The 111,235-nt window shown below is 69.5% G+C and carries 108 protein-coding genes, 1 other RNA gene and 1 pseudogene (2 of these 110 running past the window's edge); 49 read left to right on the top strand and 61 right to left on the bottom strand.

Annotated features, from left to right (window positions below):
- On the bottom strand, window positions 1–204 hold the start of the coding sequence (locus tag BZG35_RS03045; protein WP_077354304.1) for a ferritin-like domain-containing protein. It extends 300 nt beyond the left edge of the window; 204 of the gene's 504 nt are visible here — the first part of the coding sequence; the start codon lies at window positions 202–204; its stop codon lies off the left edge, out of view.
- Window positions 205–290: 86 nt separating this feature from the next.
- Window positions 291–914 (bottom strand): Crp/Fnr family transcriptional regulator, encoded by a 624-nt coding sequence (locus BZG35_RS03040; protein ID WP_171981864.1) that lies wholly within the window; start codon window positions 912–914, stop codon window positions 291–293.
- Window positions 915–1,086: 172 nt separating this feature from the next.
- On the opposite strand from BZG35_RS03040, the gene BZG35_RS03035 reads away from it, so the two are divergent.
- On the top strand, window positions 1,087–1,278 hold the full coding sequence (locus BZG35_RS03035) for a hypothetical protein (protein ID WP_077354302.1): 192 nt from the start codon (window positions 1,087–1,089) through the stop codon (window positions 1,276–1,278).
- Here the strand turns inward: BZG35_RS03035 and thrS are convergent.
- Genes thrS through BZG35_RS03020 form a run of 3 tightly spaced genes read right to left on the bottom strand, consistent with a single transcriptional unit; the run spans window position 1,275 to window position 3,953 of the window.
- Window positions 1,275–3,194, bottom strand: coding sequence for a threonine--tRNA ligase (gene thrS, locus BZG35_RS03030; RefSeq protein WP_077354301.1), 1,920 nt, complete (start codon window positions 3,192–3,194; stop codon window positions 1,275–1,277). The two genes, BZG35_RS03035 and thrS, sit on opposite strands and share 4 nt — an antisense overlap.
- Window positions 3,191–3,442: a membrane protein insertion efficiency factor YidD gene (gene yidD, locus BZG35_RS03025; RefSeq protein ID WP_077354300.1), complete on the bottom strand. Its 252-nt coding sequence runs from the start codon at window positions 3,440–3,442 to the stop codon at window positions 3,191–3,193. The genes thrS and yidD overlap by 4 nt, the downstream gene beginning before the upstream one ends.
- A gap of 55 nt (window positions 3,443–3,497) precedes the next feature.
- Entirely contained in the window at window positions 3,498–3,953 is a 456-nt protein-coding gene (locus tag BZG35_RS03020) for an iron-sulfur cluster assembly scaffold protein (protein WP_077357768.1), read from the bottom strand.
- A gap of 147 nt (window positions 3,954–4,100) precedes the next feature.
- Here BZG35_RS03020 and BZG35_RS03015 point away from each other — a divergent pair, with 147 nt between their 5' ends.
- Window positions 4,101–4,670, top strand: a complete 570-nt coding sequence (locus BZG35_RS03015; RefSeq protein ID WP_077354299.1) for a DUF4168 domain-containing protein — start codon at window positions 4,101–4,103, stop codon at window positions 4,668–4,670.
- 3 nt (window positions 4,671–4,673) lie between these two features.
- Here the strand turns inward: BZG35_RS03015 and BZG35_RS03010 are convergent, their stop codons facing one another.
- Complete coding sequence (locus BZG35_RS03010) at window positions 4,674–5,492, bottom strand: tetratricopeptide repeat protein (RefSeq protein ID WP_077354298.1); 819 nt, start codon at window positions 5,490–5,492, stop codon at window positions 4,674–4,676.
- Between the two features lie 83 nt (window positions 5,493–5,575).
- Between BZG35_RS03010 and BZG35_RS03005 the strand changes: the two genes are divergently transcribed.
- Both BZG35_RS03005 and BZG35_RS03000 read left to right on the top strand, forming a co-directional pair.
- Complete coding sequence (locus BZG35_RS03005) at window positions 5,576–6,970, top strand: M17 family metallopeptidase (RefSeq protein ID WP_077354297.1); 1,395 nt, start codon at window positions 5,576–5,578, stop codon at window positions 6,968–6,970.
- A gap of 139 nt (window positions 6,971–7,109) precedes the next feature.
- Window positions 7,110–7,907 carry an NlpC/P60 family protein gene (locus BZG35_RS03000; RefSeq protein WP_077354296.1) on the top strand — a complete coding sequence of 266 codons (798 nt, stop codon included), beginning with the start codon at window positions 7,110–7,112 and terminating at the stop codon, window positions 7,905–7,907.
- Between the two features lie 56 nt (window positions 7,908–7,963).
- Here BZG35_RS03000 and BZG35_RS02995 read toward each other — a convergent pair whose 3' ends face one another.
- Window positions 7,964–8,689 (bottom strand): cytochrome c family protein, encoded by a 726-nt coding sequence (locus BZG35_RS02995; protein ID WP_077354295.1) that lies wholly within the window; start codon window positions 8,687–8,689, stop codon window positions 7,964–7,966.
- Window positions 8,690–8,840: 151 nt separating this feature from the next.
- Here BZG35_RS02995 and BZG35_RS02990 point away from each other — a divergent pair, with 151 nt between their 5' ends.
- Complete coding sequence (locus BZG35_RS02990; RefSeq protein WP_077354294.1) at window positions 8,841–9,563, top strand: 3-deoxy-manno-octulosonate cytidylyltransferase; 723 nt, start codon at window positions 8,841–8,843, stop codon at window positions 9,561–9,563.
- Window positions 9,564–9,725: 162 nt separating this feature from the next.
- Here BZG35_RS02990 and nudC read toward each other — a convergent pair whose 3' ends face one another.
- The gene (gene nudC / locus BZG35_RS02985; RefSeq protein ID WP_077354293.1) at window positions 9,726–10,652 is read right to left on the bottom strand and encodes an NAD(+) diphosphatase; all 927 of its coding nucleotides are present in this window, start codon (window positions 10,650–10,652) and stop codon (window positions 9,726–9,728) included.
- A gap of 76 nt (window positions 10,653–10,728) precedes the next feature.
- Here nudC and ffs point away from each other — a divergent pair.
- The 6 genes from ffs to recR all read left to right on the top strand — a co-directional run bounded on the left by ffs (window position 10,729) and on the right by recR (window position 15,321).
- Window positions 10,729–10,822: signal recognition particle sRNA small type (gene ffs, locus BZG35_RS02980), an RNA gene on the top strand.
- 164 nt (window positions 10,823–10,986) lie between these two features.
- On the top strand, window positions 10,987–11,841 hold the full coding sequence (locus BZG35_RS02975) for an oxidoreductase (RefSeq protein ID WP_077354292.1): 855 nt from the start codon (window positions 10,987–10,989) through the stop codon (window positions 11,839–11,841).
- Between the two features lie 66 nt (window positions 11,842–11,907).
- On the top strand, window positions 11,908–12,312 hold the full coding sequence (locus tag BZG35_RS02970) for a DUF3597 domain-containing protein (RefSeq protein ID WP_077354291.1): 405 nt from the start codon (window positions 11,908–11,910) through the stop codon (window positions 12,310–12,312).
- 86 nt (window positions 12,313–12,398) lie between these two features.
- Window positions 12,399–14,252, top strand: coding sequence for a DNA polymerase III subunit gamma/tau (locus BZG35_RS02965; protein WP_077354290.1), 1,854 nt, complete (start codon window positions 12,399–12,401; stop codon window positions 14,250–14,252).
- A 136-nt stretch (window positions 14,253–14,388) separates the two neighbouring features.
- Complete coding sequence (locus BZG35_RS02960) at window positions 14,389–14,718, top strand: YbaB/EbfC family nucleoid-associated protein (protein WP_077354289.1); 330 nt, start codon at window positions 14,389–14,391, stop codon at window positions 14,716–14,718.
- The gene (recR, locus tag BZG35_RS02955; RefSeq protein WP_077354288.1) at window positions 14,719–15,321 is read left to right on the top strand and encodes a recombination mediator RecR; all 603 of its coding nucleotides are present in this window, start codon (window positions 14,719–14,721) and stop codon (window positions 15,319–15,321) included.
- 214 nt (window positions 15,322–15,535) lie between these two features.
- Here the strand turns inward: recR and BZG35_RS02950 are convergent, their stop codons facing one another.
- Entirely contained in the window at window positions 15,536–15,853 is a 318-nt protein-coding gene (locus BZG35_RS02950) for a UrcA family protein (protein ID WP_077354287.1), read from the bottom strand.
- Window positions 15,854–15,992: 139 nt separating this feature from the next.
- Window positions 15,993–18,701 (bottom strand): phosphoenolpyruvate carboxylase, encoded by a 2,709-nt coding sequence (gene ppc, locus BZG35_RS02945; protein WP_077357766.1) that lies wholly within the window; start codon window positions 18,699–18,701, stop codon window positions 15,993–15,995.
- A 285-nt stretch (window positions 18,702–18,986) separates the two neighbouring features.
- Here ppc and ffh point away from each other — a divergent pair, with 285 nt between their 5' ends.
- The 5 genes from ffh to BZG35_RS02920 all read left to right on the top strand — a co-directional run bounded on the left by ffh (window position 18,987) and on the right by BZG35_RS02920 (window position 22,961).
- Window positions 18,987–20,525: a signal recognition particle protein gene (ffh, locus tag BZG35_RS02940; RefSeq protein ID WP_077354286.1), complete on the top strand. Its 1,539-nt coding sequence runs from the start codon at window positions 18,987–18,989 to the stop codon at window positions 20,523–20,525.
- A 21-nt stretch (window positions 20,526–20,546) separates the two neighbouring features.
- Window positions 20,547–21,104: a 30S ribosomal protein S16 gene (gene rpsP / locus BZG35_RS02935; RefSeq protein WP_077354285.1), complete on the top strand. Its 558-nt coding sequence runs from the start codon at window positions 20,547–20,549 to the stop codon at window positions 21,102–21,104.
- Between the two features lie 74 nt (window positions 21,105–21,178).
- On the top strand, window positions 21,179–21,703 hold the full coding sequence (gene rimM, locus BZG35_RS02930; protein ID WP_077354284.1) for a ribosome maturation factor RimM: 525 nt from the start codon (window positions 21,179–21,181) through the stop codon (window positions 21,701–21,703).
- Window positions 21,704–21,766: 63 nt separating this feature from the next.
- Entirely contained in the window at window positions 21,767–22,471 is a 705-nt protein-coding gene (locus BZG35_RS02925) for a glutathione S-transferase N-terminal domain-containing protein (protein ID WP_077354283.1), read from the top strand.
- Window positions 22,472–22,529: 58 nt separating this feature from the next.
- Window positions 22,530–22,961, top strand: coding sequence for a pyridoxamine 5'-phosphate oxidase family protein (locus BZG35_RS02920; protein WP_077354282.1), 432 nt, complete (start codon window positions 22,530–22,532; stop codon window positions 22,959–22,961).
- 70 nt (window positions 22,962–23,031) lie between these two features.
- Here BZG35_RS02920 and BZG35_RS02915 read toward each other — a convergent pair whose 3' ends face one another.
- Entirely contained in the window at window positions 23,032–23,829 is a 798-nt protein-coding gene (locus BZG35_RS02915; RefSeq protein ID WP_171982015.1) for an enoyl-ACP reductase, read from the bottom strand.
- 186 nt (window positions 23,830–24,015) lie between these two features.
- On the opposite strand from BZG35_RS02915, the gene BZG35_RS02910 reads away from it, so the two are divergent.
- Window positions 24,016–26,097: a DNA/RNA non-specific endonuclease gene (locus BZG35_RS02910; protein WP_077354280.1), complete on the top strand. Its 2,082-nt coding sequence runs from the start codon at window positions 24,016–24,018 to the stop codon at window positions 26,095–26,097.
- Here BZG35_RS02910 and fabB read toward each other — a convergent pair.
- From fabB to BZG35_RS02895, 3 genes are all read right to left on the bottom strand, one after another.
- A complete protein-coding gene (fabB, locus tag BZG35_RS02905; protein ID WP_077354279.1) occupies window positions 26,094–27,323 on the bottom strand; it encodes a beta-ketoacyl-ACP synthase I in 1,230 nt (409 codons plus the stop codon). The genes BZG35_RS02910 and fabB overlap by 4 nt on opposite strands.
- A gap of 56 nt (window positions 27,324–27,379) precedes the next feature.
- Window positions 27,380–27,913, bottom strand: coding sequence for a 3-hydroxyacyl-[acyl-carrier-protein] dehydratase FabA (fabA, locus tag BZG35_RS02900; RefSeq protein ID WP_077354278.1), 534 nt, complete (start codon window positions 27,911–27,913; stop codon window positions 27,380–27,382).
- Window positions 27,914–27,992: 79 nt separating this feature from the next.
- Window positions 27,993–28,562, bottom strand: a complete 570-nt coding sequence (locus BZG35_RS02895; RefSeq protein ID WP_253189249.1) for an SH3 domain-containing protein — start codon at window positions 28,560–28,562, stop codon at window positions 27,993–27,995.
- Window positions 28,563–28,626: 64 nt separating this feature from the next.
- Between BZG35_RS02895 and BZG35_RS02890 the strand changes: the two genes are divergently transcribed.
- Window positions 28,627–29,613, top strand: a complete 987-nt coding sequence (locus BZG35_RS02890) for a D-glycerate dehydrogenase (RefSeq protein WP_077354277.1) — start codon at window positions 28,627–28,629, stop codon at window positions 29,611–29,613.
- Window positions 29,614–29,744: 131 nt separating this feature from the next.
- Window positions 29,745–30,272, top strand: coding sequence for a hypothetical protein (locus BZG35_RS02885; protein WP_077354276.1), 528 nt, complete (start codon window positions 29,745–29,747; stop codon window positions 30,270–30,272).
- 72 nt (window positions 30,273–30,344) lie between these two features.
- Here the strand turns inward: BZG35_RS02885 and BZG35_RS02880 are convergent, their stop codons facing one another.
- Window positions 30,345–30,599, bottom strand: coding sequence for a GlsB/YeaQ/YmgE family stress response membrane protein (locus BZG35_RS02880; RefSeq protein ID WP_077354275.1), 255 nt, complete (start codon window positions 30,597–30,599; stop codon window positions 30,345–30,347).
- Between the two features lie 171 nt (window positions 30,600–30,770).
- Here BZG35_RS02880 and BZG35_RS02875 point away from each other — a divergent pair, with 171 nt between their 5' ends.
- Together BZG35_RS02875 and hisN are read left to right on the top strand one after the other, a co-directional pair.
- Window positions 30,771–31,157, top strand: coding sequence for a helix-turn-helix domain-containing protein (locus tag BZG35_RS02875; RefSeq protein WP_077354274.1), 387 nt, complete (start codon window positions 30,771–30,773; stop codon window positions 31,155–31,157).
- Window positions 31,158–31,284: 127 nt separating this feature from the next.
- On the top strand, window positions 31,285–32,070 hold the full coding sequence (hisN, locus tag BZG35_RS02870) for a histidinol-phosphatase (protein WP_077354273.1): 786 nt from the start codon (window positions 31,285–31,287) through the stop codon (window positions 32,068–32,070).
- A 2-nt stretch (window positions 32,071–32,072) separates the two neighbouring features.
- Here the strand turns inward: hisN and BZG35_RS02865 are convergent, their stop codons facing one another.
- The 3 genes from BZG35_RS02865 to BZG35_RS02855 all read right to left on the bottom strand — a co-directional run bounded on the left by BZG35_RS02865 (window position 32,073) and on the right by BZG35_RS02855 (window position 34,932).
- On the bottom strand, window positions 32,073–33,095 hold the full coding sequence (locus BZG35_RS02865; RefSeq protein ID WP_077354272.1) for an alpha/beta fold hydrolase: 1,023 nt from the start codon (window positions 33,093–33,095) through the stop codon (window positions 32,073–32,075).
- Complete coding sequence (locus BZG35_RS02860) at window positions 33,092–33,997, bottom strand: class I SAM-dependent methyltransferase (RefSeq protein ID WP_077354271.1); 906 nt, start codon at window positions 33,995–33,997, stop codon at window positions 33,092–33,094. The genes BZG35_RS02865 and BZG35_RS02860 overlap by 4 nt, the downstream gene beginning before the upstream one ends.
- Window positions 33,998–34,113: 116 nt before the next feature.
- Complete coding sequence (locus tag BZG35_RS02855) at window positions 34,114–34,932, bottom strand: class I SAM-dependent methyltransferase (RefSeq protein ID WP_077354270.1); 819 nt, start codon at window positions 34,930–34,932, stop codon at window positions 34,114–34,116.
- Between the two features lie 258 nt (window positions 34,933–35,190).
- Here BZG35_RS02855 and BZG35_RS02850 point away from each other — a divergent pair, with 258 nt between their 5' ends.
- Window positions 35,191–35,655 (top strand): Hsp20 family protein, encoded by a 465-nt coding sequence (locus BZG35_RS02850; RefSeq protein ID WP_077354269.1) that lies wholly within the window; start codon window positions 35,191–35,193, stop codon window positions 35,653–35,655.
- Between the two features lie 61 nt (window positions 35,656–35,716).
- Here the strand turns inward: BZG35_RS02850 and BZG35_RS02845 are convergent, their stop codons facing one another.
- Together BZG35_RS02845 and BZG35_RS02840 are read right to left on the bottom strand one after the other, a co-directional pair.
- A complete protein-coding gene (locus tag BZG35_RS02845; protein WP_077354268.1) occupies window positions 35,717–36,988 on the bottom strand; it encodes a pentapeptide repeat-containing protein in 1,272 nt (423 codons plus the stop codon).
- A 94-nt stretch (window positions 36,989–37,082) separates the two neighbouring features.
- Window positions 37,083–39,203 carry a M13 family metallopeptidase gene (locus tag BZG35_RS02840; RefSeq protein WP_077354267.1) on the bottom strand — a complete coding sequence of 707 codons (2,121 nt, stop codon included), beginning with the start codon at window positions 39,201–39,203 and terminating at the stop codon, window positions 37,083–37,085.
- Between the two features lie 161 nt (window positions 39,204–39,364).
- Here BZG35_RS02840 and BZG35_RS02835 point away from each other — a divergent pair, with 161 nt between their 5' ends.
- Both BZG35_RS02835 and BZG35_RS02830 read left to right on the top strand, forming a co-directional pair.
- Window positions 39,365–41,185, top strand: coding sequence for a cation:proton antiporter (locus BZG35_RS02835; protein ID WP_077354266.1), 1,821 nt, complete (start codon window positions 39,365–39,367; stop codon window positions 41,183–41,185).
- Between the two features lie 176 nt (window positions 41,186–41,361).
- On the top strand, window positions 41,362–42,021 hold the full coding sequence (locus BZG35_RS02830) for a TetR/AcrR family transcriptional regulator (RefSeq protein ID WP_077354265.1): 660 nt from the start codon (window positions 41,362–41,364) through the stop codon (window positions 42,019–42,021).
- 77 nt (window positions 42,022–42,098) lie between these two features.
- On the opposite strand, the gene BZG35_RS02825 is transcribed toward BZG35_RS02830, so the two are convergent.
- Window positions 42,099–43,217: an aromatic ring-hydroxylating dioxygenase subunit alpha gene (locus tag BZG35_RS02825; protein WP_077354264.1), complete on the bottom strand. Its 1,119-nt coding sequence runs from the start codon at window positions 43,215–43,217 to the stop codon at window positions 42,099–42,101.
- A 107-nt stretch (window positions 43,218–43,324) separates the two neighbouring features.
- On the opposite strand from BZG35_RS02825, the gene BZG35_RS02820 reads away from it, so the two are divergent.
- The 3 genes from BZG35_RS02820 (at window position 43,325) to BZG35_RS02810 (ending at window position 47,080) form a co-directional block, all read left to right on the top strand.
- Window positions 43,325–44,284: an alpha/beta fold hydrolase gene (locus tag BZG35_RS02820; RefSeq protein WP_077354263.1), complete on the top strand. Its 960-nt coding sequence runs from the start codon at window positions 43,325–43,327 to the stop codon at window positions 44,282–44,284.
- A complete protein-coding gene (locus BZG35_RS02815) occupies window positions 44,281–44,892 on the top strand; it encodes a trans-aconitate 2-methyltransferase (protein ID WP_077354262.1) in 612 nt (203 codons plus the stop codon). Before BZG35_RS02820 ends, BZG35_RS02815 begins: the two co-directional genes overlap by 4 nt.
- Before the next feature lie 136 nt (window positions 44,893–45,028).
- Window positions 45,029–47,080 (top strand): transglycosylase domain-containing protein, encoded by a 2,052-nt coding sequence (locus BZG35_RS02810; RefSeq protein WP_077354261.1) that lies wholly within the window; start codon window positions 45,029–45,031, stop codon window positions 47,078–47,080.
- 4 nt (window positions 47,081–47,084) lie between these two features.
- Here the strand turns inward: BZG35_RS02810 and BZG35_RS02805 are convergent, their stop codons facing one another.
- The 3 genes from BZG35_RS02805 to BZG35_RS02795 form a co-directional block, all read right to left on the bottom strand.
- Window positions 47,085–47,810 (bottom strand): M48 family metallopeptidase, encoded by a 726-nt coding sequence (locus BZG35_RS02805; RefSeq protein ID WP_077354260.1) that lies wholly within the window; start codon window positions 47,808–47,810, stop codon window positions 47,085–47,087.
- Window positions 47,764–49,044 carry a polyhydroxyalkanoate depolymerase gene (locus BZG35_RS02800; protein ID WP_077354259.1) on the bottom strand — a complete coding sequence of 427 codons (1,281 nt, stop codon included), beginning with the start codon at window positions 49,042–49,044 and terminating at the stop codon, window positions 47,764–47,766. Before BZG35_RS02800 ends, BZG35_RS02805 begins: the two co-directional genes overlap by 47 nt.
- A gap of 189 nt (window positions 49,045–49,233) precedes the next feature.
- On the bottom strand, window positions 49,234–49,857 hold the full coding sequence (locus BZG35_RS02795) for an SCO family protein (RefSeq protein WP_077354258.1): 624 nt from the start codon (window positions 49,855–49,857) through the stop codon (window positions 49,234–49,236).
- Between BZG35_RS02795 and BZG35_RS02790 the strand changes: the two genes are divergently transcribed.
- Together BZG35_RS02790 and BZG35_RS02785 are read left to right on the top strand one after the other, a co-directional pair.
- The gene (locus BZG35_RS02790; protein ID WP_171981863.1) at window positions 49,841–51,367 is read left to right on the top strand and encodes an ActS/PrrB/RegB family redox-sensitive histidine kinase; all 1,527 of its coding nucleotides are present in this window, start codon (window positions 49,841–49,843) and stop codon (window positions 51,365–51,367) included. The genes BZG35_RS02795 and BZG35_RS02790 overlap by 17 nt on opposite strands.
- A gap of 102 nt (window positions 51,368–51,469) precedes the next feature.
- Window positions 51,470–52,015 (top strand): ActR/PrrA/RegA family redox response regulator transcription factor, encoded by a 546-nt coding sequence (locus BZG35_RS02785; protein ID WP_371454832.1) that lies wholly within the window; start codon window positions 51,470–51,472, stop codon window positions 52,013–52,015.
- Window positions 52,016–52,089: 74 nt separating this feature from the next.
- On the opposite strand, the gene mmcB is transcribed toward BZG35_RS02785, so the two are convergent.
- From mmcB to thpR, 4 genes are read right to left on the bottom strand one after another with little or no spacing between them, the layout of a single operon-like run.
- Window positions 52,090–52,533, bottom strand: a complete 444-nt coding sequence (gene mmcB, locus BZG35_RS02780) for a DNA repair putative endonuclease MmcB (protein WP_077354255.1) — start codon at window positions 52,531–52,533, stop codon at window positions 52,090–52,092.
- Between the two features lie 44 nt (window positions 52,534–52,577).
- Complete coding sequence (locus BZG35_RS02775; protein ID WP_077354254.1) at window positions 52,578–53,105, bottom strand: lipocalin family protein; 528 nt, start codon at window positions 53,103–53,105, stop codon at window positions 52,578–52,580.
- Between the two features lie 53 nt (window positions 53,106–53,158).
- Entirely contained in the window at window positions 53,159–53,725 is a 567-nt protein-coding gene (locus BZG35_RS02770; RefSeq protein ID WP_256364134.1) for a GNAT family N-acetyltransferase, read from the bottom strand.
- Window positions 53,722–54,258 (bottom strand): RNA 2',3'-cyclic phosphodiesterase, encoded by a 537-nt coding sequence (gene thpR, locus BZG35_RS02765; protein WP_077354253.1) that lies wholly within the window; start codon window positions 54,256–54,258, stop codon window positions 53,722–53,724. The genes BZG35_RS02770 and thpR overlap by 4 nt, the downstream gene beginning before the upstream one ends.
- A gap of 142 nt (window positions 54,259–54,400) precedes the next feature.
- Between thpR and BZG35_RS02760 the strand changes: the two genes are divergently transcribed.
- The gene (locus BZG35_RS02760; RefSeq protein WP_077354252.1) at window positions 54,401–55,150 is read left to right on the top strand and encodes a Bax inhibitor-1/YccA family protein; all 750 of its coding nucleotides are present in this window, start codon (window positions 54,401–54,403) and stop codon (window positions 55,148–55,150) included.
- Between the two features lie 59 nt (window positions 55,151–55,209).
- On the opposite strand, the gene BZG35_RS02755 is transcribed toward BZG35_RS02760, so the two are convergent.
- Together BZG35_RS02755 and BZG35_RS02750 are read right to left on the bottom strand one after the other, a co-directional pair.
- Window positions 55,210–55,545, bottom strand: a complete 336-nt coding sequence (locus BZG35_RS02755; RefSeq protein WP_077354251.1) for a DUF2794 domain-containing protein — start codon at window positions 55,543–55,545, stop codon at window positions 55,210–55,212.
- A gap of 295 nt (window positions 55,546–55,840) precedes the next feature.
- The gene (locus BZG35_RS02750; RefSeq protein WP_077354250.1) at window positions 55,841–57,175 is read right to left on the bottom strand and encodes a trypsin-like peptidase domain-containing protein; all 1,335 of its coding nucleotides are present in this window, start codon (window positions 57,173–57,175) and stop codon (window positions 55,841–55,843) included.
- 138 nt (window positions 57,176–57,313) lie between these two features.
- Between BZG35_RS02750 and BZG35_RS02745 the strand changes: the two genes are divergently transcribed.
- From BZG35_RS02745 to BZG35_RS17825, 3 genes are all read left to right on the top strand, one after another.
- Window positions 57,314–58,096 (top strand): DUF3313 family protein, encoded by a 783-nt coding sequence (locus BZG35_RS02745; RefSeq protein ID WP_171981862.1) that lies wholly within the window; start codon window positions 57,314–57,316, stop codon window positions 58,094–58,096.
- 96 nt (window positions 58,097–58,192) lie between these two features.
- Window positions 58,193–58,651 carry a DUF4440 domain-containing protein gene (locus tag BZG35_RS02740; RefSeq protein ID WP_077354248.1) on the top strand — a complete coding sequence of 153 codons (459 nt, stop codon included), beginning with the start codon at window positions 58,193–58,195 and terminating at the stop codon, window positions 58,649–58,651.
- Between the two features lie 95 nt (window positions 58,652–58,746).
- Entirely contained in the window at window positions 58,747–58,905 is a 159-nt protein-coding gene (locus tag BZG35_RS17825; protein ID WP_171981861.1) for a hypothetical protein, read from the top strand.
- Window positions 58,906–58,907: 2 nt separating this feature from the next.
- On the opposite strand, the gene BZG35_RS02735 is transcribed toward BZG35_RS17825, so the two are convergent.
- The gene (locus BZG35_RS02735; RefSeq protein ID WP_077354247.1) at window positions 58,908–60,098 is read right to left on the bottom strand and encodes an acyl-CoA dehydrogenase; all 1,191 of its coding nucleotides are present in this window, start codon (window positions 60,096–60,098) and stop codon (window positions 58,908–58,910) included.
- Window positions 60,099–60,193: 95 nt separating this feature from the next.
- On the opposite strand from BZG35_RS02735, the gene BZG35_RS02730 reads away from it, so the two are divergent.
- Window positions 60,194–60,460, top strand: coding sequence for a DUF6356 family protein (locus BZG35_RS02730; RefSeq protein ID WP_077354246.1), 267 nt, complete (start codon window positions 60,194–60,196; stop codon window positions 60,458–60,460).
- A 10-nt stretch (window positions 60,461–60,470) separates the two neighbouring features.
- A complete protein-coding gene (locus BZG35_RS02725) occupies window positions 60,471–61,655 on the top strand; it encodes a CaiB/BaiF CoA-transferase family protein (protein ID WP_077354245.1) in 1,185 nt (394 codons plus the stop codon).
- A 6-nt stretch (window positions 61,656–61,661) separates the two neighbouring features.
- On the opposite strand, the gene BZG35_RS02720 is transcribed toward BZG35_RS02725, so the two are convergent.
- The 12 genes and pseudogenes from BZG35_RS02720 to BZG35_RS02670 form a co-directional block, all read right to left on the bottom strand.
- Window positions 61,662–62,123, bottom strand: a complete 462-nt coding sequence (locus BZG35_RS02720; protein ID WP_171981860.1) for a type II toxin-antitoxin system VapC family toxin — start codon at window positions 62,121–62,123, stop codon at window positions 61,662–61,664.
- Entirely contained in the window at window positions 62,120–62,404 is a 285-nt protein-coding gene (locus tag BZG35_RS02715; protein ID WP_077354243.1) for an antitoxin, read from the bottom strand. Before BZG35_RS02715 ends, BZG35_RS02720 begins: the two co-directional genes overlap by 4 nt.
- Window positions 62,405–62,466: 62 nt before the next feature.
- Window positions 62,467–63,720: a 2-oxoglutarate dehydrogenase complex dihydrolipoyllysine-residue succinyltransferase gene (gene odhB / locus BZG35_RS02710; protein WP_371454831.1), complete on the bottom strand. Its 1,254-nt coding sequence runs from the start codon at window positions 63,718–63,720 to the stop codon at window positions 62,467–62,469.
- Window positions 63,721–63,909: 189 nt separating this feature from the next.
- Window positions 63,910–64,065 (bottom strand): annotated as a pseudogene (locus tag BZG35_RS18410) (biotin/lipoyl-containing protein); the annotation flags it as partial.
- A gap of 78 nt (window positions 64,066–64,143) precedes the next feature.
- Window positions 64,144–67,152 carry a 2-oxoglutarate dehydrogenase E1 component gene (locus BZG35_RS02705; RefSeq protein ID WP_077354241.1) on the bottom strand — a complete coding sequence of 1,003 codons (3,009 nt, stop codon included), beginning with the start codon at window positions 67,150–67,152 and terminating at the stop codon, window positions 64,144–64,146.
- A 177-nt stretch (window positions 67,153–67,329) separates the two neighbouring features.
- Window positions 67,330–68,232 (bottom strand): succinate--CoA ligase subunit alpha, encoded by a 903-nt coding sequence (gene sucD / locus BZG35_RS02700; RefSeq protein WP_077354240.1) that lies wholly within the window; start codon window positions 68,230–68,232, stop codon window positions 67,330–67,332.
- An 18-nt stretch (window positions 68,233–68,250) separates the two neighbouring features.
- On the bottom strand, window positions 68,251–68,673 hold the full coding sequence (locus BZG35_RS02695; RefSeq protein ID WP_077354239.1) for a PIN domain-containing protein: 423 nt from the start codon (window positions 68,671–68,673) through the stop codon (window positions 68,251–68,253).
- The gene (locus BZG35_RS02690; RefSeq protein ID WP_253189248.1) at window positions 68,657–68,923 is read right to left on the bottom strand and encodes a ribbon-helix-helix protein, CopG family; all 267 of its coding nucleotides are present in this window, start codon (window positions 68,921–68,923) and stop codon (window positions 68,657–68,659) included. Before BZG35_RS02690 ends, BZG35_RS02695 begins: the two co-directional genes overlap by 17 nt.
- A gap of 36 nt (window positions 68,924–68,959) precedes the next feature.
- The gene (locus BZG35_RS02685; RefSeq protein WP_150125907.1) at window positions 68,960–69,544 is read right to left on the bottom strand and encodes a hypothetical protein; all 585 of its coding nucleotides are present in this window, start codon (window positions 69,542–69,544) and stop codon (window positions 68,960–68,962) included.
- A gap of 81 nt (window positions 69,545–69,625) precedes the next feature.
- On the bottom strand, window positions 69,626–70,816 hold the full coding sequence (gene sucC / locus BZG35_RS02680) for an ADP-forming succinate--CoA ligase subunit beta (RefSeq protein WP_077354237.1): 1,191 nt from the start codon (window positions 70,814–70,816) through the stop codon (window positions 69,626–69,628).
- A 113-nt stretch (window positions 70,817–70,929) separates the two neighbouring features.
- Window positions 70,930–72,438, bottom strand: coding sequence for an MFS transporter (locus BZG35_RS02675; protein WP_077354236.1), 1,509 nt, complete (start codon window positions 72,436–72,438; stop codon window positions 70,930–70,932).
- A gap of 114 nt (window positions 72,439–72,552) precedes the next feature.
- Complete coding sequence (locus BZG35_RS02670) at window positions 72,553–74,760, bottom strand: TonB-dependent receptor (RefSeq protein ID WP_077357758.1); 2,208 nt, start codon at window positions 74,758–74,760, stop codon at window positions 72,553–72,555.
- A 181-nt stretch (window positions 74,761–74,941) separates the two neighbouring features.
- Here BZG35_RS02670 and BZG35_RS02665 point away from each other — a divergent pair, with 181 nt between their 5' ends.
- Window positions 74,942–75,670, top strand: coding sequence for a TetR/AcrR family transcriptional regulator (locus BZG35_RS02665; protein WP_077354235.1), 729 nt, complete (start codon window positions 74,942–74,944; stop codon window positions 75,668–75,670).
- 6 nt (window positions 75,671–75,676) lie between these two features.
- On the opposite strand, the gene BZG35_RS02660 is transcribed toward BZG35_RS02665, so the two are convergent.
- A complete protein-coding gene (locus BZG35_RS02660; protein ID WP_216351877.1) occupies window positions 75,677–76,090 on the bottom strand; it encodes a DUF2141 domain-containing protein in 414 nt (137 codons plus the stop codon).
- Window positions 76,091–76,160: 70 nt separating this feature from the next.
- Here BZG35_RS02660 and BZG35_RS02655 point away from each other — a divergent pair, with 70 nt between their 5' ends.
- A complete protein-coding gene (locus BZG35_RS02655) occupies window positions 76,161–76,943 on the top strand; it encodes a LytTR family DNA-binding domain-containing protein (RefSeq protein WP_171981859.1) in 783 nt (260 codons plus the stop codon).
- Here BZG35_RS02655 and BZG35_RS02650 read toward each other — a convergent pair.
- Window positions 76,940–78,406 carry a carotenoid oxygenase family protein gene (locus BZG35_RS02650; RefSeq protein ID WP_077354233.1) on the bottom strand — a complete coding sequence of 489 codons (1,467 nt, stop codon included), beginning with the start codon at window positions 78,404–78,406 and terminating at the stop codon, window positions 76,940–76,942. The genes BZG35_RS02655 and BZG35_RS02650 overlap by 4 nt on opposite strands.
- 24 nt (window positions 78,407–78,430) lie before the next feature.
- A complete protein-coding gene (locus BZG35_RS02645; RefSeq protein ID WP_077354232.1) occupies window positions 78,431–78,856 on the bottom strand; it encodes a DUF2141 domain-containing protein in 426 nt (141 codons plus the stop codon).
- 233 nt (window positions 78,857–79,089) lie between these two features.
- Between BZG35_RS02645 and BZG35_RS02640 the strand changes: the two genes are divergently transcribed.
- Entirely contained in the window at window positions 79,090–80,412 is a 1,323-nt protein-coding gene (locus BZG35_RS02640; RefSeq protein ID WP_077354231.1) for an FAD/NAD(P)-binding protein, read from the top strand.
- Here the strand turns inward: BZG35_RS02640 and BZG35_RS18375 are convergent.
- Window positions 80,409–81,845 carry a response regulator gene (locus tag BZG35_RS18375; RefSeq protein ID WP_077354230.1) on the bottom strand — a complete coding sequence of 479 codons (1,437 nt, stop codon included), beginning with the start codon at window positions 81,843–81,845 and terminating at the stop codon, window positions 80,409–80,411. The two genes, BZG35_RS02640 and BZG35_RS18375, sit on opposite strands and share 4 nt — an antisense overlap.
- A gap of 56 nt (window positions 81,846–81,901) precedes the next feature.
- Complete coding sequence (glmM, locus tag BZG35_RS02630; protein ID WP_077354229.1) at window positions 81,902–83,251, bottom strand: phosphoglucosamine mutase; 1,350 nt, start codon at window positions 83,249–83,251, stop codon at window positions 81,902–81,904.
- A 156-nt stretch (window positions 83,252–83,407) separates the two neighbouring features.
- Between glmM and glmS the strand changes: the two genes are divergently transcribed.
- From glmS to BZG35_RS02610, 4 genes are all read left to right on the top strand, one after another.
- A complete protein-coding gene (glmS, locus tag BZG35_RS02625) occupies window positions 83,408–85,228 on the top strand; it encodes a glutamine--fructose-6-phosphate transaminase (isomerizing) (RefSeq protein ID WP_077354228.1) in 1,821 nt (606 codons plus the stop codon).
- A 74-nt stretch (window positions 85,229–85,302) separates the two neighbouring features.
- Window positions 85,303–86,181: a UTP--glucose-1-phosphate uridylyltransferase gene (locus tag BZG35_RS02620; RefSeq protein WP_077354227.1), complete on the top strand. Its 879-nt coding sequence runs from the start codon at window positions 85,303–85,305 to the stop codon at window positions 86,179–86,181.
- 101 nt (window positions 86,182–86,282) lie between these two features.
- Complete coding sequence (locus BZG35_RS02615) at window positions 86,283–87,536, top strand: NAD-dependent epimerase/dehydratase family protein (RefSeq protein ID WP_077354226.1); 1,254 nt, start codon at window positions 86,283–86,285, stop codon at window positions 87,534–87,536.
- Between the two features lie 8 nt (window positions 87,537–87,544).
- The gene (locus BZG35_RS02610; protein ID WP_077354225.1) at window positions 87,545–88,423 is read left to right on the top strand and encodes an NAD(P)-dependent oxidoreductase; all 879 of its coding nucleotides are present in this window, start codon (window positions 87,545–87,547) and stop codon (window positions 88,421–88,423) included.
- Here BZG35_RS02610 and BZG35_RS02605 read toward each other — a convergent pair.
- From BZG35_RS02605 to BZG35_RS02575, 7 genes are all read right to left on the bottom strand, one after another.
- Window positions 88,420–89,034 carry an EipA family protein gene (locus tag BZG35_RS02605; RefSeq protein ID WP_077354224.1) on the bottom strand — a complete coding sequence of 205 codons (615 nt, stop codon included), beginning with the start codon at window positions 89,032–89,034 and terminating at the stop codon, window positions 88,420–88,422. The two genes, BZG35_RS02610 and BZG35_RS02605, sit on opposite strands and share 4 nt — an antisense overlap.
- Before the next feature lie 169 nt (window positions 89,035–89,203).
- A complete protein-coding gene (gene pheT, locus BZG35_RS02600) occupies window positions 89,204–91,642 on the bottom strand; it encodes a phenylalanine--tRNA ligase subunit beta (protein WP_077354223.1) in 2,439 nt (812 codons plus the stop codon).
- A 6-nt stretch (window positions 91,643–91,648) separates the two neighbouring features.
- Window positions 91,649–92,035 carry a hypothetical protein gene (locus BZG35_RS02595; protein WP_077354222.1) on the bottom strand — a complete coding sequence of 129 codons (387 nt, stop codon included), beginning with the start codon at window positions 92,033–92,035 and terminating at the stop codon, window positions 91,649–91,651.
- 59 nt (window positions 92,036–92,094) lie between these two features.
- On the bottom strand, window positions 92,095–93,171 hold the full coding sequence (pheS, locus tag BZG35_RS02590; protein ID WP_077354221.1) for a phenylalanine--tRNA ligase subunit alpha: 1,077 nt from the start codon (window positions 93,169–93,171) through the stop codon (window positions 92,095–92,097).
- 124 nt (window positions 93,172–93,295) lie between these two features.
- A complete protein-coding gene (locus tag BZG35_RS02585) occupies window positions 93,296–93,508 on the bottom strand; it encodes a cold-shock protein (RefSeq protein WP_013267912.1) in 213 nt (70 codons plus the stop codon).
- A 188-nt stretch (window positions 93,509–93,696) separates the two neighbouring features.
- Entirely contained in the window at window positions 93,697–93,939 is a 243-nt protein-coding gene (locus BZG35_RS02580; protein ID WP_077354220.1) for a hypothetical protein, read from the bottom strand.
- Between the two features lie 41 nt (window positions 93,940–93,980).
- Complete coding sequence (locus BZG35_RS02575) at window positions 93,981–95,201, bottom strand: YihY/virulence factor BrkB family protein (protein WP_077354219.1); 1,221 nt, start codon at window positions 95,199–95,201, stop codon at window positions 93,981–93,983.
- An 85-nt stretch (window positions 95,202–95,286) separates the two neighbouring features.
- Between BZG35_RS02575 and BZG35_RS02570 the strand changes: the two genes are divergently transcribed.
- From BZG35_RS02570 to BZG35_RS02560, 3 genes are all read left to right on the top strand, one after another.
- Window positions 95,287–96,057, top strand: a complete 771-nt coding sequence (locus BZG35_RS02570) for an MOSC domain-containing protein (protein WP_150125905.1) — start codon at window positions 95,287–95,289, stop codon at window positions 96,055–96,057.
- Window positions 96,058–96,942 carry a peptide chain release factor N(5)-glutamine methyltransferase gene (gene prmC, locus BZG35_RS02565; protein ID WP_077354217.1) on the top strand — a complete coding sequence of 295 codons (885 nt, stop codon included), beginning with the start codon at window positions 96,058–96,060 and terminating at the stop codon, window positions 96,940–96,942.
- A 293-nt stretch (window positions 96,943–97,235) separates the two neighbouring features.
- Window positions 97,236–98,321 carry a DUF4167 domain-containing protein gene (locus BZG35_RS02560; protein WP_077354216.1) on the top strand — a complete coding sequence of 362 codons (1,086 nt, stop codon included), beginning with the start codon at window positions 97,236–97,238 and terminating at the stop codon, window positions 98,319–98,321.
- A gap of 70 nt (window positions 98,322–98,391) precedes the next feature.
- Here BZG35_RS02560 and BZG35_RS02555 read toward each other — a convergent pair whose 3' ends face one another.
- Together BZG35_RS02555 and BZG35_RS02550 are read right to left on the bottom strand one after the other, a co-directional pair.
- Window positions 98,392–99,783 carry an RsmB/NOP family class I SAM-dependent RNA methyltransferase gene (locus BZG35_RS02555; RefSeq protein WP_077354215.1) on the bottom strand — a complete coding sequence of 464 codons (1,392 nt, stop codon included), beginning with the start codon at window positions 99,781–99,783 and terminating at the stop codon, window positions 98,392–98,394.
- A 10-nt stretch (window positions 99,784–99,793) separates the two neighbouring features.
- A complete protein-coding gene (locus BZG35_RS02550; RefSeq protein WP_077354214.1) occupies window positions 99,794–101,752 on the bottom strand; it encodes a potassium transporter Kup in 1,959 nt (652 codons plus the stop codon).
- A 179-nt stretch (window positions 101,753–101,931) separates the two neighbouring features.
- Here BZG35_RS02550 and BZG35_RS02545 point away from each other — a divergent pair, with 179 nt between their 5' ends.
- Complete coding sequence (locus tag BZG35_RS02545) at window positions 101,932–102,426, top strand: Rrf2 family transcriptional regulator (RefSeq protein WP_077354213.1); 495 nt, start codon at window positions 101,932–101,934, stop codon at window positions 102,424–102,426.
- A gap of 7 nt (window positions 102,427–102,433) precedes the next feature.
- The gene (locus BZG35_RS02540; protein ID WP_077354212.1) at window positions 102,434–103,231 is read left to right on the top strand and encodes an SDR family oxidoreductase; all 798 of its coding nucleotides are present in this window, start codon (window positions 102,434–102,436) and stop codon (window positions 103,229–103,231) included.
- Window positions 103,232–103,244: 13 nt separating this feature from the next.
- Here the strand turns inward: BZG35_RS02540 and BZG35_RS02535 are convergent, their stop codons facing one another.
- The gene (locus BZG35_RS02535) at window positions 103,245–103,943 is read right to left on the bottom strand and encodes a MarC family protein (RefSeq protein ID WP_077354211.1); all 699 of its coding nucleotides are present in this window, start codon (window positions 103,941–103,943) and stop codon (window positions 103,245–103,247) included.
- Window positions 103,944–104,028: 85 nt separating this feature from the next.
- Here BZG35_RS02535 and pyrF point away from each other — a divergent pair, with 85 nt between their 5' ends.
- The gene (gene pyrF / locus BZG35_RS02530) at window positions 104,029–104,748 is read left to right on the top strand and encodes an orotidine-5'-phosphate decarboxylase (protein ID WP_077354210.1); all 720 of its coding nucleotides are present in this window, start codon (window positions 104,029–104,031) and stop codon (window positions 104,746–104,748) included.
- On the opposite strand, the gene BZG35_RS02525 is transcribed toward pyrF, so the two are convergent.
- Window positions 104,745–105,896, bottom strand: coding sequence for a hypothetical protein (locus BZG35_RS02525; protein ID WP_077354209.1), 1,152 nt, complete (start codon window positions 105,894–105,896; stop codon window positions 104,745–104,747). The two genes, pyrF and BZG35_RS02525, sit on opposite strands and share 4 nt — an antisense overlap.
- Window positions 105,897–106,122: 226 nt before the next feature.
- Here BZG35_RS02525 and BZG35_RS02520 point away from each other — a divergent pair, with 226 nt between their 5' ends.
- On the top strand, window positions 106,123–108,489 hold the full coding sequence (locus BZG35_RS02520) for an NADP-dependent malic enzyme (protein WP_077354208.1): 2,367 nt from the start codon (window positions 106,123–106,125) through the stop codon (window positions 108,487–108,489).
- Window positions 108,490–108,510: 21 nt separating this feature from the next.
- Here the strand turns inward: BZG35_RS02520 and BZG35_RS02515 are convergent, their stop codons facing one another.
- Entirely contained in the window at window positions 108,511–109,890 is a 1,380-nt protein-coding gene (locus tag BZG35_RS02515; protein ID WP_077354207.1) for an MFS transporter, read from the bottom strand.
- A gap of 36 nt (window positions 109,891–109,926) precedes the next feature.
- A protein-coding gene (locus BZG35_RS02510; RefSeq protein WP_077354206.1) for a response regulator crosses the window boundary here: on the bottom strand, window positions 109,927–111,235 show its 3' portion. It continues 245 nt past the right edge of the window; the window shows 1,309 of its 1,554 coding nt (coding positions 246–1,554); its start codon lies beyond the right edge, outside the window; it ends in the stop codon at window positions 109,927–109,929.

Here is a 111,235-nt window from a genome sequence, read left to right as displayed (position 1 = left end):
CGGCTTTCCGATGATCTCGAACACCTGCTGCAGGCGCTCGATCTGGCCCTCGGTCTGCCCCTTGTGCTTCTCGAAGGCGGCCTTGAGGTCGGGCGACTGGGCCGCGCGCTGCATCTTGGGCAGGGACTTCAGGATCTTGCGCTCGGCATAGTAGATGTCCTTGAGCGTGTCGTGGAACAGCGTGTCGAGGGTCTTGTCGGCCATGGGGGAACTCCTGTGTGGCAAGCCCCTAGAAGCCGTCGACCGAACGTCGGTTCCTATGTCGCCAAGGCGACCTAAACCAGGGACATCTAGGCGTAGAGCCCGTCCAACCGGGGTTTCAACATGCGGTAGCAATCGCAGGCGGCCGCCTCCAGGGCGGGCCGATCGAGGATCCGGATGATCCCGCGATTGTAGGCGATCAGCTTGCGGCGCTTCAGCTGGGACGCGGCCTCACTGACCGTCGAGCGGCGCGCCCCGATCAGCCGGGCCAGTTCCTCCTGGCGGAAGGTCATCATGTCCCGCGGCGACAGGTCGTCGGCCGTCAGAAACCACCGCGCGATCCGGTCGGGCACGGGGTGGGCCGCGTTGCAGGCCGCCGCCTGAGCCGCCTGCGCCTGATAGAGGTCGGTCAGGGCCAGCAGACGCGCCATCACCGTGGGCCGCTCGGCCGCCAGCGCACGAAGAGCCTGGGCGCTGGCCACATAGGCCTCGCCCGAGGCGCGGCAGACGATCTCCCACCCGCAGTGCAGGTTGGCCATGACAGGAGCCAGCCCCGTCAGGCCCTCATTGCCGATCACCGCGGTCTCGATGGCCGTGCCGTCCGCGAACCGGATCAGATTGGCGAACTGGGCGTCGATCGGAAAATGCACCTGTTCGACGGCCGCCCCCTGATCGACCACGATCTGATCCACGGTCAGGGAAACGCGCCTCAACAAGCGCCGAAGCACCTGAATATCCTCGGAAACGAGCGCGTTGAGGAAACGATTTTCGAAAGGGTCCGACATGGTACGGCAACGCTGAAAGCCGAGCTTCGATCCCTATGTCCCGCGCCGGGCACAAAAGGGGAACATACATGGTATCCTGTCGCACGACCGGGAGCTGACTGTGCCGACCTATTTCTGTTTCATCGAGCGCGACATCATCGGCACGCCGCATATGGAGCCGCTGGACGCCGACAGCGAGGATCAGGCGCGGGCCCAGGCCAAGGCGCTGCTGTCGACCCACGCCAGCGGCATCGCGGCCCATATCCTGCTCGACGACAAGCGCATCGCCACGATCCGCCGGCTGAGGCCCTAGCGCAGATCGGGCGGGGTCGCCTCTTCGGTCAGGATCCGGATCGCCTCCTCGATCGAGACCACCGTCTGGGCCTGGGAGCCCAGCCGCCGGATGGCCACCTCGCCCTGCTCGGCCTCGCTGCGACCGACCACGGCGATGACCGGCACCTTGCCAACCGAATGTTCGCGCACCTTGTAGCCGACCTTCTCGTTGCGCAGGTCGGTCTCGACCCGCAGGCCGGCCGCCTTGAACCTGGCCGCCACCTCTTGCGCATAGTCGTCGGCGTCCGAGGTGATGGTCGCCACCACCGCCTGGACCGGCGCCAGCCATAGGGGGAAGGCCCCGGCGTAGTTCTCGATCATGATGCCGATGAACCGCTCGAAACTGCCCAGGATGGCCCGGTGCAGCATGACCGGCCGGTGCTTCTGACCGTCCTCGCCGATGTATTCCGCGTTCAGCCGTTCGGGCAGGACATAGTCCAGCTGAAGGGTGCCGCAGGTCCATTCCCGCCCGATGGCGTCCTTGACCACGAAATCCAGCTTCGGCGCATAGAAGGCCCCGTCGCCCTCGGCGATGACCGGATCGACCCCGGCCAGGCGCGCGGCCTCGCCCAGCATGCCCTCGGCCTTGTCCCAGAACTCATCAGACCCGGCGCGCACGTCCGGGCGCGTGGCCAGGTTGATGTAGGCGGTCTGCATGCCGAGGTCGGCATGGACGATCCGGGTCAGCTCGATGAACCGGCGCGTCTCCTCGACGATCTGGTCCTCGCGGCAGAAGATGTGGGCGTCGTCCTGGGTGAAGCCGCGCACCCGCATCAGGCCGTGCAGGGCACCCGACGGCTCGTAGCGGTGACAGGCCCCGAACTCGGCCATGCGCAGCGGCAGCTCGCGGTACGACCGCTGGCCGATGCCGAAGATCTGGACGTGGCCGGGGCAGTTCATCGGCTTGAGGCTGAGAGTCTCGCCCTCCACCGTCTCGCAGACGAACATGTTGGGCCGGTATTTCTCCCAGTGGCCCGAGGCCTCCCAGAATTTGCGGTCCAGCACCTGGGGCGTCTTGACCTCGACATAGCCGGCGGCGTCCAGGCGGCGGCGCATATAGGCCTCGATGACCTGCCACAGGAACCAGCCCTTGGGGTGCCAGAAGACCATGCCCCGGCCCTCTTCCTGCATGTGGAAGAGCTCCATCTGGCGGCCCAGCTTGCGGTGATCCCGCTTCTCGGCCTCCTCGATGCGCAGCAGATAGGCGTCGAGGTCCTCCTTGGTCGCCCAGGCGGTGCCGTAGATGCGCTGCAGCTGTTCGCGGTTGGAGTCGCCGCGCCAGTAGGCCCCGGCCAGCTTGGTCAGCTTGAACGCCTTGCCGGTGTGGCGGGTCGAGGGGAAATGCGGCCCCCGGCAAAGGTCGATCCAGTCGCCCTGGCGGTACAAGGTGATGGTCTCGGCCTCGGGCAGGTCGCGGATCAGCTCGGCCTTGAACTTCTCGCCCCGCGCCTCGAAGAACAGGATGGCCTCGTCGCGGTCCCAGACCTCGCGTTCAAATTTCGCGTCGCGATCGACGATCTTGCCCATCTCCTTCTCGATGGCGGCGAAGTCGTCGGTGGAGAAGGGCGTCTCGCGATAGAAGTCGTAGTAGAATCCGTCCTCGATGGCCGGGCCGATGGTCACCTGGGTGCCCGGGAACAGCTTCTGCACCGCCTCGGCCAGCACGTGGGCCGTGTCGTGGCGGATGGTGTAGAGGGCCGCCGGGTCGTCGCGCATGATCAGGCGGAAGGACCCGCTGGCCTCCAGCACCCGGTTCAGGTCGCGCTGCTCGCCGTTCAACTCGGCCAGGACGGCCTTCTTGGCCAGGGAGGGAGAGATGGCGTGGGCCACGTCGCGGGCGGTCGAACCGGCCGGGTAGTCACGCACGGCACCGTCGGGGAAGGTCAGTTGGATCATGGGGTCTCGGTCTCGAGGGGCGGAACCGGGTCATAGCCCGAACCGCCGAAGGGGTGGCATTTACAGAGCCGGCGCAGGGTCAGCCACCCCCCCTTGCGCAGACCGTGCCGGATCAGGGCGTCGCGCCCATAGTCCGAACAGGTCGGCAGGAACCGGCACGACTGGCCGAACAAGGGGCTGAGGGTGACCTTGTAGCCGCGATGGGCCGCGCGAACGCCGCGTTCGTACAGGGTGCCGGGCTGGGCCATGCGGGCTTATCCCCCGGGTCGCGGTCAGGAGCAACTGGCCGATGGAGGGCCGGACCTAGGCGGCGCCGGCCACGGGATGGCGCGCCGCCTCGGCCTTGGCGATCGCCTCCAGGGTCGCCTCGATCGCCACCATGGTGGAGGCGTGCCGGGCCGGATAGTCGGCCACCTGTTTGAGGGCCCGCAAGCCCTCGAACCGCCCGGTCGGCCCCTCACCGCCCGACTTCAGCATGGCCAGCATGGCCTCGCGGGCGGCCTGCACCTCCGCCATGGACGCGCCCAGGACCGCCTCGCCGACCACGCCCGCCGCCGCCTGGCCCAGGGCGCAGGCCTTCACGTCCTGGGCGAAGGCGACGACCCGGCCATCCGCGTCCAGATTCACATCGACCGTGGCGCGCGACCCGCACAGCTTGGCCACGCGCTCTCCGGTGCCCTGGGGATCGGCCAGCCGCCCGGCGTGGGGAAGATTGGCGGCCAGGGTCAGGATCCGCGCGCTGTAAAGGTCGTCGATCATGCCGCCAAGATAGGGACCCACCGGGGTTCGGAGAAGCCGCCCGGCGACCGGACCCCAGGAACCGTGGCTTTGCCGCAGCGTTCAGGCGGCGATGGCCGTCGTCACTCCCCGACGCCTAAGCCGCTTAAGCCCCCAAGGATTTTTCTCATGCGCATGACCCTGATCGCCGCCGTTTCCGCCCTGGCCCTGACCGGCGCCGCCACCGCCGTCGCCGCCGCGCCCGTCGCGATCACCCAGGCCGTCGAATACACCGACGCGCAGCTTCAGGCCTTCGCCACCGCCATGACGGCCGTGCGCGCCGCCGGCCCGGCGGACGGTGCCACCCCGACTCCCGAGCAGCAGGCCGCCATGGCCGCCGCCGTCGATTCCTCGGGCATGGACATCGCCGCCTTCAACGCCCTCGGCACGGCGGTCTCCACCGACGAAGTGCTGCAGGCCCGGCTGGCCGTTCTGGCCGCCCCCGAGTCGGCCGCCGGATCGGTCGCCGCCTCCGTGACCGATGAAGAGGCCGCTCAGTTCGCCGCCGCCATGGTCCAGGTCCGCGCCGCCGGGCCGACCGACGGCACGACGCCCACGACCGAGCAGCAAGCCGCCATGGCCGCGGCCGTGACGGCCTCGGGTCTCGAGCTGGAGCGCTTCAACGCGATCGCCCAGGCGGTCTCGACCGACGAGCGTCTGCAGGCGCGCATGGAACTGGCCGACGCCCAGACCCAATAAGGTCTAGCCGCCCTGCAGGGACGACCAGGTTCGGGCCGAGGCCGGGGCCGTCGTCTCTGCGGGCGGAGCCACCACCTGGCTGCGGAGCCATTGCAGGTTGCGCTCGGCGGAGGCGGGGGGAAGTTCCCGGCGGATGATCTGCTCCGCCTCCCCCGCCCGCCCCTGCAGCCCCAGCACCATGGCCAGGTTCAGCCGCATCTTCTGCGTGGCGGCGGGCTGAGCGACGGCGCGCCGCAACAGGGTCTCGGCCCCGCGCGCATCCCCTGTCGTCACCAGGGCCATGGCGGCGTTGGTGAGGATTTCCGGGTTGTCGGGCGACACGGTCAGGGCCTGGTTCCAGGCCTGACGCGCATCGGCCGTGCGGCTGACCTGCTGATAGGCCACCCCCAGCAACGACAGCGGTCGCCAATCGCCCGGAGCCAGGGCGCGCGCCTGTTCCAGCGGCGCGATGCCGTAGAAGGCCTGGCCCCGCGCGATCTGGGTCCGGCCGATCTCCATCATCGCCTCGATGTTGGTCGGCTGCGTGACGAGGACCTGTTGGGCGATCGTCGCCGCCTGATCGAACTGACCCATCTGGCGCAGCGCCTCGGCCAGGCGGACGCCGGCCTCGACGTCGGCGGGGTTCACCTCCATTTCGCGCGACCAGAAGACCGACCGGGCCAGGGGATCGAGACGACCGTAGGCCGCCCGTTCCTCGGCCGAGGCGGCCTGTCGGGCGGCGGGCGCCGCGGCCGGGGTGGCGACCTGGGCCCAGGCGGACCCCGCCATGGCCCCGGCGAGCGACAGGCCGGTCAGGAAGATCAGGGAACGGTTGCGCGACATGGGCCATCCGGCGAAAGGTCTTCGACGCCGAAGGGTCCGCCTTTCGCGTCAATCATTGGTTAATCCCGAATTTCAGGCCGCCCATGTCCATCGTAGCGCCCGACCCGATCGTCCCCGGCGATGCCGCCGAGGCTGCCCAGGCGGTTCCCCTGCGCTTCGTGGCGCCCGATCAGCCCGTCCCCCCGACAGCCCGGACCTGGGCCGAACGCCTGGGCTTCGACGGCCAGCCGGGCCAGATCCTGATCGTGCCGGGCCCCGAGGGCGGGATCGATCACGTCTTGGTCGGAACCGGTCCGAGCTTCGATCCGATGAGCGCGCGGGCCCTGTCCACCCGGCTTCCCGCGGGCCTGTATCGTCTGGATGCGGACCCTGCAGAAGCGCACGCTGCGGGCCTCGCCTTCCTGCTGGGCCGCTACCGGTTCGATCGCTACAAGCCCAGCCCCGATAAGGGCGAGGTACGGCTCGTGGCCCCCGAAGGCTTCGACGCCGCCGAGGCCGGGCGGATCGCCGCCGCCTGCGCCCTGTGCCGCGAGATGGTCGACACGCCCGCCGCCGACATGGGGCCGCTGCAGATGGAGACCATCGCCCGCGAGATCGCCGAGGCCCACGGTGCCACGATCGCGGTGGTGACCGGCAATGACCTGCTGGAAGCCAACTATCCCGCCATCCACGCCGTCGGCCGGGCCGCCGCCCCGCACCGCGCGCCACGGATCATCGAGCTCGGCTGGAACCTGGATCGCACCGACCGGCCGCTGGTCGCCCTGGTCGGCAAGGGGGTCGCCTTCGACACCGGCGGGCTGGACATCAAGCCGTCGGCCGGCATGCGCAACATGAAGAAGGACATGGGCGGGGCGGCGCACGTCCTGGCCCTGGCCCGGCTGGTCATGCAGGCCGACCTCGACGTGCGACTGGTGGTGCTGGTCGCCGCCGTGGAGAACGCCATCTCGGCCGATGCCTTCCGGCCCGGCGACGTGCTGTCCAGCCGCAAGGGCCTGACCATCGAGATCGGCAATACGGATGCCGAGGGCCGGCTGATCCTGGCCGACGCCCTGACGCGGGCGAGCGAGCATGCGCCGGATCTGACGCTGGATTTCGCCACCCTGACCGGGGCCGCGCGCGTGGCCCTGGGGCCGGACCTGCCGCCGCTCTACACCGATGACGAGGCCCTGGCCGACGACCTGCTGCGGGCGGCCAGAGCCGTTCGGGATCCTTTGTGGCGCATGCCGCTGTGGCCGGGCTACCTCGCCGCGATCGACAGCGATCTCGCCGACGTCCGCAACGACTCCGCCGCCTGGGCGCAGGGGGGATCGATCACCGCCGCCCTGTTCCTGCAGAAATTCGCCCCAACCACCGGGGCCTGGGGCCATCTGGACGTCTTCGCCTGGAACAGCCGCAACCGCCCGGGCTGGCCCGAGGGCGGCGAGGCCCAGGGCCTGCGCGCCGCCTATGCCATGCTGAAGGCGCGTTACGCCGGCTGAGCCGGCCGGGCCGGTCGCTCGTTGAAGGCCGCCAATCCTGCGACCAGACGCCCGACGCAGGATTGCGATACGATCTGCGCCATTAACGAGACTTTCGCCTTCGTTTGCCACAAGGATGGTCCAACCCTCAGAGCCCGCCTTGTTCAACCCCTCGCCCGCCCTCGATCCCCGCACCACCCTGGCCCGGCCCGATCTGGCGGTTCAGGCGCTGGAGGGGCTTGTCCGGGCCCGGGCCTTCAGAGCGGCCGAGCCCCTGCGCGGGCGCGCACCGGTCGCTGACATTCACGCCGAGGCGTCACAAAGCTCGGAGCGGATCGACCAGCTGCTGTTCGGAGAGGTGTTCGACGGGCTGGAGCGCCGCGGCGACCGCGTCTGGGGCCAGGCGCGACGCGACGGCACCGTCGGCTGGGTGGACGCGGAGGCCCTCGCTCCGGCCGTGGCCTTGCCGACGCACCGCGTCGCCGCCGTGGACGCCGACCTGCCGCTGAACGCCCTGGTGCGCGCCGGCGATGACGTCGGACCGGATCTGGTCGAGATCGGCCTGTTCGGAGACGATCCCGTCACGGTCGCGGAGCGGCTTCTGGGCGTGCCCCACGCGCTCGGCGCGCGATCCTCGCGGGCGACCGACTGTTCCGGACTGGTGCAGCAGGCCCTGCTGGCCTGCGGCCTGCCCGGCCCGCGCCGCGCGCACGAACAGGCTGCCCTGGGCACCGACGTCGCGCGGGCACAGGCGCGCCGGGGCGACCTCGCCATCTGGCTGGACGTGCGACCCGGTCAGAGCTGGACCGGCCATTCGGCCTTCGTCCTGGACGCCGACCGCGTCCTTCACGCCACCGGCCATCATGGCGCGGTCGTGATCGAAGCCTTCGCCGAGGCCGACGCCCGCTGCCGGGCGGATGGGTTTCAGCCGGTGATCTTCCGCCGCATCCGGCCCTGAAACGAAAACGGGCGACCCGAAGGCCGCCCGTCCGCGTTCGATGTTCCTTGGACCGATCAGGCGGCCGGCACAGCCGGAGCGGCTGCCGCGGCCGGAGCCGCCGGCACCGCGGGCGCCGGCGTGGCACCGGCAGCCGGTGCGGCGGCGCCGTCAACCGCTTCGGCACCTTCGGCGGCCGGTGCCGCACCTTCAGCGGGGACGGCCGCCGGAGCGGCGCCGCCAGGCTGACGGGTCGGATCGGGCGCGGGGATCGGAGCGGCGGCGGAACCCTGGCTGCGCAGATAGGCGATCAGATTGACCCGCGCCTCGGTGTCCCGCAGGCCGGCGAAGGACATCTTCGTGCCCGGCACGTAACGCGCCGGAGCCGTGATGAACTTGTCCAGCGCGTCGAGCGACCAGGTCGGGTCGACCGAGGTATGTCCCGCCATGGCCTCGGAATAGGCAAAGCCCGCATGGCTGGCCACGGGGCGACCGACGACGGCCCACAGGTTCGGCCCGATGCCGTTCGCGCCGCCCGAGGCGACGTTGTGGCAGCCCTGGCAGCGCGCGAACGCGGCCTCGCCCGCAGCCAGATCGGCGACCGGGATCAGCGTGCCCCAGTCCGGCGCCAGCTCGGCGGCTTCACCGCCCTCGGTGGGTTCGGCCACGGTGACGGCATAGCCGGCCTTCTCGGGTCCCTCGGTCGTGTAGACCGCCTGCGACACCTGCTGGACCACCAGGATGGCGAACGCCGTCCCCAGACCCGCGCCGAAAATCTTGTTCCACTTCAGATCGCCGCTCATCGCGTCGTCGCATCCCGTCTTTGAGGCCCGCTGCGGTGCAGCAATCGGGCGAAATTCTTGCGTGGGCGTCTCTGACACGCTAGCGCCGCCTTCGCAACCGGCCCCGGCGCTCTGAGCAGGCGTCGGGGCGTCGCAGTCGGGAAACGCATCGATGACGCCTCTGATCCTCATCCCGACGCGGCTGGCCGCCACCCGCCTGCCCGGAAAGCCCCTGGCCGACATCGGCGGCACGTCGATGATCGTGCGCGCCTGGGAACGGGCGATGGACTCCGGCCTGCCGGTCGCCGTCGCCGCCGGGGACCCCGAGATCGTCGCCGCGATCGAGGCCGTGGGCGGGCGCGCCGTCCTGACCGACCCCGCCCTGCCCAGCGGCTCCGACCGCGTGCTGGCGGCGCTGGAGACCCTGGATCCCGACGGGGAATATGACGCCATCATCAACCTGCAGGGCGACATGCCCTTCGCCGATCCCGGCATCGCCACGGCCTGCGCCGCCCTGCTGAATGGCGAGCCGAGCTGCGACATCGCCACCCTGGTCGCGCCCGAGGCCGACGTCTCGGACCGGACCAACGTCGACGTGGTCAAGGCCGTTCTGGCGCTGGCGGACGGCGAGCGCCACGCCCGCGCCCTCTATTTCACCCGGTCGACCCTGTATGGCGACGCGCCGGTGTGGCGACACATCGGCGTCTACGGCTATCGCCGCGAGGCCCTGAAACGCTTCTGCGCCGCCCCGCCGTCCCCGCTGGAGCGCCGCGAGAAGCTGGAACAGCTGCGGGCGCTGGAGATGGGCCTGTCGATCTGGGCGGCGGTCATCGGAGAGGCCCCGATCTCGGTCGACAATCCGCAGGATCTGGAAGCGGCGCGCAAGTTGGTGTGACGCAAAGCGTTGTCCCTCCCCCCGCGGGGGAGGGGCGTCGCGAAGCGACGGGGTGGGGAGGTCCAGGCGACCCGGACACCGGTCTGTGCGGCCTTGCCTTGCCGCCCCCACCCGATCGCTTCGCGATCTGCCCTCCCCGAGGGGGAGGGAGAAAAGCCTGCCTCACGTCGCCTCGAAGCCGTCGACCCAGGCCTGAAGGAGCGTCCGGGCGATCGCGAACGTCGGCGGGGCCTTGACCTCATGCTCACCCGCCAGGACGGCGCGGGCCTCATCCTTCGTCAGCCAGCGTACCTCTTCCAGTTCGGTCTGGTCGGGCGTGGCGTCATCGTCGGAGACCTCGGCGATCAGGCCGATCATCAGCTGCGACGGGAAGGGCCAGGGCTGGCTGGAATGGTAGGTGGTGGCCGTCACCGTCAGCCCCGCCTCCTCCTGGATCTCGCGCGCGCAGGCCTCCTCGATGGTTTCGCCCGGCTCCAGAAACCCCGCCAAAGCCGACATCCGCCCAACCGGCCAGCTGGCCTGCCGCCCCAGAAGGCAGCGGTCCCCGAACACCGGCAGCATGATCGTCACGGGATCGACGCGGGGAAAATGCTCGGCCGTGCAGGCCGGACAGATCCGCTTCCACCCCCCGCAGGCCGTCTCGGTCTCCTGGCCGCAGTTGGCGCAGAAGCCGTGACGACGCCGCCAGTCGAACAGCGACTTGGCCCCGCCCGCGATGGCCGCGTCGGTCGCCGACAGCACCGCCGCCGCCTCGCGCATCTCGGTGAAGGTGCCCAGGCCCCGGACGGGCCCGGTGGCGGGATCCGCCGCGCCGCCGAACTCGATCGCGAAACAGGGTGCGCCCTTCCACAGGCCCAGGAACAGCTCGCGGTCCCCGTCGCGGATCAGGTCGCGGGCATGGCTGAGCGCGATCCAGGCCAGGCGCGGACCGTCGGCATGCTGTTCCAACAGCGGCCGCCCGTCCCAGAAGACCGCGGCCAGGGCCTCGGGGTTCGCCGCCTGCTCCGCCAGCCAGTCGGGGCTGTTCCTCTGGTCGCCGGCGCGATCCAGCGGGTTGCCGCCGAAGGTATTGAGAAGAGGGAGGGCCATGGCCGCTTCCTAGCCGGGTTCGCAGGGCGGCGGGAGAGGGTGGCTTGATCTCGACCGTGTCCGGCGCGATATAGGCCTCGGAGATCGCGGGCGAAGGCTTCGCCAACCTGGTCAGGGCCGGAAGGCAGCAGCCACAACGAATTCCCCTTCGGGTCGCGGTCTCCACCTTCCCTCTCAGTGCGCTAACGCTCGCGACACGGTCGCTCGCTGCTTGAGCGCGGGTTTAGTGCGCTAACGCTCGGCTCGCGGAGCCTCGCTGCTTGAGGGGCGCTTGCGCTTGCGATCGCGCCCGCGTCCCCCACCTGAACGGGTCCCCCCGATACGGAGCCGCCCCATGGCCGATCACGACACCCCCGTCTGGTTCATCACCGGATGTTCGACCGGCTTCGGCCGCGAACTGGCCACCGCCCTGATCGACAGGGGCTACCGCGTCGTCGCCACGGCCCGGAACCCCGACGACGTCGCCGATCTGGCGACCCTGGGCGGCGACCGGGTGCTGGCGCTGAAGCTCGACGTCACCGACACGGACCAGGCCGAGGCGGCCGTGGCGGCGGCGACGCAACATTTCGGCCGCATCGACGTGCTCGTGAACAACGCCGGCATCGGCTATTTCGCGGCCATCGAGGAGGCCGAGGAGGTCGAGGTCCGCCGCATGTTCGAGATCAACGTCTGGGGTCTGATCCGCATGACCCAGCTGGTCCTGCCGGGGCTGCGGGACCAGCGGTCCGGAACGATCGTCAACATCTCGTCCATGGGCGGGCTGCGGGGCTTCCCCGCCGTGGGCCACTACGCCGCCACGAAATTCGCCGTCGAGGGCCTGTCCGAGACCCTGGCGGCCGAGGTCGCCCCCCTGGGGATCAAGGTCCTGATCGTGGAGCCTTCGGGCTTCCGCACCGACTGGGCCGGTCGGTCGGCCAATGAAACCAGCATCACTATCGACGACTATGCGGAGACCGCCGGAGCCCGCCGCGCCTCGATCCGCGCCTATTCGGGCACCCAGCCCGGCGATCCGAAACGCGCCGCCGCCGCCATCATCCAGGCGGTCGAGGCCGAGGATCCGCCCCTGCGCCTGCTGCTGGGCAAGACGGCCCTGCAGACGGGCCGTCAGAAGATCGAGATGCTGCGGAAGGACTTCGACGCCTGGGCCGAGGTCACCGAGGGCGCGGACTTCCCCGAAGGCGAGGGCTGACCGCCGGGGGCGGGAACCTTCACCGGTCCCGCCCGCTCCCTTGGCTCACAACGAACGGAGCCCTTCGTGAGCATTCTCGGCAATATTCTCGGCAAGATCTTCAAGCGCAAGGAGCAGCCCAAGGCTCCGTCCGCCCCGGCGCAGCCGGCCCCGACCGCCACCCCGGTCCAGACCCCGACCACCGCCTCTGCCGCCGCGCCCGCGCCCCAGCCGGCCCAGCCGGTCGACGTCGCCGGCATCCTCGACTTCATGAACGAGCAGCGCGACCAGAAGCTGAACTGGCGCACCTCGATCGTCGACCTGATGAAGCTGTGCGGCATGGAAAGCTCGCTGTCCGAGCGCAAGGAACTGGCCGACGAGCTCGGCTATACCGGCGACAAATCGGATTCCGCTTCGATGAACATCTGGCTGCACAAGCAGGTGCTTCAGAAGATCGTCGACAATGGCGGTCAGCTTCCGCGCGATATGTAAGATACCAACCCGCTCATCCTCGCTTTCGTGGGGATGAGCGGACGCGGGAGTCGCGCGGCCGCCCCGACCCGGGGTAAGACGGTCTCATGACCGACGTCGACCTTGATTCCGGCGATCCGCCCTGGGCGGAAGACGAAGCACCCGAGCGGGACGAGAACACCGACGACATGTTCGGGGGCCCTGCCCCTGCTCCTCCGTCTGCGGTGTCTTCCCCAGCCGCCGCGCCCTCGCCGGTGGTGACCGACGCCGGGCATCAGAATGACGGCGAGGCCTATACCGTCCTGGCGCGCAAATACCGGCCGCGCACCTTCGAGGACCTGATCGGCCAGGAGGCCATGGTCCGCACCCTGACCAATGCCTTCGCCACCGGCCGCATCGCCCACGCCTTCATGCTGACCGGGGTCCGGGGGGTCGGCAAGACCACCACCGCCCGCCTGCTGGCCCGGGCCCTGAACAACGAGACCGACGTCATCGACCGCCCGTCGCTGGCGCTGACCGCCCACGGTCGCCACGACGCCGCAATCATGGCCGGCCAGCATATGGACGTGATGGAGCTGGACGCCGCCAGCCACACCGGCGTCAACGACATCCGCGACATCCTGGAGAGCGTCCGCTACGGCCCGGTCGAGGCCCGCTACAAGGTCTATGTGCTCGACGAGGTGCACATGCTGTCGAACCAGGCCTTCAACGCCCTGCTGAAGACCCTGGAAGAGCCGCCGCCCCACGCCAAATTCATCTTCGCCACCACCGAGATCCGCAAGGTGCCGGTGACGATCCTGAGCCGCTGCCAGCGCTTCGACCTGCGCCGCGTCGAGCCCGAGATCCTGGTCGAGCACCTGGGGCGGATCGCGACGAAGGAAGGCATGAAGGTCGAGGACGACGCCCTGGCCCTGATCGCCCGCGCCGCCGAGGGCTCGGTGCGCGACGGCCTCAGCCTGCTGGACCAGGCCCTGGTCCAGGGGGAGCGCGGCGAGCCGGTGGCCACCGAAACGGTCCGCGACATGCTGGGCCTGGCCGACCGCAGCCAGACCATCGCCCTGTTCGAACAGATCATGGCCGGCCGCACGCCCGAGGCGCTGGAGACCTTCCGCACCCTCTACGGCTACGGGGCCGATCCGGTCCAGGTGACCAACGACCTGCTGGAACACTGCCACGCCGCCTCGGTCGCCAAGATGCTGGGGCCGAATGCGACCCGCCTGCCCAACGACCAGGCCCAGCGGCTGGCGGCCATGGGATCGCAGGTCTCCGCCGGCACCCTGTCGCGCACCTGGTCGATGCTGCTGAAGGCGCTGGACGAGGTCCGGCGTGCGCCGAGCCCCGCCGATGCGGTCGAGATGGCCATCGTCCGCCTCGCCTACGCCGCCGACCTGCCGGGACCGGAAGAGGCGCTGAAGCGGCTTCAGTCGGGCGAGCCCCTGTCCGGTGGATCGGGCGGCGGCTCCGGCTCGGGCGCGCCCCGGGGCGGCAACGGCGGCGGCGGTGGAGCCTCGGCCCAGATGGCCCCGCGCCCCGTGGCCGCCCCCGCCTTCCCCGACCCCCAGACCTTCGAGGCCGTCGTCGCCCTGATCGGCGAAAAGCGCGAGATTGCCCTTCAGATGGACGTCCAGCGCTACGTCCGGCCCGTGTCGTTCAAGCCCGGGGCCCTGACCTATGAGCCGGTCGAGGGCGCGCCCGCCAACCTGGCCACCCGCCTGTCCTCACGGCTGAAGGAATGGACCGGCCGGCCCTGGTTCGTCGTCGCCAACGGCCAGGGCGGCGGCGAGACCCTGATCGAACAGGAGAAGAAGGCCACCGCCAACCTGCGCGCCGAGGTGGCCGCCGATCCCTTCGTCCTGGCCGTCATGGCCGCCTTTCCCGGTGCCGTGGTCGGCGACATCAAGACCCTGGCCCCCGCCGTGGAGATGCCGGAGATCCCGGACGAGGTGGAAGACGAAGATTAGGGAGCGCGGACCTCCAGGTCCGCCCTTCGAGGTCGCTAGGTCTACATAATGGCGGACCTGGAGGTCCGCGCTCCTTAAACGGCATTGATCGTCTTGCCCCCTGTCCGAAGCCCCCGATCGCCCCTATCTTCACCCCATGAAAGATCTCAACGCCCTGATGCAGCAGGCCCAGGCGATGCAGCAGAAGCTGCAGGACGCCCAGGCCAAGATGGCCGAAACCACCGCCGAGGGCACCTCGGGCGGAGGTCTTGTGACGATCACCCTGAAGGGGGCCGGCGAGATCACCTCGGTGAAGATCGACGACAGCCTGATGGCCCCGGGCGAGGGGGAGATCCTGTCCGACCTGATCGTCGCCGCCCATGCCGACGCCAAACGCCGGCTGGACGCCATCAACGGCGAGCTGATGCGCGAGGCCGCCGGCCCGATGGCGGGCATGAACATCCCCGGCATGCCCAAGCTGTTCTAATTGGCCGCTTCCGCCGGACCTGAGATCGAGCGGCTGATCGCCCTGCTGGCCAAGCTGCCGGGGCTCGGTCCCCGCTCGGCCCGACGCGCGGCCCTGGCCCTGCTGAAGAAGCGCGAGACCCTGCTGGAGCCCCTGGCGGCGTCGCTCGCCGAGACGGCGGCCAGGGTCGTGTCCTGTTCGGTCTGCGGCACCCCCGATACCCGCGACCCCTGCTCGATTTGCTCGGACGGAGCGCGCGACAACGGCCTGATCTGCGTCGTCGAGGAGGCGGGGTCGCTGTGGGCCATGGAGCGGTCCGGGGCGTTTCGCGGCAAATATCATGTGCTGGGCGGCCTGCTGTCGGCGCTGGACGGCGTCGGGCCGGAGGCCCTGCGGGTCGCCGAACTGGTCGGCCGGGTGCGGGGCGGCGAGGTGCGCGAGATCGTCCTGGCCCTTCCCGCCACCGTCGACGGCCAGACCACGGCCCACTATCTGGCCGAACGGGTCGCCGGCAACGGCGTCGAGGTCACCTCCCTGGCCCGGGGCGTCCCGGTCGGCGGCGATCTCGACTGGCTGGACGACGGCACGATCGTCCAGGCCCTGCGGGCGCGACGCCCGGCCTGAAGTTCGCCGCGCCCCGCGGGGTTCAGCCGTAGACGACGGGCACCATAACCAGCACGCCATTGCCGCGCGACCGGACATAGTCCTGGCGCGAGGTCTCCGGCAGGCCGCCGCATGGCCTCGCGGCGGAAACGGGCGATGCATGGCGTCGATGCCATGGGTGCAGTGCCGCTGAAGGCGTCCCGACCCGCCGGGGGAGCGGCGGGCCAAGGGGGCTTCACTGAGCTGCGGCGAAGCTCCGGGCCGTCGCCTTCTGCTGCCGCGTGGCGGCATAGTCGGTTCGGGCCGGGGCCGGCAGCTTGGACAGGGCCTCCTGCCGGATGCCACGCTCGCAGTGCGCCTGGTCCAGGCCGCTGCGATTGTTGCACAGGGTCCGCGCGATGCGCGCGATGCGCAGATCCAGGGTCCGGGCACCGGCGGCGCTCGACAGGTCGAGATCGCTGAAGGCCAGACGTTGCGGTTCGGCGGAGGCGGTCCCGGCACAGGCGAGTGTCAGGGTCACGAGAAGGGCGGGGAGGGTGACGGCGGGCTTCATGGGACGATCCTTTGAAAGGGCAGTCGTTCTTGCGGCGACCGCACCCCTTCTGAGGCGTCACTGTTGCCGTGCCGGGCCCATGCGGTGGCCGAGTTAAGGCCAAGCTTTAAATCAAGGTCATGACCTTTTGGTCATGCCGTCATCCGCTGTTCCTGAGGCCCGCCGCCACGCCATTGATGGTCAGCAGGATGCCCTCGCGGACGCGCGGATCGTCGTCCCCGGCCCGCCGACGCCGGATCAGCTCGATCTGGACGTGGTTCAGCGGCTCGACATAGGGCATGCGTAGCCGGATCAGCCTGTCCAGCTCGGGCTGGCCGCCCAGCAGATCGGGCTGGCCGGTGATGGCCAGGACCGCGTCGCGGGTCCGGTCCCATTCAGACTGCAAGGCGCCGAAGATGGTCGCCGCCAGGGCCTGATCCGGTACCAGAGAGGCATACCGCCGGGCGATGGTCATGTCGGCCTTGGCCATGATCATCTCCATGTTCTGCAGCAGGGTGCGGAAGAAGGGCCAGTCGGTCGCCATGGCGCGCAGCTCGCCCATGTCGCGGCCCTGCACCGCCGAGCCGAAGCCGAACCAGCCGGGCAGCATGACCCGCGACTGGCTCCAGCTCAACACCCAGGGGATGGCCCGCAGGTCCTCGATGGCGGTGGAGGCGGTGCGCGAGGTCGGCCGGGAGCCGATCTTCAGCCCGGCGATCTCGTTGATCGGGGTCGCGGCGCGGAAATAGTCGACGAAGCCCGGCGTCTCATAGACCAGGGCCCGATAGGCGGCCATCGAGGCGACCGACAGGGCGGACGCCGTGTTGCCATGCCTGGCCGTCATCGCCTCGTCCGGCGGCGGAGCCAGCGACGCGATCAGGGTGCCGGCGGTCAGGGCGTCGAGGTTGCGGCGGGCCACGTCCGGCTCCCCGTACTTGTTGGCGATGACCTCGCCCTGTTCGGTGATGCGGATCCGGCCCGCGACGGTGCCGGTCGGCTGGGAGATCACGCCGGCGAAGCTGGAGCCGCCACCGCGCCCGACCGCCCCGCCCCGGCCGTGAAACAGTTGCAGCAGGACGCCGACGGCCTCCGTGACGCTGAGCAGGGCCCGCGAGGCCTCGTGCAGCTCCCAGGTCGAGGTCAGGTAGGAGCCGTCCTTGTTGGAGTCGGAATAGCCGATCATCACCTCCTGCACGCCCCGCGCCCGGGCCACCGCCAGGGCCGAGGGCTCCCGCAACAGCCGCTCCAGCGTCGGCTTGGCGGCGCGCAGGTCGTCGATGGTCTCGAACAGGGGCGCGGCCTGGATCGGGCAGGCCGCGGGGTCGTCATGGCGATAGAGGCCGACCTCCTTCAGCAGCAGATAGACCTCCAGCAGGTCGGAGGCGGCGTCGGTCTTGGACACGATATGGGTGCGGATCGCCTGGGGCCCGAAGGCGCGCAGGGCCTCGGCCGCCGCCTGCAGGATGGCCCGCTCCTTCAGCACCTCGGGGTCATAGGCCTCATAGGGGCTGAACAGCAGACGCGGCGCAGCCAACTCGGCCGACAGCAGGGCGATCCGAGACTCCTCGTCCAGAGCGGCATAGTCGGGGCAGACGCCGGCGACGCGCAGAAGATGGGAAACGACGCGCGCATGGACGTCTGAGTTCTGGCGCAGATCGAGCGTCGCCATGTGGAAGCCGAACACGTCGACCGTGGCGATCAGGCGCGACAGGCCGTCGTCGGCGAAGACCGCCCCGTGGCCGGCCACCAGACTGTCCTGCAGCACCGCCAGGTCGGCGCGGAAGGCCTCGGGCCCGTCATAGGGCGGGGCGGCGAAGGGCGCGGGGCGGGGGGCGGTCTCGCCCGTCAGCAGGGGATGGGTCGCCGACAGCCGGGCATAGATGTGGCTGAGCGCGCGGCGATAGGGCTCGTCGGCCCGATGCGGCGAGGGGTCGCCCGAGGTCTCGGCCAGGGCCCGCATCGCCGGGCTGACGGCCGCCAGCGAGCCGGACAGGCTGAGCTCGGCCCCGAGCGTGTTCACCGCCTCCAGATAGTGCCGCAGCACGGCCTTGGCCGGGGTGGCGAAGGCGGCGCGCAAGGCGGCGGCGTCGACGTTGGGATTGCCGTCCCGGTCGCCCCCGACCCAGGCCCCGATGCGGATGAAGGGCTTCAGGTCCGGGGCGTCCAGACGCCGCCGCCAGTCGATCAGCTGTTCCGGCGCGACCTTCAGGAACACCCGCTCGAGGAAGGACACCACCGTGTCGATCTCGTCCTGGACCACCAGGCCCGAGGTCCGCACCAGCCGGGTGGCCCACAGGATGACCGTCTGACGGCGCAGGCCCGCGATCATGACGTCCGGCGCGCACGACAGGTCGTCCCGGTCGCAGGCGTCCAGCAGGTCCGACACGGTGGCGATCCGGTCGATCACGCTCTTGCGCCGCACCTCGGACGGGTGGGCGGTCAGGACCGGCGAGATCAGGGCCTCGGACAGCAGGGCGCGGGCGTCGTCGGGGGACTTGCCGGCCTGGGCCAGCCGGGCCAGGGCCCCTTCGGGCGTATCGGGCCGCGCCCCCTCGGCGGTCTGGCTGCGGGCGCGGCGCTTGCCCGCCCGGTCCTCGGCGACATTGGCCAGGAGAGAAAAGACCGCGAACCCGTGCGCCAGCCCCACCGCATCGTCCAGCGACAGCTCCGACAGCAGCCGTTCCAGCTCCGCCGACCCCCGCGCCCCGGCGTGGCGGTGGTAGCCGACCGACGCCACCCGCACCGCCTCGATCCGGTCGTAGAGATCCTGCCCGCTCTCGTCGCGGATCACCTCGCCCAGCAGCCCGCCCAGCAGGCGGACCTCCTCGCGCAGGCGGTCGTCGGCGACGGGGGCGTTGGATACGGGCATGGTCATCTCGGGCAGCGGGGAGGCCGAAGCGGAACCGTATCAGGGCTTCGCCGATCGGCCATCGCAAAGCCAAACGCTGAAACGGAAAGTGCGTCGCGCCACACGAGTCGACAAACCGCCTGTTTTCCCGCATAAGCCGCCGCTTCCGGCGCAATTGAACCTGCGTCTCCACCATCACGACCCCTGTTTCGACGGGACGAGGATGGCGAGAACCCTCTGCCGACGTGATCGTCGCCAGAGGTCGTTTCGCTATGGAGCACGGTTCGACCGCCCCATGAGGTGTTTATGTTCGAGGCTCTGAACGAGCGGCTGTCAGGCGTTTTCGACCGGATCACCGGTCGCGGCGCCCTGTCCGAAAAGGACGTGGCGGAGGCGATGCGCGAAGTGCGCGTGGCCCTGCTGGAGGCCGACGTCGCCCTGCCCGTGGTCAAGGACTTCATCGCCTTCGCCACCGAAAAGGCCACGGGCGAAGAGGTCATCCGCTCGGTCCGGCCCGCCGATCAGGTCATCAAGATCGTCTATGACGGCCTGGTCGAGATGCTGGGGGGCGAGGAGCCGACCCCGCTGAACCTGAACGCCGCCCCGCCCGCCGTGCTGCTGATGGCCGGCCTGCAGGGCTCCGGCAAGACCACGACCTCGGCCAAGCTGGCGCTGCGGCTGACCAAGTTCGACCGCAAGAAGGTCATGATGGCCTCGCTGGACACGCGGCGTCCGGCGGCGATGGAACAGCTGGCCCAGCTGGGGGCCCAGATCGAGGTCGCCGTCCTGCCGATCGTGGCCGGCGAGAGCGCCGTCCAGATCACCCGCCGGGCCCTGACCTCGGCGAAGCTGCAGGGTTTCGACGTCCTGATCCTCGACACCGCCGGCCGGATCACGCTGGACGAGGCCCTGATGAACGAGGTGGCCGAGGTCGCCTCGATCGCCAATCCGGTCGAGACCCTGCTGATCGCCGACAGCCTGACCGGCCAGGACGCGGTGCGCACGGCCAAGGCCTTCCACGAGCGCCTGCCCCTGACCGGCCTGATCCTGACCCGCGCCGACGGCGACGGGCGCGGCGGAGCCATGCTGTCGATGCGGGCTGTCACCGGCCTGCCGATCAAATACATGGGGGCCGGCGAGAAGGTCGACGCGCTCGAGGTGTTCGACGCCCGCCGCGTCGCCGGCCGGATCCTGGGCCAGGGGGACATCGTCGCCCTGGTCGAGAAGGCCGCCGGCGAGCTGGACCAGTCCAAGGCCGAGGCCATGGCCAAGAAGCTGGCCAAGGGACAGTTCGACCTGAACGACCTGGCGGCCCAGCTGCAGCAGATGAAGAAGATGGGCGGGCTTCAGGGCATCATGGGCATGCTGCCCGGCGTGGCCAAGATGAAGGCCCAGATGGCCGACCAGAACATCGACGACCGGATGATCCTGCGTCAGGAAGCCATCATCAGTTCGATGACCAAGGCCGAGCGCAAGAAGCCCGACCTGCTGAACGCCAGCCGCAAGAAGCGCGTCGCGGCCGGGGCCGGCGTCGAGGTCCAGGACATCAACCGCCTGCTGAAACAGCACCGCCAGATGGCCGACATGGTCAAGTCCCTGGCCAAGGGCGGCCGCGGCAACCTGCAGAAGATGGCGGCCATGATGGGCGGCATGCCGGGCATGCCCGGCGGCGGCGGCATGGGCGGGCCGGGCGGCCCCGATATCTCGCGCCTGAAAGCCCTCGGCGGCGGGCGCATGCCCGAACCGTCCGAAGACGAAATCAAGGCCCTTCAGGACCGGCTCTCCGGCCTGGGCGGCGGATCACTGCCGGGAGGCCTTCCCGGCCTTCCCAAGAAACCCAACTGACTTCCTAGAAAGAGACTGAAAATGCTGAAGATTCGTCTGGCCCGCGGGGGCGCCAAGAAGCGTCCCTACTACTACATCGTCGTCGCCGACAGCCACTCGCCCCGTGACGGCAAATTCCTGGAGCGCGTCGGCACCTACAACCCGATGCTGCCCAAGGACGGCGAAAAGCCCCGCGTGACCCTGAAGCAGGAGCGCATCTCGGAATGGCTCGCCAAGGGCGCCCAGCCGACCGACCGCGTCGCCCGCTTCCTGAGCCAGGACGAAGCCCTGGCCGGCAAGGTCAAGTGGACCCAGTCGAACAACCCGACCAAGGGCGCCCCGGGCAAGAAGGCCCAGGAACGCTCGGCCGAGCGCGCCCAGCGCGAAGCCGACCGCGCCGAGGCCGAGGCCGCCGCCAAGATCGAAGCCGCCGAAGCCGCTGAACGCGCCAAGGAAGAGGCCGCCGCCGCCGCCGAAGCCGCCAAGAACGCGCCGCCGGTCGAGGAGGCCCCTGCCGAGGACGCCGCTGCCGAAGAGGCTCCGGCCGAGGCCGCCGCTGAAGAGGCTCCGGCCACCGAAGAAGAGAAGACCGAGGCCTGATTGGCCGCCCGGTGAACTGACCACGGCAAGGGCGGCGTCCATCGGGCGCCGCCCTTCTGCTATCGGAGCCTGCGATGACTGAATCCAAACTGATCCTCGTCGGCCATGTCGCCGGGGGCTTCGGCGTCAAGGGCGAGGTCAAGATCACCGCCTATACGGCCGATCCCCTGGCCCTGACCGCCTATGGGCCGCTGCTGCGCGCCGACGGCTCCCACGCCCTGACCGTGCTGTCGGCCCGCCCGACCAAGGACGGCATCGTCGGCCGGGTGAAGGAAGTGGCCACCAAGGAAGAGGCCGACGCCCTGCGCAACCTCAAGCTCCACGTGCCGCGCGACCGCTTCCCGCAGCCGGACGAGGACGAATTCTATCTGGCCGACCTGATCGGGGTCGAGGCGCGCGACCCCGAGGGCACGGTCCTGGGCACCGTCAAGGCGGTCCAGAATTTCGGCGCCGACGACATGCTGGAGATCGCCCCCGCCGCCGGCGGACCGACCTGGTTCCTGCCCTTCACCAGGGCGGCCACGCCGGAGCTTCACCTGGCCGACGGCTGGCTGCTGGCCATCCGCCCCGAAGAGGTCGGCGAGCGCGAGCCGGACTGACCCCTATTGCGCCGTCGCGGGCGCCTTCCGACATGGGGTCATCCGCAACCGTCACGGTGTCCCATGGCCGACCTTTCCACCTTCCCGATCACGCGCCAGTATCCGGCCGCCCATCCCGACCGACTGCAGCTTTATTCGTTTCCGACGCCCAACGGGGTGAAGGCCGCGATCATGCTGGAGGAGATCGGCCTGCCCTATGAGGTCCACCTGGTGGATATCATGCAGAACCAGACCTGGACCCCCGACTATCTGGCGCTGAACCCCAACGGCAAGATCCCCGCCATCCTGGATCCCGACGGCCCGGGCGGCCGGCCCCTGGCCCTGTGGGAGTCCGGGGCCATCCTGATCTATCTGGCGGAAAAGACCGGCCAGCTGCTGCCGACCGACCCGATCGCTCGCTACGAGACGATCCAGTGGGTGTTCTGGCAGATGGCGGCGGTCGGGCCGATGGTCGGACAACTGGGCTTCTTCCACAAGTTCGCCGGCAAGGATTACGACGACAAGCGTCCCCGCGACCGCTTCGCGGCCGAGACCAAACGGCTGCTGGGCGTCCTGGAAGGCCGGCTGGCGGACCGCGACTTCGTCATGGGCGATGAATTCACCATCGCCGACATCGCCCTGATCGGCTGGGTCCGCGCCGTCCCCGACTTCTACGGCGCCGGCGCTCTGGTGGACTGGGGCGCGTTGCAGGCGGTCCCGGCCTGGGTCGAGCGCTGCCAGGCGCGGCCGGCGGTGGCGCGGGGGCTGAATATCCCTGCGCGACCCTGACGCGGGATCGGCTCGGGGTTTCGCGGGTTTGGTGCAGGCAAAGCTTGAGGAGCCCCGCGTGAAACTGATCCTGAAAGAACTCTCGAAGAAGATGCGCAACATCGACTTCACCATGCTGACCACCCGCACGGCGGGCGGGGCCCTGACGTCGCGGCCGATGAGCAACAACGGCGAGGTCGACTACGACGGCGACAGCTGGTTCTTCACCACCGAGGACGCCGGGATGGTCGGCGACATCATGGCGGATCCCATCGTCGGCCTGACCCTGACCGGCGAGCGTGGCCTGCTGGGCAAGCCCGGCATCTTCATCGCCATCGAGGCGCGGGCCGAGCTGATCCGCGACAAGGCCGCCTTCACCGCCCACTGGACCAAGGGTCTGGAGCGCTGGTTCCCGCAAGGCGTGGACACCCCCGGCCTGGTCCTGATCCAGGCCAAGGCCTCGCGCATCGCCTATTGGGACGGCGAGGACGAGGGCGAACTGGCGCTGTAGGCCCGCTGAACGTCCGAAATCTCAAGGCCGCCCCTGCGAAGGGGCGGCCTTTTGCTTGGCGTCCGAGGGCTCAGGCCTCTTCGTCGCCCGCCAGACCCATCATGTGGAAGCCGGCGTCGACGTGGATGACCTCGCCGGTGGTCGACAGGCCCAGGTCCGAGCACAGCCACAGGGCGGCTCCGGCGACCCCCTCCATCGAGGTGTCCTCCTTCATCGCCGACATCGCCCGGCCCTGGGCGATCATGCCCCGGCCGCCCGAGATGCCGGCCAGCGACAGGGTGCGCATGGCCCCGGCCGAGATGGCGTTGACGCGGATACCCTTGGGACCCAGGTCGCGGGCGATGTAGCGGGTCGCCGCCTCCAGCGCCGCCTTGGCCACGCCCATGGTGTTGTAGTTGGGGATGGCCCGCTCCGAGCCCAGATAGGTCATGGTGATCATCGACCCGCCGTTGGGCATGATCTTGGACGCGCGTTTGGCGACGTCGACGAAGCTGAAGCACGAGATGTTCATGGCCAGCAGGAAGCTGTCGCGGCTGGTGTTGTCGATGAAGGAGCCCTTCAGCTCGTCCTTGTTGGCGAAGGCGACCGAGTGGACCACGAAATCGATCGTGCCGAACTCGGCCTCGAGCGCGGCGAAGGCGGCGTCCATCGAGGCGTCGTCGGTGACGTCGGCCTGGATCAGCAGTTTCGCGCCGACGCTCTCGGCCAGCGGCCGCACCCGGCGCTCCAGCCCCTCGCCCATATAGGTGAAGGCCAGCTCGGCCCCCTGGGCGGCCAGCTGGGAGGCGATGCCCCAGGCGATGGAATTGGCGTTCGCCACCCCCATGATCAGGCCCTTCTTGCCCTTCATGAGTTCGCCCGCGGGCATGTTCCAGGTCGATTCGGTGGCCATCAGGCGTCTCCTCTTGATCCCGACTTGCGGCCGAGCGGTTCGTGAGCGGAGGGTTAGCAGCGGCGGCGCGGGCGTGCAAAGCGCCGCATGGCGTGGTCGTGATCCCGCCCGACTCGCGGCTGTCGCATATCCACGTTAGGTTGACGGGCGGAGGGCTCTCCTATGAAGATCGAACGCATTCGCGAGACCGTCGACGCCACCGAGCGCCGCGTCACGGCGGAGGTGCAGCCTCCGACCGGACCCGGAGCCCCAACCGCGATCGAGCTGCTGAAGGCGCGGGCCGACGCCACGGCGCCCGGGCAGTTCGAAACCGAGGCGCGCCGGCAGGCCCGCACACTCCAGCTCCAAGAAGGCGGACGCAAGATTTCGCGCTCCGAACTGGAGCGGACGCTCGGTCGCGACGATCTGGTCGATGTCAACTATCTGGCGCGGGGCCTGCAGGCCGCGAGGGCGGTGGCGCGGCTGGCGATCCGAGATGCGACCGGGCGCAGCCTGGGGGACGGCACCGGCTTTCTGATCGCGCCGGGCCTGCTTCTCACCAACCATCACGTCTTTCCCACCGCCGCCGACGCCGCGGCGTCTCTGGCCCTGTTCGACTGCGAACTGGACCTGATGGGGTTCGAGCGGCCGACGACGACCTTCGCGCTGGAGCCGGCCCGGTTCTTCGTCGCCGACGCCGGTCTGGATTTCGCCCTGGTCGCCGTCGGGGCGGACCCGCTGAACGGCCCGGGTCGGCTCGACGACTACGGCTGGCTGCGGCTGAGCCCCGATCTGGGCAAGATCAACGAGGGGGAGCCGATCACGGTCATTCAGCACCCCAACGGTCGGGCCAAACAGATCGCCCTGCGCGAGAACCGCCTGCTGTCGATCAGCGCCGACCACCTGACCTACGAGTCCGATACCGCGCCGGGCTCGTCCGGCGCCCCGGTCTTCAACGACTCCTGGCAGGTCGTGGCCCTGCATCACTCCGGCGTGCCGCGGAAGGACGCGCAAGGCCGCTGGCTGCTGAAAAACGGCACGCCCGTCGGCGACGACGACGACGACGCCGATGTCGACTGGATCGCCAACGAGGGCGTCCGTGCCAGCCGGGTGGCGAGCACGGTGCTGGGCCTGGCGCCCGATGGGCCGCTGGGATCCGGGCTGGAGGCGGCCTGCCTCGGCCAGATCCGGCCGGCGAGCGGGACCGCAGCCGGGACACGTCGCCCGACGGAACAGCATGTCGCCCCCGGCCCGGTCGCATCCCCGGCCCCGGCCCCCACCGCGGTCGCATCGACGACGTTCGGAGAGGTGACCATCCCCCTGACCGTGACCGTGCGGCTGGGCATGGCGGCAGCCCCCGGTGCCCCGGCCCTGGCCGAAGCGCCGGAGCGCAATGTCGAGCCCTGGCACGATCCCGACTACGTGGGCCGCAAGGGGTACCGCCCGGACTTCCTGGGGATCGCGGTTTCGCTGCCGGATCTGACGGACGCCGCGGACGCGACGCCCCGCACCGACGGCCAGGGGGTTCTGGTGCCGTATGAGCATTTCACCCTGGCTATGCACCGGCTTCGCCGCCTGCCGATCTTCACCGCCGCCAATGTGGATTTTTCCCCCGCCGCCAAGGAGCCGGAGCCGGGCTTCGTCTATACGCGGCGCGCCCTGGGCGGGCTGGGAGAGAAGGACCGGGAGAAGTGGTTCCTCGATCCCCGGCTGCCGGCGTCATCTCAGCTGCCCGAGCGGTTCTTCAACAATGACCGGCAGGCCTTCGACAAGGGTCACCTGGTCCGCCGCGAGGAGGTCTGCTGGGGCGTGGACCACGCCCAGGTCCGGCGCGCCAATGGCGACACCTATCACGTGACCAACTGCACGCCTCAGGTGGCCGGCTTCAACCAGTCGAAATTCGACGGCCTGTGGGGCGAGCTGGAAAACGAGATCGAGGATCAGGGCGCGACCGAGCGATACTGTCTGTTCGCCGGCCCGCTTCTGGTCGACGACGATCCCGTCTTCCTGGGCGTCGACGATGCCGGTCCCGTGTCCGTCCGCATTCCCCGCGCCTACTGGAAGGTGATCGTGGCGCGCGACGGAGACGATCTGGCCGCCTTCGGCTTCCTGCTCGAGCAGGACCTGACCAAGGTCGCCTTCGAATTCGATCCGGAAGCCCGCTGGCGGCGGCACATGCTGCCGCTGAAGACCCTCCAGGCCCGGATCGGCCTGGTCCGTTTCCCCAAGGCGGTGCTGAAGGCCGACCGTTTCGCGGCCGTCTAGACCTTCGAGAAGATCACCGTCCCATTGGTGCCGCCGAAGCCGAACGAGTTGGACATGACCGTCGTCAGTTCGACGTCCCTGCGCTCGCGCAGGATCGGCATGCCCTCGAACTCGGGATCCAGGGTTTCGATATGGGCGCTTTCGGCCGCGAAGCCGTGGTGCAGCATCAGCAGGGAATAGATCGCCTCCTGCGCGCCCGCCGCCCCCAGGCTGTGGCCGGTCAGGGACTTGGTTGAGGAGATCAGCGGCATGTCGGCACCGAAGACGTTGCGGACCGCCCCCATCTCCTTGGAGTCCCCGACCGGCGTCGAGGTGCCGTGGGGGTTCAGATAGTCGATCCTTCGGTTGCCGGCCTCCGCCAGGGCGATCTTCATGCAGCGCTCAGCCCCTTCACCGGACGGGGCGACCATGTCGTGGCCGTCCGAGTTGGCGCCGTAGCCGACGATCTCTCCGTAGATCTTCGCGCCGCGCGCCACGGCCCGCTCGTATTCTTCCAGCACCACGATGCCGGCCCCGCCGGCGATGACGAAACCGTCGCGGGCGACGTCATAGGCGCGGCTGGCCACGGACGGCGTGGCGTTGAAGTTCGAGGACATGGCCCCCATCGCGTCGAACATGTTGGACATGGACCAGTCGATGTCTTCGACCCCGCCGGCGAAGACCACGTCCTGCTTGCCCCACTGGATCTGCTCGGCCCCCGCCCCGATGCAGTGCGCGCTGGTCGCGCAGGCCGAGGAGATGGAATAGTTGATGCCCTTGAGCTGGAACCAGGTCGCCAGAACCGCCGAAGGGCCGGAGGCCATGGCCTTGGGCACGGCGAACGGCCCGATCCGCTTGGGTGAGGTCCGCTCGACCGTGGTGGCCGCGGCCTGCAGGATGACCTGGGTCGACGGGCCGCCCTCGCCGACGATCAGGCCGATGCGCTCGTCCTTGATCTCGTCCGCCGTCATGCCGGAGTCCTTTAAGGCCTCCTCGAAGGCGATGTGACCCCAGGCGGTGCCGTTGGCCAGGAAGCGCGCCGCGCGGCGGTCCACCAGAGGGGCCCAGTCCTCGGCCGTCACGCCCAGCGACGGCGGGGCCCAGACCTGGGAGCGGAAGCCGTATTTGATATGGTCGGGGGCGGCGACGACGCCCGACCGCGCGCTGCGCAGCGAGGCGGTGACCTCTTCGGCACCCGTGCCGATGGAGGAGACGATACCCAGACCGGTGACGACGACACGCCGCATGGTGTTTCCTTCTTTGTGCTGGTCGTTCCCGCGTTGATCGCGGTTGTTGCAGAGGATCAGGCCTCGGCCGGCTTTTCGCCCGCGCCGAACAGACCGACCCGCATGTCCGTGGCCGTATAGATGGGGACGCCGTCGGCTTCCATCACCCCGTCGGCGATGCCCATGACCAGGCGCCGGTTGATGACGCGCTTCAGGGTGATCTTGTAGGTGACCTTCTTGACGTCCGGCTGGACCTGGCCGGTGAACTTGACCTCGCCGACGCCCAGCGCCCGGCCCCGCCCGGGGCCGCCGATCCAGCCCAGGTAGAAGCCGACCAGCTGCCACATGGCGTCCAGGCCGAGGCAGCCGGGCATGACCGGATCGCCGATGAAATGGCACTGGAAGAACCAGAGGTCCAGATGGATATCCAGCTCGGCCTCGACATAGCCCTTGCCGTGTTCGCCGCCGTCGCCGTTGATCTGGGTGATCCGGTCGAACATCAGCATCGGCGGGGCCGGCAGCTGGGCGTTGCCCGGCCCGAACAGCTCGCCCCGGCCCGAGGCCAGCAGGGCCGCATGGTCGAAGGACGACGGATATTTGGACGTGCTCAAGGGGGCCGCTCCGGTAGTGTGGCGGTCGGGTTACACGACGACGACGGGGGGCTCAACCACGCAGCGCCGGAAGGCGGGCCTAGTCGGCCTCGCCCGCCGGTCTCGCCGCGTCGCACTGGGCGGTCGTCTGGGTGCCGAATACCGCGCCTTGCGCGATCCAGCCCTTCAGCTTACGCGCGCGAACCCGGCACCAGCCGTCTTCGCAGTCCTCGAGGGCGATCAGCGACCGGGGGCTGAAGCGGGCCCGGATCGGAGACTGGTCATCGCGGCCGGCGCGCACGGGGATTTCCGCGTCCGTGCCGTTGAAGGCCCCCCGTCGGCCCGACGCGACGCTGCGATGGATCCAGGCGACGCCCTGCTCGGGGTCGCAGATCTTGCGCCATTCGCGGGTCTCGGCGATCACCTGCACCGGCAGACCGGCGGCGCGGTACTCCCACAGGATGCGATAATCCAGGCCGGGCCCCTGGCGGGCGCGGACTTCGGACGACTTCAGCGAGACCCAGCGCGGCACCTCCAGCCCCGTGGGCGTGGGCCGTCCATCCGGCATCGTCGCCGTCGCCCCCGCCAGGACAGCCCCGACCATGACGGCCGCCAGCACCGGAATCCGGGCCTGGAGTCTTTGGAAGCGGCTGCGAGACTTGCTAGACACCCGTATCGACCCGTCGCAGGCGGGCGACACCGATCGGTGTCGCCCGGGAAAACCCAAGGTCCCTATGTCCAACCCCCGGCTTAAGGTCGTCTTAACCAGAAGATTGCCGGACGCGGTCGAGACCCGCATGCGCGAGCTGTTCGACGCCGAGCTGAACCTCAAGGACATACCGTTCGACCGGGCGGCTCTGGAGGCGGCGGTGCAGCGCGCCGACGTCCTGGTCCCCACCATCACCGACGAGATCGACGCCGCCCTGATCGCCGGGGCCGGCGATCAGCTGAAGATGATCGCCAATTTCGGGGCGGGGGTGGATCATATCGACATCGACGCCGCCGTGGCCCGCCAGATCCTGGTCACCAACACCCCGGGCGTCCTGACCGAGGACACGGCCGACCTGGCCATGAGCCTGATCCTGGCCGTCAGTCGGCGCATCGTCGAGGGGGCCCAGGTGGTGGCCGACGGCCGGTTCGAGGGCTGGACCCCGACCTGGATGTGCGGCCGCAAACTGTGGGGCAAGCGGCTGGGCATCGTCGGCATGGGGCGGATCGGCCAGGCCCTGGCCCGTCGCGCCCGGGCCTTCGGCTTGCAGGTCCACTATCACAATCGCAAACCCGTCAGCCCCCGCATCGAGGAGGAACTGGGCGCGACCTACTGGGACGATCTGGACCAGATGCTGTCGCGGATGGATCTCGTTTCGCTGAACTGTCCGGCGACGAAAGACACGCACCACCTGCTGTCGGCCGAGCGACTGGCGCGGCTGCAGCCCCATGCGATCCTGATCAACACCGCCCGCGGCGAGCTGATCGACGAGGCGGCCCTGTCCGACGCCGTGGCACGGCGCGGGCTCGCCGGAGTTGGGCTGGATGTCTATGAGCACGAGCCGGCCATCCATCCCGGCCTGCGGGGCCATGCCCACGTCGTGCTGCTGCCGCACCTGGGCTCGGCCACGCTGGAGGCGCGCCAGGACATGGGCGACCGGGTCATCGCCAACATCATGACCTTCCAGAACGGCCACCGCCCGCCCGATCGCGTCATTCCGGCGATGCTTTAGAGCCCATATTCGCTCATCATTGGGGCAAGTCCGGCGGTGTCGGGGTCATTTCGGGGCAGACGAAACAAACCGTAATCTGACGTGCTTGATAGGTCTGCGGGCAGTTCGCCCGCGTCAATCAGGACAGACTGATGATCCGCAATACGCTTTTGATGGCCGCTGCTGCCACGGCTTTGATGGCCGCCCCCGCCCTGGCCCAGGACGCCACCGGCCAGACACCACCCAGCTCGACAACGTCCAGCCCGACCGCGTCCAGCCCCGCCGCTCCGGCCCGAACGCCGTCCGCCGCAACGCCGGCGCCGTCCGGCACGATCCAGCTGCAGCCGGGCGCGTCGGTCAAGGGCTCCGACGGCGCCACGCTCGGGACACTGGAAGGCGTCCGCAACAATGACGCGGGCGAGCAAGAACTGACCGTGCGCGGCACCGATGGCCAGCTGCGCGGCGTGCCGCTCGCGGGCCTGACCCAGCAGGGTGCCGATGTGGTCGTCGGCTGGAGCGCCGGCGAATATTCGGCCGCGCCCGCCATCGCCGACAGCGCTGCGGACAGCCCCTCGCCCGCCCCGGCCCCCGCTTCGTCTCCGGCCGATCCGACGAGCGCGGCCGAGCCGACGTCGTCCGACGCGGGCGGTGAAGCCGAGCCGGCGACGCCTCCGGCCTAAGGTTCTACGCCTCGCGCACGAAAAAAGGGGCGGCCCGTGGGCCGCCCCTTCTCTTTCGACCCGAGGATCGTATTAGGCGCGGCGCTTGACCAGGCCCAACAGGAACAGCAGCAGAACGGCACCACCGAAGGCGACCAGCAGGGTCACGATGTTGAAGCCGCCGACCGGAACGCCCAGCAGGTTCTGAGCGATGAAGCCGCCCAGCAGAGCGCCGAGAATACCGACGATCAGGTTGGTGACGAGGCCGTGATTGCGACCCATGACTTTTTCGGCCAGCCAGCCGGCGACGATGCCGATGACGATCCAGCCAATGATTCCGAGACCCATGATTTCTTCCTTCCAAAACTAACGTGGCCAGATAATGCGCTGCGGCACAGCTGGTTGCGTCGCACGCGAGATTGGTCGCTCGCCCGTCACGCGAGCGCGGCATGGTGATTGCGACTTCCCGGACGAGCCGTGCCGCTTTGGCACAGCCCGCAAGATCAAGGGGACTGGGCAATGGCCACCGATATCGATCTCCACCTGGGCCGCCGGCTGCGCCGTCGCCGTCGCCTGCTGGGCCTGACCCAGCAGCAGCTGGCCATCCAAGTCGGCATCCGCTTCCAGCAGATCCAGAAATACGAATGCGGTGCCAACCGCATCTCGGCCGCCCGACTGTGGCAGCTGTCGGAGGCGCTGGAGACCCCGATCAGCTATTTCTACGACGGGCTGGCCGAAGCCATGGAACGCAAGGAGACCGCCAGCGCCAACGGCGGCGAGATGTTCTCGCGCAAGGAAACCCTCGACCTGATCCAGGCCTATTACCAGCTGGGCGAGCGTCCGCGCCGTCGCCTTCTGGACCTGGCCAAGTCGCTGCACAGCGACGGGGACGTGGTCGCGTCCTGAGTTTGAGGGCTTAGGGCTTAGGGCTTAGGGCTTAGGGCTTAGGGCTTAGGGCTTAGGAACAGGCCATCGGGTCGATACAGGGCCCTCTCTTGACTAAGACCTACTCCCTAAGCCCTAAGCCCTCCCTATGACCGAATTCGAATCCTTCGCCGTCGAACTGGCCGCCGAGGCGGCCCGGGTGACCCTGCCGTTCTTCCGGGGCGACTATGCCGAGGAGAACAAGGCCGGGCCCGGGGCCTTCGACCCGGTCACCCAGGCCGACAAGGAGGCCGAGGCCGCTATCCGTGCCCTGATCGCGGCCCGCTATCCCGAACACGGGGTCATCGGCGAGGAATATGGCGAGGACCGCCCGGAGGCGGAGCACGTCTGGATCCTCGACCCCATCGACGGCACCCGCGCCTTCATCGCCGGCCTGCCGCTGTGGACGACCCTGATCGCGCTCAGGACCGAGGGACGGCCCGCGGTGGGCGTTATCTCCCAGCCCTATCTGGAGGAGACCTTCCTCGGCGGGCCGTCGGGCGGCGTGCTGCTGCGCCGGGGCCAGACCCGCGCCCTGAGAGTGCGCGCCTGCGAACGGCTGACCGAGGCGGTGATCGCCACGACCGCCCCCGAGATCTTCACCGCCCCCGAACTGGGGGCCTGGACCCAGGTCATGGCGGCGGCGCGCTTGGCCCGCTACGGCTGCGACGCCTATGCCTATGCCATGCTGGCGCTGGGCCGGCTCGACATGGTGGCGGAGACCGGGCTGAAGGTCTGGGACTGGTCGGCCCTGATCCCGGTGGTGGAGGCGGCCGGCGGCCAGGTCACCAACTGGACCGGCGGTCCGGTCAGCGGCGACGGCCGGATCATCGCCGTGGGCGACCCCCGGGTGCGCGACCAGGCCCTGGTCGCCTTCCGGCGCGGGGCCCAGTAGCGTCAGACGGCCGGATCGGGGGTGTCGGACGCCACGGCCCCGCCGGGCGGTGACAGATAGTCCGCCAGGGCGTCGAACTCGTGCAGGAAGACGGCCCGCAGATCGTCCGTTTCCATGATGATCTCGTGCTTTGCGCCCGGCACCTCGACATAGCGGCCCCGGCCCAGCCGCTTCGCGGCCCAGCGGTTGGTCTGTTTCCAGACCTTCTCATCCTCGCCCGACTGCACGATCGTGCAGGGAATGGTCACGGCCTTCAGCGCCTTGGGCTTGAGCGATCGTTCGCCGGCGTCGATTCCGAAGGCCAGCCAGCCCCAGGTCGGCCCCCCGACCGCCAGATGGGGGCAGGCGTACAGCTGCTGACGCCACATCTCGTAACGCCCTTCATCGGAGGTCAGAGCGTCGTTCTCGAACGTATGGTCGAACGGGTCGTCGGCATCGTCCAGCACGAAGTCGCCGGCCTTGCCGTGGCGCACGTTCCAGCGGACCGCCAGCTTGACCGACCACATCGACCGCTTGCCGGTCTTGATCCGCAGCATTGGGCTGGACAGGATCGCGCCCGCCAGCCGGGTCTCCCCCGCTTCGAGGGTCAGCAGGTTCAGCACCCCACCCATCGAATGGCCGACCGAAAGCCAGGGCTTGGGCGCCCGACCTTCGAAGGCATCCAGCAGACGCGAATAGTCGTCCAGAAACTCTTCCACCGCCCGCGCGTGACCCTTCAGCCGGTCGGGCAGAAGACGGGCCGACAGGCCCTGCCCGCGCCAGTCATGGGCCAGAACGCACCAGCCCCGGGCCAGGAAATTGCCGATGACCTCGAAATATTTCTCGATCGGCTCGGTGCGGCCGGGGCTGACGATGACCGTGCCGCGCGGCTGGGCGGCGACCAGGGTCGACGGCGTCCAGAAGGCGGCGCGCAGGCGAAGCCCGCCGGCGCCACGGAACCATTCCCCGGTCCCCCCGGGCGGCGAGGCGGCGCCGGGCACCCCCATCAGCGGGGCATTGGCGGCGAAGGCTGCGGCGCGGTTCACTCGGGCTTCCTGAACTTCAAGGTCATGCGATCGCTCTCGCCGATCTCGCGGTAGGGGGCGCTGTCGAACGCGGGATCCGGCGGGGTGCCGGGGGCCGAGGTCACCAGACGGGGCGGCAGGGTCTCGACGCCGAACGGATGATCCTTGGTGTCGTCCTCGTTCGCGTTGATCTCCGACGCGGCCACGAAGATGAAGCCGGCCTCGGCCGCCAGCTGTTTGACGAAGGTTTCCTGGACATAGCCGTTGGCGGCGGCGGGATCCTGGTCCTGATCCGGACCCAGGCGGTGCTGCTCGATGCCCAGGACGCCGCCGGGACGCAGGGCGGCATGGGCGTCGGCGAAGGCCTTTTCGGCGATGCCGGCCGCCATCCAGGCGTGGATGTTGCGCATGAACAGGACCATGTCGGCCTCGCCGGCCGGACAGACCGGCCCAGTGGTCGCGCCGAACTGGCTGAACATGACCTCGCCATACAGCCGCTCGTCGGCGCTGAAGCGGCGTTCGAAATTGGCGCTGAGCGCGACCTGCGCCGGGTCCGCGCCGGGACCCGTGGCGAAGCCGGCCGCATAGTACTGGCCCTCGCCCTTATGCAGATAGGGGGCGAGAATTTCGGTGTACCAGCCGCTGCCGGGCCAGAACTCGACCAGCGTCATGGCGGGCTGGAGCCCGAAGAACCGCAGGGTTTCAAGCGGATGACGCCAGACGTCGCGCGCGCGATCGGCCGCCCGCCAGGGGCCGGCGACGGCCCACTCCAGGGAGCCTTCGGGCGGACCGGCTGGCAGCTCCGGGGCCGCCGCCGCCTCCGGCTCGCGACCACATCCGGCCAGGGCAAGAATCGTGGCCGCGCCCGACAGCATCGCGCGACGCGATACGCCTTTCCGCTCTGGCCACGTCCAATGCCGCATCAATGACCCATGTCCCGTCGCCCCCCGAAGGTGGAAAGGCCCCCGGACGCCGCTGGATTAGAGGGCTTCGCCGGGCGCGTCAAAGGCTTGCGCCGCCGCTTTCCCGCCGCGTCCGATCAGGCCGGCTTGCGGAACCGCAGGGTCATGCGGTCGCTCTCCCCGACCGCGTCGAGTGCGGCCCGCTCGGCCTCGGTCAGCGGGGTCGGACGGTCGGTGGTCACGCCGTCGCGGGGGGCGCTGACCCGGTTCGGCGGAAGGCTCCAGACGCCGTACGGATGGTCGCGGTCATCCCGAGGATTGGCGTTCAGCTCGCTGCGCGCCTCCAGCACGAAACCGGCGGCCTGGGCGGCCTTGATGACGTAGCTCTCCGAGACATAGCCCGTGGGGGCGGTGACCTCTGCATTCAGCCCCTCTTCGGCACGGTGCTGTTCGACGGCCAGGATTCCGCCGGGCTTCAGCGTCTTGAAGAAGGCTTCCAGATAGGGGGCCGTCCGCCCGGCCCGCTGCCAGTTGTGGAAGGCTCGGGCGACGACGATCAGATCGGCCGAGCCTTCGGCCACGCCCATGCCTTCCAGCGGACGGCCCACAGCGGTGTAGGTGCCCCCGGTGGCGGCCGCGTAGGGGCGCAGGATGGCGCTCCACCAGCCGGCCCGTCCCGGCTCGATCTCGACGATGTTCAGCCCCGGCATCAGGCCCCAGAAGGTCAGGGTCTCATAGGGGTGGCGGTAGACGTCGCGCGCCACGTCCGCCGCCGGTCGGGCGTCCGAGCCGATCGCGGCCTGGAGCTGTTCGTCTTCCTGCAGCACGGGCGGAGTCATCGCGTCGCGCCGGGCCACCCGCTGGGCCGGGGTCTCAGCCAGGCTCGGCAAGGTCTGGGCGACGGCGGAGCCCGCCGTCACGGCAAGCATGGCGAGGGTCAGGGCAAAGCGGCGCATGGGCGTCTCCGGATGACAGGGTCGCGGCACCATACGGGGGCGACGGGGACGGGCAAGTGACGAATTCGCCAACCGCGGCCCCTTGACGACGCATGCGGCCCTCCCAAATTCCATCCCGAGAGTGCCGGTTCCGGGCTCTTGCAGACCGCTCGGCGCCCGACAGGGGCCAGGCGGGCTGATCCCACCGCCTGTCCGGGCGCGCTCTCCTCGCGGGGGGCGCAGGGCAGGTTCCGTCTTGCTGATGATCAGGAGATCGACATGCGTACCATCGACTTTACCCCCCTCTATCGCTCCGCCGTGGGCTTCGACCGTCTGGCGGGCCTGCTGGAAACGGCCGCGCGCACCAGCCAGGAGACCGGCTGGCCGCCCTACAACATCGAGACGACCGGCGAGAACGCCTATCGGATCGAGATCGCCGTCGCCGGCTTCCGCCCCGACGAGCTGAACATCGAGGTCAAGGAAAACCTGCTGACCGTCACCGGCCGCAAGACCGCCAACGACGATGCGGGAACCGAGCGGACCTATCTGCATCGCGGCCTGGCCGAGCGCGATTTCGAGCGCCGGTTCCAGCTGGCCGACTATGTGGTGGTCAAGGACGCCGGCCTGGACAACGGCCTGCTGTCCATCAGCCTGCAGCGCGAGCTGCCGGAAGCACTGAAGCCCCGTCGGATCGAGATCGCCACCGGCGTGTCTTCCGGCCTGATCGAAGGCAAGGCGGCCTAGGACGCACAGCCCGGACTGGAAGGGGGCGGCCCGTGGGCCGTCCCCTTTTTTCGTGCGCCGGTCAGGTCAGGTCGACCTGCTGGACATAGCCTTTGACGCCCAGCATCACGGCGTCGGTCAGGTCCGCGTGCCGGGTCTGGGTGCCGTGCAGGCTGGCCCGCGTCAGATCGGCCCCGACCAGGGTCGCGCGGCGCAGATCCGCCCCGGTCAGGTCGGCGGAGCGCAGGATCGCTCCGGTCAGGTCGGCTGGCAGCAGGCGGTCCTTGCCGATCATCAGCGGACCCAGCTGCGCCTCCCTCAGATCGGCCCCGTTCAGGCGCGCCCCTGCCAGTCGCACCCCCCGCAGGTCCGCCCGTCTCAGATTGGTCGACCTCAGGTCGGCCCCTTCCAGGCGCGCGCCCTGAAGCTGCACCCCCTCCATGTTCAGCCCGTAGAAGACCGCCCCCTGGGCGGACAGGGCGGTCAGGTTCAGACCGGTGATCGATCCCAGGCCCCGAAGATCGACCCGGTCGAAGACCGACGGCTGACCCTCGACCCCGCCGCTTTCGCACCAGATGGCGTGCTCGTGCAGCATCTCGGCCGCCGGCAGCTGCACCACCGGTTCACCGGCCGACCGGCTGTCGGTCAGGGCCCCCTCCAGATTGGCTCCGTCGGTCCGCCACAGGGACGAGACCACCCCCACCAGCACCGCGTCGCGCAGGTCGGCTCCCGTCAGGTCGGCCCCGGACATGTCGGCCCCCGCCAGGTCGGCGCCGCGGAAATTGGCCTGTTTCAGATTGGCCCGGACCAGTTTGCAGTCCTTCATGATGGCGTCGGAAAAGTCCGCGCACTGGGCCGAGATGCCCGACAGGCGCGAGCGCTGCAGATTGGCCCCGACCAGGCTGGCCCCTTGCGCCTGTGTGACGTTGCGGCTCTGGGCCTCCACCATGCGAAAGCCGACCGCCCGGTCGGCGGCGGCGATGGCCCCTTCGCGCAGGTCCGCCTCGAACAGATCGGCCCCCGACAGGTCGGCCCCGCGCAGACAGGCCCCGCGCAGGTCGGCGCGTCGCATCGAGGCGTCGACCAGGATCGCATCCTGCATGTCCGCCCCGAAGAAGGCGGCGTTGTCCAGGCGAGCCCCGGTCATGTCCGCCCCGATCAGACAGGCCGCGGAGAAGTCGGCGTCGGCGAGTTGGCGACCCTTCAGATCCAGGCCCGACAGGTCCATCCAGGCGAAAACCGCGCGCGCGCCGCCGGGTCGCGCCTGCCACAACCGGTCATGCCGGGCGCAGATGGCGTCGAGCTCGCTCTGGCTGATGCGGCGTCGGACGAGGGTTTCGGCGGCTCCGGGCATAGTCCCATGATGGGACACCCGGCTTAAGACGAAGTTTCGAGAATCGTGGCCTCGGCCCCTCGACGCCGCAGGCGCAGAGGGGCCGTTCCCGAGCCTACCAGATGCGGACCCGGTCGGCCGGGGCCAGATAGTAGGCGGTCCCGGGCTGGACGTCGAAGGCGCTGTACCAGGCATCCTGGTTGCGCACCGGACCGATGACGCGGAACTCCGCCGGGCTGTGCGGATCGGTGGACACCTGCTGTTTCAGGGCCTCGTCGCGCATCTTCGACTGCCAGACCTGGGCCCAGCCGAGGAAGAACCGCTGGTCGCCGGTGAAGCCGTCCAGCACCGGAGCCTCGGCTCCGTTCAGCGACAGGTGATAGGCCTTCAGACCGACCGCCGTTCCGGCCGCGTCGCCGATGTTCTCGCCCATCGTCAGACCGCCCTGGACCTTGTAGCCGGGCAGGGGCTCGAACTGGTCGTACTGGGCGCCCAGGCGCACCGTCAGGGCATCGAAATTGGCCCGGTCCTCGGCCGTCCACCAGCTGCGCAGCACCCCGTCGCCGTCGGATTTGGAGCCCTGGTCGTCAAAGCCGTGGCCGATCTCGTGGCCGATCACCCCGCCGATGCCGCCGTAGTTGACGGCCGGGTCCGCGTCGGGATCGAAGAAGGGCGGCTGCAGGATGGCGGCGGGGAAGACGATCTCGTTGTTGGTCGAGTTGTAATAGGCGTTCACCGTCTGGGGCGTCATGCCCCACTCGGCCTTGTCCACCGGCCCGTTCAGCCGGGCCAGCTGATAGTTCCATTCGAACAGACCCGCGCGCTCGCCGTTGCCGAACAGGTCGTCGGCGCGGATCTCGAGGCCGGAATAGTCCCGCCATTGTTCGGGATAGCCGATCTTGACGGTGAACTTGGCCAGCTTGTCGTGGGCCTGGGCCTTCGTCTCGGCGCTCATCCAGGTGAGGGTATCAATGCGCTGACCCAGGGCCAGGCGCAGGTTCGCCACCAGCGCTTCCATCTTGGCCTTGGACTCGGCGGGGAAATAGTCGGCGACATACTGACGGCCGACCGCCTCGCCCAGGGCACCCTCGGCGAAGCTGATGGCGCGCTTGTCCCGGGCGCGCTGCTCGGGCTGGCCCGACAGGTCGCGCGACCGGAATTCCCACTGCGCGTCCGAGAACCGTTGCGACAGGCGTGGCGCCGCTTCGTCGACGGTGTGGAAGGCCTCCCACGCCTGCAGCGTCGCGACCGGGGTCTCGGCATAGATCGCCGCGATCTTGGGCAGGGCGGTGTCCTGGCGCACGATCAGGCGCGGCACCCCGCCCAGCTGCGCGGCATCGTAGTAGCCGACCCAGTCGAAGCCGGGGGCCTCGGCGACCAGGCGCTCAATGGTGTATTCGTTGTAGGTCCGGTCGCGGTTGCGGTTCTCGATCGGGGTCCAGTGGGCCTCGGCGATCCGGGTCTCCGTGGCGACGATGGCGGCGGCGGTCTCGGTCGGGTTTTCCCAGCCGATCATCTCCAGCATCCGCGCGACGTAGACCTGGTACTTCTCCTTCTTGTCGGCGTAGAGCGGCGACAAGTAGTAGTCGCGATTGGGCATGCCGATGCCCGCCTGGCCGGTCGAGACGACGTAGCGGTCCGGGGCCTTCTGGTCGGTCGTGATGCCCGTGCCGAAGATCGAAGCGCCCAGGCGGCCCTGGGTCCCGCCCATATAGGCAGCCAGTTTCTCATGCGTGTCGGCGGCGCGGATGGCGGCGAGATAGGGCCGCAGCGGCTGATCATCCAGCGGCTCGATTCGCGCGGTGTCCAGATAGGCGCGATAGGCGTCGGCGATCTTCTGTTCGTCGGACCCGGCGGCCAGATCGGCGCGGCCGGCCAGGCCCTCGATCATCACCTTCAGCCGGTTGTCGGACAGTTCGCGCAGCAGGGCGAAGGAGCCGTAGCTGGTGCGGTCCGACGGAATCGTCAGACGATCCAGCGCCGCGCCGTTGGCATAGCGCATGAAGTCGTCGCCCGGCGCGACCGACGGATCCATGCCGGCCGTGTCGAAACCCCAGGTTCCATAGCGCGGGGCGTCAATGCCCTGGTAACCGGTCGCGCCCTCGACCGCCGGTACGGTCTGGAACAGAGTCATCACGGTGCAGCCCTCGTCGATACAGTCGTGGTCCTGCGCCAGGCCGGCGGAAGCGGGCAGCAGCAGGGCGCCGACAGCGGCACCAATCAGAAGTCTTTTCATAGGTTTCCTGGAGTTTCCGTCAGAGCGCTGCACATTTGGCGCGCCTGTCTAGTACCTACGCCCGACGCGGCCCCTGTCGCCTTAAAAAAAGTTCATGTGACGCGCGACCCCGACATCGGATCGGCTAAGCTAGAGTCGGGATTCAAGACCAAAGCGAGCGAATGGCAGGCGGGCACGGCGGCGGCGAATACAAGGATCTGGTCGTGTTCCTGGCGGCGGCCGGCGTGGTCGTGCCCCTGTTCAGTCGCTGGAAGATCAGCCCGGTCCTGGGCTTTCTCGCCGCCGGCGTGCTGCTGGGGCCGGACGGGCTGGGACGGTTGGCGAACCTGATCCCGTGGCTGGCCTGGCTGACGATCGACGACGCGAACCAGCTGGCCCAGCTGTCGGAACTGGGCGTCGCCTTCCTGCTGTTCATGATCGGGCTGGAGCTGTCGTGGGATCGGCTGAAAGCCATGCGGCGCATGGTGTTCGGTTTCGGCCTGATGCAGGTGGCGGTGTGCACGATCGTTCTGGCCGCCGCCTTCATGCTGATGGGACAGTCGCTGGCGTCCGCCGCCGTTCTGGGCATGGGCCTGGCCCTGTCGTCGACGGCCGTGGTCCTGCCGGTGATGGCCGAGCGGCGACGGATGAAGGGGGCGGTGGGCCGGGCGACCTTCGCGGCGCTTCTGGCGCAGGACCTGGCCGTCGCGCCCATCCTGATCACCGTCACCGTCCTGGGGGCCCTGGCGGCCAGCCGCGGCGAGATGACGCCGGCCGTCCTGGGGCCGGCCCTGCTGACCCTGGCCCCGGCCGCGATCGGCCTGGCGCTGATCGTCGCGGTCGGGCGACTGGGCCTGCGCCCCCTGTTCCGCTCGGTCGCCAAGAGCCGCAAGAAGGCGGAGGGCGGGGGTCAGGAACTGTTCGTGGCCCTGTGCCTGCTGGTGGTCGTGGGCGCGGGCGTGGCGGCCCAGGCGGCCGGCCTGTCGATGAGCCTGGGCGCCCTCATCGCCGGCGTCCTGCTGGCCGAGACCGAGTATCGCCGCGAGATCGAGATCAATATCGAGCCGTTCAAGGGTCTGCTGCTGGGGGTCTTCTTCGTCGGGGTGGGGATCGGACTGGACCTGGACGCCGTCGCCGCCAATCCGGTCGGGGTGTTCGGCCTGGCCCTGGCCCTGACGGCCGTGAAGGCGGGGTTGATCTTCGGCCTGGCCCGACTGTGGGGCGTGCCGGTCCGCGCCGCGATCGAGACGGCTCTGGTGCTGGGCCCGGCCGGCGAGTTCGCCTTCGTCATCCTGACCACCGGCATGGTCGAGGGCATCGCCGACCGGGCCTTCACCCAGGGGGTCCTGGTCTCGGCGACCATCTCGATGTTCACCGTGCCGCTGATGGCCATGCTGGGCCAGAGGCTCGCGCGGGTCGCCAAGCCGGAGCCCGTGCTCGCCTTGCCGGAGCCGGAGGCCCGCAGCGGCGATGTGCTGATCGTCGGCTTCGGCCGGGTCGGTCGGCTGGTGGCCGAGATGCTGGCCCAGCATGGCCAGACCTTCATCGCCCTGGACACCGACACCACCGCGGTCGCCAACGGGCGTCGGGACGGATTCGACGTATCCTACGGCGATGCCGGACGGGCCGAGATGCTTTCCCTGTGCGGGATCGACACGGTCCGCGCCCTGGTCGTGACCATGGACGCCCCCGGCAAGGTCGACGAGGTGGTGACGGCCGCCAGGGCCCTGCGCGAGGATTTGATCGTGATCGCCCGGGCGCGCGACGACCGCCACGCCGCCCGGCTCTACGCCCTGGGCGTGACCGACGCCGTGCCCGAGACGACCGAGGCCAGTCTGCAGCTGGCCGAGAACCTGCTGGTCGATCTGGGCGTGCCGATGGGGCTGGTGCTGGCCTCGATCCACGAGCGGCGCGACAGTTTCCGGCAGGTGTTTCAGGCCGCCGCGCCGCAGGGTCGCCGCGGCCGTCCGACACGGGCCCTGCGGTCGACACTGAGGCCTTAACCCTAAACAAGACCCATTTTGGTCATCGTTGCATGATGAAAGCCGCGCTTCCCCCGGGCATTGCCTTGATGTGGGTCATTCGCTCCGCGTCACAGGGCGTCGCAGATCCAATCGCCGCCCACGCCGTTCAATCGTTCCGCGCCTGATCGCGGACGCCATACAGAGTAACCGTGTTCATGCGTGAGTCCGCGTCGACAGAGTCCTCCCCCGTCACCGAGAATACCGTCCAGCCCCGGGTCAACCGCCGTCAGGCCGCCAAGGTCCGGACGCGCCAGAAAGTGCTCGATGCAGCCCGCGGCCTGTTCGCCGAGCGCGGCTACGAGCCGGCCACCATCCGCGACATCGCCAAGGGGGCCGGCATGTCGACCGGCGCCGTCTTCGCCAACTTCCAGGACAAGGCCGAGCTGTTCGAAGCCGTCCTGACCGAGGACATGGCGAACCTGGCGGCGGTCATGAAGACCGGCGCGGGCGAGGGTTCGACCCGCGACCGTCTCGTCAACGCCCTGTCCGCCGGCTATCACGGCTCCATCGACCAGCTGCCCCTATTCCAGGCCATCGTCGCCCGGTCCTGGTTCCAGCCCGTCGCCGCCGAGACGCGGCAGCGCGCGGCCACCGAAGGCCTGACCGGCGTCATCGCCGACATCCTGCGCGACGGCATCGGGGCCGGCGAGCTGAAACAGGACGCCGACGTCGCCCTGATGACCGAACTGACCTGGGACGCCTATCTGTCGAACTACCGCCGGGCCGCCTATGACGGCTGGGCGGTGAAGCAGCTGTCCGACCACATCGGCCGCCAGGTCGACATCCTGCTGGCGAGCGTCCGTACCGGGAAGTAGGATTTGGTGGCGGGTGGCGGGTGGCTGGAAGTTCGTCGTTCATCGGCGGACTGAGCCACCAGCCACCAGCCACCCCTTCAGCTCTTCCACCTCAGCACCGCCGGCTGGACCGGATTTGAAAAGTCGCGCCCCTCGGCGCGGCTTTTCGCCCATTCGCGCTTCAGCTGCTGATACCATTTGGCCTGCCGGTCGGCGTCGTCGATCCAGATCAGGGCGGGGTCGTAGCGCAGCCCCTCGTTCTGCAGGTTCACCATGCCGCCGTCCTGTTTCAGGAAGGCGATGACGCCCAGCCGCAGGAAGGGTCGGGCGATGCCGAACACCCAGTGGTCGGACCAGAAGATCTGGGTGATCCGCGTCTTGGTCTCCGTCACCGGGGTCAGGCAGGTCAGGGCCAGCACCTGCCGCTCGCCGACCTGGATATGCTCCCAGCGATAGCCGGGCAGGCGGAAGGTGATCTCGGTCGCCGGAGCCCCGCCCAGGATCTTGTAGGCCCGGCTGTTCGACGACGGCGCGTGGCGGACCATGGCGAAGCCCAGATCGCGCGGCTCGAACCGCTTGGCCTTCTCGTGCATCGAATGCTCGGACCGCCACCACCACTGCTGGTGCACATAGGGACCATGGGCGGGGTCCATCAGGCCGACGACCGCATGGTCGATATGGCTGTCGAAATCCATGAACTCGACCAGTTTGGCGTCGCCGCCGACCACGCCCGGGAAGGTCGGGGGCGGATGGTCGGGCTCGGCGTCCGAGCGGGGGTCCGACCGGACATAGACGAACACCATCCCTTGGCTCTCCACCACCGGATAGGAGCGGACCCGGATCCGCCCGGCCTCATAGGGCTGATCGTCCACCAGCGACGGGATGGCGGCGCAGACCCCGTCGGTGCCGAAGCGCCAGCCGTGATAGGGGCATTCGACCGTCTCGCCCTCGCCCGGCTTCTGCACCAGCCGCCCGGCCGACAGCGGGGCGGCGCGGTGCGGACAGATGTCGCGCATGGCATAGACGGCGCCGTCGCGGCGGCGCCCGACCAGCACCGGCTCGCCCAGCAGTTCGTGCCGTTTGAGTGAGGCCACGGCGACGTCGCGCGACAGGGCGACGAAATACCAGGTGTCGAGCACAAACCCCTTGCCGAAGGCGGCGGGCGGGGCCTTGGCCTCGGGAGCACTGGACGGGAGGGGGGCGCTGTCTGCGGGCATCTGGACAGTCTAGAAAGAAAATCCCATCGTCGCCATTCCGCAGGCACGGTTGCAAGGCCGGCTTCGCCAACGCAGACCTCGCCCGCGCCCCTCCTGGAGACCATCCGATGAACGCCCAGATCCTGACCGGCGTGATCGCCGCCCTCGGCGTGATCGCCAACCTGGCCGGTGTCGGGGAGGCGCGCGCCACGGGACGGCAGGACGCCGTCCATGGGGACCACGGCCACCATCACGCGGCCTTCGAGTCGGATCGCCTGCATGTGCGGGTGGATGGCGAGGCGGGCCCCGGGGTGCGCGACATCATCCTGATCCCCGGCCTCAGCTCCTCGCCCGAGATCTGGCAGGGCACGGTCGATCATCTGGGGGCCGGCTGGCGCGTCCACCGCATCCACATCCAGGGCTTCGCCGGAGCCCCGGTCGACGGCAATGCCGAGGGCCCGGTCGCCGCCCCCGTCGCCGAAGAGATCGCCCGCTACATCGCCGAGAGCGATCTGGACCGCCCGGTGGTGGTTGGTCACTCGATGGGCGGGACCATCGCCATGATGCTGGCCGCCCGCCATCCCGACGCCGTGGGCCGGCTGATGGTCGTGGACATGGTGCCCTTCATGGGCGCGATGTTCGCCCCGCCCGGCACCGACCCCACGGCGGAGAGCGTCACCCCGGCGGCCGACCAGATCCATGCAGGCATGCTGACGGCTCCGGAGGCGGCCTATCGTGCCCGGGCCGCCGCGACCGTCGCGACGATGGTCCGCAACGAGACGGCCGAGGCGGCGGTGCTGGCCGATACGGCCGCGAGCGACCGGGTGGTGTCGTCCAACGCCTATCGCGAGCTGATCGTCACGGACCTGCGCCCGGAGCTGGGCCGGATCACCGTCCCCACCGAGGTCGTCTATGTCGCATTCGACCTTCCCGGCATGACCCCGGCAATCACCGACGGCATCTACCAGAACGCCTTTTCCGGCCTTCCGGGCGTCAAGCTTCAGCGCATCGACGACAGCGCCCATTTCATCATGCTGGACCAGCCCGCCGCCTTCCACGCGGCATTGGACGCCTTCGTCGCGGAATGACCGATCCGGCCGCGCGGGCGGCCGCCGACATCATCAACCTGTATGATCGGCGAGCGCCGGACTGGATCGAGGATCGGGGCCCCGACCTTACCGCTGCCGATCGCGTCTGGCTGGACCGGTTCACCGCGCGACTGACCCCCGGCGACGCCGTGCTCGACGTCGGTTGCGGGTCGGGGCGACCGATGGCGGCGGCCCTGCTGGATCGCGGCCTTCAAGTCACTGGCGTGGACGCCTCGGCGCGGCTGATCGCCTATGCGACCGAGGCGCTGCCCTGCGGCCGCTTCGTCCAGGCCGACATGCGCGCCCTCGATCTGGGCCGCCACTTCGCCGGCATCCTGGCCTGGCACAGCCTGTTTCACCTGACCCCGGAGGACCAGCGGCTGGCCCTGCCCCGCCTGCTGGCCCACGCGTCGCCGCGTGCCACCGTCCTGTTCTCGTCCGGACACCGGCTCGGCCATGCGGTCGGCCGGTGGCGGGGCGAGCCGCTTTATCATGGCAGCCTGGCCGCCGAAGACTATGCCGCAGCCCTGACCGACGCGGGCTTTCGCGTCGAACAGGGGGTCTGGGCCGACGACGGCACCGTCTGGCTGGCGCACCGCGATGGATGATCGTTAACCGTCGCGCCATCGTTTCGGCTGAAACCGTCATCACGGTGGCGTGAAGCCTTCATGCGCCGTTCACGGGAACTGCGTTTGTGTAGGCCATGCGACCGGCTATGACGGCGCGGTCAGGTCGGGGATATCGATGTCAGGTCCGGTTCAGGGAGCGCGAAGCGGCGGCACGGGCGGGACGCGCACGCCGCTGCAGCGCTTTTTCTACTGGATGTCGGTCCTGGCGGTCTGGGGCCTGATCTTCCTGGTCGTCTTCTTCGCCGTCTTCGCCCGCGGCCTGCCCGACACCTCGGCCCTCTATGATGTCGACCGCCAGCCTTCGATCACCTATCTCGACCGCAACGGGGCCCTGATCGCCACGCGCGGGTCGCAACAGGCCCCGCCCGCCGATCTGGCGTCCCTGCCCGACTATGTGCCGGCCGCCTTCATCGCCATCGAGGACCGGCGCTTCTACTGGCATCCGGGTTTCGACCCCATCGGCATGAGCCGGGCCGTGGCCTCGAACATGCGGGCCGGCCGGATCGTCCAGGGCGGCTCGACCCTGACACAGCAGCTGGCCAAGAACCTGTTCCTGACGCCGGACCAGAACATCCGCCGCAAGGTCCAGGAGCTGATGCTGGCCGTCTGGCTGGAGATGAAGTTCTCGAAACAGGAAATCCTCGCCCTGTATCTGAACCGCGTCTATTTCGGCGCGGGGGCCTACGGCATCGAGGCGGCGTCGCAGCGCTATTTCGACAAGGCGGCCAAGGAGCTGACCGTCGGCGAGGCCGCCCTGCTGGCCGGCCTGCTGAAGGCCCCGTCGCGCTATTCGCCCGTCTCCGAGAGCGAGCGGGCCGCCGTGCGCGCCACCGTCGTGCTGGACCAGATGGAAGAGACCGGCGTGATCACCCGCGAACAGCGCGCCGCCGCCGTGCTGGAACCGGTTCGCGTGTCCCGCACCCTGGCGACCCAGCACGCCCAGTATTTCATCGACTGGCTGGACAAGGAGATCCGGGGTCTGGTCGGGGAGCCGACCGAGGACATGGTGGTCGAGACGACCCTGGACCTGACCATCCAGACCTCGGCCGAGCGGGCCGTGCGCCGCATCCTCGAGCGCGACCGCTCCAAGGGCGTGCAGCAGGCGGCCCTGGTCGCCCTGGACGGCGACGGCCGGGTCCGGGCCATGATCGGCGGGGCCTCCTATGCCGACAGCCAGTTCAACCGCGCCGTCGATGCGCGCCGCCAGGCCGGATCGGCCTTCAAGCCCTTCGTCTATCTGGCGGCCATGGAGGCCGGCTATACGCCGCAGACGCCGGTGGTCGACGAGCCGGTCCAGATCGGCAACTGGAGCCCGCGCAACTATTCCGGCAACTTCATCGGCGAGACGACCATGGCCAACGCCGTGGCCCAGTCGATCAACACCGTGGCCGCCTATGTCGCCGATCAGGTCGGGCGCGACAGCGTGGCCGGCGTGGCGCGCCGCCTGGGCATCTCCTCGCGGATCGGCCTGGAGCCGGCCATGGCCCTGGGCGCGGTCGAGGTCTCGCCGATCGACATGGCCACCGCCTACGACGCCTTCGCCAACGGCGGCCGCCGGGTCGAGGCCCACGGCATCAGCCGCATCCGCACCCCCCAGGGCCGGGTCATCTATCAGCGCGCGGCCCGGGACGCCGCCGGCGGACAGGCGATCAACAACCCCGCGCTCTACTATATGAACCAGATGCTTCGGGGCGTGGTGACCGGCGGCACGGCGCGGTCGGTGCAGATCGAAGGCCGGGATCTGGCCGGCAAGACCGGCACGACCTCGGATTACAAGGACGCCTGGTTCGTCGGCTATACCGGCGGCTTCGTCGCCGCCGTCTGGGTCGGCAAGGACGACAACTCCGCCATGCGCGGCGTCACCGGCGGCGCGGCCCCGGCCGCCATCTGGAAGGGCTTCATGGAGGCCTCCCTGCCGCGCCTGAACGTCCAGCCCATCCCCAACGGCCCGGCCATGCCCGAGGGCTGGGTCGCGCCCGATCCGATCGGCGACCTGATGGGGGCGGTCGAGGATCCGTTCGGCGACGGCACCGTCATCGATCCGGTCGATCCGACCCTGGGCGAGCCCTATGTCCCAACCCAGCCCGAGGCCGAGCGGCCGCCAGCCGATCAGCGCCCCGAACCCGAGCCCGCCGCCGAGAAGTCGGACAACCCGCTGTTCTTCTAGCGGGTCAGCGCCCCACGGCGTGCAGGCCGGCCCCATGGGTCTTCAGCCAGGCGCGGAACGGCCGGTGGTCGCCGACCAGCCGGTGCACCACCGCCCAGTAGGCCGGGCTGTGGTCGGCATGGACCAGGTGGGCGACCTCGTGGGCGGCCAGATAGTCCAGCACCGCGGGCGGAGCCATGACCACTCGCCACGAATAGCGGATCCCGCGCGTCGCCGGGGTGCAGGAGCCCCAGCGCGAGGTCGGGTCGTTGATCGACAGGGTCACCGGGGCCTGGCCCAGGGCCCGCAGATGCACCTCGGTGCGTTCGGTCAGGGCCTCGCGCGCCAGGCGCTTCAGCAGGTTGACGACCCGTCGGGCGAAGGCCTCGCCCTCCCCGCCCGAGACGATCCGTGGCCCGTCCGCTCCCTCGACCAGCCGCGCCGACCCGGCCCCGCCGGTCGCCTCCAGCCGCGCCGTCCCGCCGCGCAGGGGGATGACCGCCCCCGGCACCAGGGCCGCGCCCGAGGGCCGGGCCGACAGCCGTTCGGCGATCCAGTCGGCCTTGGACCGGGCGAAGGCGACCGCATCGGCCAGCCGCCGCTCGGTCGGGGCCACGGCCACCGCCTCCCCGGCCCGGCTGTCGATGCGGAGCGAGATGCGCCGGGCGCGGGCGTTGACGCTCAGCCGCAGCTGAACCCCGCCCTCAAGCGGCAGCCGTTGTCCGGCTTGATACGGCGCAGAGCGTTTCATTCTTGGCGATAAAGTCCCGGGTGCGGGGGTAGATGTCCTCGCGGAACCGCCGCCCGTTGAAGACGCCGTAGTGGCCGACCTCCGGCTGGACGTAAAGCACCCGCCGGTCCTCGGGGATGTTGGTGCACAGGGTATGGGCGGCCTGGGTCTGGCCGACGCCCGAGATGTCGTCCTTCTCGCCCTCGACGGTCATCAGGCCGATGTCGGTGATCCGGGTCACGTCGACCGGCACGCCCCGATGCTCCAGCAGGCCGCGCGGCAGCAGATGCGACTGGAAGACGATGTCGATGGTCTGGAGGTAGAATTCCTCTGTCAGGTCGAGGACCGACAGATATTCGTCGTAGAAATGCTCGTGCTTGTCGACGCCGTCGCCGTCGCCCGCGACCAGGTCGCGGAAATACTCCCAGTGGGCGTCCTTGTGGCGCTGCTCGTTCATCGACATGAAGCTGTAGAGCTGCACGAAGCCCGGATAGACCTCGCGGCCGAAGCCCGGATAGGGCCAGGGCACGGTGTGGATCATGTTGGACTGGAACCAGGCGAACGGCCGGGCCTCGGCCAGCTGATTGGTCACGGTCGGGGACAGGCGGGCATCGATCGGCGAGCCCATGAAGGTCATGGAGGCCGGACGGTTCGGGTCGTTCTCGGCCGCCATGATGGCGGCGGCGGCCAGCACCGGCGGGCCCGGCTGACACACACCGACCACATGGGCGCGGGGCCCGATCTGGGCCAGCATGGTGCGGATGTGGTCGATATAGTCGTGGAAGTCGAACCGCCCCTCCAGCATCGGCACCTGACGGGCGTTGACCCAGTCGGTGACATAGACGTCGTGGTCCTGGAGGAAGGTCTCCACCGTGCCGCGCAGCAGGGTCGCATAGTGGCCCGACAGGGGGGCCACGATCAGCACGGCGGGGGCCGCGGCGGGTTTTCCGGCCCGTTTGAGGTCGCCGACGTTGCGCGCGAACCGCAGCAGCCGCACCCAGGGGCTGGACCAGATGACCTGTTCGGTGGTGCGCACCGGCTGGTCGTCGATGGTGATGGTCTCCAGGCCCCAGGCCGGCTTGCCGTAGCGCCGGGTGACGCTCTCGAACAGCTCGGCCGAGGCATAGGCGGTGCGGCCGATGGCCGTCTCGGACGCCGGGTTCAGCGGCGAGGTCCAGAACCGGCGCGCCATCTGCGCGCCGAGGCGGAAAGGCTGCGCCGAGGAATAGGCGAGCTCGTGGAGTGCGTAGAGCATGAGATCCCGTGGTCGGCCCCGCCGAGGCGGTGATGCCAGCATAGAACGTGCTGCGCTGCAAAAGGATTTAAACTGGGAGGGCTTAGGTCGTAGGGCTTAGGGCTTAGGGAGTAGCGACGACGACGCGGGGGTGGAGCCGAAGCTGGGCTAAGCCCTAAGACCTAAGCCCTAAGACCTAAGCCCTAAGCCCTAACCGCGCGCCATCACCCGCTGGATCAGCTGGGCCGACCGTTCGGGCCCGAGGTCGTGGGCGAGGGCCGAACGGAAGCGGCCGTCGGGGCCCATCAGATAGACCGTCAGGGAATGGTTCATGGTGTAGTCCGGCCCCGTGCCGACCTTTTCGTAATAGGCGCGGTAGACGTCGGCGGCCGCCTTCACCTGGGTCTCCGTGCCGGTCAGGCCGACGACCCCGGCCGGAAAGCCGTCGCTGGCCAGATAGTCCTTCAGGGCCTGGGGCGTGTCCCGCGCCGGATCCACCGAGACGAAGACGATCTGGATGTCGTCGGCCGCCGGACCCAGCCGGGCCTTGGTCGCCTCCAGGGCCTGGAGCGTGGTGGGGCAGAAATCGGGGCAATAGGTGAAGCCGAAGAAAACAAGGCTCCATCGGCCGTTCAGCAGGGTCTGGTCGACGGCCTGTCCGTCCTGGTTGACCAGCTGGAACGGTCCGCCGACCGAGGCCTGGCCGGTCGCGGAGCCGTCGGCCACAGCCGCGGCCTGATCCCGACCGGTCACCACGACCACGGTCACGGCCGCCAGGGCGGCGGCGATGGCGACGCAGGCGCCGGCGAACAACAGAATGGAACGGCGTGGCATCGTGTCTCCGCAGGGCAGGGCCGACAGGGCGGCGGGGACGGTCTATAGACCCGTCGTGGATCAGAGCGAAACCAGCCCGGCCCTGGCGGCCAACACGTCGCAGGGCACCCCCCTGCCCGGATGGCGCGAACTGCCCCGGCGCGCCCGGGGCCTGAGCCTGCGCACCCTGATCATCCTGCGCTGGCTGGCCATCGCCGGACAGACGGCGACGGTCATCGTCCTGGTCATGATGCTGCATTTCCCCCTGCCGGTGTGGGAATGCCTGACGGTCATCGGGGCCAGCGCCGTGATGAACCTGTCGGCCATGTCGCGCCTGCGCCAGACCGACAGCCGCCTGCCGGACGGTCGCCAGACGGCCATGCACCTGGGCTTCGACATCCTGCAGCTGACCGCCCTGCTGGCCTTCACCGGCGGGCTGGAAAACCCGTTCTGCCTGCTGCTGGTGGCCCCCGTGACCGTGGCCGCCGCCTCCCTGCCGGGGCGTCAGGCCATCGTCCTGGGGTTCATGGTGTTCGTCTCGACCACAGCCCTGTTCTTCTGGTCCATGCCCCTGCCCTGGCTGGCGGGGACCGAGCTCGTCCTGCCCCCCCTTTACCGGTTCGGCGTCGGACTGGCCCTGTGCACAGGGGTGGTCTTCACCGCCGCCTATGCCTGGCGCGTGGCGGCCGAGGCCGAGAAGCTGGAACTGGCCCTGGCCACCACCCAGGACGTGCTGCAGCGCGAACAGCGGCTGGCCGCCCTCGGCGGTCTGGCGGCGGCGGCGGCGCATGAACTGGGCACGCCCCTGGCCACCATCCAGATCGTCGCCAAGGAACTTCTGCGGGCCTCGCCCCCCGACGGCCCGATCGCCGAGGACGCGCGGCTGATGCTGCTGCAGGCCGATCGCTGCCGCGACATCCTGAAACGCCTGTCGCAGCGGCCGGAGGACGGCGACGACCTCTATGCCGAGGTCGGGCTGAAGGCCCTGCTGTCCGAGGTGGTGGAGCCGCATCTGGGCTTCGACCTCGACATCGGAGTCGAGGTCCTGACCCCCGACGGCATGGCCGCCCCGCACGTCAAACGCCTGCCCGAAGTGGTGCATGGCCTGTCGGCCATCGTCGAGAATGCCGCCGATTTCGCCGCCTGTACGGTCCGCGTACAGGCCACCGCCGACGTGCAGTGGATCACCATCGAGGTGCTGGACGATGGCCCCGGCTTTTCCGCCGACGTCCTGCCCCGGCTCGGCGAGCCCTATGTGACCTCCCGTCCTCAGGGCAAGGCGCGTCAGGCCCTGGCCAAGCAGATCGCGGCGGCCGGAAGCCGGGCCCGGTCGGGCCGCAAGGCGAGCGAGGCCCAGATCGCCGAGGCGGCGGCGGATCAGGGCGGCATGGGACTGGGCTTCTTCATCGCCCGCACCCTGCTGGAACGGACCGGGGGTCAGGTCGCGGTCGGCCATGGGGACGGGGGCCCGGGGGCCAACCGGGGGGCCCGGGTGACCGTGCGCTGGCCGCGTCGCGCCCTGGAGGCCTGACCGGCGACCCTTCGCCGCACCGCTTGACCGCGACGATGCGGAAGCCGACTTGGGATCAGGGAGATCACTGCAATGCCGACGACACTGACTGCCACCGCCTCCATGGAAGACCGGATCGCCGGGTTGGAGGACCGCTCGCTGCTGCTGCTCGACGATGACCAGGCCCTGCGCACCCGCCTGGGCCGGGCGCTGGAATCGCGCGGCTTCCAGGTCACGACGGCGGGCTCGGTCGGCGAGGCCACCGACACCCTGCGCACCCTGCTCCCCGCCTTCGCCGTGCTCGACATGCGGCTGGAGGACGGGAATGGCCTGAAGATCGTCGAGGCGATCCGCGAGCGCCGGGCCGATTCCCGCATCGTCATGCTGACCGGCTATGGGGCCATCGCCACCGCGGTGGCGGCGGTCAAGGCCGGGGCGGTCGACTACCTGTCCAAACCGGCCGACGCCGACGACGTGGTCAAGGCCCTGCTGGCCACTGGCGACGCGCCCGAGCCCCCGGACAATCCGATGAGCGCCGACCGGGTCCGCTGGGAACATATCCAGCGCGTCTATGAGCTGTGCGACCACAATGTTTCGGAAACCGCCCGCCGCCTGGGCATGCACCGACGGACCCTGCAGCGCATCTTGGCCAAGCGGGCGCCGCGTTGAGATCAGGCAGTAGGCAGTAGGCAGTAGGCAGTAGAAGCGTCCGCTGGCGCGCTTAAATGCCTACTCCCTACTCCCTACTCCCTCATAATCCGCATCGCCCCGAGCCGCGCGAACGCCAGCGTCAGGGCCTTTCGCCGCGCGGGGGCCAGGGGCAGGACCGGGGCATCGCGTACCACCGCCCCGCCGAAGCTGTCCGCCACGATCAAACCCGGCTCGTCCGGCAGCACGCCCTCGGGAAACTCCGGGGCCACTGCGAAATAGAAGGCGTCGCAGAAGGGCGCATATTCCGGCCATTTGCGGTCGACGCGGAAGTCGTCGAGGCCCGACTTGACCTCGCAGATGACGATGTCGCCCTTGCGGCCCACAGCCATGACGTCGGCTCTCCGGCCGTTGGGCAGGCAGACCTCCAGCAGCGGCGCATAGCCCATGTCGGCCAGCAGACGCGCCGCGCCGCGGGTCACCCCCAGCGTGGTTTCGGGACGGCTGAAGACCAGCTCCAGATGGACGGCGGCGGGCATCCCCCACTATGTTCCGGTTGCGTTCCGCCCGCAAGCGGAGCCGCTCAGGCCCCGGTTCGGACAGGCCGCGCCGTGTCGAACCCCAGGGCCCGGGCCCGGGCCAGGGTCGCGGTGCGCACAGCGGCGGACGGGCTCTGGCTGCGATGCCAGATCCACCAGTTCGATTGGTTGGGCAGGCCCATGATGGCCCAGCTGTAGTCCGGCGCATGATCCCAGACCCAGTACTGCTGCGACGCCAGCCCGCCGAAGCTCAGCGGGCCCGCCAGGCTGAAGCGGAACTTGGCCCGGGTCGCGGCGTCCGTCACGGCGGCGTTGGCCCGCAGCGTCTCCACCCGACCGGTCTCGCGCCGGGTGCAGGTGACGCGGATGGTGTAGCGGTTCGCCTGGGGGGCGGGATCAAAGTCGATCTGAGCCCGGCTGCACTCGCGCTGCACGTTGTTAGGGTTGCGGGCGATCTCGAACCAGCGACCGTCGAACTGGTCCAGATCGACGTTCGTGGCCTGGGCCGAGACCGGACCGGCCGATGCCAGGGCGGCGACTGTGGCGAGGGCGGCGAGGCGGCGGTGGGTCATGATCTGCGGGTCTCCCTTGACCGCAGATACGGCAGCAAAGGCGGCCCGGTTGCTCAGCCCGGAAATCGCCGTCGGTTCACCGCCCATTCCGATCGCGTCTGGCCCCACAGGTCGACGGTGGCGTCCTCATACGGCGGGGGCAGGCGGCCGGGCCCCCGATTGACGGATCCAAGCCGCGCGGCGAGCGCTTGAGACGCCTGGTTCCCCGGGTCGATCGAGTGGATCGCGTCCTCCCAGCCCAGGACGTCGAAAGCATAATCCATCGTCGCCACCGCCGCCTCCAGCGCATAGCCCCGGCCCGTGGCGTCGCGATGCAGGCTCCAACCGACCTCGCGCCCCGGCCACTGATGGGGCGTCCAAGGTCCGATCCGGCCGATCCACCGGCCGCTGTCCTTTTCGATCACGGAGAAGAAGCTCTCGCCGGTCAGGGCCCAGGCCCCGGCGACGGACATCATGACCCGCCAGACCTCGGCCGGCGACTTCGGGCCACCGATGAAACGGGTAGTCTCGGCGTCGCCCTGGAAATCGGCCCAGCGCTCGAAATCCGCCATGGCGGTGGGCCGCAGGATCAGCCGCTCGGTCTCCAGCGTCGGGCCGAGCGGGGAAGTGGGGCCAGTCACAGCAGATACTCTCGTTCCAGTTCGTAGTGGCTGCCGCCCTCGCTCAGGACGCTGGAATACAGGCCGAACCGGTCGACCCGAACCGGCGGAGAGCGCAGCAGGTTATGCGCGGTGATCCAGGCCCCGATCCGGTCGGGATTGGTCTGGGTCTTCAGATAGGCCAGGGTCAGGTGCGGGCGATACAGCCGCGGCTCCATCTTCACCCCCGCCCGTTCGGCCGCCGCCTTGCACCGCCCGGCCAGCACGGTCAGCCGCTCGCTCGGTTCCACGCCGGCCCACAGGGTGTGGCTGCGGTGGGCGTCGCCGAACGCCCCGACGCCCTTCAGGGTGAGATCGAAGCCCCCGCCCGGAATCCGCGCCAGCTCGGCCGCCAGATCCTCGGCGCGCCGTTCCTCCACCGCGCCGTAGAACGCCAGGGTCACGTGCAGGGCTTCCGCAGGTCGCCATTTCGCGCCGGGCAGGCCGGTCTGGCGACGGGCCACGGTCTCGGCGATGTCGAAGGGGATCGGAATGGCCGTGAACAGTCGCAGCATGACGCCAGCCTATCGGCGACGCGACTGCGGCGAAAGGTCGGAACCGATCGGGATGCGACCCGCTTGCAACGGCAACCACGACACACGATATTCGTGTCAGTCCCGGGCGCTTGTGCCCGAACCATGGGAGATTGATCTCGCGATGAGCGACTTCAGAAACGGTTATTCGACGCCGGCACCCGCCCAGGCCGACATGGCCGTGGATGCCGGCCTTCGCAGCTTCATGCTGGGCGTCTACAACAAGCTGGCTCTCGGCCTGCTCGTGGCGGGCGGCCTGGCCTATCTGACCGGCAATGTGCCGGCGGTGCAGGCCCTGTTCTTCGGCGTCACGCCGGACGGCCGCGTCGGCCTGACGGTGCTGGGCATGATCGTCCAGTTCCTGCCGATCGTGCTGCTGTTCGGCTCCATGTTCTTTATGAAGAACCCGACGGCGCGGGGCGTGAACATGCTGTACTGGGCCGCGGTCGCCTCGATCGGCGCGGGCTTGGGCATCCTGTTCCTGCGCTACACGGGCGGCTCGCTGGCCTCGACCTTCTTTGTAACGGCGGCCTCGTTCGGCGCGCTGAGCCTGGTGGGCTACACGACCAAGAAGGACCTGACGGCCATGGGCTCGTTCCTGATCATGGGCGTGATCGGCCTGATCATCGCCTCGATCGTGAACATCTTCATGCAGTCGGGCACCCTGTACCTGATCATCTCGGGCCTGGGCGTTCTGATCTTCGCGGGCCTGATCGCCTTCGACACCCAGCGCCTGAAGATGACCTACTATGAGCTGGGCGGAAACCAGGCCGCGCTGGGTGTGGCGACGGGCTTCGGGGCCCTGAGCCTGTTCATCAACTTCGTGAACCTGTTCCAGTTTCTGCTGGCCTTCATGGGAGGCAACCGCAACTAGGCCCGTCGGCTTACAGCCGGATCGGACGGAAGGCCCCGGCGGAAACGCCGGGGCCTTTTCTATTCCACCACCTGGAATTTGCGGCTGTCGAACACGCGCAACACCTGCGCCAGCTCGCGGCCGCGCTTCAGCACCACCCCGCCCTCGCCGACCACCGACCACTGCCCCTGACGGGCCTGGAGCGACGGCCGTTTCTCGATCCGGTAGGCCGGGGCGTCACCCGAGCGGCGGAAGACGGCGAACTCGGCCGCCTCCTTGCCCCCGACCATCGCATAGTCCCGCCATTCGGCCTGGGCGACCATGCGGCCATAGACCCGCAGGATCAGATCCAGCTCGCGCCGTTCAAAGAAGACGGATCCCGTGGGGACGGGTTCGGGAGGAGTGTCGACGCTCATCCGGTCAATCTAGGCCTGCCCGGCCCGAGCGCCAGCGAGGCCGCAGGAAGAAAAAATACGTAGTCACGAAATGGCCGCGTTTCGGTCCAGTGGCGGCCCGGTTGGCGGACGACACCGTAAGGGTCGGCCTGTCGGAGTTCGGAAGCGTCCGGATCCTGAACAGCCCCCCCAGCCCCCCTGGATGTTTCCAGTTTAAGGGCTTCGATGGGCCGGCGCTTCCTCCAAAGCGAGACGCCCGCCCTGCCCCCCTCCCCCCCGATGGCACGGCGGGCGTTTTGCTGTCCGGGGCCGGCGCTTAAACGGTGGGCGGGATCACGATCTCGACGTCTTCGCCCGCGCGCCGCACGCTCAGCGTGCCTCCGTCGACCAGCCCCGTCGCCAGGTCGGCCAGAGTGGCGGTGACCGCGCCGTCGACGGCCACGATCAGGTCGCCGGCGCGCAGGTCCTGACCGGCCGCGACCGAGCCCCCTTCGACCGCCACGACGATCAGGCCGCGATCCTCCCCCTTGCCGTCCGACGGCACCAGCGCCCGGATGCCCGCGCCATAGGCCTGCAGCGCGGTCTCGCCCAGCCTCACCGGCGCGACGGACTCGGTCTCGACGTTCAGCTGAGCCGTGCGCTCGCGCCCGTCGCGCAGATAGACCAGGGCGATCGGGGTGCCGGTCGGGGCGATGCCGATGGTCGCCTGGACCGAGCCGGCATTGGCCACCGGCCGGTTCTGGATCCGCGTGATGACGTCGCCGCGTCGCAGGCCCGCCTGCTCGGCGGGCGAGCCCGGCATCACATCCTCGACGATGGCCCCGCGCACGAAGCCGAGGCCCCGCTCAACCGCCCGCTCCGCCGTCAGCGACCCCACCGTCGCCCCGATCGCGCCGCGCGTCACGGAGCCGTTGGCGCGGATCTGGTCCACCACGAACATCAGGATCCGGGTCGGCACGGCGAAGGCGATGCCGTCGTTGCCGCCCCCCATGTCGCCCGACAGGATCGAGGTGTTGATGCCGATCAGCCGTCCCCGGCTGTCCAGCAGCGGCCCGCCCGAGTTGCCCGAATTCACCGCCGCATCGGTCTGGATATAGTCCTCGACCGCGTCGCCCATGCCGGACCGGCCGAGGCCCGAGATCACCCCCATGGTCAGGGTCTGGTCCAGCCCCAGGGGATAGCCGACCGCGAAGGCCAGGTCGCCGGTCCGCAGCGTATCGGAATCGACCGTCTCGACCTGCGACAGGCCGGTGGCCTCGATCTTCAGCACGGCGATGTCCGTGGCGGCGTCCGCCCCGATCAGGGTGGCGTCGACCAGCCGTCCATCGGTCATGTCGACGCGGAATTTCTGGCCGCCCTCGATCACATGGTTGTTGGTGATGAGGATGCCGTTGGCGGCGTCGATGATGACGCCGGACCCGCTGGCCACCGGCCCGGGCTCCGTTTCGCCGGTGGTCGGCCCGGCGGACACGCCCAGGGTCGTGACCTGGACGACGGCGGGCAGGGACCGCTCAAGACCGGTGGCGAAGCTGAACACCCCCCGCCGCGCATCATAGGGCAGGCCGGACATGCCGCTCTGGGCCGAGGCCGCGCCGGTGCCCGCCAGGGTCAGGGCGATCGCCGTCCCAGCCAGAAATCCCGCATGTTTCATCTGTCGCACCCCGATCGATTGCGGTCAGCCTAGCGCGGGAACGCGCTGGTGACGATGGCCCAACCGGGCGAAGATGCGGGCTCACTGCAACGCTTCGGCCCTGCCGGCGTTGGGGTGGCCCACCCGGAAGGTTCCTTCATGCGATACGCCCCCCTCCTGATCCTCGCCGGCTTGGCCGTGACCGCATGCCAGACCGCCCCCGTCGCCGATGCCGGCTTCCTCAGCCGCTATGACGGCCTGGTCGCGCGCGAGGACTCGCTGCGCGCCTCGATCCGCCAGCGGCGGGACGACGCGGTGGCCGCGACCGTCGACCGCGTCCATCTGGAGCCCAGCCGCTTCGTCGGCGCCGCCGGCAGCGCCCTGACCGACCAGGAGCGCGCACAGCTGCTGCGCGAGGTCGATCGTCAGGTCTGCTACGAAGTCAGCGAGCGCTTCACCCTGGCCGCCGACGGGCGCGACGTCGCGCGCCTGCGCACCGGCGTGGTCGAGGTCCGGCCGACCGGCGCGGCCGGATCGGGCGTCGCGGCCGTGGCCAACATCCTGATCCCCGGTCCCGGTACCCTGCGCATTCCCGGCACCACCGGCGGCCTGGCGGTCGAAAGCGAACTGGTCGGACCCGGCGGCGAGCAGATCGCCGCCCTGGCCTGGGCGCGCAACGCCAATACGGTCGGCATGGACGCCCCGTCCCTGTCGCGCATCGGCGACGCCCTGCAGATGGCCGAGCCCCTGGCCGACGAGATCGGCGACACGATCTCGCAGCCGGATCGGGTCGTGCGCGACATCCCCACGCCCGACCCCTGCGCCATGTTCGGCCCTCGCACCCAGCCGGTCGGCTTCGTCACCCGGACCGTGACGGGCCTGTACGTACCCCAGGTCAACACCGGCTCGGCCCCGGCGACCGAGGCCAAGCCGCAGCCCTGACCGAGCCGCGCGGGGCGACCTCGGCTTGCCGTCGACCGGCGGCGTGATAGCCTCCCGATCGGCGCGCCCCCCGCGCCGATCGGGAGGCCGTGCGTCATGTCCCTGTTCGCCCTGCTGGCCGCGCTCGCGGTCCAGACCCCGCCCCTGACCGATCCGGCCTCTCCCGAGGCCGCCGCCGTCCTGGCACCGGTCAACGGTGTGTTCGCCGCCCTGGCCGCGCGCGACGCGGCCCGCCTGACCCCGCATCTGGCCCCCGAGGTGCGGATGATCGTGGCGGTCGAGGGCCCGGACGGGACCCGCACCGTCCGCACGATCGCCGGCGCGGCCTTCGCTGCCGGACTGCAGCCTGGACCCGAGCGGTTCGAGGAGATCATGCCCGACCCGATCATCGCCATCGACGGCGACATCGCCATGGTCTGGGGCCGCTATGTCTTCAAGATCGACGGGGCGATCAGCCACTGCGGCACCGACCATTTCGACCTGATCCGCCGCCACGGCGTCTGGAAGATCGCCGGCATCACCTGGAACCAGCGCGAGACGGGGTGCGAGGGTTAAGGCGTCCGATGAAGCGCCTTCATCTGATCGTCGGCGGAGCGGTCGCTCTCATCGCCTTGGGTGCAGGCACCGGATGGGTGGCTCACAGAGAGTCCGTGTGCGAGACAATGCTGATCGCCATCAACGACCTCAGCGATGTCGAAGTGCGCCGGGGCGCGGCAGGCCAGTGCTATCGCTGCCGCCAGGACGGACCGCTGTACGACATCCTCTATCCCCACTGTCGGAACGCCGATCCTCAATACAACGGGACCTAACCCTAGAACGCGCTCTCGCCCGTGATCGCCCGGCCCAGGATCAGCGCATGGACATCGTGCGCCCCCTCATAGGTGTTGACCGTCTCCAGGTTCATCGCGTGACGCATCACATGCATCTCACCCGTGATGCCGGCGCCGCCGTGCATGTCGCGGGCCTCGCGGGCAATGGCCAGGGCCTTGCCGCAGTTGTTGCGCTTCATAAGCGAGATGGCCTCGGGCACGAAGGCTCCGGTGTCCAGCAGGCGACCCAGGGCATAGGCCCCCTCGAAGCCCAGGAAGATCTCGGTCTGCATGTCGGCCAGCTTCTTCTGCACCAGCTGACGACCGGACAGGGGCCGGCCGAACAGCTTGCGTTCGCCGACATAGTCGCGCGTGGCGTGGAAACAGAACTCGGCGGCCCCCATGGCCCCCCAGGCGATCCCGTAGCGCGCCTTGTTCAGGCAGCTGAACGGGCCGCGCAGGCCCTTCACGCCCGGCAGCAGATTGGCCTCGGGCACGAAGACGTCGTTCAGGCCGATGTCGCCGGTGATCGAGGCGCGCAGGGACAGCTTGTCGCCGATCTCGGTGGTGGTGAAACCGTCGAAGTCGCGCTCGACGATGAAACCTCGGATCACGTCATCCAGCTTGGCCCAGACGATGGCCAGGTCGGCGATCGGCGAGTTGGTGATCCAGTATTTGCCGCCGTTCAGACGGTAGCCCCCCTCGACCGGCACCGCCCTGGTCTTCATCGAGGCCGGATCGGAGCCGCCGTCGGCCTCGGTCAGGCCGAAACAGCCGATCAGCTCGCCCGTCGCCATCCGGGGCAGGAAGCGCATCTTCTGCTCCTCGTTGCCGAAGGCGTAGATCGGATACATGGCCAGGGACGACTGCACCGACATGGCCGAGCGATAGCCGCTGTCGACCGCCTCGATCTCGCGCGCGATCAGCCCATAGGCGACGTGGCTGACGCCCGAGCCGCCGTACTGTTCCGGCAGCATGGCCCCCAGGAATCCCATCTCGCCCATCTCGGTCATGATGGCGCGGTCGAATTTCTCGTCGCGGAAGGCGGCGACGACGCGCGGCAGCAGCTTCTCGCGGGCATAGGACCGGGCCGCGTCCTGGATCGCCCGCTCGTCGTCGGTCAGCCGGGCGGCCATGTCGAACGGGTCGTCCCAGCGGAAGCTCTGGGGAATGGAGGCGGTGCCGTCGGCCATGTCAGGGCTCTTGTTCTAAAGGATCAGTCGCCCGGTTTAGGCCAGATCGTCCACGACGGGTAGTGAGGCGCGGCGTCCCAAGCTAGGGTGGCCCCATGATCCGACCCCTGACCCGTCTGTTCGTCGATCATCCGCGCGAGGTCGGCGAGACCTATCTGCACCATGCGGGGGTCGCCTCGCGGTTCGGCTTCCGCCTGGCGCGCCTGTCCGGCCTGGCCTTTCTCCACGCCGTGGTGCCGGGCGTGCACAGGACGACCGTCTCCAGCGAGATCAAGCGGATGGCCGACGACCTGGGCTACCGCGCCGAGGTGGCGAAGGAAGCCCGCATGGCCGAGGCCGGCGCCTTCGACCCCGGGCTTTGAGACACACCGCATGACCCAACCTCAGGCCCTGGCGGGCGTCCGCGTCCTGGATCTGTCGCGCGTGCTGGCGGGGCCGTGGGCGACCCAGCTGCTGGCCGACCTGGGGGCCGAGGTCATCAAGATCGAACGTCCCGGCGTCGGCGACGACACCCGCGCCTGGGGGCCGCCCTTCACGACCCGGACCGACGGTTCGCGCGGCGACAGCGCCTATTTCATGTGCGCCAACCGGGGCAAGAAGTCGGTCACGCTGGACATCGCCTCGCCGAAAGGGGCCGACACGATCCGCCGCCTGGCCGCGACATGCGACGTGGTGGTCGAGAATTTCAAGGTCGGGGGCCTGGCCAAATACGGCCTGGACTATGCGGCCTTGTCGAAGGACCGGCCGGGCCTGGTCTATTGCTCCATCACCGGCTTCGGCCAGACCGGGCCGCGCGCGCAGCAGGCCGGCTACGACTATATGATCCAGGCCATGGGCGGGCTGATGAGCGTCACCGGGCAGCCGGACGGAACGCCCGGGGCCGAGCCGATGAAGGTGGGGGTCGCCGTCGTCGACCTGGCCACGGGCCTGTACGCCTCCAACGCCATCCTGGCCGCCCTGCTGCATGCCCGCGCCACGGGTCAGGGCCAGCACATCGACATCGCCCTGTTCGACGTCCAGGCCGCCATGCTGGCCAACCAGGCGACCAACTTCTTCGTCTCCGGCGTGGCCCCGACCCGGATGGGCAATGCCCACCCCAATCTGGTGCCCTATCAGCCCTTTCCGTGTACGGACGGTATGGTCGTGATCGCCGTCGGCAACGACGGGCAGTATCGGACGCTGTGCGGCGTTCTGGGGGCGGAGGGGCTGGCAGACGACGACCGCTATGCGACCAATGCCGGACGGATCGCGCACAGGGCCGAGGTGGTGGAGACGCTCTCGGCGATCACCGCCGGCCTGACGATGACAGGGCTGATGGCGGCGCTGGAACCGGCCGGCGTGCCGTGCGGCCCAGTGAACACGATCGACCAGGTCTTCGACGAACCCCAGGCGAAGCATCGCGGGCTGGAGGTCGAGCAGACGCGCGATGACCTATCGGCCGCGGTCCGCACCGTCGCCTCGCCGATCCGCCTGTCGCGGACGCCCGCGCGTTATGACAACGCCCCGCCGGCGCTGGGGCAGGACACGGAAGCGGTTCTCGGATCGCTCGGGGTCTAACGCGCTTCACTCGCCCAGCGCGACCCGCCTCGCGATCTCGGAGGTCGAGAGGGGTTCAGGACCGACAGACCAGTCGATCAGCGGCAGGCCTTCGATGCGGCCGAAATGGCGGACGTTGCCAGTCACGACCGTCCAGCCGCGCGCCAGGGCCTGACCGGCAATCAGAGTGTCGATGTCTCCGATTGGACGACCGAGACGACGCAGTTGATGCAGCACAGACGCGGTTGACACAGCGTCAGACTCTTCCAGGGGTGCCACCTCGATGGCGTGCATGATGCGCGCGATCTTCTCCCGCTCGCGCGTGGGACTATGCGCCGCCAGGGCACCGCTCAGAAGCTCGTGCAGCACGACGATCGACGCAACCATACGCTTGGGCCCCCCGACAGCTTCGACGAAGCGTTGCCTCACATTGGGCTCTCGGGCTCGCATCACCTCGACCAGCGTCGAGGTGTCGAAGGCGAGCGTCACCACCAGGTCTTGACCGGCGTGATCGTCTGCGGCGGAGGATCGGGAAATTCTTCGTCGGACAGCGAATCGAGCCGCGCCCAGAACGCGTCCCATTCGGCGTCGGTGTCGGGCATGCGCCGTTCCGGCGGCTTAGGCTCGAGGATGACCGCATCACCCTCGCGTCTGATCAGCACTTCCTTCGTTTCGAACCGGAAGGCCTTGGGCAGGCGAACGGCCTGGCTGCCGCCGTGGGTGAAGACCTTGGCGGATTCTGCGACGCCTCGAGTTTTGGGATCGGCCATGCGACCTCCTGTATCTACGCAATGTAGATACAGGAAAGCCGCCCTGGCTTCAATCTGGCGGCCTAGAGGTCGAGCAGGGCCCGCGCCGGGTCTTCCAGCAACTGCTTGATCCGGACCAGGAAGGTCACCGCCTCCTTGCCGTCGACGATGCGGTGATCGTAGCTGAGGGCCAGGTACATCATCGGCCGGATCTCGACCTGGCCGTTCACGGCCACCGGGCGCTGAACGATGTTGTGCATCCCCAGGATGCCCGACTGCGGCGCGTTCAGGATCGGCGTCGACATCAGCGAGCCATAGGTGCCGCCGTTGGTGATGGTGAAGGTGCCGCCCTGCAGCTGGTCCAGCGTCAGGTCGCCGTCGCGGGCCGCCTTGCCCAGGGCCGCGATGCCCTTCTCGATGCCGGCCAGCGACAGGGTGTCGGCGTCGCGCAGGACCGGCACGACCAGGCCCTTCTCGGTGCCGACGGCGACGCCGATGTCATAGTGGTTCTTGTAGATCAGGTCGGTGCCGTCGATCTCGGCATTGACCGCCGGGATCTCCTTCAGCGCCGCGACGACGGCGCGGGTGAAGAAGCTCATGAAGCCCAGCTTGACGCCATGGGCCTTTTCGAAGGCGTCCTTGTACTGGGTCCGCAGCGCCATGACCGTGGTCATGTCGACCTCGTTGAAGGTGGTCAGCTGGGCGGCGGTGTTCTGCGATTCCTTCAGGCGACGCGCGATGGTCTGGCGCAGCCGGGTCATCTTGACCCGCTCCTCGCGCGGATGGTCGGCGCGTGGGGCGAGGCTGGCCGGGGCCGGGGCCGGGGCGGCGGCCGGAGCCACCGGGGCCGGAGCGGCGGCCGGCCTTGCGGCGGCGGCCAGGGCGTCGCCCTTGGTGATGTTGCCCTTGGGGCCGGTCGGGGCGATCGTCTGGGGATCCAGATTGCTCTCGGTCACCACGCGCTGGACCGAGGGCGACAGGGCGGGGTCACCGGCCGGGGCCTTGAAGGCGGCCGAGCCGGCATTGGCCGATCCCGCGGCGGGGGCGGCCGGGGCAGCGGCGGGCGCGGCGGTGCCCGCCCCGGAACCCGAGATCGTGCCGATGGCCTGGCCGGGGGTCACGGTCGCGCCCGCGTCGACGGTGATGGCCAGCACGCCGTCGGCGGGCGAGGAGATCTCGACCGCGACCTTGTCGGTCTCGATCTCGACCAGGAGTTCGTCCTTCTTGACGGTGTCGCCGGCCTTCTTGGCCCATGCGCCCAGGGTGCCCTCGGACACACTCTCGCCCATGGCGGGCACGGTCAGGGTCAGGGTGTCGCCACCGCCGCCCGAGGCCATCGGCGCATCGGCGCGGACGACGGGGGCGTCGTTCTTGGCGGCGGGGGCCGAAGCCGGAGCGGCTTCAGCCTTGGCGGCCGGAGCAGCGGCAGCGGGCTTGGCCCCGGCGGCGCCTTCGGTCACCGAGCCCAGGATCGCGCCCGGGGTGACGGTGTCGCCCTCGGCGAACTTGATCTCGCCCAGGGTTCCGTCCGACGGCGAGACGACCTCCAGCGAGACCTTGTCGGTCTCCAGCTCGACCAGCATCTCGTCCTTCTTGACCGGATCGCCGACCTTCTTGGACCATTTGGCGATGGTCGCCTCGGAGACGGATTCGCCGAGGGTGGGGGTCAGGATGTCGGCCATGGATCGGTTCCGGTCAGTCGAGGGTGGCGGTCATATAGGCGAGAAAGGCGTCGGGCGGGAGATCGCCCGACGTGGACGTCAGGCGAGGGCTTCGGAGGTGAAGGCTTCCAGTTCCTTCAGGTGCCGGCTCATCAGGCCGGCGGCGGTCGAGGCCGAGGCCGGACGGCCGACGTAGCGGGCGCGCTTGGACTTCACGTCCAGCTTGTCCAGCGTCAGTTCCAGCCACGCGTCGACGAAGGTCCAGCCGCCCATGTTCTTCGGCTCTTCCTGGCACCAGACCAGTTCGGCGTTGGGGAAGCGGCTGAGCTCGGTCGACAACGACTTGATCGGCCACGGATAGAACTGCTCCAGCCGCATCAGATAGACGTCGGTGACGCCCTTCTTCTCGCGCGCGTCCAGCAGGTCGTAATAGACCTTGCCCGAGCACAGCACGACGCGGCGGATGTCCTTGTCGCCCTTGATGGTGATGCCGCTGACCTCGGGGCGGGTCTGGGCGTCGTCGTGCAGGACGCGGTGGAAGGACGAACCCTCGGCCATGTCCTTCAGGGTCGAGACCGCCTTCTTGTGCCGCAACAGCGACTTGGGCGTCATGATGATCAGCGGCTTGCGGAACGGCCGGTGCATCTGGCGGCGCAGGATGTGGAAATAGTTGGCCGGGGTCGTGCAGTTGGCGACCTGCATGTTGTCCTCGGCGCACTGCTGCAGGAACCGCTCCAGTCGGGCCGAGGAATGCTCCGGCCCCTGGCCTTCGTAGCCGTGCGGCAGCAGCATGGTCAGGCCGCACATGCGCAGCCATTTCCGTTCGCCGGAGCTGATGAACTGGTCGATCACGACCTGGGCCCCGTTCACGAAGTCGCCGAACTGGGCCTCCCACATCACCAGGGTGTTGGGATCGCTGAGGGCATAGCCGTATTCGAAGCCCAGCACCGCCTCTTCCGAAAGGGCCGAGTCGATGACCTCGAAATTCTGCTGTTCGCCGCCCAGGTTGTTCAGAGGCACATAGCGTTCCTCCGTGGTCTGATCGACGATGCCGGAGTGGCGCTGACTGAAGGTGCCGCGCACCGAATCCTGGCCGGACAGGCGGACCGGGAAGCCTTCGGTCAGCAGGGAGGCGAAGGCCAGGCTCTCGGCCGTGGCCCAGTCGATGTTGGCCCCGGTGTCGATCATGTCGCGCCGGGCCTCGACGACCCGCTTCAGCGTCTTGTGGATGTCGACCTGGTTCGGAATGGTGGTCAGCCGGTGACCGAGATCCTTGAGCTTGGCCTCCGGCACCGCCGTGTCGCCGCGCCGCTCCTCGCCCTCCGGCAGGCCGATGCCTTCCCACTGACCGTCCAGCCAGTCGGCCTTGTCGGCGACGAAGCTCTTTCCGGCCTCGAACTGATCGTCCAGATACTGTTCGAAGCGGGCGATCTCGGCGTCCACCTCGGCCTGGCTGATCACGCCCTCGTCGACCAGACGCTTCGAATAGATCTCGCGCGTCGAGGGCTGGGCGCGGATCTTCGAATACATCACCGGCTGGGTGAAGGTGGGGTCGTCGCCCTCGTTGTGACCGAAGCGGCGGTAGCAGAACATGTCCACCACCACGTCCTTCTTGAACTTCTGGCGGAATTCGGTGGCCACCTTGGCGGCGAACACCACGCTCTCGGGATCGTCACCGTTGACGTGGAAGATCGGGGCCTGGACCATCAGGGCCACGTCCGACGGATAGGGGCTGGACCGGCTGTTGCGCGGGCTGGTGGTGAAGCCGATCTGGTTGTTGATGACGAAATGCATCGTCCCGCCGGTGCGGTAGCCCTTCAGCCCCATCAGGGCGAAGCATTCGGCGACCACGCCCTGGCCGGCGAAGGCGGCGTCGCCGTGGATCAGCAGGGGCATGACCTTGGACCGGTCCAGCGCCCACTGGGCTTCCGGCAGGCCGGCATTGGCCTCGCGGATGTCGAACGCCTGTTTCGCCCGCGCCTTGCCCAGCACGACCGGGTTGACGATCTCGAGGTGCGACGGGTTGGCGGTCAGCGACAGGTGGACGTGGTTGCCGTCGAACTCGCGGTTCGACGACGCCCCCATGTGATATTTGACGTCGCCCGAGCCCTCGATGTCGGAAGGCACGGTCGAGCCGCCCTGGAACTCGTGGAAGATGGCGCGATAGGGTTTGCCCATCACGGCGGCCAGGGTGTTCAGCCGGCCGCGGTGGGCCATTCCGATGACGATCTCGTCGACGCCCAGCGCCCCGCCGCGCTTGATCATCTGCTCCAGCGCCGGGACCATGGCCTCGCCGCCGTCCAGACCGAACCGCTTGGTGCCGGGGAAGCGCTTGTGCAGGAACCGTTCGAAGCCCTCGGCCTCGATCAGCTTGTTCAGGATGGCGATCTTGCCTTCCTTGGTGAAGCCGTTCTTCTCGAAGGCGTCGGCACCCTCGAACCTCTGCTGCAGCCAGGATTTCTCCTCGGGCTCGGCGATATGCATAAACTGCACGCCGATATTGCCGCAATAGGTCCGCTTGAGCGTCGCCAGGACCTCGCGGATCGTGCCGGTCTGCAGGCCCAGGACGCCGTCCAGATAGATCGGCCGATCCATGTCGGCCTCGGTGAAGCCGTAGAACTCCGGCGTCAGCTCCGGATTGTTGCCGGCGGCCTCGATGCCCAGCGGATCCAGGGTCGCCTGCAGATGGCCGCGCACGCGATAGCTGCGGATCAGCATCAGCACGCGGATGGAATCATGGGCGGCGGCGCGGACCTCTTCGGCGGAGGCCCCAACCGGTGCGGAGCTCGGGGCCGCAGTCGGAGCGGCCGGGGCGGCGGCTTTTGCCTTCGGGTCGGGCTTGGGGGCCGGCCAGCGGCCGTCGAACACGCCGGTGGCCTCGCTGGCCTCGGTCGCCTGGGAGCGGCCCCAGCCGCCGGCAGACGAAGAGGCCTGAACGGTCGCCGCGGAGTCCCGCAATTGATCAAAGAAGCCACGCCATTCGGCCGAGACGCTGGACGGATCGGCCGCCCATTTGTCGTGCAGGCCCTCGATGAACACGGCGTTGGAGCCATACAGGAAGCTGGTCTCGGCAAAGACCTGATTCAACCGACCGGCATCGTCCGCCATAGTGTTCGTCGTCCCGACTTCGGCCCCGGAAATTGGTAGCGGTCACATCCGCGTGAGGCCAGCGCGTGAGATATAGGCGCTGTTTCCTTATGGGTCATGACCGAAGGTGGGCGAAACGGGAGAAAAATCGCTCCTGTGGCTCTCCCCGCGCGCGCCGCGCGCGGGGAGAGAGGCGGATCAACCCTTCAGGACTTCGACCAGAGTCGTGCCCAGACGGGCCGGCGACGGCGACATGGTGATGCCCGCGGCCTCCATGGCGGCGATCTTGGATTCCGCATCGCCCTTGCCGCCCGAGACCACGGCCCCGGCGTGGCCCATGGTGCGACCCTTGGGCGCGGTCCGGCCGGCGATGAAGCCCGCCATCGGCTTCTTGCGCCCCTTCTTGGCCTCGTCGATCAGGAACTGGGCGGCTTCTTCCTCGGCCCCGCCGCCGATCTCGCCGATCATGATGATCGAGGTCGTCTCCGGGTCGGCCAGGAACATCTCCAGCACGTCGATGAACTCGGTGCCCTTGACCGGGTCGCCGCCGATGCCGACCGCCGTGGTCTGGCCCAGGCCCTCGTTGGTGGTCTGGAACACGGCCTCATAGGTCAGGGTACCCGAACGCGACACGACGCCGACCGAGCCCTTCTTGAAGATGGAGCCCGGCATGATGCCGATCTTGCACTCGTCCGGGGTCAGGACGCCGGGGCAGTTCGGGCCCAGCAGGCGCGACTTGGAGCCTTCCAGGTGCCGCTTGACCTTGACCATGTCCAGCACCGGGATGCCTTCGGTGATGCAGGTGATGAAGGGGATCTCGGCGTCGATGGCCTCGATGATGGCGGCCGCGGCGCCTGCCGGCGGGACGTAGATGACCGAGGCGTCGGCCCCCGTGGCCTCCTTGGCTTCGGCGACCGAGGCGTAGATCGGCAGGCTTTCGCCGTTGGACCCGGTCCAGTTCGTGCCGCCCTTGGTCGGGTGCACGCCCGCGACCATCTGGGTGCCGTGATAGGCCAGGGCCTGTTCGGTGTGGAAGCCGCCGGTCTTGCCGGTCAGGCCCTGGACGATGATTTTCGTATTGCGGTCGACGAGGATGGACATGGGGTCTCGCTTCTCTGTTCAGGCGGGGCGGAAGGGGTTTTCGACGCGGACCGACCCGTAGGTCTGACCGTGATTGAGATCTTCGGAATAGAGGATTTTCGCGCCGAGCCGTTCGGCGGCAGCGATGATGGCCCCGTCCCAATAAGACAGCTGATAGTGGCGGGCGTGGTCGATGCCCGCGCGGATCACATTGAAATCGACCGGTTGGAAGGCCTTCTTGGATAGGCGCACCACCCACTCCTTCGCCTCGTCGGCGGTCAGGGGGACGGAGCCCTTTCGTTGGGCATTGACGTAGAACTCGGCCAGCACCTGGCCGGACGTCCCGAACCGGGTGGTCAGAAGCTCGATGGCGCGCTCGTTCTTGGCCGGGTCATCGACCGAGCCCATGGCTGCGTAAAGCAGAACATTCGTGTCGAGGAAGACCTCAGTACTCGCGATCAAACCGAGGTTCCCCGCTGTAGGTCTCTTCGCGGCTGAAGCGCCACTCGCCCATGCGGCCCTTGCTCTCGCGGGCCAGTTTCAGCAGCGCCTCGGTGGCTTCGTCGTGCTCGCTCTCCTGCTCCACCAGCCGGGTCAGGAAGCCGCGCACCATCTCATTGACGCTGGTCCGCTTCATGGCCGCCAGAACGCGGACCTTGTCGAGCAGGTCGTCGTCGATGGCGAGGGTCAGGTTGCGGGTCACGCCCGGCATTTACACGGGTTATGTGGAGCACACAATCCGTGGGGGTCAGGCGGTGTTCAGTCCCGGACGGGGCATCGACGGCCGGGCGGGATGCGACGGCGTCCCCGCAGCGGGAAACGACAACTCAATGATCAGATCCGAGCCATTGGGATCGGAGTTCAGATTGACCGCGTCAACCCCGCCCCTGGCGACCCCCCAGAAATGGTTGCGCCAGGCCGTCACCAGACGGTTGGTGATGCTGGGTTGGACCAGATCCGCAGGCCCTAGCGCCTCGCCGTCGATGGACCAGAGCTCGAGACCGGCACGCGTCGTCGCGGCGTCAGCCCGGACATGCACCGAACATAGGGTGAAATGGCTGTGGGCGGCCATATAGACCAGCCCCATGTTGGACCGATAGCCCACCGCCGACCGGGGCTCCACGGCACCGCTGCGCAGGGCCTGAACCTCGGCCGGAGCGAGCGGCACCCAGCCGCTGTCGGCGGCGATCCGAGCCAGCCGGTCCGCGTCGCCGGCGCTGTTCAAACAGGCCGCGTTCGCGAAGACGACCGCCGGATGGGCCGGCGCCTGCGCAAAGACAGGCGGCCCCGCCAGGGACATCGCAAGCGCCGCAGCAGCGATACGACGAAGCATCCACCCCCCCCCGATGACGACGGCCTTCCAGACCTAGTCTAGCACGGGGGCGTTAGGTCACCAAGGTTGTGACGACGGGCGCTAACCGACCGCCGCGACGATCTTCTGGGCGGCGTCGTCGAGGTCGTCGGCGGCCTGGATGGTCAGGCCCGACTCGTTGAGGATCTTCTTGCCCAGCTCGGCATTGGTGCCTTCCAGACGCACGACCAGCGGCACCTTCAGGCCCACTTCCTTCACGGCCGCAACCACACCTTCGGCGATCACGTCGCACTTCATGATGCCGCCGAAGATGTTGACCAGGATGCCCTGGACGTTGGGATCGGCGGTGATGATCTTGAAGGCCGCCGCGACCTTGTCCTTGCCGGCACCGCCGCCGACGTCGCAGAAGTTGGCGGGCTCCTTGCCGTACAGTTTGATGATGTCCATCGTCGCCATGGCCAGGCCCGCGCCGTTGACCATGCAGCCGATGTTGCCGTCCAGCGAGACGTAGGCGAGGTCCCACTTGGAGGCCTCGATCTCCTTGGCGTCTTCCTCGGTCTCGTCGCGCAGGGCCTTCATGTCGTCGTGGCGGAACAGGGCGTTGCCGTCGAAGCTGACCTTGGCGTCCAGCACGCGCAGGTGGCCGTCCTTCATGACGATGAGGGGGTTCACCTCCAGCATGTCCATGTCGGTCTCGACGAAGGCCTTGTACAGGATCGGGAACAGGCTCTTGCCGTCCTCGGCCGCGTCGCCGGTCAGGCCATAGGCGGCGTTGATGGCGGCGACGTCGGCCTCGGTCACGCCCGTTTCCGGGTCGATGACGATGGTCTGGATCTTGTCGGGGGTGTCGTGGGCGACGGCCTCGATGTCCATGCCGCCCTCGGTCGAGACGACATAGGCGATGCGGCCGTGGGCGCGGTCGACCAGCAGCGAGCAGTACAGCTCGCGCTCGATGTCGGCGCCGTCCTCGATGTACAGGCGGTTGACCTGCTTGCCGGCCTCGCCCGTCTGGGCGGTGACCAAGGTGTTGCCCAGCATTTCCTTGGCGTGGGCCACGGCTTCCTCGACCGAGAAGGCCAGGCGCACGCCGCCCTTGGCGTCCGGGCCCAGTTCCTTGAACTTGCCCTTGCCGCGCCCGCCGGCGTGGATCTGCGACTTCACGACATACAGCGGACCGGGCAGGGAGCGGGCGGCGGCCTCGACCTGATCGACCGAGGTGACGGCGACGCCGGCGGCGACCGGAGCGCCAAAGCCCTTCAGGACCTGTTTGGCCTGGTATTCGTGAATGTTCATGGAAAGACCGCCGCGATCGCTGGGAAGGATGGCCGCGCTTATAGGCGAGGGGCCTTCGCGGGTGCAACCGTGGTTCTGTCGCGCGGCCCGGGCGGGGTCTCGCCCCAACGGTCTCAGTCCACCCAGTCGCGCTTCAGCGTCCGCGACGCCCCGATCAGCAGGACGGCCGCCATCAGGTAGAAGCCCATGCCGGTGTAGATGGCCCAGCGCAGGCTCTCCTCGCCGAACCGGGGGGCCAGCAGGTCGCTCATCCAGCCGAAATAATAGAAGCCGACCGCGATCCCCAACAGGTTGTTGAACAGCAGGAAGATGGCCGAGGCCGTCGAGCGCATCGGGGCCGGGGCGATGTGCTGGACCGCCGCCGTGATCGGCCCCAGCCAGGCCAGGTTCAGCCCCGTCGGGATCAGGAAGATCAGAAAGGCCAGGATCAGCTGCTGGGCGTTGGACCCGCCACCCGGCAGGACCAGGCCGATCAGCCAGGGTGCGTTCATGGCCAGGATGAAACACGGCGCCGAGATCAGGAAGGCGATCGCCGGGGTCAGCGGATAGGCCCCCTTGCCGCGCCTGGCCAGCTTGTCGGCGATGGCTCCGCCCAGCCAGATCCCCAGCATCCCCCCGATCAGGGCGATGCCGGCATAGTAGACGCTGGTCTGGGCCAGGCTCAGCCCGAAGCTGCGCATGAAGAACAGCGGCAGCCAGCCGGCGACGCCATAGCCGCACACCGACGACGACGCGGCCCCCAGGGCCAGCAGCCAGAAGCTCGGCTTGGGCAGGACCACCGATGCCGTGGCGCGCGCGATCCAGAAGGACACGCCGATGACCAGGGCCAGCAGCCCGCCGAAGGCCAGGACCAGGGCGCTGCCGATCGCGACCCCGGCGAACTGGTTCAGCGCCGCCAGGGCCAGGCACCCGGCGCCGAGCCCCAGCAGGACCAGGGACGCCATCCGCCCGACTCGGTCGGAGGCGACGACCACGGGCGCGGCGGCGTGTTCGGCCGTCAGGGCGGGCCTGGCCGCATCGGTTCCGCCCCGCACCGGATCCTTGATGGTCAGGCGCAGCAGGGGCGCGACCAGCAGGCCCAGCAGGCCGACGACGATGAAGGCGCTGCGCCAGCCGTAGGTCGCCGCCAGCAGCCCGCCCACCAGGGTCCCCGCCGCCGTCCCCAGCGGGATGCCGAAGGCGAAGCCGGCCAGGGCCCGGGCCCGCTGGTTCGGCGGGAAATAATCGGCGATCAGCGAATAGGCCGGGGCCACGCCGCCGGCTTCGCCGACGCCCACGCCCATGCGGAACAGGAACAGCTGGGTGAAGGACCCGGCGACCCCGCACAGGGCCGTGAACCCGGACCAGACGGCCAGGGCCCCGGTCATGATCCAGACCCGGCTGGTCCGGTCGGCCAGGGCGGCGAGGGGAATGGCCAGGGTGGAATAGACCGAGGCGAAGGCGATGCCGCCCAGCAGGCCGAACTGGCTGTCGGACAGACCGAACTCCGCCTTCAGCGGCGCCGCCAGAATGCCGATGATCTGCCGGTCCAGGAAGTTCAGCATATAGACGAGGATCAGCACCGCCAGGACGTAGTAGCGATAGCCGGGCCGGGCCGGGACGGCGGCGGCGGTGTCGGTCATGGGGTTTCCTCTGGACTCTCGTTCCTTGCCCGGAGCGTAGCCTTGCGGTGTCCGGGGACAAAAGGAAAAGGGCGGCGGCCCGGTCGGCCCCCGCCCCTCTCCCGATCGTGTCGCCTAGTAGCGGACGGTCAGCTGCGCCGAATAGGTGCGCGGCGGGCCGTAGAAGGCCGAGATCGAGTTGTTGAAACTGGCCCCGGCGAAGTTGTAGCCGCCGACCTTGTACTGCTCGTCGGTCAGGTTCTTGCCGTACAGACCGACCTGATAGTGGCCGCTGGGGGCGGTCCAGATCGCCGCCACGTCGACCAGCGTATAGGCGTCCTGGTCCAGGATCGGGTCCGGGGCGTCGAACAGGTGGTAGTCCGACCGGTAGGACAGCGACGGGGTGATGCTGAGATCGCCGCCGGCCACCGGGCCCGACCAGGTCACGCCCCAGAAGGCCGACCATTCGGGCGAGTTCTGCGGCTCGCGCGAGCCGGAGAGGTCGACCGGGGTCCCCGTGACCAGGGTGATGAACTCGTCGAACTCGTTCTTCAGATAGCCGATCGAGACATTGGAGCTGAGGCTGTCGGTCAGGATCGCCCGTCCCTCGAACTCGAAGCCGTAGATGGTCGAGGCTCCGGCGTTGTCGACCACCGAGGCGATGCCGGTCGCCGGCGCGGTCGCGACCTGCTGGGTGGTGATCTGCTGATCCTTGTAGTCCGAGTAGAAGGCGGCCGAGGCGAACGACAGGGTGCGCGCGAAGGCGCTGCCCTTCAGGCCGATCTCATAGGTGGTGACCGTCTCGGGGTCGTAGCCATCGACGGTCTGCGGCACCAGCGAGGCGTCGCCGCGCATGTCCCACCCACCGGACTTGAAGCCCTGGCCCACCGAGGCATAGCCGGTGAGGTCTTCGGAGAAGTCGTAGGACAGGCTGGCGCGGGGCGTGAATTTCTCGAACGTCTCCTCGGCGACGTAGTTGGTGCGGGTCTGCAGGATCGGCCGCGCCGCCCCGCCGGTCAGGGGCGAACGGGTGGCCCCCAGGTAGAAGAAGCGCTGGACGCCCGCGTCCTTGTCGTCCCGCGTATAGCGCCCGCCGATCGAGGCGTGCAGCCGATCCGAAAAGTCATAGCTGAAATCCGCGAAGGCGGAGACCGACTTGGTGTTCACATAGCCGGCGGCCGCGATCGAGACGCCCAGGTTGCCGGCGATGGTGTCGAACACGCCCGAGGACTCGCTGTCCATGTAGTACAGGCCCGCGACGCCGGACCAGTTGTCGCCCTGGAACAGCGCCTGCAGTTCCTGGGTGAACTGCTCGTCGGCATAGAGGGCGGGCACGTCGAGGAAGGGCTGGGGCGTCTGGTCGAAATCAATGACGGTGGCGGTGTCGCCGCTGCGCCAGGCCGAGATCGACTTCAGCGTCAGCATGTCGTTGACGACGTATTCGGCCGTCAGCGAGGTGCCTTCGGTCTCGACCGACTGGTCGCCGCGGACGCCGGCGTTGGTGTCGTAGATGTCGGCGGGCGGGGTGAAGCCGCCGGTGGTCGAGTTGACCTCGCGGTGGCCGTGGCGCGGGTTGGAATCGTCGACGACCCGATCATAGGCCAGGCGCACGAACAGCTGGTCACTGGGCGTCCATTCAGCGCTGGCGCGGAAGGCGGTGACGTCCTTGTCGTAATGGTCCGCCCCTGTGAACAGGTTGGTGCCGTAGCCGTCGCGATCGTATTTGGCGAAGGCGAAGCCCCCCGCCAGCGTCTCCCCCAGCGGCGTCGAGGCAGAGACCAGACCCTCGGCCTGGTTGTAGCTGCCGATCGTGCCGCGCATCAGGATGGTCGGCTCGTCGCCCAGCCGCTTTGTCACGTATTTGATCGCGCCGCCGATGGTGTTGCGGCCGTACAGGGTGCCCTGCGGCCCGCGCAGGACCTCGATGCGGTCGATGTCGAAGATGTCCAGCACCGCACCCTGCGGCCGCGCCACATAGACGTCGTCGATATAGAGGCCGACGCCGGGCTCGAAGCCCCACAGCGGGTCCTGCTGCCCCACCCCGCGGATGAAGCTGATCAGGGTCGAGTTGGACCCCCGCGCGATCTGCACCGTGGCATTGGGCGTCTGCTGCTGCAGGGCGGTGATGTCGGTGGCACCGGTGCGCTCAAGCTGTTCGGACGACAGGGCCGAGACGGCGACCGGCACGTCCTTCAACTGTTCGTCGCGGCGGCGGGCGGTGACGACGACGTCGTCCAGCGCGGTCTGCTCGTCCTGCGGGGCGACGTCCTGGGCCATCGCCATCGACGAGGCCGCGCTCCACGCCGCGCCGGCCAGCAGGGCGCTCTTCATGAATCTGTTCATGTGAAATTCCATTCCTGTTGTGTCGTTTCCAGCCCCGACGCCTTTATTCAGCGTTCGGTGATTTTCAGCGAAACTGACGCCGTTTCCCGGCCGTGTCAAACGGCTGCGCTTCCCCGGCGGAAAGTCCGCGGCGGCTGTGGCGCCGTTGCACCGAGCGGGCGGCCGGGCCTAGCGTGAGCGGATGACCCAGCGCGATGCCTCGCCTTCGAAGCCTGCGACCCCGGCCCGCCGGGGCCGGCCCCCCAAGCAGCAGGCCGAGGCTGCCGGCGGCGACACCCGCGCCTCCATCCTCGACGCCGCTGAGGATCTGTTCTCGAAACACGGCTTCTATGGGGTGACGATCCGCGAGGTGGCGCGCGAGGCGGGGGTCGATACGGCCCTGGTCCACTATTATTTCGGGGCCAAGCGGGAGCTCTTCGACGCTGTCTTCCTGCGTCGGGCCGAGGTCTGGAACAACGAGCGGGTGGACGCCATCAACCGCTATGCCCTGGCTCATCCGGGCGCGATGACGCTGGAGGGCCTGCTGCGGGCCTTTCTGGACCCGCCGTTCCAGTGGTCGCTGAAGGGGGGCCCGGGCTGGAAACACTACGCCGCCCTGGTGGCCCAGACCAACGCCAACCCGACCTTCGGCGGCGAGACCATGGCCCGCTATTTCGACCCGGCGATCCGCCGTCTGATCGAATTGATCCGAGAGGTCCTGCCCGAGACGCGGGAGGTGGATCTCTACTGGGCCTATCACAACCTGTCGGGTGCCCTGACCCTGACCCTGGGCGAGACCGGACGTCTGGACCGGTTGTCCGGGGGGCTCTGCCGGTCCGGCGACCTGGAAACCGCCTGTGACTATATGGTGCGGTTCGCGGCGGCGGGCTTTCGCGCGGTCTGCAATCCGCAGACAGCGTCGCCTCCCTGATGCCGCCTATCTTAACGCGATCGCGCGTCGGATTCCGCCTGCGGGAAGATCGATCGCCGCAGCCTCGAACGGCGGAGGCCCGAAGCGGCCTCGGGCGTTGTTGGAAAAGCCATAGGCCTCCTTCGGCACACCGATCGGCCAGAGACTGAGGTCGCCGTCCCCATCGGTGTCGTGAAAGGCCGCGACGGCGTAGCGTCCGGGGGGCAGGCCCTTCAGGACCACGGCGGTCGTGCCGGTGCCGTTGCACGGCACCGTCCGCATCATCAAAGCACCCTCGCCCCGACGGAAAGCGGCGGCGTCAGAGTAGACCGCGACCGCGATCGCCCCACCTCGACCGGGTGTGGCGATGTCCAAAGTCAGGTCCGACGCCACGGCAGGCGAAGCCGAGCCCAGAACCATGGCCGCGATTGCCAATTTCATCGAAACCCCTTTTGGTAGTCTGCGCTCGCCCCGCCCCTTGATGCCACCCGTCGGAGCCCCCCGTCCAGTCATGACTGCAACGCTTGCAACGCCGGCGCGTCCCCGGGTCCGCCCGCTGGGGGTCGGCCTTGCGCGAGGACAGGCGCTGGCGGCCGCGGCGAGCGTGGTCCTGGCCCTGACCGGGGCTTTCGGCACGGTCGAGGCGCCGCTGTGGCTGAGGCTGGCCTATTGGATCCCGATCATGCTGTCGGGCGCGCTGTGGGGCCATGTCTGCTCGCGCCTCGTCGACCGATGGATCGACCTGGACACGCGGCCCTGGTTGGCGGTCGCGGCCCTGACCGCCACGATCACCGGCCCGGTCGCACTGCTGGTGTGGTGCGCCACGAGCCTGATCTTCGCCGGCCGGGGCCCGTCCCTGCCCGTCCTGCCGCTGATGGTTGGGCCGGTTCTGTTGATCACCGCCGTGATGAGCGCCCTGAACGTCTTCCTGGGACGGGCCCAGCCGGTCCAGACCCACGCGGCGCCGACCGGGACCCCCGCCCCACGCTTTCCCGATCGCCTGCCCCCGAGGCTGCGCGGGGCCGCCATCCGCGCCGTCCAGGCCGAGGACCACTATCTGCGCATCCACACCGACCGGGGCTCCGACCTGATCCTGATGCGGCTGTCCGACGCCCTCGACGAGCTTGAGGGGCTGGAAGGCTCCCAGACCCATCGCAGCTGGTGGGTCGCGCGGGACGCCGTGCGCGAGGTCGCCCGGGGCGACGGCCGCGCCACCCTGACCTTGGACGGCGGTCTGACCGCCCCGGTCAGCCGCCGCTATGCCCGAGCCCTGCGCGCGGCGGGCTGGTACTAGCCTTTCCACGCCCCATGGAAGCCGGCCGGCAGGGCGACGTCGGCGCGCCAAGTGGCCATCGGTCCATCTTCGACATGGGCCACATCGAACACATGCAGTTCGGTGACGCCCTCGGCCAGGTTGATCGACGGCGCGACCAGCCAGGCGTCGCGCTCGGCCGTGGTGCCCGGTTTGGGCACGAACACCGCCTCCTCCAGGATCTGCGTGTCGTCGAAAGCGAAGCCGTGCCTGCGGCCCGTGCGCCAGTCCTGGATCGCCAGACCGTTCGGCAGGGGTCGACCGCCGCGTTCGCCCGCCACATGCACGGTCAGGTCGCGGGCCAGACCGGCCCGGCGCGGGTCGCCCTTGGGGAACTCCGCCGTCACCCCGGACGACGCCATCTCCGCCCGGCCGTCGGCATGCAGGGTCACCAGCTTCAGCACGCTGGGCGCCCCCGGCACGGAGCCGCGCCCCGCCACCAGCACCCGCGCGCCCTCGACCGCGAAGGTGTTGTCGACATTGGCGGCCACGTCGAACCGGATCGTGCCGTCCGCCTCCTCCCACCCGTCGCCGAGGTGGAAGAAGGCGAAGGTCTCGAGCTCGAACAGCCGCGTCCGGGTCAGGTCCGCCTTGTCGACGACCAGGACCTGGGTACCCAGCTCCGGCTTCCACGCGAACTGGGTCAGGAAGGGCATGCCCCGGTGATCGAACACCCACGGCTGCAGCACGAAGACCAGCGATCGCTCGGTGGCGGTGAAGTCGTGCAGATAGCTGGCACGCGGCAGGGTCAGGACCTGGGCGTCGATCAGGCTGCCGTCGCGGTTCAGATGCCAGACGATCGCCTGGTCGCCGTTGGTGCCGACGTTCCAGACCGTGCCGTCCGGCGCGAACCGGGGGTGGGCCTGGAACGGCATGCCCTTCAGGTCCGGACGCAGGGTGACGAAATCCTCGGTGGCCAGGGTGGCGGGATCCATGGCCAAAGGCGAGCCGCCTTCCCACAGGGCCCAGACCGCATCGCCGGTCACCATGACGGCGGTGTTGGCGGCATTGGCGTCGTCGTTGGACCCGACCCGGGCGCGGGCGTCGCCTGCGGTGCCGAAACCGGGGGTGACCACCGCGTCGAGCTCCGTCTCGGTGCGGCGCTTGGGCGTGTCGGCGAACCGGGCCGCCAGGGTCACGCCACCGTCGGCCATGGTGAACGACCGCATCAGACCGTCGCCGTCGAACCAGTGGGTGGCCGAGCCGCCCGGACGTCGAAACCGGCCGGGGCCGTTGCGGAACAGCGTGCCTTCCAGGCCCATCGGCGACCGGCCGTGGACCAGACGCATCGCGCGCGGCGACACGTCACCGTCGAGATCGGCGGTGGCCAGGGCCCAGGGTGCGGCGGCCTCCCGGGCGATCGCGGCCCGGACGCGCTCGGGCGTGGCCACGGCGGCCGAGAGGGCGGCGGCGCTCAGCAGGAAGGTTCGGCGGGAGGGGGTCATTTCAATGCGCTCCGTCTTTGGGGGTCAGCGGATGTTGATGGTCTGGACGGTCTGGCCCGAGACGGGGAGCCGGGCACGATCCCAGTCCGCGGGGCCCATGTTGCCGACCGCGTTGTTGGAGAAGGCGAAGGGCTCGATCGGCAGGCCGAAGGGATTGGTGTCCATGCGGCCGTTGCCGTTGACGTCGTGGAAGGCCTTCACGGCATAGTCGGCGTCGGCCAGGCCGTCGAAGGCGACCGAAGCCTCCCCGGCCGCGACATCGATCCGCGCCGATCGGATCGGGGCCCCTTCCGCATAGGTCGCCTGGTCATACAGGGCCACCATGACCGCGCCGGTCTGGGCCCCGGTCTCGAAGGTGAGGCGCACCGAGGCGGTCGGATCGCTTTGGCCAGCGACGGCAGGCGGAGCGAACAGGATCGCGGCGGCGATCAGGGCGGCGGGATGGAACATGGCGAAGATCCCTCACAGGGGTGAAGGGCCGACCACCGGTCCTTCGAAGGCCGGACGGTGCGGCGTACCGGCCGCCTTCGCCACGCCCGCTTCGGTCCTGACCGTTCCCCTTTCGTCAGTGACCACGCCGTCCATTCGCGCAGCGCCAACGGACGGCGCTGCGGCATGATCCGACCCCGGTTTGACCGCATCTGCGCACCGGTCCAGAACCGCGGCTGAGAGCGGGAGCGGGCGTGGCCGGACGAATCGACAACGTGGCCATCGTCGGCGGGGGCTTCACCGGGGCCATGCTGGCCGCCCGCCTGGCCGAAAGCGGCGTGGCCTCGACCCTGATCAACGCCACGCCGGATTTCGGCCTGGGCGTGGCCTATTCGACCCCGTTCGACGGCCATCTTCTGAACGTGCGCTCCGGCCGGATGGGGGCCCTGGCCGAGCGGCCGGACGATTTCCTGCGCTGGCTGGAAGAGCGCCACCCCGCCCTGGCCGACCCGGACGGCTTCGCCCCGCGCCGCCTGTTCGGCCTCTATGTCCAGGCCCGCCTGGCCGACGTCGAGGCCGCGCATCCCGGGAAGATCCGCAGGATCGTGGGCGAGGTCTGCGCCGTCGAGGCCGAAGGCGTGCGCCTGAAGGATCAGACCCTCGTCGCCGCGGACGCCGTGGTCCTGGCCACCGGCAATCCGGCGCCGAGGACCGCCGGCGGCGCGGCCGCCTCGAACCGGGTCATGCCCGACCCTTGGGCCCCCGGCGCGCTGGACCGGATCGCGCCCGGCGACGACGTCCTGATCATCGGCACGGGCCTGACCATGGTCGACGTCCTGCTCGCCCTCGACGCCCGGGGCTGGCGCGGCCGGGCCACGGCCCTGTCCCGACGCGGCCTGCTGCCCCGCAGCCATGCGCCCCGGCCGGACGCCCCGACGCCCCCGACCGAGGCGCTCCGCGCCGGCCCCCTGTCGCTGCGCCTCGGCGAGGCCCGACGCTTGGCGGGCCTCGGCGGCTGGCGCGAGCTGATGGAGGGTCTGCGTCCGGTGACCGCCGACCTGTGGACCCAGGCGGACCTGCGAATGCGGGGGCAGATCGTCCGCCATCTGCGCCCCTGGTGGGACGTCCATCGTCACCGGATCGCCCCGGCCGTCGCCGCCGTGCTGGCGCGGCTGGACGCGGAGGATCGTCTGCGGATTCTGGCCGGTCGGGCTGGAACGGTTGTCGCGGACGGCGACGGCGTGGCGGTCGACTGGACCCCGCGCCGGGGACCACACCGCCCGGCCCTGGCCGCTTCCTGGCTGATCGACTGCACCGGTCCCGGCCATGCCCCGGACCTCGACCCCCTGACCGCGCCGCTGATCGCCTCGGGTCGGGCGCGGCTGGATCCGCTGAGGCTCGGCCTCGATCTGGACCCCGACGGCCGCGTGCGGGGGGCCGGGGGCGTTCCCGACGACCGGCTGTTCGTTCTGGGCCCCCCGGCCCGCGCCGCCTTCTGGGAAACCATCGCCGTGCCGGACATCCGCAAGCGGATCGAGGACGTCGTGGCGGCGCTCTGCGGCGACGCGACGGCCTAGGCGCGCGCCTGCACCGGGGCCTCCCGCTCGACCGCGCCGACCGAACCCCAGGCCGAAACCATCGTCAGCAGCCCCACCATGCTGATGGGCTTGGGCAGACAGTCGTTGATGCCCGCCTCGGCATAGGCCTGGAGCTGTTCGGGCAGGGTGTTGGCCGTGACGGCCACGATCGGCAACGCGCGCTTGGGGCCGTCCAGGCCCCGGATCCGCCGCGAGGCCTCGACCCCGTCCATCACCGGCATGGCGATGTCCATCAGGATCAGGTCGAAGTCGCCCTGCTCCACCGCCGCCAGCCCCTGCAGCCCGTCCTCGGCGGTTTCACAGACCAGGCCCTGGGTCGCCAGGATGGTGACCACCAGGGTCCGGTTGTTCTCGTTGTCGTCGACATAGAGGACCCGAGGCCCCACCCCGCCGTCCGCTTCGCCCCCCTTGCCGGACTCCGCCGACCCGATCCTCGGGACCGTCGTCGCCGTCGCGCCGTCTGACAGGTCGTCGCTTTCCGACCTGTCGATCATCTCATTGACCAGGGCATGCAGCCGATGCCCGGCCCCGCTGATCCGGCTGACCTGGTCCAGCGTCCGCTGGGGCAGGCCCTCGTGGGCCATGACCTCGGCGAAGCCGAGGATGGTGTTCAGGGGCGTGCGCAGCTCATGCGACATGTCGGACAGGAAGCGGCGCCGGGTCTCGGCCATGGCCGCCTTCTGCTCGGCCGCGGCCCGCGCCTGTTCCGCCTCGACCCGGGCCGTCACGTCCTGCTCGTTCAGCAGCAGGCCGGTCTCGCCGGTGACCGGGTCGAGCGTCGTCGTCAGCACCATATGGTGCCAGCGGCGCCCTTCGAGCGTCCGGACCTCGCAGACATCGACGGCCCGGCGGTCGTCCAGGGCGCGCTGCCACAGGGCGTCCGCCACCGCGTGCCGCACGAAGCGGTCCGCGAACCCCAGGGTCTCGTCCGCATAGGCGGCGAAGGCCCCTGGATTGGCGAACAGCGGCTGCCCGTCCTGTCCGAACAGCGAGATCAGGGTCGTGGTGTGCCGCAAGGCCTCGACGGCGCGGCTCTCCGCCGGCTCGATGGCGACGGCGGAGGCCTCGAACAGCAGGACGGGCCAGCCTCCCTCCAGGATCAGGGTGGAGATGGTCGCCTGGACCGTGATCGGCCGGCCGTTGGGGTAGAAGGTCCAGAGCTCGTTAACCGACTCGCCTCCCGCCGTCGTCTGAACCAAGCGGTGGGTCCGGGCCTGGACGGCCGGCGACAGGTTGGAAAAGTCGCGCGCCAGCAGGGCCTCGAGCGTGTCCGAGCCCCACAGGGCCAGGGCCGGGCGGTTGGCGTAGACGCCCCGGCCGGAGACGGGATCGAACATCCAGATCGGCCGACGCAAGACGTCCCACGTCCGATAGACGACCGCCGCATCGTTGTCCGCCGCAACACGCTCCATGGGCATCCTATGGCGTGCCCAGGCTGAACATTGATTTAAGGCACGGGTGCGACCGTTTAGCCCGCGGCCTTCACCGCCGCGGCCACATCGGCGACCACCCGTTTGACCAGGGCCCCGTCGTCGCCCTCGGCCATGACCCGGATCAGCTTCTCCGTGCCGGAGGGCCGGACCAGCAGGCGCCCCTGACCGTTCAGGACGGCCTCGCCCTCGGCGATGGCCGCCTTGACCGCGGCGTTCTCCAGCGGTTTGCCGCCGTTGAACCGCACGTTCTGCAGCAGTTGCGGGACCGGCTCGAACTGGCGCGCCAGCTCGCTCATGGGCTGGCCGCTCTCGACCAGGACCGCCAGGACCTGGAGCGCCGCCATGAGGCCGTCGCCCGTGGTGGCATGGTCGTGCAGGATCAGGTGGCCGGACTGTTCGCCGCCCAGGTTGAACCCGCCCTCGCGCATCCGCTCCATCACATAGCGGTCGCCGACCTTGGTCCGCTCCAGCGTCAGGCCGTCGGCCTTCAGCGCCCGTTCGAGGCCGAGATTGGACATGACCGTGGCGACCACGCCCCCGCCCTTCAGCTGCCCGCGCCGGGCCCAGTCGCGGCCGATCAGGGCCATGATCTGGTCGCCGTCGACCACCTTGCCGGTCTCGTCGCAGATGATCAGCCGGTCGGCGTCCCCGTCCAGGGCGATGCCGATGTCGGCGCGGTATTGCTTGACCGCCGCCGCCAGGGTCTCCGGATGGGTCGAGCCGCAGTCGGCGTTGATGTTGGTCCCGTTCGGCGACACCCCCACGGCGCAGACCTCCGCCCCCAGTTCGAACAGGGTGGTGGGCGCGACCCGGTATCCGGCCCCGTTGGCGCAATCCACGGCGATGCGCAGGCCCGACAGCGACAGGTGGCGCGGAAAGGCCGCCTTGGCGATCTCGATATAGCGGGGCGGGGCGTCGTCGATGCGCTTGACCCGGCCCAGCCGGTTCGACGGGGCCAGGCCCTCGTCCAGGCCGGCGTCCATCATCGCCTCGATCTGCAGCTCGATCTCGTCCGACAGCTTGTAGCCGTCCGGGCCGAACAGCTTGATGCCGTTGTCGGCATAGTCGTTGTGCGAGGCCGAGATCATCACCCCCAGGTCCGCCCGCATGGAGCGGGTCATCATGGCCACGCCGGGTGTAGGGATCGGGCCGAAGGTGCGCACGTCCATGCCGACCGAGGCGAAGCCCGCCACCAGGGCCGGTTCGATCATATAGCCGCTCAGCCGCGTGTCCTTGCCGATCACCACCAGATGACGGCGGTCGTCACCCGACATGAACAGCCTGCCCGCCGCGAGGCCGACGCGCAGCGCGATCTCGGCCGTCATGGGACTGGTGTTGGCGCGACCGCGAATGCCGTCGGTGCCGAAATATTTGCGCTCGCCCAAGGCGGTCCTCCGTGACGTGTCGTCTGACCGGCATCTGACACCGGAAATCTGGCGAAACCGGTTTTTAGGTGTCGGCCGTGCAAACTGGTCCTAGAGCAGACGATCCCGTCCGTCATCCTCGACACCAAGCGGGCCTGCGAGCGAGAACACCCATCCATGTGCGGCATCATCGGCATCGTCGGAACGAAACCGGTCGCGGACCGGCTGGTCGAAAGCCTGAAGCGGCTGGAGTACCGCGGCTATGATTCCGCCGGCATCGCCGCCCAGGTCGACGGCGTGCTGGAGCGCCGCCGCGCGCCCGGCAAGCTGCGGGAGCTGGAGGCGGTGCTGGCCGCCCATCCCCTGGTCGCCCAGACCGGCATCGGCCACACCCGCTGGGCGACCCACGGGGCCCCGACCGAGCGCAACGCCCACCCCCACATCGCCGGACGGGTGGCGGTGGTCCACAACGGCATCATCGAGAATTTCGCCGAGCTGAAGGCCGAGCTGATCGCCGCCGGCCGGGTGTTTCAGTCGGACACCGACACAGAGGTGGTCGCCCACCTGCTGGATTCGGAGCTGGCTAGCGGGCTGGAGCCTCTGGCGGCGTTCAAGGCGACGCTGGACCGTCTGTCGGGGGCTTTTGCCCTGTGCGTGCTGATCTCGGGCGAGGACGAGGTCATCCTGGCCGCCCGCAACGGACCGCCCCTGGCCATCGGCCACGGCGACGGCGAGATGTTCGTCGGCTCGGACGGCCTGGCCCTCGGGCCCTTCACCAACCGGGTGACCTATCTGGAAGACGGGGACTACGTCCTCGTCACCCACGGCGGGGCGCGCATCTTCGACGGGTCGGGCGCGCCCGTGGTTCGGCCGATCAAGATCGTGCCCGCCTCGGCCGTGCTGATGGAGAAAGGCAATTTCCGCCACTTCATGGAGAAGGAGATCCATGATCAGCCGGAGGGGTGCCAGCACACCATCGCCGCCTATGTCGACGCCCTGAACGGCCGCACGGCCATTCCGGGCGAGGTCGATTTCGCCGGGCTGGAGCGGATCCAGATCGTCGCCTGCGGCACCTCCTACATCGCCGGGATGATCGGCCGCTATCTGATCGAACAGCTGGCCGACCTGCCTGTGGACGTCGAGATCGCCTCGGAATTCCGCTACCGCCAGCCGGCGCTGCGCGCCAATGCCCTGGCCATCGCCATGTCCCAGTCGGGCGAGACCGCCGACACCCTGGCCGCCTTCCGCCACTGCGCCGGCGCGGGCATGAAGACCGCCGCCATCGTCAATGCCACCGAATCCACCATCGCCCGCGAGGCCGACGTGGTCTGGCCGATCCACTGCGGGCCGGAGATCGGCGTGGCCTCGACCAAGGCCTTCACCGCCCAGGTCTCGGTCATGATCGCCCTCGCCATCGCCGCCGCCCGGGCGCGCGGCCGGATCGACGCGGCCGAGGAGCAGCGTCTGGTCCGCGTCCTGCTGGGGGCCCCCCGCCTGATCGCCGAGGCCATCGGCCTGGAGGGGTCGATCAAGGAGATCGCCGGAGAGATCGCCAAGGCGCGCGACGTTCTCTACCTCGGTCGCGGCCCGATGTCGGCCCTGGCCATGGAGGGGGCGCTGAAGCTCAAGGAGATCAGCTATATCCACGCCGAGGGCTATGCCGCCGGCGAGCTGAAGCACGGCCCCATCGCCCTGGTCGACGAGGCGACGCCGATCATCATCCTGGCCCCCTATGACAGCTGGTTCGAGAAATCGGCCTCGAACATGAGCGAGGTCATGGCGCGCGGCGGGCAGGTGGTCTTCATCACCGACCCCGAGGGTGCCAAACACGCCCCGGCCGGCGCCAAGGTGGTGGTGACCGCCCCGGCCAGCGACCCGCTGGTCTCGGCCCTGGTCATGTCGGCCCCGATCCAGTTGCTGGCCTATCATGTGGCCGTGGTGAAGGGGGCCGACGTCGACCAGCCCCGGAACCTCGCCAAGTCGGTCACCGTCGAGTAAATTTCTTGTTCGGCCGGGCTTCGAAAACCCGCGACATGCGTTAGGGTCGCCTTGCTGTCAGGGGAACCACACGCATGAGCCAATCGTCGTCGCGCGTCCGCAAGGCCGTGCTGCCTGTTGCTGGCCTGGGCACACGCATCCTGCCCGCCGCCAAGACCACGCCCAAGAACATGCTGAATGTGTTCGACCGGCCCATCCTGGCCCATATCGTCGACGAGGCGCGGGCCTCGGGCATCGAGCACATCATCTTCGTCGTCGGGCGCGGTCAGGGGTCGATCGAGGACTATTTCGACCATGCGGTCGAGATGGAGAGCATCCTGAAGGCCAAGGGCAAGGACGCGATCCTGGAACTGGTCACCGCCGACCTGCCGAATCCCGGCGAGATGAGCTTCGTTCGTCAGATGGCCCCCCTGGGTCTGGGCCATGCCGTCTTCTGCGCCCGCGACCTGATCGGCGACGAGCCTTTCGCCGTCATCCTGCCCGACATGCTGATGATGGCCGACACGCCCGCCCTGAAACAGGCCATCGCCGCCCATGAACAGACCGGCGGCAACGTCGTCGTGGTCGAGCAGGCCCCGGCCGGCGAGACGCACAAATACGGCATCGTCGCCCTCGACGGTCAGGACGGCCGGCTGAACCGCATGACCGGCATGGTCGAGAAGCCGCCGCTGGGCACCGAGCCGTCGAACCTGTTCATCTCCGGTCGGTACATCCTGACGCCCGACATCTTCCCCCTGCTGGCCGACCAGCAGACCGGCGCCGGTGGCGAGATCCAGCTGACCGACGCCATGGCCCGGCTGATGAAGGTCAAGGATTTTCACGCCCTGGAGTATGAGGGCGCGACCTACGACTGCGGCGACCCCGTCGGCCTGCTGCGCGCCAACGTGGCCTATGCCTTGAATCACGCCACTCTGGGGGAAGCCGCCCGCGCCGCCCTGTCGGACATGATCTGACCGCTTCGCCGGCCCCCTCGCGGGGTATGGGCGAAACTGCCACGCTTTGTCCTTCGGTCCGCATCGGCTAGGCCTGTGCGAAACACAGAGGAAGCGTCGGCATGAAGGTTCTGGTTCTGGGCGGGGATGGATTCTGCGGCTGGCCGACGGCGCTGCATCTGTCGGCGCGGGGCTGGGAGGTCGTGATCGTCGACAATCTGAGCCGCCGCGACATCGACGTGGAACTGGGCGTCCAGTCCCTGACCCCGATCGGTACGATCCAGGACCGGATCGCGGCCTGGAAAGAGGTCTCCGGGCGCGACATCGGCTTCGTCGACCTGACCGTCGGCAAGGATTTCGACGGCCTGGTCGCCCTGATCCGCGACGAGACGCCCGACAGCGTGGTCCATTTCGCCGAGCAGCGCGCCGCCCCCTATTCGATGAAGTCGGCGCGGCACAAGCTCTACACCGTCGACAACAACATCAACGCCACCAACCATCTGCTGGCCGCCATCGTCGAGAGCGGGCTGGACGTCCACCTGGCCCACCTGGGGACCATGGGGGTCTATGGCTACACCACCGCCGGTCTGCGCATTCCCGAGGGCTATCTGACCGTCACGGTCCAGACCGATTTCGGCCCGACCGAGCAGGAGATCCTGTTTCCGCCCAATCCGGGCTCAATCTATCATATGACCAAGACCCAGGACGCCCTGCTGTTTCAGTTCTACGCCAAGAACGACGGCGTCCGGATCACCGACCTGCACCAGGGGATCGTCTGGGGGGCTCAGACCGAGGAGACCCGGCTGGACGAGCGTCTGATCAACCGGTTCGACTATGACGGCGACTACGGCACGGTGCTGAACCGGTTCCTGATGCAGGGCGCGCTGGGCCATCCGCTGACGGTGCACGGCACGGGCGGCCAGACCCGGGCCTTCATCCACATCCAGGACACGGTGCGCTGCGTCGAGCTGGCGCTGAAGAACCCGCCGAAATCGGGCGAACGGGTCAAGATCCTCAACCAGATGACCGAAAGCCGCCGGGTCCGCGACCTGGCCGCCCTGGTCGCCGGCATGACCGGGGCCGAGATCCACAATGTCGCCAATCCGAGGCAGGAGGCCGACGAGAACGAGCTGGTCGTCGCCAACGACCAGTTCCGCGACCTGGGGCTGAAGCCCATCACCCTGGCCGAGGGTCTGATGGCCGACGTCACAGACATCGCCCGCCGCTATGCCGACCGCGCCGACTGCAGCAAGATCCCCTGCGTCTCCGCCTGGAACGGCACCCGGGCCGAAGCCCTCAAGGCCGCCCCGGCCTGTGCGACCCCGACGTCGCGCCCCGCCGAGCCGCGCCCGGCGCGCGTGAAGGTCGTCGGCTGACCGCCCCCATGACGTCCCCGTCGCTGCTGATCTTCGGGGCCGGCTATTTGGGACAGGGCGTCGCGCGTGAGGCGCTGTCCCGGGGCATGGGCGTGATCGCCACCTCGCGCGACGCCGCCCGGCGCGCCGCTCTGGCGGCCGACGGCATCGCTGCGGTCGATCCGGACGACGCCGCGAGCCTGCAGGCCGCCGTCGCCGGGGCCTCCGCCATCCTGATCACCGCCCCGCCCGATGCGCGCGGCTGCCCCGGCCTTCGGGGCCTTCTGCCGGCCCTCAGCGCCAGCGCCGCCTATCCCGACTGGATCGGCTATATCTCCTCCACCGCCGTCTATGGCGACCGGGCGGGCGGCTGGGTGTTCGAGGACGACGCCCTGAACGCCGCCAGTCTGGAGGGCGCGCGCCGGGTCCGGGCCGAGGCCGACTGGCTGGACGCCGGGCGCGGCATGGGGCTGACGGTGCAGATCTTCCGCCTGCCCGGCATCTACGGCCCCGGCCGGTCAGTGGTCGACCGGCTGCGCGACGGCTCGGCCCGGATCGTCAAGAAGCCTGGCCAGATCTTCAACCGGGTCCATGTCGAGGACGCGGTGTCCGGCATGTTCGCCTCGATGGCCCGGCCGCACCCGGGGGCCGCCTATAACCTGACCGACGACGCGCCATCGTCCGCCGACGTGGTCATGAGCTGGGCCGCCGCCCGCATGGGCCTGCCCAGCCCGCCCGAGGTCGACTGGACCGATCCCTCGGTGTCCGAGGGGATGCGGCGGTTCTACCTCGAATCCAAACGCATCTCGAACGCCCGCGCCAAGGCGGAGCTGGGCTGGCGACCGCTGTATCCGACGTGGCGGGAGGGGCTCGAAGCTACCCTCTCCCCAAGGGAGAGGGCTCCCTAGAACGGCAGCAGGTTCCGCTGGCGGCTGTAGGCCATGGTGCCGACGTTGGCCCCCAGGCGCAGGCCGACGCCGGTGCGGACCGGGGCCAGGACGATGCCGTCGGCGCGCTGGTAGTTCACCCCCACGCCCCCGACCAGATAGGCCGAACCCTCGACCCCCGGATAGCGGCGATAGATGGCGTCCGGCGCATACAGGCCGTAGCACAGGGTGAAGACCCGGCTGGCGTTGCCGCCGATGTCCCAGCCGATCGAGATGCCCTGCCAGAACACCTCCTGCGAGGCTGACAGGTCCTTCATGTGCAGGGCCCCGCGGCCGTAACGCAGGCCGATGCCGGCGGCGCCGGCCGCCTCCTCGCCCGCGATATAGGCGGTGGGGCGGTCGCCCTGGTCGGCGAAGATCCGCTCGATCGCCGCGCCCATGGCCTCGGCCGCGATGCCCAGTTCGCGCGAACCGGCGGCGACCAGTTCGTCGGCCGTATAGGCATTGGCCGTGGTGTCCGAGGCGATCGGATAGCGCGGATCGTTCGGCTGCTGCGCGGTCGAGGCGCAGGCCCCGAGCGCCGTCAGGGCCGTGGCGGCGAAACCGGTCTGGATCAGGTGGCGGCGGTGCATGGTGTGGTCCCCGGACGAGTCGGCCAATCAGGCGTGACCATACAGTCGTCGCCTTTTACGGCAGCCTTGCGGCTTCAGGGTTAACCAGACCTTACCCGGCGGGCTGGCTGGCGCGCGTGACACCTTCGCAGACGGCGGGAGCCCGGATTTCCTGTTGACCGTCGACGGCTCAGGACCTGAGGCGCGCACCCAGCTTTTCAGCGGCCGCCACGACGCGCGCCGACAGGGCCTCGATCTCGGCCTCGGTCAGGGTGGCCTCGCGCGGCTGGATCACGACCTCGAGGGCGACCGACTTGAAGCCCTCGTCCACGCCCGGTCCGCGATAGACGTCGAACACCCGGACCTCGGCGATCAGGGCCTTGTCCGCCCCCTGCACCGCCCGCACCAGATCGCCCGCCGCCCGATCGTCGGCGACGACGAAGGCGAAGTCGCGGGTCAGGGGCATCAGATTGGGCAGGTCGGCGTTGCCGCGCGCCTTGGTGCCCTTGGATTTCGGCTCCGGCACCGCGTCGAGGACGATCTCGAAGGCCAGCATCGGCCCGTCGGCGTCCAGCGCCTTGAGCACGCGCGGGTGCACCGCCCCGAACTCGGCGATGACGGTCTTGGGCCCCAGCTGCAGGCGCGCCGACCGGCCCGGATGCCACCAGTCGCGGTTCGACCCCTGGGCCAGCTGCAACGAGGCGACCGGGGCACCGATGGCCTCCAGCACGGCCATCAGGTCACCCTTCAGCCCGAACAGGGGATCCTCGCCCGCGCCGGTCCAGTGCCGCGCGGCCCGGGCCGAGACCAGGCCCGCGATGACGGTCCGCTGGTCGCCCGGCTGGTCACCCAGATAGATGGGCCCGATCTCGAACAGGGCGACGTCGGCATGGCCGCGCGCGGCGTTGCGCGCCGCCGCCTGGATCAGGTTGGGCAGGATCGACGGGCGCATGCAGTCCAGGTCCGAGGCGATCGGGTTGTCGACCACCAGCCGCGCGTCCCCGCCGCCGAACAGGCCGGCGATGTCGCGCCGGGTGAACGACCAGGTGACGGCCTCCGAATAGCCCAGGGCCGCCAGGGCCCGGCGGGCGATCCGCACCCGGGTCTGGCGCGGGTTCAGCACGCCCTTCGACGGCGAGCCCTGATCCGGCAGGGGGGTGGACGGCAGGTGCTGGAAGCCGTGGATGCGGGTGACCTCCTCGACCAGATCGGCCCGGCCCTCGACATCGCGCCGCCACGACGGCGGGGTCACGGTCCAGGGTTCGGCCTGGCCCGGCGCGGCGGCCGTGACCCGGAAGCCGAGCTGGCCCAGGATGGTACCGATGCGGTCGTCGTCCAGGGTCATGCCGGACAGGCGCTGCACATAGGCGGGGTCGAAGGCGAAGGGGGCGGGATCGGCCGGGGCCTGGCCGGCCACGACCACCTCGGAGGGCTCGCCGCCGCACAGGTCCAGGATCAGCCGCGTCGCCAGCTCCAGGCCGGGCACCACCGAGGCCGGATCGACGCCGCGCGCGAACCGGTACTGGGCGTCCGAGCTAATGGTCAGGCTGCGCCCCGTCTGGGCGGTGACGATCGGGTCGAACCAGGCGCTTTCCAGAAAGACGTCGGTCGTTTCGTCCGAACAACCGGTCGAGACGCCGCCCATGACCCCGCCCAGGCCGATCGGGCGCTCGCCCATGGCGTCGGCGACGACGCACTGGTCCGCGCCGATCTCATAGGTCTTGCCGTCGAGGGCGATCAGATGCTCGGGCGTACCGGCGGCGATATGGGCGCTGCCGGTCGAGACCTGGCCGGCGCGCACGACGATCTCGGTCCCGACCAGCTTGGCAAGGTCATAGACGTGCAGCGGTCGCGCCCGGTCATAGGCGATCAGATTGGTGACATCGACCAGCCGGTTGATCGAGCGCAGGCCGATGGCCTGGAGCCGGGTCTGCAGCCAGGCCGGCGACAGCCCGTTGGTCACGCCCCGGATCACGCGGCCGGCGAAGACCGGGCACATCTCGGGGGCCTCCAGCCGCACCGAGACCGGCGACGGAAAGGCCCCGCGCACCACGGCGATGTCGAAATGCTTCAGCGTGCCGACGCCCGCCGCCGCCAGGTCGCGCGCGATCCCGGCGACGCCCAGCCAGTCCGGCCGGTTGGGCGTGACCTCGAAATCGATCACCGGCTCGGCCCCGAACAGCCGGGCCACCGGCGTGCCGACCGGGATCTCCGGCGGCAGTTCCTGGATGCCGTCGCTCTCGTCGGCCAGCTGCAGCTCGGAGGCCGAGCACAGCATGCCGTTCGAGACCACGCCCCGAACCGGCTTCTCGACCAGGGTCACGCCCAGGCCGGGGACATAGGCCCCGATCGGGGCGTAGATGGTGGTCAGGCCCGCCCGCGCATTGGGCGCGCCGCAGACGATCTCCTTCATCCCGTCGACGGTCTCGACCTGGCAGACGCGCAGCCGGTCGGCATTGGGGTGCTGCACCGCCTCGACGATCCTGGCGACCGTGAACGGGGCCAGGGCCACGGTCGGGTCGACGACGTGCTCGACCTCCAGCCCGGCCATGGTCATGGCCTCGGCGATCCGTGCGGCGTCCGCGTCGGTCTCCAGATGGTCTTTCAGCCAGGAGAGGGTGAATTTCACGGCAGGTCAGGCTTTCGGGGTCAGGTTGGCGACAAAGGCTTCGACGAAGGCGTCGTCACCGGCGAAACCGACGCCGACGAACAGGCAGCCTTCGAACATGCACCCCGGCATGAACAGGCCGCCGACGATCAGGGGGCCGGCGGCGCGCAGAAACAGGTTTCGCGTGTCTCCGAACGTATCGCCCATGTTGCACCGATGGAACCGCGTGTCCGGTCCCGGCACCAGGATGGCCGGTCCATGGATGACGCAGTCGGTGAAGCGTCGGCCCGACAGGGGCGTCTGGGCGATTTCGGCCGCCTCCGCGAGCCGGCCGAGTGCCAGCCGGACGCCCGAAAACGCCTGTCGGGTCCCCAGATCCTCGGGCGGGTTCGCCGTTTTCGCGAGGTCATACATGGGTCATCTCCGGCTGCAGAAAACACGGCGCGCCACGCGAGCGCTGAACACGACCATCGTCAGCTCAGGCCAGAGGCGGGATTGGGGGCCGCAAAGGCCGAGAAACCGTAGTGGGCCAGCCAGCGCACGTCGGCCTCGAACATAGGGCGCAGGTCGGGCACGCCGTATTTCAGCATGGCCATCCGGTCGACGCCCATGCCGAAGGCGAATCCCTGCCACTGGTCCGGATCGATGCCGCAGCTCTGCAGCACCTTCGGGTGGACCATGCCGCAGCCCAGGATCTCCAGCCAGTCGGTGCCCTCGTTCAGCACCAGCTTGCCGCCCGAGCGGTCGCAGCGGATGTCCATCTCGGCCGAGGGCTCGGTGAAGGGGAAATGGTGCGGCCGGAACCGGGCATCGATCCCGTCCAGCTCGAAGAAGCGCGCCACGAAGGTCTCCAGCGTGGTCTTCAGATGGCCCATGTGGATGTCGCGGCCGATCACCAGACCCTCGATCTGATGGAACATCGGGGTGTGGGTGGCGTCGGAGTCCTTGCGGAAGGTGCGGCCGGGCGCGACGATCCGGATCGGCGGCTCCTGGCTCAGCATGGTACGCACCTGAACCGGGCTGGTGTGGGTGCGCAGCACCTTGCGCTCGCCCGTCTCGGGGTCCGGGCGCAGGAAGAAGGTGTCGTGGGTCTCGCGCGCGGGATGCTTGGGCGGGAAGTTCAGGGCGGTGAAATTGTGGAAATCGTCCTCGATGTCGGGCCCTTCCGCGACCGCGAACCCCATCTCGGCGAACAGGGCGATCATCTCGTCCATCACCTGCAGGGTCGGATGGACCCCGCCCTTGCGCCGCGGTCGCGGCGGCAGGCTCAGGTCGATGCGCTCGCTCAGCAGCCGCGCGTCCAATTCGGCGGCTTCCAGCTCCGCCTTCCTGGCCGCGATTCCCGCGTTGACCCGATCGCGCAGGCCGTTGATCACCGGCCCCTGCTCGCGCCGCGCGTCGGGACTCATGGCCCCCATGCCCTTGAGCAGCCCCGAGATCGTGCCGGTCTTGCCCAGGGCCGCGACCCGCACGGCCTCGACCTCCGCGACGGTCGTCGCGCTGCCGATGGCGTTGATCAGGTCGAGTTCGAGCGCGGCGAGGTCGGTCATGGGGGGTTCGTCTAGCGGCTACGGGCGGAGGGGGAAAGTTCTCTCGCCGGATCACCGGGCAAGAAAAAAGGGCCGACGCGATGCGCCGGCCCTTTCGAATCTGTCGCCAGATAATCCGTGAGGACTATTCAGCGGCCTTAAGTTGACCAGCCGATTCCTTGCCGGTGCGGCGGTCTTTCTCGACTTCGTACGAGACCTTCTGGCCTTCGTTGAGGCCGTTCATGCCAGCGCCTTCAACGGCGGAAACGTGAACGAACACGTCCTTGCCGCCGTCCGAGGGCTCGATGAAGCCGTAGCCTTTAGTGGAGTTGTACCATTTGACAGTGCCGGTAGCCATTTTAAGGACCTCCGTTAGCAGTTTGCATCAGGCAAGAGCGCCTGAAGCCTGTCGGGTCTGAATGGGATCGGCCAGAAACTCGGTGCGTTCGCAAAGAGAGAGGGGCGTTACGCAGAGAGATCGACAAGCCCCCTATGCACCGGAAAGGGCCTGGGGACAAGTCGAGTCTCGACTCATTTCCGACTCGCTCAATCCTCGTCGTCGTCGTCGGGCTTCTCGGGCGCGAGCACCTCGCCCTCGGGGGCGACGTAGTGGGCCACGCACAGCTTGCGCAGGGCCGAGGTCAGGGACCCGCCGTACAGCCGGTCCTGCACCCGCTCATGGCCTTCGGACTGCAGCCGCGCCTTGATGTCGCCCACGGTGCGGCACTCGCCGCTGCGCGCCAGTTCATACGCGCGTTCGAGGGTGGTCGGTCGGAAGTTGTTGCTCATGCCGTAGAGATAGGCACGCCCGTGGCCAGAAGCGAGACCGTTCAGGCCGACGGGACGTTTCGGCCGCGCCCGAGCATGCGGCCGATCATCGCCACCTGCCGGCGGGTGAAGGCCAGCACGGCGCGGCTGCCCTGGGTCGAGCCCACGGTATCGGCCATGACGGCGCCGCGCGTGCCGATCGGGGCGCCGCGCTTGATCGTGGTGTCGATCGCGGTCTGGTGCTCGATCTCGGCGTTCAGCTTGGCCCCCATCAGCACCACCTGGACCGACAGCCAGACCCACAGCAGGAAACCCATGGCGGTGGCCAGCGGCCCGTAGGAGTCCATCCGCACGAAGGTGGTCAGGTACCAGCTGAAGGCGAAGGAGATGAAGACGCTGACGCTGGCCGCGAACACCGCGCCCGGCACCAGCCACCGCAGCCTCGCCCCCGACCGGCTTGGGCCGAAGCGATAGATGGCCATCAGGGTCAGGATGTAGATGGCGAACAGGATGGGCCAGCGCAGGGGTGCCAGCCGCTCCCAGTCGTCCGCCAGGCCGAAAAGACCCAGGAAGATCGGCACCCCGACCACCAGGGCCGCGCTGAGCAGCACCGCCGTCAGGCCCGACAGGGTGAAGGCGAAGCACAGCAGGTTGTACCGGACGATGTCGCGCTTCTCGGTCTCGCGGTAGGCGACGTTGATGCCCAGGAACAGGGTCTTGATGCCGTTGTTGGCGGTCCACAGCGACAGGGCCAGGGTCCAGATCAGGGTGAAGGTCAGGGCCCCGGTCGACCCGGCCGCGAGCCGCGTCATCTCCTGGGCCAGGAATCCCGCCACGTTGGCCGGCAGGAAGGAATAGAGGAACTGGATGCGGCCCGAGGCATCGGCCGGGTCGGCGAACAGGCCATAGACGGTGACGAAGGCGGCCAGGGTCGGGAACAGCGACAGCAGCATCAGGAAGGTCACGCCGCCGGCGACGAAGCCCACCTGGTCGTTGAAATAGCCGTTGCCGACGCGCCAGACGATGTCGAGCCAGCCCTTGTGCGGAATATGCATCGGACGACCGGCCAGGCGGCCGCGTCCAGGGTGCAGGGCGTCCAGGGTCTCCGGCGTCGGGGCCTTCTCCGGGCTGGGTGACGGCCGCTGCGGGCGCAGCTCCAGGCCGTATTTGTAACCCTGGGTGTAGAGCAGATGCGCGGCCCCGGCTCCGGCGGCCAGACCGCCGGTCACGGCCCCGACGATTTTCCAGACGGGCGAGAGCGGGCGGCGGCGAGAGGAGGTCATCGGGGCGGTCAACGGCTCAAGTCCCGGGGGCGTTCCGGGCCGGGCCACCTTGCCTGAAATCCCGGCCTGGGGCACTCACCGCCGCGTGACCGCGCTCCTTCCCGCCACCGTCGCCGCCCTGTACCGCCACCCGGTCAAGGGCTTTACGCCCGAGACCGTGGCCGAGGCGGCGCTGGACGCCGGCCAGGCCTTTCCCGGCGACCGGCTGCGCGCCATCGAGATCGGCCCGTCCGGCTTCGATCCCGACGCTCCGGCGCACATCTCGAAGATGCGGTTCACCGTCCTGGCCCGCCTGCCCGAGCTGGCGCGCGTTCGCACGCAGTGGGACGCCGCGACCGACACCCTGGCCCTGTCCGCCCCCGGGGCACCGGACCTGAGCGTGCGCCTGTCCGACCCGGCCGACGCCCGCCGCCTCGAGGCCTGGCTGACCGACGTCCTGGGCGAGGCGGCAACGGCCCCTCTGCGGCTGCTGGACGGGGACGGCCACCGGTTCATGGACGATCCGGCGGGCGCGGTGTCGGTGCTGAACCTGGCCAGCGTGCGGGACCTGTCGCAGCGGCTGGGCGTCGCCGTCGATCCGCTGCGCTTCCGCGCCAATGTCTGGGTCGAGGGCTGGCCCGCCTGGGTCGAGAACGACTGGAGCGGCCGCGCGCTCGCCCTGGGCGAGGCCCGGTTGAGGGTGATCAAGCCGATCGTGCGCTGCGCCGCCACCCATGTCGACCCGACGACGGGAACCCGCGACATCGATGTGGTTTCCGCCCTGCACAATCTCTATGGCCACCGCTGGTGCGGCCTCTATCTCTCGGTCCAGACCGGGGGGCGTGTTCGCCCCGGCGACCGCGCGGAGCTGATCTGAATGACCGACACCCCCACCCTCGTCTCCGCCTGGAAGGCCGCCCAGGGCCAGCTGAAGGCCGCTCGCATCGACAGCCCGGCGATCGATGCCCGCCTGTTGCTGGAGGCGGCCACGGGCGCCTCGCGCCTGGAGATCCTGACCGACCCCCACCGGCTCCTGACTACCGATCAGCAGACGACCCTGGACGCCTATATCGAGCGCCGCCTGCGCCGCGAACCGGTGTCGCGCATCCTGGGCCGCAAGGGGTTCTGGAAGATCATGCTGAACGTGACCCCCGACGTGCTCAGCCCCCGCCCCGACACCGAGACCATCCTCGACGTCGCCATGCTGGCCTTCGAACCGGCCCAGGCCTTCAGCGTCATCGACCTCGGCACCGGGTCGGGCGCGATCCTGCTGGCGGTCCTGTCCGAACGGTCGGGGGCCCACGGCGTCGGCACCGATATCTCGTCCGAGGCCCTGGCCGTGGCGCGCGAGAATGCCGCCAACCTCGACCTCGACGGCCGGGCGACCTTCCTGCGCACCGAATGGGCCACCGGGTTCGGGGACGCCAGTTTCGACCTGGTCGTGTCCAACCCGCCCTATATTCCCTCGGACGACATCCCCGGGCTGGACCCCGAGGTCCGGGACCACGACCCGGTCCTGGCCCTGGACGGTGGCCCCGACGGGCTGCAGGCCTATCGCGATCTGGCCCCCGAGATCGCCCGCATCCTGAAACCCGGCGGCATCTTCGCGGTCGAGATCGGCTGGGACCAGGGCCCCGCGGTCAAGGCCCTGTTCGAGGCCGCGGGCCTGGCCGACGTCAAGATCGTCAAGGACCTCGGCGACCGCCACCGCGTCATCACCAACGGCCCGGACCCCCGGACCACGCCGATCCGGGCGTCATAAAGGCCGGCGAACAAAACCCCTTTCAAACCGTCCCGGCCCGCGCTAAGTCTTCGGTCGTCTCCCTCCCTTCCGCATCTCGTTGAGCCGCCTTCAAGGTCCAGCGACGCTCGGCCGGGACGTGCGTGAAGGTCGGGGTCTGAAAACAGACCCCTGCGGACCACGAAGGGCGACACAAGTCTTTCCGATCACATCGCTGCCGGGGATTGGCCCCAAGCGAACCGGAACCACGAAACCGGCCTGTCTCCCTCGCCATCGGCGCGCAGGGCCACGCCGAACCAGCACGGTAAGCCTCGATGCGAGATTTCAAGGGCATGAAGCGCCAGCGCGGCCGCAACCGGAAGCCCGGCGGCGGCAGCGGCGGCAATGCCAATGCGGCCAATCCGAACCGGTCCTGGGACTCGCAGGGCCCCGAGAACATCAAGGTCCGGGGCAATGCCCAGACCGTCTATGAGCGCTACCAGCAGCTGGCCCGCGACGCCGGTTCGTCGGGCGACCGGGTCCTGGCCGAGAACTATCTGCAGCACGCCGAGCACTATTTCCGCGTCCTGCGCGCCCTTCAGCCCCAGCGTCCGGTTTCGGAGATCGCGGCGCGGGAGCTGTCCAATCAGGGCTATGACATCGATTTCGAGGATGAGACCGGGGCCCAGGCCGCGGCCTTCCTGGCGGCCCAGCAGGCCGCCGACCGGATCCAGCAGCAGAGCGACGCCCGCGACGCCGAGGCGGCTCAGGCCAATCAACCCCAGCGCGAACAGCGGGAATGGACCCCGCGGCCTCCGCGCGAGGATCAGCCGCGCGAGCAGAACCAGAACCGCGACCGCGACCGCGACCGCGAGTGGACCCCGCGTCCTCCGCGCGAGAACCAAGACGGCGGACAGGCTCCGCGCGCCGACGGCGAACAGGCCGAGGGCGGCCGTCGCGAGACCCGCCGCGAGCGCTGGGAACGCCGCCGCGACGAACGCAACAAGCGCTATGAGGCCGAGGGCGGCACGCCCGACACCCGCACCTATGAGGAGGCCGAGGGCAACCGCAGCGAAGGCGGGCGCAACGAAGGCGGGCGTGACCAGAACCGCGGCGACCGTTCCGAGACCGAACGCGCCGAGGGTCACCGCGAGAGCGGATCGGACTCCGTCGTCTCGACGGCCCCGATCGCCTACACCCCCCCGGTCGAGGCCGAACCCGTGGCGGCCGAAAAGCCGGAACGGCCCGCGCGCCGGACCCGCACGCCCAAGGTCGAGGCCGACAGCGACACGACCCAGGCCCTGCCCGGCTTCCTGACCCGCTCGTCAGCCCCCGCGTCCGCCGAGGCCCCGGCCGACGAGGCCGCGCCCAAACGCCGGGCCCCTCGCCGCAAGGTCGAGGCCCCCGCCGACGGCGAATAATTCGGCGAGAATTCGGTGACGAAATCCGGTGACTTCGAAGACAGTCACCGGAGAATTCGACGACGAGACGTCAGACGCGCTGCAGTCCGGCGATGAAGAAGCCGTCCATCCCGCCCTGCGCGGGCCAGTAGGACGGAAGCACCCGCAGCCAGCCTTCGGGCGTTAGGGCCTCTTCCGGCGCGCCGACGGAAACCACGTCAGCGGGGACCGTACGGAAGTCGGGGTTGCGGCGCAGGAAGGCGATGATCTGGGTCTCGCCCTCCTCCCGCTCCAGCGAACAGACGCAATAGACCAGCCGGCCGCCAGGCGCGACGCGCAGGGCGGCCGCGTCCAGCAGCCGGTGCTGGACGTCGGCCAGCTTGGCCACCTCCGCCGGCTTGGTCGCGCGCAGCACCTCGGGGTTGCGGCGCAGGGTGCCGGTGGCGGTACAGGGCGCATCCAGCAGCACGGCGTCGAAGGTCCGGTCATCGTCCCAGTCCTCGGCCGCCGTGACCACGATCTCGGCCGACAGACCGGTCCGCTCCAGGTTCTGGCGCAGGCGGCGCAGCCGCGCCTCCGACCGGTCCAGCGCCACCACCGAGGCACCCGAGGCCGCCAGCTGAAGCGTCTTGCCGCCCGGGGCCGCGCACATGTCCAGCGCGCTCTCGCCGGTCTTGGGGGCCAGCATCCGGGCCGGGATGGCCGCCGCCGCGTCCTGGATCCACCACCCGCCGGTGTCGTAGCCGGGCCAGGCCGAGACATCGCCGCGCACGCCGGATCGGACCGTCCCGCCGGGCAGGACCGTGGCCTCCAGCGCCTCGGCCAGGGGCGCCGCGTCTTCACCGGGTTTCAGGCTGAGATCGGTCGGCGGCTCCTCGCGCGCGGCCAGGGCGATGGCGGCCAGGGTCGCGGGCCCATAGGCCTGGCGCCAGCGCGCCGCGATCCAGTCGGGCAGGTTGGATTCGGCCGTGGTCAGGCCGGGACCCTCGCGCTCGACCCCGCGCAGCACGGCATTGACCAGGGCCTTGTAGGGCCGGGTCTTGGCGTCACGTTCGGCCAGTTTCACCGCCGTCGACACGGCCGCGAAGGCGGGGGTGCCCAGGACCAGGGTCTGGGCCAGCGAAACGCGAAGCAGCGTCCGCACGGCCTCGGGCGGCGACTTCTGCAGCCTCTGGTTCAGGATATGGTCGATCTCGCCCAGCCGGCGCAGGGCCGCCATGGCCACGGCGCGGGCGAAGGCCCGGTCCGGCCCCGGCAGGTCGGCGACGACCGGCAGGGCCATGGCCTCGTCCAGACCGTTGCGCCGCTCCAGCGCCGCGTTCAGCAGGACGCCGGCCGCGATCCGCGCCTCGACCCCGATGTCGACCGCGCCATCGGGTTCGGCCGGACGCTGGATCGGCTCGCGTCGGGGGCCGCGCGCCTTGTCGGCCATGCGGCGACCGCGCGCCGCCGAGCTCTTGCCCTTGGGCGTGCCCCCACTCATGCCGAAAGACTCAAACCGACACCTGCGCGCCCAGCTCGACCACGCGGCCGGGCGGGATGTGGAAGAAGTCGGTCGGGTTGGCGGCGTTGCGCATCAGGAAGATATACAGCTTGTCCTGCCACAGGGGCATGCCCTGCGACGCGGACGGCACCACCGAGCGTCGACCCAGGAAGAAGCTGGTCGACATGATGTCGAACTTCAGCCCCTGCTTCCGGCACAGGCCCAGGGCGCGGGGCACCTGCGGGCTTTCCATGAATCCGAACGACAGGGTGATCTTCTTGAAGTCGTCGTTGATGGGTTCCATCGTCACCCGCTGACTGTCGGGCACGCGCGGCCGGTCGGTCGAGCGCACCGTCAGGATGATGTTCTTCTCGTGCAGCACCTTGTTGTGCTTGAGATTGTGCATCAGGGCGACCGGGGCGACGTCGGGATCCGAGGTCAGGAAGATGGCCGTGCCCGGGGCGCGGTGCGGCGGGCGGGCCCGCAGCATCTCGATCAGGTCGACCAGGGGCAGGCTGTCCTTCTTGGCCTTGGCCGACAGGATCTGCGACCCCCGCGTCCAGGTCCACATGATCAGCACCAGGACCGCGCCCAGCACCAGCGGCAGCCAGGCTCCGTCGGGGATCTTCAGCAGGTTGGAGGTCAGGAACACGCTGTCGATGAAGCCGAACGGAATGAGCGCTGCCAGGGTGGCCCAGATCGACCAGTTCCATTTCCGCCGGATCACCGAATAGGCCATCAGGGTGTTGATCAGCATCACCCCGGTGACCGCCACGCCGTAGGCGGCCGTCAGGTTGTGCGAGCTCTGGAACACGAACAGCAGGGTCAGGACCCCGACCATCAGGAAGGTGTTGACCGCCGGCACGAAGATCTGCCCCGCCTGGGTCTCCGACGTGAAGCGGATGTCGATGCGCGGCAGCAGGCCCAGCTGCACCGCCTGCTGGGTCACCGAGAAGGCCCCGGTGATCACGGCCTGGGAGGCGATCACGGTGGCCGCGGTGGCCAGGGCCAGCATCGGCCAGTAGGCGAAGGTCGGGACCATCGACCAGAACGGGTTCTCGGCGGCCGACGGCGTGGCCAGGATCAGGGCGCCCTGACCCAGATAGTTCAGCGTCAGACAGGGCAGGACGAAGCACAGCCAGCCCATGCGGATCGGCGACTTGCCGAAATGCCCCATGTCCGCATACAGCGCCTCGGCCCCGGTCACGGCCAGGAAGACGCTGCCCAGGATGATGAAGCCCAGGAATCCGTCGTTGATCAGCAGCATGACGCCGTAGTGGGGCGAGAGCGCCCGCAGCACGCTGAGATCGTCGAAGATGTGGTAGAGGCCCAGCGCCCCGAGGGCCAGGAACCAGACGGCCGTGATCGGGCCGAAATATTTGGCCAGACCGGCGGTGCCGCGCGACTGGACCAGGAACAGGCCGATCAGGATGGCGGCCGAGATCGGCACGATGAAGGCGTCCAGCCGGGTACCGACGCCGGGCGCGTCCTTGACTCCCTCGATCGCCGACAGCACCGAGATGGCGGGCGTGATGATGCCGTCACCGTAGAACAGCGCCGCCCCGCAGACGCCCAGGCCGAAGATCCAGGCGCTGCGCCGACCGGCCGCATGCGTCGCCAGGGCCATCAGGGCCAGGGTCCCGCCTTCGCCCTTGTTGTCCGCCCGCATCAGGAAGAGCACGTATTTGAACGTGACGACGATCATCAGGGCCCAGAAGGCCAGGGAGACGACGCCGATCACGGCCAGTTCGCCGCCGACCCCGCGCTGGGCATGGCCGATGGCCTCGCGCAGCGCGTAGAGCGGGCTGGTGCCGATGTCGCCGAACACCACGCCGATGGCCCCGATGGTCAGGGCCCAGAAGCCGGCCTTGGCATGTCCGGAAGCGACCGCGGGTGCGGGGGTGCCCTCGAGGGGCTTGGTCGGCGAGGCGGGGGAAGCGCCGTCGCCTGGGGAGAGATCCCCGGCCATGAAAATCCTCCGGGCACCGCGCCACGCGGACCCATCAAAGCGGAGCGCCTTTAGGCCCATTGCGCGGGCGTTTCAATCGCGTCGCAACGGTTTCCGATGCAGCGTGTCGACCCGATCCAAACGCGTGGTTTGTGATTCGCCGTCGGGGTGCCTACTTTAGGGACTGAAACCGGACAAAGATGTCAGACAGCCAACGCTTTCCCGTCGCCGCCCACGCCCTGGCCTATCTGGCTCACAAGGGGGCGTATGATGCTGCCCATGCGGCGCCCAGCGCGATCCTGGCCGCTTCGGTGCCGACCAACCCCGTGGTCATTCGCCGCGTCACCGCCCTGCTGGCCAAGGCCGGGCTGATCGCGACCCGCCCCGGGGCGTCCGGCGGATCCTGGCTGCTGCTGCGTCCCGAGGAGATCCGGCTCGACGCCGTCCTGAAGGCCGTGAACGGCTGCGCCCACCTCGGCTCCGCGCCCGCGGGGGCCAAGGGCTGTCCTATCGGCGAACACATCCCCCGCCAGGTCGGCAAGGTGCTGACCCTGGCCGACCAGGCCGCGTCCGAGGCGCTGAGCCGCATCACGATCGCCGACCTGCTGGCCGAGAACGCCCCCGCCCTGGCCGGGCTCGCCGTCCACGGGGCCTGCACCGAGGCGGTCCGCGCCTCCGGCCTGATCCTCGCCTGACCAGGCCGTGCGCCGCCGTATCCTGATCACCGGGGCCTCGGCCGGCATCGGCGCCGCCCTGGCCGGGGTCTATGCCGAGAACGGTTGGGACCTGATTCTGACCGCGCGGCGCCAGGCGGCCCTAAACGCCCTCGCCGACGAAATCGTATCGAAGCATGGCGTCTATGTCTTCGTGATCGCGGCGGATCTGGCCGAACCGGATGCGCCGCAACGGTTGATCGAGGCCATTTCCGCCCTCGGCCTCAAGATTGACGGCCTGGTCAACAACGCCGGCTTCTCGCGCACCACGGGCTACCTGGCCACCGATCCGGCGCAGCACGCGGCCATGATCCAGGTCATGCTGTCGGCCCCCGTCGCCCTGTCGCGTCTCGTCCTGCCCGGCATGGTCGAGCGGGGGTTCGGGCGCATCCTGAACGTCGCCTCCCTGGCCGGCCAGATGCCCGCGACCGGCGGCGACACCCTGTACGGCCCGATCAAGAGCTTTCTGATCAAGGCGTCGCAAGGCCTGTGGCTGGAGACGCGCGGCACCGGGGTTCACGTCACCGCCCTGTGCCCCGGCTACACCCTGACCGAGTTTCACGACGTCAACGGCACCCGGGCCGAGGTCGCCTCCGCCTATCCCGCCTGGATGTGGCAGACCGCCGACCGCGTCGCCCGCGTCGGCTACCGCGCCTGCGAGGCCGACCGGCCGAGGGTCACGCCGGGGGTGATGAACAACGCTTTGGCCGCGCTGGGCAAGCTTCTGCCCGACGGCCTGGCGCTGAACATGGTCGCCGGCCATGCGCGCCGGCTGAAGCGGATCTAGGACCCGCCTGAGCCTAGTGGCCGCCGGCCGGATAGGGGGCGGTGACCCCGGTGGCGAACATGCCGGGCAGGGCCTCGCCCAGGCCGGCCAGGATGAACTGGATCGCCAGGGCGCACAGGATCAGCCCCAGAACCCGCACGATGATGGCCATGCCGACGTCGCCCAGCACCCGGCTGATCGGCCCCGTGGCCGCGAAGGTCACGAAGGTGGCCAGGGCGGCCGCCCCGATGGCCAGCAGGCCCGCCGCCGTCCCCGCCGGCCCCAGCTTCTGCGCCTCGCCCGCCTGGATGATGATGGTCGAGATCGCCCCCGGGCCGATCAGCAGGGGCATGGCGAAGGGCACGATCAGCCGCTTGAACCGCCGCTGGGCATAGCCGCGCACGTCCTTGGCGTCGGCCGCGGCGTCCGCGTCGGCGAACATGGTCAGGAAGTCGCCCCGCGTCATGTCCAGCCCCAGCAGCAGCAACAGGATGCCGCCCGCGATCCGGAAGGCCGCCAGGGAGATGCCGAAGAACTGCAGCAGCCCCAGGCCGGTGAAGAAGAAAAAGGCCAGGAAAACCGCGATGAACAGGCAGATCAGGGCCGAGACCGACAGTCGCTGGCGCACGCTGGCCCCGGCCGTGGCGGCGGCGAAGATCGGGATGTTGCCGATCGGATCGACCAGAGCGAACAGGGCCACGAACAGGTTGACCCCCAGATCGAGCGCGTTCATTCCCTGTCCCTCAGCCCATAAGCCATCGCCGGTCGCCCGACGCGAACCCTCGCGCCCGGTCTAGCCGGTCCGCCGGAGCCCGTCGATGACCCAGTCAGCCCTATCGGACGCGCGCCTGATCGTCGGGCTGGACCTGCCCTCGGTCGAGGCCGCGCGCGCCCTTGTGGATCGGCTCGGCGCGGGGGTGACCGTCTACAAGATCGGCCTGACCCTGCTGGCGCGCCCGGGCGGCGTCGCCTTCGCCCACGACCTGCGCGCCATGGGCAAGGCGGTGTTCCAGGACTGGAAACTGCACGACATCGGGGCCCAGGTGGAGGGGGCGGCCCGTTCCGTGGCCGAGGGCGGCTGCGACCTGCTGACCGTCCATGCCGAGCCCCAGGTGATGCGGGCGGCGGTCAAGGGCCGGGCCGGGCTGGCGACGAAGATCCTGGCCGTCACCGTCATGACCAGCCTGTCGGACGCGGACCTGGCCGAGATCGGCTATTCGGCCCGCGCCGCCGACCTGGTCGAGACCCGCGTGCGCCAGGCGCTCGACTGCGGCGTCGACGGGGTGGTCTCCAGCCCCCTGGAGGCGGCCCGCGTCCGCGAGATCGCCACCGAGGCCGGCCGGCCCGACTTCCTGATCGTCACGCCGGGCGTGCGCCCCGCCGGGTCCGACGTCGGCGACCAGCAGCGCATCGCCACCCCGGCCGCCGCCCTGGCCGCCGGGGCCAGCCATCTGGTGGTGGCCCGGCCGGTCATCGCCGACCCCGACCCGGTGGCGGCCGCCGCCCGGATCGTGGCCGAGATGGCGTTGGCGACCTAGCCGCGCTCGCCGGGTTCCTGGCGGTAGGGCATGCTGACCCCGTCGTCGCCGGGGGGCAGGTCGCCATAGTAGCCCAGCGGGGCCGGCGGCGGCGGGGCGTCATAGGTGATTTCCGGCGGCGCATAGGGAGCCGGTTCGTAGACCGGCTCGGCGTATGGCTGCGGCGCATACTGCGGTTCCGGCGCATACTGCGGCGCGGGCGCGTACTGCGGCTCAGGCGCGTACTGTGGCTCGGGGGCATAAGGCGGCGCCGGGGCGTAGGTCGGCGGGGGTGCGTACTCGGGTTGCGGCGCATAGGTGGGTGCCGGAGCATAGACGGGCTGGGCATAGACCGGCGTCACAGCATAGCCCCGGACCTCGGCGCCGTAGCTGGCCGCGTATTCACGGCTTTCATAGCGGCGGCTCTGATAGGTCTGGGCCGAGGCCCCCTGTTGGACGTAGCCGCCATGGTGGGCCCGATCGCGGTCGCCGATCGGCTCGAGCGGGGCTGCATAGTAGGGTTGGGCGACGTAGCGCGAGCCTCCGCAGCCGCAGTCGTCGCCGTGGCCGCGACCGTCGTGGGCATAGCCGCCCTGGTCGCGCCGGTCTGAATAGCGATCTCCCCGGGCGTAGCCGCCGGCGTATCCGCCTTGATAGTCCCCGCAGCGGTCATGGCAGGGCGGCGGCGGCGGCGGCGTGCAGGCCCCGCAGCCGTCCGACGTCACATAGCGACGCCCGAATCCGCCGACCGTGTAGCCGAAGGGCCGGCTGGGGCCGTAACCGGGCCCGACCACGACCACGCGGCTCCCGCCGCCGTGGCCCAGGCTGTCCCAGCCGCCATAGCCGCTGCCGGACACGATCGCCCCGCCATAGCCGCCACCCCGGATCGCCCCGACGTCATAGCCGCGCGCCCCGATCGACGCCCCCGCGCCTGCATGCGAACTGGCATAGGCGCTGGCATGGGCGCTGGCGCTGGCATTCACGTTGACGTTGACGTTGCCGCCGTAATGGCCGCCGCCCTGGCCCGGATGACCGCCGCCACCGCAGCCGCCCATACAGCCGCCGCCGCCGGGATGGCCGCCCCCGGGCGGTCCTGCGCGCTCGCCCGCCGAAACGGGCCCGGCCAGCAGCATCAGGGTGGCGAATGTCGAGATCAGAAAGCGTTTCACAGGGTCGGACTCCAGGCGTTTCACGCACCCTAGATTGCGAAAACCCGAAACGGTTCCGGATGCGCCAGACGCGAGAGAGCGGCCGTCGGGACGTGGTTAAATCTCCCGTCCGTGGCGTGAAGCTGGCTTTGGGCCGCCGCCGGGCCTCGCGTGCGGCGCGTCAACGGTTGTCGGGGCCCCGGCCCCTCGCTACGACAGGCTGTTCCCGTCAGAGACCGCCTGAATCATGCCCGACCAGACCGAAAAACAGACCTTCTCCGACCAGGACGCCCTGGATTTCCATCGCCTGCCCCTGCCGGGCAAGATTTCCATGGCCCCGATCAAGCCCATGGCGACGCAGCGCGACCTGTCGCTGGCCTATTCCCCGGGCGTCGCGGTCCCGGTGCGGGCGATCGCCGAGAACCCGGACCTGGCCTATGACTATACGTCGAAGGGCAATCTGGTCGCCGTGATCTCCAACGGCACCGCCATCCTGGGCCTGGGCAACCTGGGGCACATGGCCTCCAAGCCGGTGATGGAGGGCAAATGCGTGCTCTTCAAACGCTTCGCCGACGTCGACAGCTTCGACGTCGAGGTCAAGACCACCGACCCGGACGAGTTCATCACCGTGGTCAAGAACATCGGCGACACCTGGGGCGGGATCAATCTGGAGGACATCAAGTCCCCCGAATGTTTCGTCATCGAGTCCGAGCTGCAGGACCTGCTCGACATTCCGGTCTTCCACGACGACCAGCACGGCACCGCCATCATCTCCACCGCCGGCCTGATCAACGCCTGCCACATCACCGGCCGCAGGTTCGAGGACGTGAAACTGGTCCTGGTCGGCGCCGGGGCGGCCGGCCTGTCGTCCATCAGCCTGATGAAGTCCCTGGGCGTGCGGCCCGAGAACACCACGGTCGTCGACCTGCACGGCGTCCTGTACCGCGGCCGCGCCGAGGGCATGGATCAGTGGAAGGCGGTCCACGCCACCGACACCGACAAACGCACGCTGGCCGAGGCCATGGTCGGGGCCGACGTGGTCCTGGGCCTGTCCGCCAAGGGGGCGATCACGCCCGAGATGGTCGCCACCATGGCCCCGCGCCCGATCATCTTCGCCATGGCCAATCCCGATCCCGAGATCACCCCGGAACAGGTCCGTTCGGTCCGCTCCGACGCCATCGTCGCCACCGGCCGGTCGGACTATGTCAACCAGGTCAACAACGTCCTGGGCTTCCCCTACATCTTCCGCGGCGCGCTCGACGTCCGCGCCCGTCGCGTCAACCACGAGATGAAGATCGCCGCCGCCCAGGCCCTGGCCCAGCTGGCGCGCGAGGACGTGCCCGACGAGGTCGCCGTGGCCTATCGCGGCCGCAAGCTGAAGTTCGGCCCCGACTACATCATCCCCACCCCGTTCGATCCGCGCCTGATCTGGTACGTCCCGCCCTTCGTCGCCCAGGCGGCGATGGACACCGGCGTCGCCCGGGTCCGCATCGACGACATGGACGCCTATCGCGCCGCCCTGCGCGAGCGGGTCGACCCCTCCGCCGCCCTGATGCAGAAGATCAGCTCGGCCGTGCGCGCCGCCCCGAACAAGCGGGTGGTGTTCGCCGAGGGCGAGGAGTCCACGGTCATCCGCGCCGCCTGGGCCTTCAAACAGGCCGAGCTGGGCACGCCCATCCTGCTGGGCCGCGAGGACCTGATCCGCCGCAACGCCGCCGAGGCCGGTCTGGATTTCGACGCCCTGGGCATCGAGATCGTCAACGCCCGCGTCTCCGAGATGAACGACGCCTACACCGACTGGCTGTACGGCAAGCTGCAGCGGCGCGGCTATCTGCGCCGCGACGTCCAGCGGATGATCAATCAGGACCGCAACTATTTCGCCGCCGCCATGGTCGCGCGCGGCCAGGCCGATGCGGTCGTCACCGGCACCACCCGCAACTTCAACATGGTGCTGAAGGAGGTGCGGCGCGTGCTGGACGTCAAGGACAGCCTGATCGGCCTGTCGATCGTCCTGGCCAAGGGCCGCACCCTGTTCGTGGCCGACACCTCGATCCACGAACTGCCGAACGCGCAGGACCTGGCCGACATCGCCGTCCAGGCGGCGGCGGCGGTCCGGAAACTGGGCCGCACCCCGCGCGTGGCCTTCCTGTCCTATTCGACCTTCGGCAACCCCCCGGGCGAGCGCGGCGACAATGTCCGCGAAGCCATCCGCATCCTCGACGCCAAGGGGGTCGACTTCGAATACGAGGGCGAGATGCCGCCCGAACTGGCGCTGGATCCGACCCTGCGCGCCAACTACCCCTTCATGCGTCTGAGCCGCGACGCCAACGTCCTGGTCATGCCGGCCCTGCATTCCGCCGCCATCTCGACCCAGCTGGTCCAGGCGCTCGGTGGGGCCACGGTGATCGGGCCGCTGCTGGTCGGGCTCGAGAAGTCGGTGCAGATCGTGTCGCTGGGAGCCTCGGTGTCGGAGATCATCACCGCCGCCACCTTCGCCGCCTATGAAGAAGGCGGCAGCATCGCCTTCGAACCCGACGACGAGGTGGCCGCGCCCCACCCCAGCGCCGCCGCCGAACGCTCGATGGCGGCGACGGCGGTGCCGCCGACGGTCTGAGCCGTCAGGCGGCTCCGGGGATCAGGCCGGTTCCGGACCGGTCGGGCCCGCGGCCCTGCGGTGATGCTTGAGCAGGATCCAGCACAGCAGCACGGCCGGAATGCCGACCGCCGCCGTGCCGGCGAAGAACAGGGCATAGGCCTCCATCAGGGGCCGGCCCTGCTCCAGGCTCTCGACCGCCACGCCCGAGAAGCCCTTCAGGAACTTGCCCAGCAGCGCATAGAAGGAGCTCAGCAGGGCGTACTGGGTGGCGGTGTAGCCGATGCTGGTCAGGCTCGCCATATAGGCGACCAGGGCCGCGCCGGCGAAGCCTTCGGAGAAGTTCTCGACGAACAGCACGCCGCCGAACACCGGCGTCGAAAGGCCGACGACGGCCATCAGACTGTAGCCCAGGTTCGACAGCGGGCCGATCAGGGCTCCCAGCAGCAGGGTCTTGCCGAACCCGAACCGCACCGCGAACAGGCCTCCCGCCGCGATGCCAAGGAAGGCCGCGATCAGGCCCACGCTCAGGCGCATCGCCCCGATGGTCGGCTTGTCGAGGCCCAGGTCGGTGTAGAAGGGGCCCACCATCGGTCCCATCACGAAGTCCGGCAGCCGGTACAGGCTGATCGCCGCCAGCATCAGGATCGCTACCGCCCCATAGGTCTTCAGGAAGACCAGGAAGGGACCGACGATCGCATCGAACAGGCCGCGCGGGCTGAGCAGGGAGACCTGGCCCGTGACCTCGGCCAGGGTGCGGCGGTCGACAGGCTCGCGGGCGAACAGGGTGGCGATGATGGCCAGGCTCATGGCCGCGCCCCACACCGCATAGGCCCCGCTCCAACCCAGCCAGGTCGCGAAGAACAGGATCAGCGCATTCCCGGCCAGGATGGCGAAACGGTAGCCGAGCTGGAAGGCCGAGGTCAGCAGGGCCTGATCCTCGTCGCCCTCGGCGCTCTCGATCCGCCAGGCATCGACGACGATGTCCTGGGTCGCCGAGGCGAAGGCCGTGACCAAGGCGGCGATGCCGAGCGCGGTCAGCCCGCCCTCGGGACCGACGATCGCCATGGCGATCAGGGACAGGCCGACCACCGCCTGGGACAGCAGCATCCAGCCGCGCCGGCGGCCGAACCGCCCGAGCAGCGGCACGTCGAATCGGTCGATCACCGGGGCCCAGAGGAATTTCAGCGAATAGGCTAGGCCGACCCAGGAGATGAAGCCGATCGCCGCCAGCTCGGTCCCGCCCTCGCGCAGCCACAGGCTCAGGGTCGCGCCGGTCAGAAGAAAGGGCAGGCCGGAGCCGAAGCCGATGACCAGGGCGATCAGCACCCGACCCCGACCCAGGGCCTTGAGCACGTCGGTCACCCCGGTTGAGGGTTTTGCGACAGGTGCGGGCGCGTCGGTCGGCGGTTCGTGAGTCATAGGGTCGGCGGCTCCAGCGGATGCCGATGCGACACCCTATCCCGCGGCGACCTTGGCGCGGAAGTCCCCGGCCGTCCAGCGGCCCAGGGCCGAGCGCAGCGCCTCCAGCTCCAGCGGCTTGACCAGGTGGTCGTTCATGCCCGCCTCGAGACAGGCGCGACGATCCTCGGCGAAGGCATTGGCGGTCAGGGCGACGATCGGGGTGCGGTCGCCGGAGGCCCGGATCACCCGCGTCGCCGCCGGGCCGTCCATGACCGGCATGCGCATGTCCATGAAGACCAGATCGTAGCGGGCCCGCTTCATCGCCGCGACCGCCTCGTCGCCCGTGGCGACGGTCTCGACCACGCACCCTTCGCGCCGCAGCAGGGTCTTGACCAGCAGGGCCCCGACCGGATTGTCCTCGGCCAGCAGGACGCGGGTCCCGGCGAACCGCACCGGCTGGACGCGGTCGTCCTCGGGCGCCGCCAGGCGCGGCACGCCCGGGCCGCCCTCGGCCTGCGAAACGGCCAGCACGCGCTCCACCAGGGAGGCCCGCCGCAGCGGCTTGATCAGATAGCCCATGAAGCCGACGGCGCGGTAGCGGGCGATGAGGTCGCGCTCGGAAGGCTTCAGCAGGATGATGCTGTGCCCGCCGTCCGGCATGATCGCCAGGGGCAGGCCGGTGCCGACGGTCTCGGCATGGTCGACCAGGGTCACGGGAGCCAGGTCGCCGGCGGGCCAGGCCGTGCCGCCGCTGGCGACCACCTGGGCCTCGGCCGCGGCGCGGACGAAGGCGTCGGGGCTGCGCACCGCGACGGGCAGGCCGTCCAGGGGCCGTCCCCGCGGCTCGACGTCGGGGGCGGCGTCGAAGGTCGCCTCGAAGCGGAAGCGCGATCCGCCCGCCGCGCCGGCGTCGGGCCGATCCTCGACCGTGACCGAACCGCCCATGGCGCGCGCCAGTTTCTGCACGACCGCCAGACCCAGGCCGGCCCCGCCGTGACGGGTGGCGTCCGAGGCGTCGACGTGGCCGAACTCCTCGAAGATGCGGGCGCGGGCCTCGACCGGGACGCCGGGCCCGGTGTCGTCGACAATGATGGCCAGGGTCGGCCGATCGTCGGGCCCGCCCCCGTCCCTGATCGAAAGCCGCTCGACGGCGATGCGGACGCCGCCTCGATCGGTGAATTTCACCGCATTGCCCGCCAGGTTGAACAGCACCTGCCGCAGCCGGCCCTCGTCGGCCAGGATCTCGGGGGTGTCGGCCGAGACCGACCAGACGATCTCCAGCCCCTTGTCGTGGGCGCGCGGGCTCAGCAGCTCGGCCACGCCGCGCACCAGGCCTTCCAGGTCCACGGGGGCCAGGTCGAAG

The sequence above is a fragment of the Brevundimonas sp. LM2 genome (assembly GCF_002002865.1).
GTDB lineage: Bacteria > Pseudomonadota > Alphaproteobacteria > Caulobacterales > Caulobacteraceae > Brevundimonas.
The sequence above is the reverse complement of the archived record's forward strand: the minus strand, read 5'-3'. Positions and strand labels throughout refer to the sequence as shown.

Excerpts from the sequence above, each read along its gene's own strand:
- thrS (WP_077354301.1), bottom strand. The coding sequence starts at position 3,194 with ATGATCCAACTGACCTTCCCCGACGGTGCCGTGCGTGACTACCCGGCC.
- yidD (WP_077354300.1), bottom strand. The coding sequence starts at position 3,442 with ATGGCCCAGCCCGGCACCCTGTACGAACGCGGCGTTCGCGCGGCCCAT.
- BZG35_RS03020 (WP_077357768.1), bottom strand. The coding sequence starts at position 3,953 with ATGATCGACGACCTTTACAGCGCGCGGATCCTGACCCTGGCCGCCAAT.
- BZG35_RS03015 (WP_077354299.1), top strand. The coding sequence starts at position 4,101 with ATGCGCATGACCCTGATCGCCGCCGTTTCCGCCCTGGCCCTGACCGGC.
- BZG35_RS03010 (WP_077354298.1), bottom strand. The coding sequence starts at position 5,492 with ATGTCGCGCAACCGTTCCCTGATCTTCCTGACCGGCCTGTCGCTCGCC.
- BZG35_RS03005 (WP_077354297.1), top strand. The coding sequence starts at position 5,576 with ATGTCCATCGTAGCGCCCGACCCGATCGTCCCCGGCGATGCCGCCGAG.
- BZG35_RS02995 (WP_077354295.1), bottom strand. The coding sequence starts at position 8,689 with ATGAGCGGCGATCTGAAGTGGAACAAGATTTTCGGCGCGGGTCTGGGG.
- BZG35_RS02990 (WP_077354294.1), top strand. The coding sequence starts at position 8,841 with ATGACGCCTCTGATCCTCATCCCGACGCGGCTGGCCGCCACCCGCCTG.
- nudC (WP_077354293.1), bottom strand. The coding sequence starts at position 10,652 with ATGGCCCTCCCTCTTCTCAATACCTTCGGCGGCAACCCGCTGGATCGC.
- BZG35_RS02975 (WP_077354292.1), top strand. The coding sequence starts at position 10,987 with ATGGCCGATCACGACACCCCCGTCTGGTTCATCACCGGATGTTCGACC.
- BZG35_RS02965 (WP_077354290.1), top strand. The coding sequence starts at position 12,399 with ATGACCGACGTCGACCTTGATTCCGGCGATCCGCCCTGGGCGGAAGAC.
- BZG35_RS02960 (WP_077354289.1), top strand. The coding sequence starts at position 14,389 with ATGAAAGATCTCAACGCCCTGATGCAGCAGGCCCAGGCGATGCAGCAG.
- BZG35_RS02950 (WP_077354287.1), bottom strand. The coding sequence starts at position 15,853 with ATGAAGCCCGCCGTCACCCTCCCCGCCCTTCTCGTGACCCTGACACTC.
- ppc (WP_077357766.1), bottom strand. The coding sequence starts at position 18,701 with ATGCCCGTATCCAACGCCCCCGTCGCCGACGACCGCCTGCGCGAGGAG.
- ffh (WP_077354286.1), top strand. The coding sequence starts at position 18,987 with ATGTTCGAGGCTCTGAACGAGCGGCTGTCAGGCGTTTTCGACCGGATC.
- rpsP (WP_077354285.1), top strand. The coding sequence starts at position 20,547 with ATGCTGAAGATTCGTCTGGCCCGCGGGGGCGCCAAGAAGCGTCCCTAC.
- rimM (WP_077354284.1), top strand. The coding sequence starts at position 21,179 with ATGACTGAATCCAAACTGATCCTCGTCGGCCATGTCGCCGGGGGCTTC.
- BZG35_RS02925 (WP_077354283.1), top strand. The coding sequence starts at position 21,767 with ATGGCCGACCTTTCCACCTTCCCGATCACGCGCCAGTATCCGGCCGCC.
- BZG35_RS02915 (WP_171982015.1), bottom strand. The coding sequence starts at position 23,829 with ATGCCCGCGGGCGAACTCATGAAGGGCAAGAAGGGCCTGATCATGGGG.
- BZG35_RS02910 (WP_077354280.1), top strand. The coding sequence starts at position 24,016 with ATGAAGATCGAACGCATTCGCGAGACCGTCGACGCCACCGAGCGCCGC.
- fabB (WP_077354279.1), bottom strand. The coding sequence starts at position 27,323 with ATGCGGCGTGTCGTCGTCACCGGTCTGGGTATCGTCTCCTCCATCGGC.
- BZG35_RS02890 (WP_077354277.1), top strand. The coding sequence starts at position 28,627 with ATGTCCAACCCCCGGCTTAAGGTCGTCTTAACCAGAAGATTGCCGGAC.
- BZG35_RS02885 (WP_077354276.1), top strand. The coding sequence starts at position 29,745 with ATGATCCGCAATACGCTTTTGATGGCCGCTGCTGCCACGGCTTTGATG.
- BZG35_RS02880 (WP_077354275.1), bottom strand. The coding sequence starts at position 30,599 with ATGGGTCTCGGAATCATTGGCTGGATCGTCATCGGCATCGTCGCCGGC.
- BZG35_RS02875 (WP_077354274.1), top strand. The coding sequence starts at position 30,771 with ATGGCCACCGATATCGATCTCCACCTGGGCCGCCGGCTGCGCCGTCGC.
- hisN (WP_077354273.1), top strand. The coding sequence starts at position 31,285 with ATGACCGAATTCGAATCCTTCGCCGTCGAACTGGCCGCCGAGGCGGCC.
- BZG35_RS02860 (WP_077354271.1), bottom strand. The coding sequence starts at position 33,997 with ATGCGGCATTGGACGTGGCCAGAGCGGAAAGGCGTATCGCGTCGCGCG.
- BZG35_RS02855 (WP_077354270.1), bottom strand. The coding sequence starts at position 34,932 with ATGCGCCGCTTTGCCCTGACCCTCGCCATGCTTGCCGTGACGGCGGGC.
- BZG35_RS02850 (WP_077354269.1), top strand. The coding sequence starts at position 35,191 with ATGCGTACCATCGACTTTACCCCCCTCTATCGCTCCGCCGTGGGCTTC.
- BZG35_RS02845 (WP_077354268.1), bottom strand. The coding sequence starts at position 36,988 with ATGCCCGGAGCCGCCGAAACCCTCGTCCGACGCCGCATCAGCCAGAGC.
- BZG35_RS02840 (WP_077354267.1), bottom strand. The coding sequence starts at position 39,203 with ATGAAAAGACTTCTGATTGGTGCCGCTGTCGGCGCCCTGCTGCTGCCC.
- BZG35_RS02835 (WP_077354266.1), top strand. The coding sequence starts at position 39,365 with ATGGCAGGCGGGCACGGCGGCGGCGAATACAAGGATCTGGTCGTGTTC.
- BZG35_RS02830 (WP_077354265.1), top strand. The coding sequence starts at position 41,362 with ATGCGTGAGTCCGCGTCGACAGAGTCCTCCCCCGTCACCGAGAATACC.
- BZG35_RS02825 (WP_077354264.1), bottom strand. The coding sequence starts at position 43,217 with ATGCCCGCAGACAGCGCCCCCCTCCCGTCCAGTGCTCCCGAGGCCAAG.
- BZG35_RS02820 (WP_077354263.1), top strand. The coding sequence starts at position 43,325 with ATGAACGCCCAGATCCTGACCGGCGTGATCGCCGCCCTCGGCGTGATC.
- BZG35_RS02815 (WP_077354262.1), top strand. The coding sequence starts at position 44,281 with ATGACCGATCCGGCCGCGCGGGCGGCCGCCGACATCATCAACCTGTAT.
- BZG35_RS02810 (WP_077354261.1), top strand. The coding sequence starts at position 45,029 with ATGTCAGGTCCGGTTCAGGGAGCGCGAAGCGGCGGCACGGGCGGGACG.
- BZG35_RS02805 (WP_077354260.1), bottom strand. The coding sequence starts at position 47,810 with ATGAAACGCTCTGCGCCGTATCAAGCCGGACAACGGCTGCCGCTTGAG.
- BZG35_RS02800 (WP_077354259.1), bottom strand. The coding sequence starts at position 49,044 with ATGCTCTACGCACTCCACGAGCTCGCCTATTCCTCGGCGCAGCCTTTC.
- BZG35_RS02790 (WP_171981863.1), top strand. The coding sequence starts at position 49,841 with ATGGAACGGCGTGGCATCGTGTCTCCGCAGGGCAGGGCCGACAGGGCG.
- BZG35_RS02795 (WP_077354258.1), bottom strand. The coding sequence starts at position 49,857 with ATGCCACGCCGTTCCATTCTGTTGTTCGCCGGCGCCTGCGTCGCCATC.
- BZG35_RS02785 (WP_371454832.1), top strand. The coding sequence starts at position 51,470 with ATGGAAGACCGGATCGCCGGGTTGGAGGACCGCTCGCTGCTGCTGCTC.
- mmcB (WP_077354255.1), bottom strand. The coding sequence starts at position 52,533 with ATGCCCGCCGCCGTCCATCTGGAGCTGGTCTTCAGCCGTCCCGAAACC.
- BZG35_RS02775 (WP_077354254.1), bottom strand. The coding sequence starts at position 53,105 with ATGACCCACCGCCGCCTCGCCGCCCTCGCCACAGTCGCCGCCCTGGCA.
- thpR (WP_077354253.1), bottom strand. The coding sequence starts at position 54,258 with ATGCTGCGACTGTTCACGGCCATTCCGATCCCCTTCGACATCGCCGAG.
- BZG35_RS02760 (WP_077354252.1), top strand. The coding sequence starts at position 54,401 with ATGAGCGACTTCAGAAACGGTTATTCGACGCCGGCACCCGCCCAGGCC.
- BZG35_RS02755 (WP_077354251.1), bottom strand. The coding sequence starts at position 55,545 with ATGAGCGTCGACACTCCTCCCGAACCCGTCCCCACGGGATCCGTCTTC.
- BZG35_RS02750 (WP_077354250.1), bottom strand. The coding sequence starts at position 57,175 with ATGAAACATGCGGGATTTCTGGCTGGGACGGCGATCGCCCTGACCCTG.
- BZG35_RS02745 (WP_171981862.1), top strand. The coding sequence starts at position 57,314 with ATGCGATACGCCCCCCTCCTGATCCTCGCCGGCTTGGCCGTGACCGCA.
- BZG35_RS02740 (WP_077354248.1), top strand. The coding sequence starts at position 58,193 with ATGTCCCTGTTCGCCCTGCTGGCCGCGCTCGCGGTCCAGACCCCGCCC.
- BZG35_RS02735 (WP_077354247.1), bottom strand. The coding sequence starts at position 60,098 with ATGGCCGACGGCACCGCCTCCATTCCCCAGAGCTTCCGCTGGGACGAC.
- BZG35_RS02730 (WP_077354246.1), top strand. The coding sequence starts at position 60,194 with ATGATCCGACCCCTGACCCGTCTGTTCGTCGATCATCCGCGCGAGGTC.
- BZG35_RS02725 (WP_077354245.1), top strand. The coding sequence starts at position 60,471 with ATGACCCAACCTCAGGCCCTGGCGGGCGTCCGCGTCCTGGATCTGTCG.
- BZG35_RS02715 (WP_077354243.1), bottom strand. The coding sequence starts at position 62,404 with ATGGCCGATCCCAAAACTCGAGGCGTCGCAGAATCCGCCAAGGTCTTC.
- odhB (WP_371454831.1), bottom strand. The coding sequence starts at position 63,720 with ATGGCCTCGGGCGGCGGTGGCGACACCCTGACCCTGACCGTGCCCGCC.
- BZG35_RS02705 (WP_077354241.1), bottom strand. The coding sequence starts at position 67,152 with ATGGCGGACGATGCCGGTCGGTTGAATCAGGTCTTTGCCGAGACCAGC.
- sucD (WP_077354240.1), bottom strand. The coding sequence starts at position 68,232 with ATGTCCATCCTCGTCGACCGCAATACGAAAATCATCGTCCAGGGCCTG.
- BZG35_RS02690 (WP_253189248.1), bottom strand. The coding sequence starts at position 68,923 with ATGCCGGGCGTGACCCGCAACCTGACCCTCGCCATCGACGACGACCTG.
- BZG35_RS02685 (WP_150125907.1), bottom strand. The coding sequence starts at position 69,544 with ATGCTTCGTCGTATCGCTGCTGCGGCGCTTGCGATGTCCCTGGCGGGG.
- sucC (WP_077354237.1), bottom strand. The coding sequence starts at position 70,816 with ATGAACATTCACGAATACCAGGCCAAACAGGTCCTGAAGGGCTTTGGC.
- BZG35_RS02675 (WP_077354236.1), bottom strand. The coding sequence starts at position 72,438 with ATGACCGACACCGCCGCCGCCGTCCCGGCCCGGCCCGGCTATCGCTAC.
- BZG35_RS02670 (WP_077357758.1), bottom strand. The coding sequence starts at position 74,760 with ATGAACAGATTCATGAAGAGCGCCCTGCTGGCCGGCGCGGCGTGGAGC.
- BZG35_RS02665 (WP_077354235.1), top strand. The coding sequence starts at position 74,942 with ATGACCCAGCGCGATGCCTCGCCTTCGAAGCCTGCGACCCCGGCCCGC.
- BZG35_RS02660 (WP_216351877.1), bottom strand. The coding sequence starts at position 76,090 with ATGAAATTGGCAATCGCGGCCATGGTTCTGGGCTCGGCTTCGCCTGCC.
- BZG35_RS02655 (WP_171981859.1), top strand. The coding sequence starts at position 76,161 with ATGACTGCAACGCTTGCAACGCCGGCGCGTCCCCGGGTCCGCCCGCTG.
- BZG35_RS02650 (WP_077354233.1), bottom strand. The coding sequence starts at position 78,406 with ATGACCCCCTCCCGCCGAACCTTCCTGCTGAGCGCCGCCGCCCTCTCG.
- BZG35_RS02645 (WP_077354232.1), bottom strand. The coding sequence starts at position 78,856 with ATGTTCCATCCCGCCGCCCTGATCGCCGCCGCGATCCTGTTCGCTCCG.
- BZG35_RS18375 (WP_077354230.1), bottom strand. The coding sequence starts at position 81,845 with ATGGAGCGTGTTGCGGCGGACAACGATGCGGCGGTCGTCTATCGGACG.
- glmS (WP_077354228.1), top strand. The coding sequence starts at position 83,408 with ATGTGCGGCATCATCGGCATCGTCGGAACGAAACCGGTCGCGGACCGG.
- BZG35_RS02620 (WP_077354227.1), top strand. The coding sequence starts at position 85,303 with ATGAGCCAATCGTCGTCGCGCGTCCGCAAGGCCGTGCTGCCTGTTGCT.
- BZG35_RS02615 (WP_077354226.1), top strand. The coding sequence starts at position 86,283 with ATGAAGGTTCTGGTTCTGGGCGGGGATGGATTCTGCGGCTGGCCGACG.
- BZG35_RS02610 (WP_077354225.1), top strand. The coding sequence starts at position 87,545 with ATGACGTCCCCGTCGCTGCTGATCTTCGGGGCCGGCTATTTGGGACAG.
- BZG35_RS02605 (WP_077354224.1), bottom strand. The coding sequence starts at position 89,034 with ATGCACCGCCGCCACCTGATCCAGACCGGTTTCGCCGCCACGGCCCTG.
- BZG35_RS02595 (WP_077354222.1), bottom strand. The coding sequence starts at position 92,035 with ATGTATGACCTCGCGAAAACGGCGAACCCGCCCGAGGATCTGGGGACC.
- pheS (WP_077354221.1), bottom strand. The coding sequence starts at position 93,171 with ATGACCGACCTCGCCGCGCTCGAACTCGACCTGATCAACGCCATCGGC.
- BZG35_RS02585 (WP_013267912.1), bottom strand. The coding sequence starts at position 93,508 with ATGGCTACCGGCACTGTCAAATGGTACAACTCCACTAAAGGCTACGGC.
- BZG35_RS02580 (WP_077354220.1), bottom strand. The coding sequence starts at position 93,939 with ATGAGCAACAACTTCCGACCGACCACCCTCGAACGCGCGTATGAACTG.
- BZG35_RS02575 (WP_077354219.1), bottom strand. The coding sequence starts at position 95,201 with ATGACCTCCTCTCGCCGCCGCCCGCTCTCGCCCGTCTGGAAAATCGTC.
- prmC (WP_077354217.1), top strand. The coding sequence starts at position 96,058 with ATGACCGACACCCCCACCCTCGTCTCCGCCTGGAAGGCCGCCCAGGGC.
- BZG35_RS02560 (WP_077354216.1), top strand. The coding sequence starts at position 97,236 with ATGCGAGATTTCAAGGGCATGAAGCGCCAGCGCGGCCGCAACCGGAAG.
- BZG35_RS02555 (WP_077354215.1), bottom strand. The coding sequence starts at position 99,783 with ATGAGTGGGGGCACGCCCAAGGGCAAGAGCTCGGCGGCGCGCGGTCGC.
- BZG35_RS02550 (WP_077354214.1), bottom strand. The coding sequence starts at position 101,752 with ATGGCCGGGGATCTCTCCCCAGGCGACGGCGCTTCCCCCGCCTCGCCG.
- BZG35_RS02545 (WP_077354213.1), top strand. The coding sequence starts at position 101,932 with ATGTCAGACAGCCAACGCTTTCCCGTCGCCGCCCACGCCCTGGCCTAT.
- BZG35_RS02535 (WP_077354211.1), bottom strand. The coding sequence starts at position 103,943 with ATGAACGCGCTCGATCTGGGGGTCAACCTGTTCGTGGCCCTGTTCGCT.
- pyrF (WP_077354210.1), top strand. The coding sequence starts at position 104,029 with ATGACCCAGTCAGCCCTATCGGACGCGCGCCTGATCGTCGGGCTGGAC.
- BZG35_RS02520 (WP_077354208.1), top strand. The coding sequence starts at position 106,123 with ATGCCCGACCAGACCGAAAAACAGACCTTCTCCGACCAGGACGCCCTG.
- BZG35_RS02515 (WP_077354207.1), bottom strand. The coding sequence starts at position 109,890 with ATGACTCACGAACCGCCGACCGACGCGCCCGCACCTGTCGCAAAACCC.